General features: G+C 68.7%; 97 protein-coding genes, 1 rRNA gene and 1 pseudogene (1 of these 99 cut by a window edge). 50 read left to right on the forward strand and 49 right to left on the reverse strand.

Annotated features, from left to right (window positions below):
- The first annotated feature begins 103 nt into the window (after window positions 1–103).
- Window positions 104–220, forward strand: a 5S ribosomal RNA gene (gene rrf / locus CHC08_RS14495).
- A 406-nt stretch (window positions 221–626) separates the two neighbouring features.
- Window positions 627–1,787 (forward strand): epoxide hydrolase family protein, encoded by a 1,161-nt coding sequence (locus tag CHC08_RS14500; protein ID WP_089207797.1) that lies wholly within the window; start codon window positions 627–629, stop codon window positions 1,785–1,787.
- Between the two features lie 100 nt (window positions 1,788–1,887).
- On the opposite strand, the gene CHC08_RS14505 is transcribed toward CHC08_RS14500, so the two are convergent.
- Window positions 1,888–3,144: a phosphodiester glycosidase family protein gene (locus tag CHC08_RS14505; RefSeq protein ID WP_245878318.1), complete on the reverse strand. Its 1,257-nt coding sequence runs from the start codon at window positions 3,142–3,144 to the stop codon at window positions 1,888–1,890.
- Here CHC08_RS14505 and CHC08_RS51495 point away from each other — a divergent pair.
- The gene (locus tag CHC08_RS51495) at window positions 3,134–3,502 is read left to right on the forward strand and encodes a hypothetical protein (RefSeq protein WP_245878319.1); all 369 of its coding nucleotides are present in this window, start codon (window positions 3,134–3,136) and stop codon (window positions 3,500–3,502) included. The two genes, CHC08_RS14505 and CHC08_RS51495, sit on opposite strands and share 11 nt — an antisense overlap.
- Before the next feature lie 403 nt (window positions 3,503–3,905).
- On the opposite strand, the gene CHC08_RS14510 is transcribed toward CHC08_RS51495, so the two are convergent.
- From CHC08_RS14510 to CHC08_RS14520, 3 genes are all read right to left on the reverse strand, one after another.
- Entirely contained in the window at window positions 3,906–4,301 is a 396-nt protein-coding gene (locus CHC08_RS14510; RefSeq protein ID WP_089207799.1) for a cupin domain-containing protein, read from the reverse strand.
- A 9-nt stretch (window positions 4,302–4,310) separates the two neighbouring features.
- Window positions 4,311–5,933, reverse strand: a complete 1,623-nt coding sequence (locus CHC08_RS14515; protein WP_089207800.1) for a PucR family transcriptional regulator — start codon at window positions 5,931–5,933, stop codon at window positions 4,311–4,313.
- Between the two features lie 224 nt (window positions 5,934–6,157).
- Window positions 6,158–6,937 carry a TetR/AcrR family transcriptional regulator gene (locus tag CHC08_RS14520; RefSeq protein WP_089207801.1) on the reverse strand — a complete coding sequence of 260 codons (780 nt, stop codon included), beginning with the start codon at window positions 6,935–6,937 and terminating at the stop codon, window positions 6,158–6,160.
- 54 nt (window positions 6,938–6,991) lie between these two features.
- On the opposite strand from CHC08_RS14520, the gene CHC08_RS14525 reads away from it, so the two are divergent.
- The 5 genes from CHC08_RS14525 (at window position 6,992) to CHC08_RS14545 (ending at window position 14,917) form a co-directional block, all read left to right on the forward strand.
- The gene (locus CHC08_RS14525) at window positions 6,992–8,503 is read left to right on the forward strand and encodes an MFS transporter (RefSeq protein WP_089207802.1); all 1,512 of its coding nucleotides are present in this window, start codon (window positions 6,992–6,994) and stop codon (window positions 8,501–8,503) included.
- Window positions 8,504–8,984: 481 nt separating this feature from the next.
- Window positions 8,985–10,286, forward strand: coding sequence for an aspartate aminotransferase family protein (locus CHC08_RS14530; RefSeq protein ID WP_089207803.1), 1,302 nt, complete (start codon window positions 8,985–8,987; stop codon window positions 10,284–10,286).
- Window positions 10,283–11,788, forward strand: coding sequence for a CoA-acylating methylmalonate-semialdehyde dehydrogenase (locus CHC08_RS14535; RefSeq protein WP_089207804.1), 1,506 nt, complete (start codon window positions 10,283–10,285; stop codon window positions 11,786–11,788). Before CHC08_RS14530 ends, CHC08_RS14535 begins: the two co-directional genes overlap by 4 nt.
- 424 nt (window positions 11,789–12,212) lie before the next feature.
- Entirely contained in the window at window positions 12,213–13,445 is a 1,233-nt protein-coding gene (locus CHC08_RS14540) for an extracellular solute-binding protein (protein WP_143653220.1), read from the forward strand.
- A 245-nt stretch (window positions 13,446–13,690) separates the two neighbouring features.
- Window positions 13,691–14,917: a saccharopine dehydrogenase family protein gene (locus CHC08_RS14545; RefSeq protein ID WP_089207806.1), complete on the forward strand. Its 1,227-nt coding sequence runs from the start codon at window positions 13,691–13,693 to the stop codon at window positions 14,915–14,917.
- A 757-nt stretch (window positions 14,918–15,674) separates the two neighbouring features.
- Here CHC08_RS14545 and gabT read toward each other — a convergent pair.
- Complete coding sequence (gene gabT / locus CHC08_RS14555; protein ID WP_089207808.1) at window positions 15,675–17,027, reverse strand: 4-aminobutyrate--2-oxoglutarate transaminase; 1,353 nt, start codon at window positions 17,025–17,027, stop codon at window positions 15,675–15,677.
- A 96-nt stretch (window positions 17,028–17,123) separates the two neighbouring features.
- On the opposite strand from gabT, the gene CHC08_RS14560 reads away from it, so the two are divergent.
- The gene (locus CHC08_RS14560; protein WP_089207955.1) at window positions 17,124–18,584 is read left to right on the forward strand and encodes a PucR family transcriptional regulator; all 1,461 of its coding nucleotides are present in this window, start codon (window positions 17,124–17,126) and stop codon (window positions 18,582–18,584) included.
- 164 nt (window positions 18,585–18,748) lie between these two features.
- On the opposite strand, the gene CHC08_RS14565 is transcribed toward CHC08_RS14560, so the two are convergent.
- Complete coding sequence (locus tag CHC08_RS14565; RefSeq protein ID WP_089207809.1) at window positions 18,749–19,375, reverse strand: TetR/AcrR family transcriptional regulator; 627 nt, start codon at window positions 19,373–19,375, stop codon at window positions 18,749–18,751.
- A 214-nt stretch (window positions 19,376–19,589) separates the two neighbouring features.
- Between CHC08_RS14565 and CHC08_RS14570 the strand changes: the two genes are divergently transcribed.
- Entirely contained in the window at window positions 19,590–21,017 is a 1,428-nt protein-coding gene (locus tag CHC08_RS14570; RefSeq protein ID WP_089207810.1) for an aldehyde dehydrogenase family protein, read from the forward strand.
- 204 nt (window positions 21,018–21,221) lie between these two features.
- On the opposite strand, the gene CHC08_RS14575 is transcribed toward CHC08_RS14570, so the two are convergent.
- From CHC08_RS14575 to CHC08_RS14585, 3 genes are all read right to left on the reverse strand, one after another.
- The gene (locus tag CHC08_RS14575) at window positions 21,222–21,407 is read right to left on the reverse strand and encodes a hypothetical protein (RefSeq protein WP_089207811.1); all 186 of its coding nucleotides are present in this window, start codon (window positions 21,405–21,407) and stop codon (window positions 21,222–21,224) included.
- A gap of 309 nt (window positions 21,408–21,716) precedes the next feature.
- Window positions 21,717–22,934 (reverse strand): trypsin-like serine peptidase, encoded by a 1,218-nt coding sequence (locus tag CHC08_RS14580; protein WP_245878320.1) that lies wholly within the window; start codon window positions 22,932–22,934, stop codon window positions 21,717–21,719.
- A 55-nt stretch (window positions 22,935–22,989) separates the two neighbouring features.
- Window positions 22,990–24,066, reverse strand: coding sequence for a trypsin-like serine peptidase (locus tag CHC08_RS14585; protein WP_089207812.1), 1,077 nt, complete (start codon window positions 24,064–24,066; stop codon window positions 22,990–22,992).
- 183 nt (window positions 24,067–24,249) lie between these two features.
- Between CHC08_RS14585 and dxr the strand changes: the two genes are divergently transcribed.
- The 4 genes from dxr to CHC08_RS14605 all read left to right on the forward strand — a co-directional run bounded on the left by dxr (window position 24,250) and on the right by CHC08_RS14605 (window position 29,512).
- Entirely contained in the window at window positions 24,250–25,434 is a 1,185-nt protein-coding gene (gene dxr, locus CHC08_RS14590; protein WP_089207813.1) for a 1-deoxy-D-xylulose-5-phosphate reductoisomerase, read from the forward strand.
- A gap of 33 nt (window positions 25,435–25,467) precedes the next feature.
- Window positions 25,468–26,637: a flavodoxin-dependent (E)-4-hydroxy-3-methylbut-2-enyl-diphosphate synthase gene (gene ispG, locus CHC08_RS14595; RefSeq protein ID WP_089207814.1), complete on the forward strand. Its 1,170-nt coding sequence runs from the start codon at window positions 25,468–25,470 to the stop codon at window positions 26,635–26,637.
- Window positions 26,638–27,017: 380 nt separating this feature from the next.
- On the forward strand, window positions 27,018–28,583 hold the full coding sequence (locus CHC08_RS14600) for an alpha/beta hydrolase (RefSeq protein ID WP_089207815.1): 1,566 nt from the start codon (window positions 27,018–27,020) through the stop codon (window positions 28,581–28,583).
- A gap of 86 nt (window positions 28,584–28,669) precedes the next feature.
- Window positions 28,670–29,512: a GNAT family N-acetyltransferase gene (locus tag CHC08_RS14605; RefSeq protein WP_089207816.1), complete on the forward strand. Its 843-nt coding sequence runs from the start codon at window positions 28,670–28,672 to the stop codon at window positions 29,510–29,512.
- A 261-nt stretch (window positions 29,513–29,773) separates the two neighbouring features.
- Here the strand turns inward: CHC08_RS14605 and CHC08_RS14610 are convergent, their stop codons facing one another.
- Entirely contained in the window at window positions 29,774–30,364 is a 591-nt protein-coding gene (locus tag CHC08_RS14610; protein WP_179282044.1) for a TetR/AcrR family transcriptional regulator, read from the reverse strand.
- A gap of 76 nt (window positions 30,365–30,440) precedes the next feature.
- Between CHC08_RS14610 and CHC08_RS14615 the strand changes: the two genes are divergently transcribed.
- From CHC08_RS14615 to CHC08_RS14630, 4 genes are all read left to right on the forward strand, one after another.
- Window positions 30,441–30,767: a rhodanese-like domain-containing protein gene (locus CHC08_RS14615; protein ID WP_089207817.1), complete on the forward strand. Its 327-nt coding sequence runs from the start codon at window positions 30,441–30,443 to the stop codon at window positions 30,765–30,767.
- Window positions 30,768–30,991: 224 nt separating this feature from the next.
- The gene (locus tag CHC08_RS14620) at window positions 30,992–31,183 is read left to right on the forward strand and encodes a hypothetical protein (protein ID WP_089207818.1); all 192 of its coding nucleotides are present in this window, start codon (window positions 30,992–30,994) and stop codon (window positions 31,181–31,183) included.
- A 24-nt stretch (window positions 31,184–31,207) separates the two neighbouring features.
- Window positions 31,208–31,774 (forward strand): PadR family transcriptional regulator, encoded by a 567-nt coding sequence (locus tag CHC08_RS14625; protein ID WP_338055677.1) that lies wholly within the window; start codon window positions 31,208–31,210, stop codon window positions 31,772–31,774.
- A 202-nt stretch (window positions 31,775–31,976) separates the two neighbouring features.
- Window positions 31,977–32,714, forward strand: coding sequence for a hypothetical protein (locus tag CHC08_RS14630; RefSeq protein ID WP_089207820.1), 738 nt, complete (start codon window positions 31,977–31,979; stop codon window positions 32,712–32,714).
- Between the two features lie 263 nt (window positions 32,715–32,977).
- On the opposite strand, the gene CHC08_RS14635 is transcribed toward CHC08_RS14630, so the two are convergent.
- The 5 genes from CHC08_RS14635 to CHC08_RS14655 all read right to left on the reverse strand — a co-directional run bounded on the left by CHC08_RS14635 (window position 32,978) and on the right by CHC08_RS14655 (window position 37,343).
- Window positions 32,978–33,355 (reverse strand): DUF3037 domain-containing protein, encoded by a 378-nt coding sequence (locus tag CHC08_RS14635; RefSeq protein WP_179282045.1) that lies wholly within the window; start codon window positions 33,353–33,355, stop codon window positions 32,978–32,980.
- On the reverse strand, window positions 33,352–34,161 hold the full coding sequence (locus tag CHC08_RS14640; protein WP_089207821.1) for a HipA family kinase: 810 nt from the start codon (window positions 34,159–34,161) through the stop codon (window positions 33,352–33,354). Before CHC08_RS14640 ends, CHC08_RS14635 begins: the two co-directional genes overlap by 4 nt.
- A 128-nt stretch (window positions 34,162–34,289) precedes the next feature.
- Window positions 34,290–35,171, reverse strand: a complete 882-nt coding sequence (locus tag CHC08_RS14645) for a TIGR03619 family F420-dependent LLM class oxidoreductase (RefSeq protein ID WP_089207822.1) — start codon at window positions 35,169–35,171, stop codon at window positions 34,290–34,292.
- A 133-nt stretch (window positions 35,172–35,304) separates the two neighbouring features.
- Entirely contained in the window at window positions 35,305–36,555 is a 1,251-nt protein-coding gene (locus CHC08_RS14650) for an LLM class flavin-dependent oxidoreductase (protein WP_089207823.1), read from the reverse strand.
- Complete coding sequence (locus CHC08_RS14655; RefSeq protein ID WP_089207824.1) at window positions 36,552–37,343, reverse strand: alpha/beta fold hydrolase; 792 nt, start codon at window positions 37,341–37,343, stop codon at window positions 36,552–36,554. Before CHC08_RS14655 ends, CHC08_RS14650 begins: the two co-directional genes overlap by 4 nt.
- Before the next feature lie 439 nt (window positions 37,344–37,782).
- Between CHC08_RS14655 and CHC08_RS14660 the strand changes: the two genes are divergently transcribed.
- The 3 genes from CHC08_RS14660 (at window position 37,783) to CHC08_RS14680 (ending at window position 43,982) form a co-directional block, all read left to right on the forward strand.
- Entirely contained in the window at window positions 37,783–39,843 is a 2,061-nt protein-coding gene (locus CHC08_RS14660; protein WP_089207825.1) for a protein kinase domain-containing protein, read from the forward strand.
- A gap of 339 nt (window positions 39,844–40,182) precedes the next feature.
- Window positions 40,183–40,776: an SSI family serine proteinase inhibitor gene (locus CHC08_RS52905; RefSeq protein ID WP_218825315.1), complete on the forward strand. Its 594-nt coding sequence runs from the start codon at window positions 40,183–40,185 to the stop codon at window positions 40,774–40,776.
- A 2,513-nt stretch (window positions 40,777–43,289) separates the two neighbouring features.
- Window positions 43,290–43,982 (forward strand): PaaI family thioesterase, encoded by a 693-nt coding sequence (locus tag CHC08_RS14680; protein ID WP_089207827.1) that lies wholly within the window; start codon window positions 43,290–43,292, stop codon window positions 43,980–43,982.
- Here the strand turns inward: CHC08_RS14680 and CHC08_RS14685 are convergent.
- The 3 genes from CHC08_RS14685 to CHC08_RS14695 form a co-directional block, all read right to left on the reverse strand.
- Window positions 43,976–44,725, reverse strand: coding sequence for a glucose 1-dehydrogenase (locus CHC08_RS14685; RefSeq protein WP_089207828.1), 750 nt, complete (start codon window positions 44,723–44,725; stop codon window positions 43,976–43,978). The genes CHC08_RS14680 and CHC08_RS14685 overlap by 7 nt on opposite strands.
- A 98-nt stretch (window positions 44,726–44,823) precedes the next feature.
- Window positions 44,824–47,211, reverse strand: coding sequence for a serine/threonine-protein kinase (locus CHC08_RS50695; RefSeq protein ID WP_218825316.1), 2,388 nt, complete (start codon window positions 47,209–47,211; stop codon window positions 44,824–44,826).
- 206 nt (window positions 47,212–47,417) lie between these two features.
- Entirely contained in the window at window positions 47,418–48,671 is a 1,254-nt protein-coding gene (locus CHC08_RS14695) for a serine hydrolase domain-containing protein (RefSeq protein ID WP_089207829.1), read from the reverse strand.
- Between the two features lie 97 nt (window positions 48,672–48,768).
- Here CHC08_RS14695 and CHC08_RS14700 point away from each other — a divergent pair, with 97 nt between their 5' ends.
- Window positions 48,769–48,978 carry a carboxylesterase family protein gene (locus CHC08_RS14700; protein ID WP_089207830.1) on the forward strand — a complete coding sequence of 70 codons (210 nt, stop codon included), beginning with the start codon at window positions 48,769–48,771 and terminating at the stop codon, window positions 48,976–48,978.
- Between the two features lie 587 nt (window positions 48,979–49,565).
- Here CHC08_RS14700 and CHC08_RS14705 read toward each other — a convergent pair.
- The 5 genes from CHC08_RS14705 to CHC08_RS14720 all read right to left on the reverse strand — a co-directional run bounded on the left by CHC08_RS14705 (window position 49,566) and on the right by CHC08_RS14720 (window position 53,938).
- Window positions 49,566–49,826 carry a hypothetical protein gene (locus CHC08_RS14705; RefSeq protein ID WP_089207831.1) on the reverse strand — a complete coding sequence of 87 codons (261 nt, stop codon included), beginning with the start codon at window positions 49,824–49,826 and terminating at the stop codon, window positions 49,566–49,568.
- A gap of 561 nt (window positions 49,827–50,387) precedes the next feature.
- Window positions 50,388–52,961, reverse strand: coding sequence for a discoidin domain-containing protein (locus tag CHC08_RS14710; RefSeq protein ID WP_089207832.1), 2,574 nt, complete (start codon window positions 52,959–52,961; stop codon window positions 50,388–50,390).
- Window positions 52,962–53,178: 217 nt separating this feature from the next.
- Window positions 53,179–53,310: a hypothetical protein gene (locus CHC08_RS52390; protein WP_275937171.1), complete on the reverse strand. Its 132-nt coding sequence runs from the start codon at window positions 53,308–53,310 to the stop codon at window positions 53,179–53,181.
- 69 nt (window positions 53,311–53,379) lie between these two features.
- Complete coding sequence (locus CHC08_RS14715) at window positions 53,380–53,709, reverse strand: DUF3140 domain-containing protein (protein ID WP_089207833.1); 330 nt, start codon at window positions 53,707–53,709, stop codon at window positions 53,380–53,382.
- A complete protein-coding gene (locus tag CHC08_RS14720; protein WP_089207834.1) occupies window positions 53,702–53,938 on the reverse strand; it encodes a hypervirulence associated TUDOR domain-containing protein in 237 nt (78 codons plus the stop codon). Before CHC08_RS14720 ends, CHC08_RS14715 begins: the two co-directional genes overlap by 8 nt.
- Before the next feature lie 161 nt (window positions 53,939–54,099).
- Between CHC08_RS14720 and CHC08_RS14725 the strand changes: the two genes are divergently transcribed.
- The 5 genes and pseudogenes from CHC08_RS14725 to CHC08_RS48250 all read left to right on the forward strand — a co-directional run bounded on the left by CHC08_RS14725 (window position 54,100) and on the right by CHC08_RS48250 (window position 58,183).
- Entirely contained in the window at window positions 54,100–54,642 is a 543-nt protein-coding gene (locus CHC08_RS14725; RefSeq protein WP_089207835.1) for a hypothetical protein, read from the forward strand.
- A 170-nt stretch (window positions 54,643–54,812) separates the two neighbouring features.
- Window positions 54,813–55,871 carry an NAD(P)H-dependent flavin oxidoreductase gene (locus tag CHC08_RS14730; RefSeq protein ID WP_089207836.1) on the forward strand — a complete coding sequence of 353 codons (1,059 nt, stop codon included), beginning with the start codon at window positions 54,813–54,815 and terminating at the stop codon, window positions 55,869–55,871.
- A pseudogene (locus CHC08_RS52910) lies at window positions 55,868–56,095 on the forward strand (LLM class flavin-dependent oxidoreductase); the annotation flags it as partial. The gene CHC08_RS14730 and the pseudogene CHC08_RS52910, both read left to right, overlap by 4 nt.
- A 28-nt stretch (window positions 56,096–56,123) precedes the next feature.
- Window positions 56,124–56,291 carry a hypothetical protein gene (locus tag CHC08_RS49565; protein WP_179282046.1) on the forward strand — a complete coding sequence of 56 codons (168 nt, stop codon included), beginning with the start codon at window positions 56,124–56,126 and terminating at the stop codon, window positions 56,289–56,291.
- Window positions 56,292–56,476: 185 nt separating this feature from the next.
- Window positions 56,477–58,183 carry a serine/threonine protein kinase gene (locus CHC08_RS48250; protein ID WP_179282047.1) on the forward strand — a complete coding sequence of 569 codons (1,707 nt, stop codon included), beginning with the start codon at window positions 56,477–56,479 and terminating at the stop codon, window positions 58,181–58,183.
- A 168-nt stretch (window positions 58,184–58,351) separates the two neighbouring features.
- Here the strand turns inward: CHC08_RS48250 and CHC08_RS14740 are convergent, their stop codons facing one another.
- Complete coding sequence (locus CHC08_RS14740; RefSeq protein WP_089207837.1) at window positions 58,352–59,287, reverse strand: hypothetical protein; 936 nt, start codon at window positions 59,285–59,287, stop codon at window positions 58,352–58,354.
- Between the two features lie 84 nt (window positions 59,288–59,371).
- On the opposite strand from CHC08_RS14740, the gene CHC08_RS14745 reads away from it, so the two are divergent.
- Complete coding sequence (locus CHC08_RS14745) at window positions 59,372–60,628, forward strand: alpha/beta fold hydrolase (protein WP_089207838.1); 1,257 nt, start codon at window positions 59,372–59,374, stop codon at window positions 60,626–60,628.
- A gap of 136 nt (window positions 60,629–60,764) precedes the next feature.
- On the opposite strand, the gene CHC08_RS14750 is transcribed toward CHC08_RS14745, so the two are convergent.
- The 7 genes from CHC08_RS14750 to CHC08_RS14780 all read right to left on the reverse strand — a co-directional run bounded on the left by CHC08_RS14750 (window position 60,765) and on the right by CHC08_RS14780 (window position 68,668).
- The gene (locus tag CHC08_RS14750) at window positions 60,765–62,234 is read right to left on the reverse strand and encodes an ATP-binding protein (protein WP_089207839.1); all 1,470 of its coding nucleotides are present in this window, start codon (window positions 62,232–62,234) and stop codon (window positions 60,765–60,767) included.
- Window positions 62,231–63,895, reverse strand: a complete 1,665-nt coding sequence (locus tag CHC08_RS14755) for an NAD(P)/FAD-dependent oxidoreductase (protein WP_089207840.1) — start codon at window positions 63,893–63,895, stop codon at window positions 62,231–62,233. The genes CHC08_RS14750 and CHC08_RS14755 overlap by 4 nt, the downstream gene beginning before the upstream one ends.
- Before the next feature lie 70 nt (window positions 63,896–63,965).
- Window positions 63,966–64,835, reverse strand: a complete 870-nt coding sequence (locus CHC08_RS14760) for a TrmB family transcriptional regulator (protein WP_089207841.1) — start codon at window positions 64,833–64,835, stop codon at window positions 63,966–63,968.
- A gap of 413 nt (window positions 64,836–65,248) precedes the next feature.
- Window positions 65,249–66,262 carry a glutamine synthetase gene (gene glnII / locus CHC08_RS14765; protein WP_089207842.1) on the reverse strand — a complete coding sequence of 338 codons (1,014 nt, stop codon included), beginning with the start codon at window positions 66,260–66,262 and terminating at the stop codon, window positions 65,249–65,251.
- Between the two features lie 251 nt (window positions 66,263–66,513).
- Window positions 66,514–67,158, reverse strand: a complete 645-nt coding sequence (locus CHC08_RS14770; protein ID WP_338055678.1) for a MerR family transcriptional regulator — start codon at window positions 67,156–67,158, stop codon at window positions 66,514–66,516.
- Window positions 67,159–67,181: 23 nt separating this feature from the next.
- A complete protein-coding gene (locus CHC08_RS14775; protein ID WP_089207843.1) occupies window positions 67,182–67,991 on the reverse strand; it encodes an SAM-dependent methyltransferase in 810 nt (269 codons plus the stop codon).
- A 74-nt stretch (window positions 67,992–68,065) separates the two neighbouring features.
- Complete coding sequence (locus CHC08_RS14780; RefSeq protein ID WP_218825317.1) at window positions 68,066–68,668, reverse strand: HAD family hydrolase; 603 nt, start codon at window positions 68,666–68,668, stop codon at window positions 68,066–68,068.
- Between the two features lie 150 nt (window positions 68,669–68,818).
- On the opposite strand from CHC08_RS14780, the gene CHC08_RS14785 reads away from it, so the two are divergent.
- From CHC08_RS14785 to CHC08_RS14810, 6 genes are all read left to right on the forward strand, one after another.
- A complete protein-coding gene (locus CHC08_RS14785) occupies window positions 68,819–69,694 on the forward strand; it encodes a MurR/RpiR family transcriptional regulator (RefSeq protein ID WP_089207844.1) in 876 nt (291 codons plus the stop codon).
- A gap of 2 nt (window positions 69,695–69,696) precedes the next feature.
- The gene (locus CHC08_RS14790; protein WP_089207845.1) at window positions 69,697–70,452 is read left to right on the forward strand and encodes a sugar isomerase domain-containing protein; all 756 of its coding nucleotides are present in this window, start codon (window positions 69,697–69,699) and stop codon (window positions 70,450–70,452) included.
- Window positions 70,453–70,472: 20 nt separating this feature from the next.
- Window positions 70,473–71,879, forward strand: a complete 1,407-nt coding sequence (ngcE, locus tag CHC08_RS14795; RefSeq protein ID WP_089207846.1) for an N-acetylglucosamine/diacetylchitobiose ABC transporter substrate-binding protein — start codon at window positions 70,473–70,475, stop codon at window positions 71,877–71,879.
- 189 nt (window positions 71,880–72,068) lie between these two features.
- Window positions 72,069–72,971, forward strand: a complete 903-nt coding sequence (locus CHC08_RS14800; protein WP_089207847.1) for a carbohydrate ABC transporter permease — start codon at window positions 72,069–72,071, stop codon at window positions 72,969–72,971.
- Entirely contained in the window at window positions 72,971–73,882 is a 912-nt protein-coding gene (locus CHC08_RS14805; RefSeq protein WP_089207848.1) for a carbohydrate ABC transporter permease, read from the forward strand. The genes CHC08_RS14800 and CHC08_RS14805 overlap by 1 nt, the downstream gene beginning before the upstream one ends.
- A 167-nt stretch (window positions 73,883–74,049) precedes the next feature.
- Complete coding sequence (locus tag CHC08_RS14810) at window positions 74,050–74,922, forward strand: chitosanase (protein WP_275937172.1); 873 nt, start codon at window positions 74,050–74,052, stop codon at window positions 74,920–74,922.
- On the opposite strand, the gene CHC08_RS14815 is transcribed toward CHC08_RS14810, so the two are convergent.
- From CHC08_RS14815 to CHC08_RS14825, 3 genes are all read right to left on the reverse strand, one after another.
- The gene (locus CHC08_RS14815) at window positions 74,915–75,607 is read right to left on the reverse strand and encodes a DNA alkylation repair protein (RefSeq protein WP_245878323.1); all 693 of its coding nucleotides are present in this window, start codon (window positions 75,605–75,607) and stop codon (window positions 74,915–74,917) included. The genes CHC08_RS14810 and CHC08_RS14815 overlap by 8 nt on opposite strands.
- A gap of 23 nt (window positions 75,608–75,630) precedes the next feature.
- Entirely contained in the window at window positions 75,631–76,317 is a 687-nt protein-coding gene (locus CHC08_RS14820) for a TetR/AcrR family transcriptional regulator (RefSeq protein ID WP_089207963.1), read from the reverse strand.
- A 129-nt stretch (window positions 76,318–76,446) separates the two neighbouring features.
- On the reverse strand, window positions 76,447–76,962 hold the full coding sequence (locus CHC08_RS14825) for a DUF6328 family protein (RefSeq protein WP_089207850.1): 516 nt from the start codon (window positions 76,960–76,962) through the stop codon (window positions 76,447–76,449).
- 430 nt (window positions 76,963–77,392) lie between these two features.
- Between CHC08_RS14825 and CHC08_RS14830 the strand changes: the two genes are divergently transcribed.
- From CHC08_RS14830 to CHC08_RS14850, 5 genes are all read left to right on the forward strand, one after another.
- Entirely contained in the window at window positions 77,393–78,901 is a 1,509-nt protein-coding gene (locus tag CHC08_RS14830) for a glycoside hydrolase family 3 protein (protein WP_089207851.1), read from the forward strand.
- Window positions 78,902–79,186: 285 nt separating this feature from the next.
- A complete protein-coding gene (locus CHC08_RS14835; RefSeq protein ID WP_089207852.1) occupies window positions 79,187–80,086 on the forward strand; it encodes an SDR family oxidoreductase in 900 nt (299 codons plus the stop codon).
- 242 nt (window positions 80,087–80,328) lie between these two features.
- Window positions 80,329–82,104, forward strand: coding sequence for an asparagine synthase-related protein (locus tag CHC08_RS14840; RefSeq protein WP_089207853.1), 1,776 nt, complete (start codon window positions 80,329–80,331; stop codon window positions 82,102–82,104).
- Between the two features lie 108 nt (window positions 82,105–82,212).
- Window positions 82,213–82,734: an FBP domain-containing protein gene (locus tag CHC08_RS14845; RefSeq protein ID WP_089207854.1), complete on the forward strand. Its 522-nt coding sequence runs from the start codon at window positions 82,213–82,215 to the stop codon at window positions 82,732–82,734.
- A gap of 101 nt (window positions 82,735–82,835) precedes the next feature.
- On the forward strand, window positions 82,836–83,684 hold the full coding sequence (locus CHC08_RS14850; protein ID WP_089207855.1) for an ATP-grasp domain-containing protein: 849 nt from the start codon (window positions 82,836–82,838) through the stop codon (window positions 83,682–83,684).
- Between the two features lie 94 nt (window positions 83,685–83,778).
- On the opposite strand, the gene CHC08_RS14855 is transcribed toward CHC08_RS14850, so the two are convergent.
- Window positions 83,779–84,540 carry an SDR family oxidoreductase gene (locus tag CHC08_RS14855; protein WP_089207856.1) on the reverse strand — a complete coding sequence of 254 codons (762 nt, stop codon included), beginning with the start codon at window positions 84,538–84,540 and terminating at the stop codon, window positions 83,779–83,781.
- Window positions 84,541–84,755: 215 nt separating this feature from the next.
- Here CHC08_RS14855 and CHC08_RS14860 point away from each other — a divergent pair, with 215 nt between their 5' ends.
- The 5 genes from CHC08_RS14860 to CHC08_RS14880 are packed head-to-tail and all read left to right on the forward strand — an operon-like array spanning window position 84,756 to window position 90,714.
- Window positions 84,756–86,720 carry an ABC transporter substrate-binding protein gene (locus tag CHC08_RS14860; protein ID WP_245878324.1) on the forward strand — a complete coding sequence of 655 codons (1,965 nt, stop codon included), beginning with the start codon at window positions 84,756–84,758 and terminating at the stop codon, window positions 86,718–86,720.
- Between the two features lie 7 nt (window positions 86,721–86,727).
- Complete coding sequence (locus CHC08_RS14865; RefSeq protein WP_089207857.1) at window positions 86,728–87,798, forward strand: ABC transporter permease; 1,071 nt, start codon at window positions 86,728–86,730, stop codon at window positions 87,796–87,798.
- Entirely contained in the window at window positions 87,795–88,676 is an 882-nt protein-coding gene (locus CHC08_RS14870; protein WP_089207858.1) for an ABC transporter permease, read from the forward strand. The genes CHC08_RS14865 and CHC08_RS14870 overlap by 4 nt, the downstream gene beginning before the upstream one ends.
- The gene (locus CHC08_RS14875) at window positions 88,673–89,713 is read left to right on the forward strand and encodes an ABC transporter ATP-binding protein (protein ID WP_245878325.1); all 1,041 of its coding nucleotides are present in this window, start codon (window positions 88,673–88,675) and stop codon (window positions 89,711–89,713) included. Before CHC08_RS14870 ends, CHC08_RS14875 begins: the two co-directional genes overlap by 4 nt.
- The gene (locus CHC08_RS14880; protein ID WP_420823566.1) at window positions 89,710–90,714 is read left to right on the forward strand and encodes an ABC transporter ATP-binding protein; all 1,005 of its coding nucleotides are present in this window, start codon (window positions 89,710–89,712) and stop codon (window positions 90,712–90,714) included. Before CHC08_RS14875 ends, CHC08_RS14880 begins: the two co-directional genes overlap by 4 nt.
- Before the next feature lie 57 nt (window positions 90,715–90,771).
- On the opposite strand, the gene CHC08_RS14885 is transcribed toward CHC08_RS14880, so the two are convergent.
- Window positions 90,772–92,073: a DUF2252 domain-containing protein gene (locus tag CHC08_RS14885; protein WP_089207966.1), complete on the reverse strand. Its 1,302-nt coding sequence runs from the start codon at window positions 92,071–92,073 to the stop codon at window positions 90,772–90,774.
- A 286-nt stretch (window positions 92,074–92,359) separates the two neighbouring features.
- Here CHC08_RS14885 and CHC08_RS14890 point away from each other — a divergent pair, with 286 nt between their 5' ends.
- The 5 genes from CHC08_RS14890 (at window position 92,360) to CHC08_RS14910 (ending at window position 98,876) form a co-directional block, all read left to right on the forward strand.
- Window positions 92,360–92,917, forward strand: a complete 558-nt coding sequence (locus CHC08_RS14890; protein WP_089207859.1) for an ArsR/SmtB family transcription factor — start codon at window positions 92,360–92,362, stop codon at window positions 92,915–92,917.
- Window positions 92,914–94,185 carry an MFS transporter gene (locus CHC08_RS14895; RefSeq protein ID WP_089207860.1) on the forward strand — a complete coding sequence of 424 codons (1,272 nt, stop codon included), beginning with the start codon at window positions 92,914–92,916 and terminating at the stop codon, window positions 94,183–94,185. The genes CHC08_RS14890 and CHC08_RS14895 overlap by 4 nt, the downstream gene beginning before the upstream one ends.
- Before the next feature lie 28 nt (window positions 94,186–94,213).
- Window positions 94,214–96,253 (forward strand): family 20 glycosylhydrolase, encoded by a 2,040-nt coding sequence (locus CHC08_RS14900; protein WP_275937173.1) that lies wholly within the window; start codon window positions 94,214–94,216, stop codon window positions 96,251–96,253.
- Between the two features lie 92 nt (window positions 96,254–96,345).
- The gene (gene pip / locus CHC08_RS14905) at window positions 96,346–97,311 is read left to right on the forward strand and encodes a prolyl aminopeptidase (RefSeq protein ID WP_089207861.1); all 966 of its coding nucleotides are present in this window, start codon (window positions 96,346–96,348) and stop codon (window positions 97,309–97,311) included.
- A gap of 515 nt (window positions 97,312–97,826) precedes the next feature.
- The gene (locus CHC08_RS14910; RefSeq protein WP_089207862.1) at window positions 97,827–98,876 is read left to right on the forward strand and encodes a TerC family protein; all 1,050 of its coding nucleotides are present in this window, start codon (window positions 97,827–97,829) and stop codon (window positions 98,874–98,876) included.
- Window positions 98,877–99,033: 157 nt separating this feature from the next.
- Here the strand turns inward: CHC08_RS14910 and CHC08_RS14915 are convergent, their stop codons facing one another.
- The gene (locus CHC08_RS14915) at window positions 99,034–100,302 is read right to left on the reverse strand and encodes an alpha/beta hydrolase domain-containing protein (RefSeq protein WP_218825318.1); all 1,269 of its coding nucleotides are present in this window, start codon (window positions 100,300–100,302) and stop codon (window positions 99,034–99,036) included.
- Window positions 100,303–100,513: 211 nt separating this feature from the next.
- Complete coding sequence (locus CHC08_RS49570) at window positions 100,514–100,690, reverse strand: ligand-gated ion channel (RefSeq protein WP_179282049.1); 177 nt, start codon at window positions 100,688–100,690, stop codon at window positions 100,514–100,516.
- A gap of 239 nt (window positions 100,691–100,929) precedes the next feature.
- Between CHC08_RS49570 and CHC08_RS14925 the strand changes: the two genes are divergently transcribed.
- Window positions 100,930–102,081, forward strand: coding sequence for an acyltransferase family protein (locus CHC08_RS14925; RefSeq protein ID WP_143653223.1), 1,152 nt, complete (start codon window positions 100,930–100,932; stop codon window positions 102,079–102,081).
- Here CHC08_RS14925 and CHC08_RS14930 read toward each other — a convergent pair.
- The 11 genes from CHC08_RS14930 to CHC08_RS48255 form a co-directional block, all read right to left on the reverse strand.
- Window positions 102,078–102,773 (reverse strand): hypothetical protein, encoded by a 696-nt coding sequence (locus tag CHC08_RS14930; protein ID WP_143653224.1) that lies wholly within the window; start codon window positions 102,771–102,773, stop codon window positions 102,078–102,080. The genes CHC08_RS14925 and CHC08_RS14930 overlap by 4 nt on opposite strands.
- A complete protein-coding gene (locus CHC08_RS14935; RefSeq protein WP_245878327.1) occupies window positions 102,760–104,373 on the reverse strand; it encodes a VWA domain-containing protein in 1,614 nt (537 codons plus the stop codon). The genes CHC08_RS14930 and CHC08_RS14935 overlap by 14 nt, the downstream gene beginning before the upstream one ends.
- Window positions 104,370–105,530 carry a toxic anion resistance protein gene (locus CHC08_RS14940; protein ID WP_089207866.1) on the reverse strand — a complete coding sequence of 387 codons (1,161 nt, stop codon included), beginning with the start codon at window positions 105,528–105,530 and terminating at the stop codon, window positions 104,370–104,372. The genes CHC08_RS14935 and CHC08_RS14940 overlap by 4 nt, the downstream gene beginning before the upstream one ends.
- A 2-nt stretch (window positions 105,531–105,532) precedes the next feature.
- On the reverse strand, window positions 105,533–106,642 hold the full coding sequence (locus tag CHC08_RS14945) for a hypothetical protein (protein WP_089207867.1): 1,110 nt from the start codon (window positions 106,640–106,642) through the stop codon (window positions 105,533–105,535).
- Between the two features lie 247 nt (window positions 106,643–106,889).
- On the reverse strand, window positions 106,890–107,765 hold the full coding sequence (locus tag CHC08_RS14950; protein WP_089207868.1) for a permease-like cell division protein FtsX: 876 nt from the start codon (window positions 107,763–107,765) through the stop codon (window positions 106,890–106,892).
- 346 nt (window positions 107,766–108,111) lie between these two features.
- Window positions 108,112–109,980, reverse strand: a complete 1,869-nt coding sequence (atzF, locus tag CHC08_RS14955; protein WP_089207869.1) for an allophanate hydrolase — start codon at window positions 109,978–109,980, stop codon at window positions 108,112–108,114.
- Window positions 109,981–110,190: 210 nt separating this feature from the next.
- Window positions 110,191–111,783 (reverse strand): SulP family inorganic anion transporter, encoded by a 1,593-nt coding sequence (locus tag CHC08_RS14960; RefSeq protein WP_089207870.1) that lies wholly within the window; start codon window positions 111,781–111,783, stop codon window positions 110,191–110,193.
- 3 nt (window positions 111,784–111,786) lie between these two features.
- On the reverse strand, window positions 111,787–112,467 hold the full coding sequence (locus CHC08_RS14965; protein ID WP_089207871.1) for a cysteine hydrolase family protein: 681 nt from the start codon (window positions 112,465–112,467) through the stop codon (window positions 111,787–111,789).
- Window positions 112,468–112,630: 163 nt separating this feature from the next.
- The gene (locus CHC08_RS14970; RefSeq protein WP_089207872.1) at window positions 112,631–113,278 is read right to left on the reverse strand and encodes a GntR family transcriptional regulator; all 648 of its coding nucleotides are present in this window, start codon (window positions 113,276–113,278) and stop codon (window positions 112,631–112,633) included.
- A gap of 177 nt (window positions 113,279–113,455) precedes the next feature.
- A complete protein-coding gene (locus tag CHC08_RS14975) occupies window positions 113,456–114,199 on the reverse strand; it encodes a flavin reductase family protein (RefSeq protein ID WP_245878328.1) in 744 nt (247 codons plus the stop codon).
- A 521-nt stretch (window positions 114,200–114,720) separates the two neighbouring features.
- On the reverse strand, window positions 114,721–115,036 hold the 3' portion of the coding sequence (locus CHC08_RS48255) for a hypothetical protein (protein WP_143653225.1). The gene runs 38 nt beyond the window's last position; the window shows 316 of its 354 coding nt (coding positions 39–354); its start codon lies off the right edge, out of view — the gene reads right to left on this strand; the stop codon is at window positions 114,721–114,723.

Below are 115,036 nucleotides of genomic sequence, written 5' to 3' on the forward strand. Positions count from 1 at the left end.
GTGGCCCGTCAAAGAGATTGTGTTGCCCGCGTCCACTATGTGATTCTGAAACAGCAAACACCGCTGGCGTTCGCGCCGTGTGTGGTTGATTGTTTAATAGGGTTACGGCGGTTATGGCGAAGGGGAAACACCCGGTTACATTCCGAACCCGGAAGTTAAGCTCTTCAGCGCCGATGGTACTGCACCGGGGACGGTGTGGGAGAGTAGGTCACCGCCGGACAATCTTTTCGGAGAAGGCCACCCCGTCAGGGGTGGCCTTTTCTGCGTTCACCCACCCGCATGCACGAAAAGGGGGTTCACACCATGCGGTGCGAACCCCCCTTTTTTTGTGTGTCCGGGGAGGGGCCCGCACCGCGGGGCACGGCCCCCTTTTTCGTTTTGTATTGCGTCGGGGCGTTCCCGATTGGGCTCGTCAGCCTGTCCTTGCTGGTGGTAGTCACACGGGACGTAGGCGGAGCGGGGGTCTGGGTAACTTCGCGCAGTCGGCGTAAACCTGGATGTGTCCCCGAAGAAACGCCCGGGGGCATCTGCCCAGCGCAGCATCGGCCGCGACCCATGGACCGCGCGCACGCCGGCGCGCTGGCATGCCGAACACGAGGCATTTCGGCGTCCAGGGAGAGGATCACATGGCGAAGATACATCCGTTCCGCAGCGAGACCAGTCCCGAACAGCTCACCGACCTACGGGAGCGGCTGGCCAGAACGCGGTTCGCGCCGGCACTGTCAGGACAGGACTGGACGCACGGCACGCCACCCGGCTACCTCGCCGAGCTGCTGGAGTACTGGCGCACCGAGTTCGACTGGGGCGCGGCTGAGGAGCGGCTCAACGCGCTCCCCCAGTTCCTCGCCGAGGTCAACGGCAACACCGTGCACTTCGTGCACGCCAGGGGAGTGGGGCCGAGCCCGTTCCCGCTGCTGTTCTCGCACGGCTGGCCGGGCTCGTTCTGGGAGGTGCAAAAGATCATCGGGCCGTTGACCGACCCGGCAGCGTACGGTGGGGACCCAGCCGATGCGTTCGACCTGGTCGCGCCGAGCCTGCCCGGCTACGGCTTCTCCCCGCATCCCGGCGTGCCCGGGATGACGCCGACGGCCATGGCGACCCTGTTCAACCAGCTCATGACCGAGGTGCTCGGCTATTCGCGCTACGGGGCGCAGGGCGGTGACTGGGGCGCGCAGATCACCAGCCGCCTCGGCCGCGACCACGGCGACACCGTAGCCGGCATCCACCTGAACCTGATCGGGGCAACGCCGGTGCTGGACGAGAACTCGGCCCCGCTCACGCCCGCCGAAGAGGCGTTCGTGGCCAAGGCCGAGCAGTTTTTCTCCGAGGAGGGCGGGTACGCCCAAATCCAGGGCACCCGGCCGTCCACGCTCGCTGCGGGACTGTCCGACTCTCCCGCCGGGCTGGCCGCGTGGATCGTGGAGAAGTTCCGGGCGTGGAGCGACTGCGGCGGCGACGTCGAGTCGGTGTTCAGCAAGGACGAGTTGCTCACCCACATCACCCTCTACTGGCTGACCAACTCCATCGCCACCTCCACCCGCCTGTACTACGAGACCATGCACACCGAGGGCATGCTTGGCAGGTTCGTGCCCGGTTACGTCGATACGCCGACCGGCTTCGCCTCTTTCTCCAAGGACAACTTCACGCCGCCCGAGGAGTGGGTGCGGCGCTGCTACCGCCTGATTCGGTTCACCGAGTTCGACCGGGGCGGCCATTTCGCGGCATTGGAGCGGCCGGAAGAGCTGGTCACCGAGATCCGCGAGTTCTTCCGCCCGCTACGAGCCTGACCAGGCTGAACAGGAACGAGTCCCGGCCCACCCGAGCCAGGACTCGTGGAGTGGAATCGCAGGGGGTCGGCTGAAATTCAGCCGAGGCCGGCGGGAACGGTCAGGGAGTGGTGATGAACAGACCGTCGCCCACGGTCCGCTCGGCGCCGTCGGATGGCCGGTTGACAGCCTTGTTCCCGATGACCATCGCGCTCGAACCGCCGCCGTCGAAGTTGATGGCCTGCTTAGCACCCAGCCAGCGCATCAACTGGGCCGCCTCCACCATTGAGGCGCCCACGGTGACACCCGGGTTGCGGCCGTCGACCGTGGCCAGGATCAACCCACCGGACTTGGTGATGCCCACCATCGTGCGCGGGTGGCGGCGGAGCATCATGTTGAGCGAGGCCTGCCCGTCGGCCAGCGCGGTGATCCGTACCCGGCCGTTCCTGACCAGCCCGACCCCGCCCCCCATCACGTACGTGTCGGGAGCGAGTGGCACGGCCTTCTGCGTCCGCAGGTCGATGACCTTGTTGTCCACCTTCATCGTCCAGGTCTCCAGGGCGTGCTCCTGGAGCCAGAGGGCCATGAGGCCCGTGCCGTGCAGCACGTAGTTGCCGCGTGCGACGACGCCGCCGGCCTGGCGGACGTTGACGACCTTGCCCTGGGCGGCGTTGACCACGACCTCGATACCCCCGTCGGCCAACGTCTTGGCGCCGAACTCCTCGGTGTAGAGGACGAGTTCGTCAGGGCCCGCGGCCCGGTTGATGCCCTGGATCGGGGTTTTCGTCCCGTCGGAGGAGATCGCGGTGACCGCGGTCTTCAGCTCGGTGATCCGGGCCTTGCGTCCCTCGGTGATGACCAGACCGGTACGGCCGGGCACCGCCTCGCTGAGAAGCCTGCCGCCCACCACGGACACGCCCATCGGGTCACCCTGAAGTGCCTTGGCCGTGTGGATGTTGAAGAAACCGCCGTTGACTCCGGCGATGGCGTGGGTGAGCTTGGACATGGAGCTGACGGTTTCGCGTGCCGCCACGCTCTTGCCGACGCTGGTCCTGAAGGATCCCTTGAAGACCTTCGGGTCCACCATGAGGACGCGCATGTCCCAGGGGCCTGTGGTCTCCGTGCCGTCGTCACCGAGGTAGTCGGCCTTGGCCTTGATGCCGTACTCCTTGAGATCCTTCACCATCTTGTCGGCCTTGGCCCGTTGCTTGAGCGTCCACAGTCCGAGCCGGACCATGTACCGCTCCACGGCCGGGGCGTCCGCGGCGGCGGGCTGCACAACCTGCACAATGCCGGGGGCGAATCCCGCGGCTTCCACGGCCGCGGCCTGCGCCTGCGCGGTGGCAAGGCCGCCGGCATCGTGTCCGTTGGGCATCATCACCGACACCGTCCACCCCTGGGTGGATTTGCCGTGTACAACGTTGAAAAGGTCAATTCCCGGAACCACGCTGCGTTGCTTTTTGACAGGAACCATGCCCGTGCCGAGCGGGAACGCCGATGAGGGAAACCGTAAACTCGCCTGGTCGGCTTCGGCTGGAATCGCTGTGGCGGCGAGCGCCATGACTGTAAATCCGATGACGATGCGTCGCGACATGTATATCTCTCCCGTAAGTGACCTGACTTCGGTGCACTATCGTGTCGAGATCTACGTGCCAAGGGGAGCGAAACACGCGAAACGACCCAAGAAAGTGTTGTTCCCCATGCAAGATCATACGAAAAAAGTGGAACCCGCGTGATCCATGACGGACCCAGCCGGGCTATCCGTCCTGGTCAATAGGGGTTAGTCCCCGCCGTTTCGCTGCGAGGGCGAGAGCGCGGCGTTACGGTGCAGTAGGCCGCGTCCCTTCACATCAAGCGGCACATCTTTCCGAGAGGCAGCCGTCATGGGGCTGAGCATTCTCATCGTGATCATCGCAAGCATGGTCCTCGGTTTCATCTTCGGTGTGATCCTGGCGCGTCCGCGCCGCTGGGATCTTCACATCTGTGCAGGTGACACCGTTCACATGGACCCGGCATCCGACAGACACGGTTAGTCAGGCGCGAATGACACGCGCAGGAAATCACCCAGGTAGTCGCAGGTGCGGGCCGTACGGAATCCAGATTCCGTACGGCCCGCACCGCAGTTCCTGCCCAGCCCGTTCAGGCCGTGGAGTGATACACCTTGCGGAGAGTCTCGTGGACGATCCAGATGGTTTTGGCGCCGTCGGCGAGCAGACAGACCGAACCCGGGACGAGCTCGATGGTCGCGCCTCCCTCGACCTCCACGGTGGCACGGCCGGACAGGACCACGAAGATCTCGTCGCGTTCCACATCGGTCACCGTTCCCGGGGTGATCTCCCAGATGCCCCGGCTCTGCGTGCCGTCCGGTGAGGACCACAGTTCGATCGAGGAGACGCGCGGTGAGCCCGCGAGAATCTGGGCGGGGTCCAGCTCGTCGGGTGACAACCGCACGTCGCCGGTCGGGACGGCGAACGCCCCGGCGGCGGTGACCATGCGAGCCAGGTCGGCGGTCTCGGGGACGAGAATCTCGGGCATGAGGGCCTTTCAGCGGGGGTTGTCTCTCCGGAAGGATTCCAGCGCCAGGAGGGCGACGTGGAGGGAGAGGCAGGACTCGACATCGTCCAGGTCGGTGTCGAGGATACGTTCCAGCCTGCGGAGCCGGTCGTAGAAGGCGGGCCGCGACAGGTGGGCTTTCTGGGCGGAGACGGCCTTGTTGCGGCCGGCGTCCAGGTAGATGCGCAGGATCCGGGTGAGATCGCCGCCGCGCTGGGCGTCGTGGGCCAGCAGGGGGCCGAGCTCACGTTCGGCGAAGGTCTGCAGGCGGGCGTCGTCGCGTAACAGATGAAGCAGGCCGCGCAGGCGAAGGTCGGGCAGGCGGTAGAAGGCCCGGCCGTCGGGCTGCCTGACGGCTACGTCGGCGACCTGCTCGGCCTCCAGGAAGCTTCGCCGTACGTCGCGGATCGACTCGACCACCGAACCCGCGGCGAGGACGAAGGGAGCGGTGAAGGTCTTGCGCAGGTGATCGGCGAGCGCGGTCAGGGTGGGCTCGGCGAACGTGCGTGGAGGCAGGGGGAGCAGGACGCCGACGCGGTTCTGGTCCAGAGCGCCGATCAGGGCCGGAAGGCGGGCCTCGCGGCAGGCCGCGGCGGCGGCCTCGGCCAGCTCGCCGAGCTTGGCGAGCTGCTCCTGGCCGTCCAGCAGGCTCTCCGACGCCTCGGCCAGGCGGAGCACCACGCTGATCAATTTGCGGCCGGTGAGTGGCACGCCGACCGCGCGGGCACGGGCCGCGGCCTCTTCCGGGTCGGCGTAGGCGTGCGTCAGGATACCGGTGATGATCGTGCCGTGGGCCTGGCGTTCGAGTGACTCCTGGTGGCGCTCCAACAGGCGGCCCAGGGCAAGGGTGGTCGCCGCGCGTTCGGCGAGCACGATGTCGCGGGGGCCGGGCTCGGCGTCGCAGAGCAGGATCAGCCGGCCCCAGTCCTGTCCTCGTGCGCCGACCATGGTGACCAGCCAGCCGGAGGTCGCGTCGTAGGCGGTGCGCAGGTCGGGTGCCACGGCGCGGGAGCGGGTCTCCCAGCTGGCGAGCAGGTTGCCGGTGTCACGTCCGGCGGTCTCGCAGGCCAGGACCTGGTGGGCGAGGTTCTCCAGCAGGACCGGCCGCCCGGACAGCCGGGCGACCTGACTGAGCACCTCGGCGGGGGACGCGCCCTCGACCGACAGTTCGGTGAAGACCTCGTGGAGGTGCTCGGAGGCGCGCAGCTCCTCCAGCTGGATGTCGATGATCCGGGCGTGCACCGACTCGGTGATCTGCACGAACGGTGTCTCACGGGCCAGCGTGATCAGAGGCAGGCCGTGCTCCTCGGCGGACCTGACCACGGAGTGGGGTAACTCTCCGATGAATTTGCGGCCCATCTCCACGATCAGTCCGGACACGCCCACAGCGGATAACTCGGCGATGTATTCGGCAAGTTTGCCGGGGTCGTCCGGAAGGGCGATGCCCGTGGTGAGCACCAGCTCACCCCCGCGCAGCAGGTGCGCGATGTCGGTCACCTCGCCCACGTGGACCCAGCGCACCGGGGTCCCCAGCCGATCGGCTCCCGCGACGACTCGGGGGTTGCCTCGGCGGACGCTGTCCAGCGCGAGAACATCGGCGATTGTAGGGAGCACACCCCGAGAATATCTGATCAGATTGTAAGTATGAACTGCACTTGATTTACATATTGTTTACATTGGACTGTGTCGCCGCAGGTCGGCGGAGCATCGCATGACGCTGGGCCGCAAGGCGTGACGTCACGACTGGCAGGAAGTTGGTACGAAAGCGAGCCCGTCCGGCAGACCGGGCGGCGCCGGAGAGGTGGTCCGGTCGATCGCGGCAGCCCTCGCAGGAAGAGTCACTCCGCGCTGACGTGCTCGTCGTCACGGGACGCCTCGGGCGATCGCAACGGCGACGCCGCCGCGGGCCGGGCACGGCGGTTCAGGCGCACTTCAAGGCCGTCGAGGATGCAGCTCAGGCCGAATTCGAAGCCGAGGGCTATGGAGGTGTTGATGTCTATCGCGGCATAGCGGGCGCGCAGCTCGGGATAGTCGGCCGCGGCCTTCTCCACCGTCGGCCGCGTGGTCTCGTGCCACTCGGCGATGGTCATGCCCGACCCGGCCAGCGCGTTCAGCAGGGAGATCTCCGGCACGGTGATGCCTGCCACGTAGGACAGCAGCGTCGAGGCGGCGTAGTCGCGCTCGAAGTCCTGGAACCCGGCCCGCGCGAAGGTGCCGCTCAGCCGGCTCATGAGCTGCATCGCGTTGGGGCCGACGGCGGGCATCGTCCCGACGAGGGGCATCGCCCAGGGGTGCCGGAAGAGTGCCTCCCGCATCCCGTATGCGAAGAGGGTCGCGGCGTGCCGCCAGTCGGTCGTCTCCTGGGTCTCCAGAAGCTTGAACTCGCCGTAGAACTCGTCCAGGACCAGTTCGAGCAGCTCGTCCTTGTTGGCCACGTGCCAGTAGATGCTGGTGGCCCCCGAGCCGAGTTTGGCGCCCAGGCGGCGCATGCTCAGCGCGTTCAGCCCTTCGGCGTCGAGCAGTTCCACGGCGGCGCGCACGATCTGTGTCCTGCTGAGCGTCGGACTCTTGCTGGTGCGGGGCTCGCGGGTCCAGACCGAGCTGAAGGGCTGTTTCACGGCTCCAGTATAAATTCACTCGCACGACGTACGAGCTTGTCGTACGCTGTGCGAGTGACATCGAACACTGTGCGAGTAGAACGTGACCCCCGGCGTTGGTGGATCCTCGGAGTGCTCTGTCTGAGCCTGCTGGTCCTCGTGGTGGACAACACCGTTCTGAACCTGGCCATCCCCGCCCTGATGACCGACCTGGGGGCCAGCCCGTCGGACATCCAGTGGATCATTGACGCCTACGTCCTGGTCTTCGCCGGCCTGCTGCTCACCGCCGGCAGCCTCTCCGACCGCTACGGCCGGAAACGTTTCCTGATCATCGGCCTGACACTGTTCGGCGGTGCCTCGCTGATCGCCCTGCTGGTCACCGAGCCCTGGCAGCTGATCGCCGCCCGCGCGCTGATGGGCGTCGGCGGCTCCATCCTCATGCCGAGCACGCTGTCGATCCTGATCACCGTCTTCGACGATGAGGAGCGCCGCAAGGCGATCGCCGCGTGGAGCGCCGTGGCCATGGTCGGCGTGATCGCCGGTCCCACGCTGGGCGGTTTCCTGCTCGATCACTACTGGTGGGGCTCGATCTTCCTGCTCAACGTGCCCATCGCGGTCGTCGCGATCATCGCGGCGGCGTTGCTGATGCCCGAGTCTCGCGGTCCGGCCCGGCGGCTCGACCCGCTCGGCGTGCTGCTGTCCACGGTCGGCATGAGTGCCCTGGTCTTCGTGGTCATCTCCGTGCCGGGCGCGGGCCTGACCGCGTCCGCGACGCTGGTCGCCGCGGCGCTGGCCGTGCTGGCGTTGGGGGGATTTGTGCTCTGGGAGCTGCGGTCGGCCCACCCCATGCTCCCGCTGGAGCTGTTCCGCGACCGCAACTTCAGCGGATCGTCGTTCTCGATCGTGCTGATGTCGTTCGGCACGGGCGCGCTGCTGCTGATGCTCACCCAGTATCTGCAGTTCGTGCTGGGGTACGACCCCATGAAGGCCGGTCTGGCGCTGCTGCCGTACGCCGTGGCCGCCGCGCTGTTCAACGGGGTCGGCGCCGGTCTCGGGCAGAAGATCAGCAACCGCGTGCTGATCGCGATCGGGTTGAGCGTGATGGCGCTCGGCTTCGGCGTGCTCGCCTTCATGACCGGCGAGACCGGGTACGGCATGCTGATCGCCGCTCTCATGCTCATGGGGATCGGCGGCGGTCTGGCCGGCCCCGCAGCCTACGCCACGCTCATGGGAGCGGTGCCGCCCGCGCACGCCGGTGTGGGATCGGCGCTCAACGACACCGTCCAGCAGGTCGGAATGGCGCTGAGCGTCGCGGTGCTCGGCAGCGTGCTGGCCGCGACCTACACCTCGTCGATGCCTCCGGAGGCCCCGGCCGTCGCGCGGGAGTCGATCGCGGGCGCGATTCGGCTCGGGGATCCGGGACTGATCAGGACCGCCCGGGACATGTTTGTCTCGGCCATGTCGTTCGGCTCCTGGGTGGGCGTCGGGTTCACCCTCGCGGCCGCCCTGCTGGCGTTCGTGGTGTTGCGGCCCGCTCCCCGGGTTCGGGCCGGTGCGGACGCGGACCTGGTGGAAGCGGGGCGCTGAGGGCTCCCGAAGTCGTCGATCCTGCGTGTCCGCTCCGTCAACGGCCGACCTGCCGAGCAGGTCGGCCGTTGACGCGGATGACCGTACGGGGCGCCGGGGCCGGGGTGGCTCGTCGAAGCCTCGAATTATTCATGTATTTCAGGTTGTTTTAATAGGAAATATGAGTGACGATGAAGATGGCGAGGTCGGATGACCGCCGATGCTCGGCGAGGAACCTGGGGGGTGCTTCGCTCGAGCTCCTGTACGGCTTGCGCCCTCCGTCGCAGGGCGCAAGCCGTACAGGCCTTGTCCGGCGGGGCTTGCGGGGGCGTTCATCTCGCCGGGACGGGATCGATTCCGGGAGGATGGCCTGGTTGATCCGTCGTCGGGGAATCCCCAGGTGTGACGTGAAAGACAGGATCTGACAGTGTGACGGGTTGGGTGGCAATCTTCCGACAGGATGACGGTAGGAGCAGTAGCCCGAAACCGCGATAATTGATGTATGTCGGATCTCCTTGCGCGCCATCGCGCGGTAATGCCCAACTGGCTCTCCATCTACTACGACGAGCCCATCGAGATCGTCGGAGGCAAGGGCAACCGGGTCGTCGACGCGGCGGGTAAGAGCTACCTCGACTTCTTCGCGGGGATCCTGACCAACATGATCGGGTATGACGTGCCCGAGGTGCGTGAGGCCGTCGAGCGCCAGCTCGCCACCGGCGTCGTGCACACCTCCACGGTCTACCTGCTCCGCGGTCAGATCGAGCTCGCCGAGAAGATCGCCAGGCTGTCCGGCATCGAGGACGCGAAGGTCTTCTTCACCAACTCCGGCACCGAGGCCAACGAGACCGCGCTGCTGCTGGCGACCTACGCGCGCAAGTCCGACCAGGTGCTCGCCATGCGGCAGAGCTACCACGGCCGCTCCTTCGGCGCGATCAGCGTCACGAGCAACCGCAGCTGGAAGAACAACTCGCTGTCGCCGCTGAACGTGCACTTCCTGCACGGCGCCGACCGGCATCTCACCCAGTTCAGGGGGCTCTCGGACGCCGACTACATCAAGGCCTGCGTCGACGACCTGCGTCACGTGCTCGCCACCGCCGTCTCCAATGACGTGGCCGCGCTGATCGCCGAGCCGATCCAGGGCGTGGGCGGGTTCACCATGGCCCCCGACGGACTGCTCGCCGCCTACAAGGAGGTCCTCGACGAAGAGGGCATCCTGTTCATCTCCGACGAGGTCCAGACCGGCTGGGGCCGTACCGGCTCGGCGTTCTTCGGCATCCAGAACCACGGCGTCACGCCGGACATGATGACCTTCGCCAAGGGCCTGGGCAACGGCTTCGCGGTCGGCGGCGTCGTCGCCCGCGGCGACCTGATGGACAGCCTGCCCGCGGTCGGCCTGGCGACCTTCGGCGGCAACCCGATCTCCATGGCCGCCGCCAACGCCACCCTGGACTACGTGCTCGACCACGACCTGCAGGCGAACGCGGCCAGGACCGGTGCCCTGATCATCGACGGCCTTCGCGAGGCCGCGCCGCGCCTGCCGATCGTCGGCGCCATCCGTGGCAAGGGCCTGATGTTCGCCGTCGAGCTGGTCGACCCGGCGACCGGCGAGCCCTCCACCGCGCTCACGGCCCGGTTCATGGAGGAGTCGAAAAAAGCCGGCCTGCTCGCCGGCAAGGGCGGCCTGTATGGCAACGTGCTCCGTATGGCCCCGCCGCTCACCCTGACGGAGGCGGAGGCCGCCGAGGGGCTCGCAATCATCGTCAACGTGCTCGAAGTCATCAACGCTGAGGTCGTTTCGTCGTGAAGAACGTCACCCACTGGATCGCCGGTAACCCTGTCGAGGGTTCCGGCCGTACCTCCGAGATCTTCAACCCCGCGACCGGAGAGGTCAGCGGGCAGGTCCACCTGGCGTCGGTGGCCGAGGTCGACACGGCCGTGGCCGCGGCCGTGGCGGCCTACCCGGCGTGGCGGGACTCCTCGCTGGTCAAGCGGTCGCAGGTGCTGTTCCGCTTCCGCGAGCTGATGTACGCCAACCGCGACGAGCTCGCCAGGCTCATCTCGGAGGAGCACGGCAAGGTCCACTCCGACGCGCTGGGCGAGGTGGCTCGCGGTCTGGAGGTCGTGGAGTTCGCGTGCGGCATCCCGCACCTGCTCAAGGGCGGGTTCTCCGAGGGCGTCTCCACCCGGGTCGACTCCTACTCGATCCGGCAGCCGCTGGGCGTCGTCGCCGGGATCACCCCGTTCAACTTCCCGGCCATGGTGCCGATGTGGATGTACCCGATCGCGATCGCCGCGGGCAACGCCTTCATCCTCAAGCCCTCGGAGAAGGACCCCTCGGCGTCACTGCTGATGGCCTCGCTCTGGAAGCAGGCCGGGCTGCCGGACGGCATCTTCAGCGTCGTCCAGGGTGACAAGGTGGCGGTGGACCGGCTGCTGGAGCACCCGGACGTGCGTGCCGTCTCCTTCGTCGGGTCGACGCCCATCGCCAGATACGTCTACGAGACCGGCACCGCCCACGGCAAGCGGGTTCAGGCCCTCGGCGGCGCCAAGAACCACATGCTCGTCCTCCCCGACGCCGATCTCGACCTCGTCGCCGACGCCGCGGTGTCGGCGGGCTTCGGCTCGGCCGGCGAGCGCTGCATGGCGATCTCCGTCGTGCTGGCCGTTGACCCGGTCGGAGACGAGCTGGTCGACAAGATCGTCTCCCGCGTCTCCGCGCTGACCATCGGCCCCGGCGACGACCCCGCCTCCCAGATGGGCCCGCTCGTCACGCGGGTCCACCGCGACAAGGTCGTCTCCTACCTCGATGTGGGTGTCGCCGAGGGCGCGAAGCTCGTTGTGGACGGCCGCCGGACCCCGGTCCTCGGCGGGACCGCCGCCGAGGACACCCCCGGCTTCTGGCTCGGCCCCACGGTCCTCGACCATGTGCCGGCCGGTTCCCGGGTCCAGCAGGAGGAGATCTTCGGCCCCGTCCTGACGATCGTGCGTGTCTCCTCCTACGAGGAGGGCGTCGAGCTGATCAACGGCGGAGAGTTCGGCAACGGCACGGCCGTCTTCACCAACGACGGTGGCGCCGCCCGGCGCTTCCAGAACGAGGTGGAGGTCGGCATGATCGGCATCAACGTGCCGATCCCGGTGCCGATGGCCTTCTACAGCTTCGGCGGCTGGAAGTCCTCGCTGTTCGGCGACACCCACGTCCACGGGACCGAGGGCGTGCACTTCTACACCCGCGGCAAGGTCGTCACGTCCCGCTGGCTCGACCCGAGCCACGGCGGCGTCAACCTCGGGTTCCCGACCAACAAGTAGCCCCGAGGATCCCGATCGACAGGCGGTTCCCAGGGACCTCCGACCAACACGTGGTCCCCCCGAGGATCCCGGCCGGCAGATGATTTCCAGGGACCTCCGACCGACACGTAGTCCCCCCGAGGATCCCGGCCGGCAGATGATTTCCAGGGACCTCCGACCGACACGTAGTCCCCCCGAGGGGCCCGGCCGGCAGGTGATTTCCAGGGATTCCTGGCCGGCGGGCGGTCCCCGAGGGTCCCCGGCCGGCAGCAGACCACTGGCCCACGGCTGGTTCCCGGCACGGCGGCTCCGGTGCCTCGCGAGAGAGCCCTCTCGTGAGACACCGGCGCGGAAAGCGGCCGGGTCGGATGCGTTCGCGACCCTCCCGAACGGGGGCGGCCGGTAAGCTCCGGTCAGGTTGGCGGCTACGTCGTGAGGGGACTTCGTGGGCAGGGACAGGCTCCGCCGTACACGTCTCGGAGCGCTGCTGGGGGTGGGCGGCCTGGCGCTCGCCGCCTGCGCCTCGGCGGGAGCCGCGAGCGTGGTCCGGCCGCCGGGGAGCCCTTCGGCCACGACCACTGCCACGCCGGGAGCCGGCTCGGCCACACTTGGGGTCACCCCGTCCACTCCGACCCCGACTCCCTCGGCGTCCATCGGCAAGAGCGAGGGCACGCTTCAGGTGCTGACGTTCCAGGGGCATGTCGAGTACGGCGGGACCAGCACGCGGGTCAATTGGGTCACGCCCTTCGAGAAGGAGAGCGGATGCCGGGTCGTGAAGCTCGACCGGGTCCGGACGAGCGAGGAGATGGCCGCCAAGCTCCGCGGCGGCACCTACGACGTCGTCTCGCCCTCTCCCGACCTGGCCGGGCAACTGGTGGCGGAGGGCAAGGTCGCGCCGATCGACACGTCGCTGGTCCAGCCCTACAAACAGATCCCCAAGCGGTTGCGTGAACTGCCCGCCATGCAGCGGGACCACAAGGTCTACGGCATCCCCTATCTCTGGGGAGTCAACCAGATGATCTATGAGGGGGGCGGGCAGAAGGGGCCGGAAGCCCTCTACGGCGCACCCTCCGTGGCGATCAGGGACACCCCGCTGAGCATCGCCGACGCCGCACTCGTGCTCAAAAAAACCCAGCCGGACCTGGAGATCGAGAATCCGTTCCAGCTCACCCCCGTCCAGCTCGACGCCGCCGTGAACCTGCTCACCGAGCATGACGGTCCCGACCGGGTCTACTGGCAGGACTCCCTGGATGTGATCCGGCCCTTCTCGGCGGGGACGATACGGCTCGCCGAGGCGCTGCCGTACCACCTGGATCTCTTCCGGCGCGCGGGCCGTCCGGTGAAGACCCCGGCCAGGGCGCCGATGACCGGATGGGTCGACTCGTGGATGCTCACGGCCAAGCCCACCAGCCCGAACTGCGCCTACGAGTGGCTCAACTGGATGAGCTCGGCGGACGCGCAGCGCGCGGCCGCCGCCTGGACGGGGCTCGCACCGGCCAATCCGGAGGCCTGTACCGGGCGTGCCCAGCGCATGTGCGAGATCTACCACGCCAAGGACGACGACTGGCTCCGGCGCGTCTTTTTTGCCGTCCGCCCGACGAAGGATTGCGGTGGCCAGGGCGGGGAATGCACTGACTACATCGACTGGACCGAACGCTGGAAGAACCTCGTGAAATGAGCGGGTGTCTCCAGACCCACGTTTGACGAGCTGCGGACCCGCCCCCCTCACCGGGTGAGGGTCCGTCAGGGGCGCTCCGGGTGTTCCCCCGACCCCGGAGCGCTTCGTCTTTCCCCGAGGCGGGTCTGCCTTTACGCGAAAACACAACGATTTTCGTAGTGATCGTCTCGTTTGACGATGGATTCCATGGCAAAATCATGCTCCGACTATCGACTGGTCGACCAGTCAGTGGGTAGTCTTCCCTCATGAGAATCCTTCTTGTGGGAGCGGGCGGCGTTGGTTCGGCCGTGGTTCCGATCGCCGCGCGCCGAGATTTCTTCGAACACATCGTGGTGGCGGACTCCAAACAGGGCCGCGCCGCCGACGTGGTGGCCAAGATCGGAGATCCGCGGTTCAGCGCCATCGGGCTGGACGCCTCCGACCGGGTCGCGGTCGAGGCGGCCCTCGCCGAGCACCGCTGCGACGTGCTCTTCAACGCCGTGGACCCCCGTTTCACCATGCCCTTGTTCCAGGCGGCGCTCAACGCCGGGGCGCACTACCTCGACATGGCGATGTCGTTGTCGAGGCCCCACCCCCGCAGGCCGTACGAGCTGACCGGTGTGAAACTGGGCGACGAGCAGTTCGAGCTGACCGAGGCCTGGCGGGGCGGGGGGCAGCTGGCGCTCGTGGGCATGGGGGTGGAGCCGGGCCTGGCCGACGTGTTCGCGCGGTACGCCTCCGAGCACCTCTTCGAGAGCATCGAGGAGATCGGCATCCGCGACGGGTCGAACCTGGTGGTCGAGGGCTACGACTTCGCGCCGACCTTCTCCATCTGGACGACCATCGAGGAGTGCCTCAACCCGCCGGTCATCTGGGAGAACGGTGACTGGCACACCACCGAGCCGTTCAGCGAGCCGGAGATCTTCGACTTTCCCGAGGGCATCGGTCCCGTCGAGTGCGTGAACGTCGAGCACGAGGAGGTGCTGCTCGTTCCGCGTTACATCGACGCCAAGCGGGTGACGTTCAAGTACGGCCTCGGCGAGGAGTTCATCGGCGTCCTGAAGACCCTGCACAAGCTCGGCCTGGACAGCGCGAGCAAGATCCAGGTCGGCGGCGTGGAGGCCTCACCTCGCGACATGGTCGCGGCCAGCCTGCCCGATCCGGCCACGCTGGGCGACCGGATGAGCGGCAAGACCTGCGCCGGCACCTGGGTGAAGGGCATCGGCAAGGACGGGCAGCCGCTCGAGGTCTACCTGTACCACGTGGTCGACAACGAGTGGTCGATGCGGGAGTACGGTTGCCAGGCCGTGGTCTGGCAGACGGCCGTGCACCCGGTGGTCGCACTGGAGCTGCTGGCGAACGGCGACTGGTCGGGCACGGGAGTGCTCGGGCCGGAGGCGTTCGACGCCGTGCCCTTCCTGGAGCTGCTCAACGCCTACGGCTCGCCGTGGGGCATGCGTGACCAGACCCGGGAGGTCCTTCTCTCCGCCTGACCGTGCCTTTCGGAGCGTTCACCGGCTTGGATCGACCACCGGCTTGAAGCCTTCACCGACTTGGATCGCTCGCCGGCGGATCGGCTCGGGGAGTCTGGCCCGATCATCGGCAGACCGGCTCGGGCCGATCGTCTCCGACTCCGAGCGGAGCCGGTCATCCGTGATCCGGACACGCGGATAAGGACCGGACGGCCATCGGTTTCACCGGGTAGCCGCCGGAACGCTCCGTGCCCTTCCCCTCTCCGGCGGGGGAGGGCACATTTGTCTTCTCCTGCTCTTTTTCTTATGTCTTCTACTATTTGTGCGTTCTGCCGTTTCCCTGAAAGGTCGTCTCAGAAGAAGGCCACGCGCCGGGGGAAGGGATGGACGTTCGTCTGTGACTCCGGGAGGAGCGCGTCCGCGCATTCCGGGCAGGCGAACAGAGCTCTGTTGTCGGGTAGACGGCCGATCCTGATCCGCGGACGCGGCCATTTCTTGTGGCAGGCCACGCAGGCGTCACCCTCGCACTGAGTGCGGCTCAGCCCCTCAGGGTCGAACGTCATCATGCCTCGTGCCGTTCTCGTGGGCCCCCAGTTCATCACGCTTCCCGTCCTGATCGCGCACTCTCGTATCGGAACCGTTATAACGCCGATAGGGCGTGTGATCGCTTTGGTGGGTGTCAAGCGGTGGTTAAATTGCTTCCTTTATCGGTGCCGTACAACGGCAAAAAGGGGCACTCGGCACAAGCCGGGTGCCCCTTACGAGGGGGTCTAAACCGTCATACCTCGCTGATCGCCTTCTCCAGAATTGCCAGGCCCTCTTCCAATAGGTGGTCGGGCATGACCAATGGGGGAAGGAATCGCAGGACGTTGCCGTATGTGCCGGCGGTCAGAACCAGCAGTCCCTCGGCATGGCATTTCTTGGCGATCTCTGCCGCCGCGGTGGGGTGCGGATCCTTGGTGCCGGGAACGATCAGCTCAATGGCGATCATGGCGCCGCGGCCGCGCACGTCGCCGATCGCGGGGGTCTTCTCGGCGATGGAGCGCAGCCGGGGGAGCATGATCTCGCCGATGCGACGGGCCTTGCCGGTCAGGTCGTCGGCCTCGATGGTCTCCAGCACGCCCAGAGCAGCCTCGCAGGCAAGCGGGTTGCCGCCGTAGGTGCCGCCCAGCCCGCCCACGTGGACCTTGTCGAGGATCTCGGCGCGGCCGGTGACGGCGGCCAGGGGAAGGCCGCCCGCGATGCCCTTGGCGGTGACGATGATGTCGGGCACGATGCCCTCGTCCTCGCAGGCGAACAGGTCGCCGGTGCGGGAGAAGCCGGTCTGCACCTCGTCGGCGATGAAGACGATGCCGTTCTCCCGGCAGAACTCCGCGATCTTCGGCAGGAAGCCCTTGGCGGGTTCGATGAAACCGCCCTCGCCCGAGATGGGCTCGATCACCACGGCGGCGACGTTCTCCGCGCCGATCTGCTTGGTGATCTGGTCGATCGCCTGGGCCGCGGCCTCCTCGGCGCAGTTCTCCGGGCCCGTGGGCCAGCGGAACGGGTAGGCCAGCGGTACCCGGTAGATCTCGGGGGCGAACGGGCCGAACCTGTGTTTGTACGGCATGTTCTTGGCCGTCAGCGACATCGTCAGCAGGGTCCGGCCGTGGTAGCCGTGGTCGAACACGACGACCGCCTGACGGCCCGTGGCGTGACGGGCGACCTTCACCGCGTTCTCCACGGCCTCGGCGCCGCTGTTGAGCAGGAAGGTGCGCTTCTCGTGGTCGCCGGGGGTGAGCCGGTTGAGCTTCTCGCAGACCTCGACGTAGGACTCGTACGGGGTGACCATGAAACAGGTGTGGGTGAAGTCCGCGACCTGCTTGCGCACCCGCTCGACCACGCGCGGGGCGGAGTTGCCGACGCTGGTCACCGCGATGCCGGAGCCGAAGTCGATCAGCGAATTGCCGTCGGCGTCGACGACGACACCGCCGCCGGCGTGCGTCACGAAGACCGGCAGCGTGGTGCCGATGCCGGGTGGGACGGCGGCCTGCTTACGCGCGAACAGTTCGCGAGACTTCGGGCCGGGGATCTCGGTGACGACGCGGCGCTCCTGAGGAAGCGAGGGGCCGCCCGCGATGACGGTGCTCATGGTGTGACGGTATGTCGCGCGTGTCGGTGTGCCGATGCTGCACTATGGCAAAGTTGTAGGGAACACACTGGCCGTAACGTACAAACGGGGGTGGTCGTGGCACCGACGCTCCGCACCGTTGTACGACGCCTGTCGCTCAAGCTCGGCGTGCTCTCGGGACAGGACGCGCTCGACCGGCCGGTGCGCTGGGTGGCGGTCAGCGAGCTGGAGGATCCGACCCCGTTCCTGGAGGGCGCCGAGCTGGTCCTCACGACGGGCATGCGCCTCGACGCCCGCAACGCCGGATCCTACGTCGACCGGCTGGTCGGCAGGGAGGTCACCGGGCTCGGCTTCGGCATCGGCCTCGGACACGAGAAGATCCCGGCCGCGTTGGTGGACGCCGCGGCGCGGGCCGGGCTGCCGCTGATCGAGGTACCGCGAGACACCCCGTTCGTCGCGATCGGCAAGGTGGTCAGCGAGCTGCTCGCCGCCGAGCAGTACGACGAGATCAGCCGCGCCTTCGCGGCTCAGGGCCGTCTCACCCGCGCCGCCCTCCGCCCCGAGGGTCCGCAGGCGGTGATCGACCGTCTTGCCCGCGAGCTCGGAGGCTGGGCGCTCCTGCTCGACGAGGCGGGAGCCGTACGGCATGCGACAGGCAGGGGCGCGGCCGTCGCCGCCGAGGGCCTCCGTCCCGAGCTGGAGCGTCTGAGGAAGTCCGAGGGCAGGGGTGCGCCCACGAGCCTGGCGCTCTCCACGCCGCTGGAGCACGTCATCGTGCAGCCGCTCGGAGCCCGCCGGATCAGGGGCTTCTTCGCGGTCGGCCTGGAGCGGCCCTTCACGCCGGTCGCGCACACCGTGGTCAACGCCGCGGGGTCCCTGCTGACGCTCGCCATCGAGCACGGCGGGGAACATCTGGCCGCCGAGCGCCGGGTCCGCTCCGCGGTGCTCCGGTTGCTGCTGGCCGGGCAGGTGCAGGCCGGGAGGGAGACGCTGGAGCGGCTGGGCGACGGTTTCCCCTGCGGGCCGCTGGTGGTGATCGCCGCCGGGGGGGATGGGGAGGCGGTTCTGGAGGCCGGGGGCAACGAGTTCGCGGCGGCCGACGAGGGCAGGGTGGTCCTCGTCGTCCCGGCGGGCAGGGCTGACACCGTGGTCTCGGCGCTCCGGGATCACGGCCCGCTCGGGGTCGGCGCCACGGTGAGTCCCGAAGACCTGCGCACCGGACTCGAGCAGGCGGATCGGGCACTCGCCTCGGCCAGACGCGGGGCCGTGCCGGTCATGCGCTTCGCCGACCTCGCGGGACAGAGTCTGATGTCCCTGCTCGACCCCGACGTGACCGCGGCGTTCTCCTCCGCGCTGCTCGCCCCGCTCAGGGAGCACGGCTCCCGCGCGGACCTGCTGGCCTCTCTCCGCGCCTACCTGGAATGCAACGGCCACTGGGACGCGGCGGCCCAACGGCTCGGGGTGCACCGGCACACCCTGCGCTACCGCATGCGCCGCGCCGCCGAACTCCTCGGCCGGGACCTCGACGATCCGGCGGTCCGCGCCGAGCTGTGGGTCGCGCTGGCCGTGGCGGACTGAACGGTCCTCACGCCACGAACCGGGGCAGACCGCGGGGTCTGAGGCGTGATCGGGATGCTCGGGGGCCGGGACGGGGCGAACGGATCACGATGGTGCGGCCCGCGCCGGACGGCAGATCGAGGCGCGCGGGAGGGACAGAGCGTCTCGGCGAGCCCAATGCCGAATCAGGACTTGTCGGCCAGGTAGCGGGAGACGGTGGCGCGGGTGACCGCGTCGTAGGTGCCGCTGTCACGCAGGTGCCCGGCGCGCTCAAGGCTGATCGCGCCCTGGGCTGCGGCCCACAGGGCGTCGGCGATCTTCCTGGGCTGGATCGGGATGATGTATCCCGCCGAGATGCAGTCGGCGATCACCCGGTCGAGGACGTTGAGCGCGGCACGGGCGAGCGTCCTGGCCCGCTCGCTCGGCGCGAAGCCCGGGATCGCCCGCTCGAACATCAGGGCGTAGTAGCCGGGCTCGGCCAGAGCGGCGTCCCGGTAGGCGGGACCGAGCGCGCTGAGGTGCTCAAGGGCGTTCTTACGCGGGGGCACGGCCTCCAGGCGGCGCCGGAACCGTTCGAAGCCCTCCAGGTAGAGCGCCTCGGCGAGCCCTTCCTTGCTGCCGAACATGGTGTAGATGACGGTCGTCGAGCATCCGGCCTCGGTGGCGATGCGGCGCATCGACAGGCTCTCGGGCCCGATGGTGACGAGAAGCTGGCTGGCGACGTCGAGCAGCTTTCCGCGGAGCTCGTCCTGCGAGGCTCGTTCGCCCAGTAGATAGGCACCCTGAAGGCCGCGCGGCGCCGAGGAGGTCATGCGCCCACGCCCTTCCGTCTCAAAGTTCCTTCGATGACTTAGCCACGCTGGAGATGATTCAAACCGGCGCCGTGTAAGGAATATCCCCTAATGCCCATGTTTTTGTTACAGGGCCGGGCGGGAGGCTGTTTTATGCGTAACGGCGCGCCGGTGCAGATCTCTTATGCGAAGTGGAGCAACGCCACGTCCGGGCACGTGGCATACCGTCGGGGCCATGGACGTGCGCCCCTTCTGGCTCGCCGGTCGCCCCACCTCCGGGGACGCCGAGCTGACCGTGACCAACCCGTATGACGGCAGTGTCGTCGCCGTCTGCTCCGTGCCGACCGAGAGTCAGGTCGCCGAGGCCGTCGCCGCCGCCGCGGCCGTGCGGAAGGAGGCCGCCGCGCTCCCGATCCACGTGCGGGCCGAGGCGCTCGCCCACGTCTCGCGCCGTCTGGCCGAGCGCGCCGACGAGATTGCCCACCTGATCACGGCGGAGAACGGTAAACCGATCTTCTGGGCCCGCGGTGAGGTCAACCGCGCGATCTCCACCTTCCGGTTCGCCGCCGAGGAGACCCGCCGCCAGGGTGGCGAGACCATGCGCCTGGACACCGAGGCCGCCGCCACCGGCCGCCTCGCCTACATCTCGCGCGTCCCGCACGGCCCAATCCTGGCGATCGCGCCGTTCAACTTCCCGCTCAACCTGGTGGCCCACAAGGTCGCCCCGGCCATCGCGGTCGGCGCCCCGATCATCATCAAGCCCGCTCCGGCGACGCCGATCTCCTCGCTGGTGCTGGGTGAGATCCTGGCCGAGACCGGACTGCCCGAGGGCATGTTCTCCGTGCTTCCGGTGCCCAACGACCGTGCCGCCGACCTGGTCGACGACCCGCGCCTGCCGGTCGTCTCCTTCACCGGCTCCAGCCCGGTCGGCTACGCGATCATGGATCGCGTCCCGCGCAAGCACGTCACCCTGGAACTCGGCGGCAACGCCGCCGCGGTCGTGCTCGCCGACGCCGATCTCGACTGGGCCGCCTCGCGGGTGGCGCTGTTCTCCAACTACCAGGCCGGACAGAGTTGCATCGCGGTCCAGCGGGTGATCGTCGAGGAGTCCGTGCACGACGACTTCGTGTCCAGACTGGTTCCGGCCGTCGAGGCCCTGGTCACCGGAGATCCCGCCGACGAGAAGACGCAGGTCGGGCCGTTGGTCTCGGTCGCGGCCGCCGAGCGGGTGGAGCAGTGGGTCAACGAGGCCGTCGCCGCCGGCGCCCGCCTCCTGACCGGCGGCACCCGCGACGGCGCCACCGTCGCGCCGACCGTCCTCACCGACGTGCCGCGGGACGCCAAGGTCTCCCGCGAGGAGGTCTTCGGCCCCGTGATGATCATTCAGACCGTGTCCGGGGTGGACGAGGCGTTCGCCGCGGTCAACGACTCCAGGTACGGCCTGCAGGCAGGGGTGTTCACCCGCAGCCTGGACAACGCCTTCCGGGCCAACCGGGAGATCGAGGCCGGTGGTGTGATCATCGGCGACGTCCCGTCCTACCGCGCCGACCAGATGCCCTACGGCGGGGTCAAGGAGTCGGGATCCGGCCGCGAGGGCCTCCGCTCGGCCATGGCCGACTTCACCTACGAGAAGGTCATGGTCCTCACCGGCCTGACCCTCTGAGCTCTCTGAAAAACCGCTGCCGATCACTGAGCGGGGGTGGGTCCTGTCCTGCGTGCCCACCCCGGCCGGTGCCGGGGATCCTCGATGAGCCACCGGACGGTCTGCAGCCCGTCCGGTGCCAGCGGGCTCCACCACCGGACCGGGTTCATCAGGCTCGCCTGTGAACCACCGTGGTCACGGGGTGACTCTGCCCAAGATCCAGGATCAGTGCCCGAGCAGGCCACCGGCGAGCTTGGTGAGGTCCTGAGGGTTCAGGCCAAGCTTGCTCAGCTGCTCCATGTGCTGGTCGGTGTCGATCTGCGGGGGCAGCTGCTTGTCGGCCTGCTGCGCCAGGGCGTTGTCGCCACGGGAGCGGAGCATCTCAACGATCTTGCTCTTCTCAATCTTCATGGTGATGCCTTTCTGAGGATCACGGATGTCCGAAGACCGCTGACGGTGGTCGCTGGGACCGCCTGATGAAAGGTGGTCACCTTGCCAGACGACCTGCATCCGAACGACGGCTGCGGTCAACGATCGGGGCGTTTCTGAGCCGATGGTGCAGATCGTTAATCCTGCAGCCGACATCGTCGACTCCCCCCGTGATGACCTGCCCCGGTTTATGTGGTGCCACTCCGTGAGGCGCCGTCTTGATCCTTGAAAACCTGATCATCCCGCTTTGCGAATCGTTGATCCACGCCCTCTCCTGCCGCCCCCGTGGGGTTACGAGTTCTGGGCGGTGGCGTAGAGCTGCTTGGCCGACTCGCCGAAGTACGGCCCGTACATGGTGCGGCGGTCGTCGCTGTATTTGAAACTGCTCACCGAGGTGAGCGTGCCGCGCCCGGTGGCGGGGTCGAAGCCGCTCAGCCAGGGGCCGCCGCTGGACCCGGCGGTCATGTCGCAGCGCAGGCCCTGGTCGTTGGTCTGGTCGTTGGGGTCGTCGCGGAGCGAACCGGCGCAGTAGACCAGGTGCTCGCCGTTGTAGGGCGAATCGGCGGGAAAGCCGAAGCCGTAGGTCTGGCGTCCCCTGGGCGCGCCGAAGGTGATGTCCTGGCCGCCCACGGCGTCGCCCAGGTGCGTGCCGTTCCTCGGGTTGACCGCCACCATGCCGACGTCGTGGCTGTCGTCCGCGCTGCGCGACCACGAACCCGCGACGAACATGCGGCGCGCGGTGAACTGCCCGTAGGGCTGACGCCCCGCGTCATAGCCGGGGACGAAGATCCAGTTGTCGGCCCACGCACCGGTGCCGTCCTTGACGCAGTGCCCGGCGGTCACCACGAGATCCCGGTTGGCCCCCTTGACCGAACTCGCCGAGCACACGAAGTCCGTTCCGCCGAGGGTGAGGAAGACCCGTCCCGTGGTGCGGGCCACGGAGCCGCCCGCGTTCCAGCGGGCCCCGCTGATGCGGGCCGCGGAACCGCGCAGGTGTCCGCGGGCCTCTCCGGCGGGGGCGACCCGGTGGCCGGCCGGGACGGCGGGCCACTTGGCCATCTCGATCGCCGCTTTGGACAGGCGATTCGGGACGGTGGGCTGTCGGGGAATCCCGGCGGTGAGCCCGAGCGGACCGGCCGGGGCGGTGGGTCTGGTGGGCCGCCCTGACATCCCGGTCGCCGCCCTGGGCGGACCGGCCGGGATGGTGAGTCTCCCCAGCATCCCGGTCACCGTCCCGAGCGGATCGATCGGGACGGCGCCCGCCATCCGGCGAGGGGTCCAGTAGCTGAGCACACGACGCCGGTCCGAGGTGCCGGGGGCGGTCATGTGCTCGACGACGTCTGGTCTGCCGGGGACGGCGACCGAGGCCTTCCCCGCGGGCTGGACGGGCTGGGTGGGAGTGTCTGCGGCCTGCTGCCTGTGCTCCGTGGCCGTGGCGCCGATCATGGGGGCGCACAGCAACCCGGCGACGAGCGAAGCAGTCGCAAGCAGGGGGAGGCTCGGGGTCATGAATCCCGAGTTTGCACTACCGCATGTGTTCTTGCGACTACTTTAGGTAAATCTTCTAGGGAGTGCCGGTGCTCTGCGCGGCCTGGTAGACGGCTCGCGCGTCGGTCCCGAAATAGGGGCCGAACATCCATCCGGTGGCGAAGTTGTACTTGAAGCTGTTCACCGAGTTCAGGGTGCCCAGGCCGGTGCTCTCGTTGAAGTTGAGGAACCAGGGCCCGCCGCTTGATCCGCCGGTCGTGTTGCAGTTCATGCCGATGTCACGGGACATCAGGATGTCGTCGAAGGCCCGCCCGCTGCAGTAGATCAGCTTGGAGCCGTCGTAGGGACTGGCCGACGGGTAGCCGAAGGAGTGCATCTGCTGCCGCCGGGACTGGTTGAAGGAGACGCCCTGGCCGCCGACCACGTCGGTCAGCGACTTGCCGTTCAGCGGCGCCACCACGGCGGCGGCCACGTCGTAGTTGATGTCCTCACTGTTGTTCCACTGCGGGGTGGTGTAGAGGGTGGTCGCCACCCACGTGCCGTACGGACGGTCGCCGTCCTGGTAACCCGGCACGAACACCCAGTTGTCGTGGAAGGCGCCGCCCATCCTCACGCAGTGCCCGGCCGTGATCACGGTGCTCTTGTTCTCGCTGGTCACGGCATTCGCGGAGCAAGAGGCGTTGCGGCCCTGATAGACGAAGAAGACCCGCCCGACGGTTTTCGCGATCGCTCCACCGCGGGTCCACCGCGCTCCGGTGGAGGCGCGTGCGAACGCGGATCCCCGGGCGACCGCGACGGTGTCGCCGTCCGGTGAGGTCGCGGGGACGGAGACGGGGTCGGCCGCGGTCTGAGCCGCGATCGCCGCCGCGGCGAGCCGGATGCCCTCCTTCTTGGGGGCGAGGGTGTCGAGCGGCTGGGCCGCCTCCATCTTCGCCTCGGTCCAGTAGTGCTGGACCGTTTTCTGTTCGGTCTTCGTGTCGGCGGCCTCCTCCTCGACCGGCTTGGGGGCGGCGGGCGCGGCGGCGGCGCCCGTGGTCGTGCCCGCGGCGGTGCCGACGGTGCTCGCGCCGGCGCCGTGCGCGACCGCCGTGGAGAGCAGAGCGCTGCCCGCGACGAGGGTGAGAATGGGGACCAAGTGTGCCGTGCGACGCATTTGTACCTCCCGAGACCTGATGCTGTTTCGGGAAGCTAGTGCGCTACGTATCCGTATTTCTCCGGCTTTACAACTATTGATATAGGTAGATTCGGACTTAAATAGCGCCTTTCATCGCGCGTTCCACGCCTTACAGATTTTGGTCCGATTGGACAGCTGGACGTCAGCCGAGAGAATGGTGCGGTGCAGTCAGACACCGTTCGTTCCGTCGTCCTGCTGGGCTCGACCGGCTCCGTCGGGACCCAGTCCCTTGATGTCATCGCCCGTAACCCCGGCGGTTTCCGGGTGGCGGCGCTCGCCGCGGGAGGTGGCCGGATCGACCTGCTGGCTCGCCAGGCGGCCGAGTTCCGGCCCGACGCGGTCGCCGTCGCCGACGCCGACGCCGTGCCCGCGCTGCGGGCGGCGCTGGCCGCGCACGGCGTGACCGCCAAGGTGCTCGCCGGGCCCGAAGGGGTCGCCGAGGCCGCGGCCTGGCCGTCCGACATCGTGCTCAACGGCATCACCGGCGCGCTGGGGCTGACGTCGACGCTGGCCGCGCTGGAAGCGGGCAGGGTGCTCGCCCTCGCCAACAAGGAGTCCCTGATCATCGGGGGGCCGCTGGTGAAGCGCCTGGCCAAGCCGGGGCAGCTGATCCCGGTCGACTCCGAGCACGCCGCGCTCGCCCAGTGCCTGTGGGCCGCCAGCCCCACCGGTCCCGCCGCGTCGGCCGTGCGCCGCCTGCTCGTCACCGCGAGTGGCGGCCCCTTCCGCGGCAGATCGCGTTCGGAGCTCGGCGACGTGACCCCGGAGCAGGCCCTGGCCCACCCCACCTGGTCGATGGGCCCGGTCATCACGGTGAATTCCGCCACGCTCGTGAACAAGGGCCTGGAGGTCATCGAGGCGCATCTGCTCTTCGACATCGGCTTCGACCGGATCGACGTCGTGGTCCATCCGCAGTCGGTCATTCACTCGATGGTGGAGTTCGTGGACGGCTCGGTCATCGCCCAGGCCAGCCCGCCCGACATGCGGCTGCCCATCGCGCTCGCACTCGGCTGGCCGGAGCGGATCGCCGACGCCGCCCCCTCGGTCGACTGGACCAGGGCCCACACCTGGACCTTCGAACCGCTCGACGACGAGGCCTTCCCCTCCGTCGCGCTGGCCCGCCACGTCGGTTCCGCGGGCGGAACGGCCCCGGCCGTCTACAACGCCGCCAACGAGGTCTGCGTGGAGGCCTTCATGGCCGGTCGGCTGCCGTTCCTCGCGATCGTGGACACCGTGGCCGCGGTGGTCTCCGAACACACCGTCACCGCGGCCGGTTCGGTCGCCGAGGTGCTCGATGCGGACACTTGGGCACGGGTAAGGGCACGGGAGCTCACCATGACTGCCTAGACTGGGAGCGTCTCCGACTCTCAAGGGTTGAAAATGACTTCTGTTGCTCTCGGGATCCCGTCCGTCAGGACCAGGCCGATCGCCGAGCGACGTAAATCTCGTCAGATCATGGTCGGTTCCGTTCCGGTGGGTGGGGACGCGCCGGTCTCCGTGCAGTCGATGACCACCACGGTCACCGCCGATATCAATGCAACGCTCCAACAGATCGCCGAGTTGACCGCGTCGGGCTGTCAGATCGTGCGGGTGGCCGTGCCCACCCAGGACGACGCCGACGCGCTGGCCACCATCGCGCGCAAGTCGCAGATCCCGGTGATCGCCGATATCCACTTCCAGCCCAAGTACGTCTTCGCCGCGATCGCGGCGGGCTGCGCGGCGGTCCGGGTCAATCCGGGCAACATCAAGAAGTTCGACGACAAGGTCGGGGAGATCGCCCGGGCCGCCGCCGACCACGGGGTGCCGATCCGGATCGGCGTCAACGCCGGCTCGCTGGATCCCCGCCTGCTGGCCAAGTACGGCAAGGCCACCCCCGAGGCGCTGGTGGAATCGGCGCTGTGGGAGTGCTCTTTGTTCGAGGAGCACGACTTCCGCGACATCAAGATCTCGGTCAAGCACAACGACCCGGTCGTGATGATCCAGGCCTATCGGCTGCTGGCGGCCCAGTGCGAATACCCGCTCCACCTCGGCGTCACCGAGGCGGGCCCGACCTTCCAGGGCACGATCAAGTCCGCGGTGGCGTTCGGTGCGTTGCTGGCCGAGGGGATCGGCGACACCATCCGGGTGTCGTTGTCGGCGCCGCCGGTGGAGGAGGTCAAGGTCGGCAACCAGATCCTGGAGTCGCTGAACCTGCGTGAGCGTGGTCTGGAGATCGTCTCCTGTCCCTCCTGCGGGCGGGCCCAGGTGGATGTGTACACGCTGGCCGAGCAGGTCCAGGCCGGGCTTGAGGGACTGAAGGTGCCGCTGCGCGTCGCGGTGATGGGCTGCGTCGTCAACGGTCCCGGCGAGGCCCGTGAGGCCGATCTCGGGGTCGCCTCGGGCAACGGCAAGGGCCAGATCTTCGTCAAGGGTGAGGTCATCAAGACCGTTCCCGAGTCCCAGATCGTCGAGACCCTGATCGAGGAGGCCCTGCGCCTGGCCGAAAAGATGGGCGTCGACGTCGACCTGGACGACGACGACGCTCCCGGTCCCCAGGTCATCGTCCGTTAGCGGCTCCGCCCCGAGGCCGACCGGGTTCTCCGCGATCAGGAGCAGCACCTGCCCCTGAGCCGACCCGGTCAAGGCTCGGAGGCCCCGTCGGGGACCGCTGGTCGACGGCGCCTCCGGTGACACTCCGAGGTGAAGCGCTCCCCGCGGGCGAATCCGAAGAATTCCACACAGTGCGGGCCCGCGCCTCTGCGCGGGCCCGCACTGTTGTTACCTGCAGCCGGTAGGTCTTTCGATGAAACCGTTTGCCGTGGCCATCGCCGTATGCTTACACATGGCAATCACTTGACTACACATTGGTAAGCATCTGGTTGTGTCGCGGGTGGGTCGTGCATCGCACGGGAGACCATCGCCTCTGCCGTATAAGTAGGGGGGATTCCACCGTGAAGAGGCTTGTCGGAATTGTCGTCGGCATCGGGATGCTGGCCGTCGCCGGAGTTCCACAGGGAGCCACGGCCCAGGAACGGGCCGCGTTGGTCTGGGGGCCCTGCGAGAAGGAGAGCAAGTCCGCGTCGCCCGGGAATTCGCCCGCCCCCGCCGAGTCGGCGGGCAGCAGGGAGGAGTGCGCCACCCTGAGGGTGCCGCTCGACTACAGCAACCCGGATCAGACCATCGGCATCGCCCTGAATCGGATCAAGGGAAAGACCTCGCGAGACCACCTGGGCGCGCTGCTGGTCAATCCCGGGGGCCCCGGGGCGTCCGGCCGGAGCCTGGCCAAGACGGTGGCCGCGGGCCTTCCCGCCAACCTGGCCGACAGGTTCGATGTGATCGGCTTTGACCCTCGCGGGGTGGGGCACAGCGAGCCCGCGATGAAGTGCATGGACTTCGAGACGTACTACAGGGCGCCCGGTCTCGACCACGTGCCGGCGAACAGGCAGGAGGAGTCCGCCCTGATCGACCGGGCCCGCCAGTACGCCACGGCGTGCGGTGACCGATGGGGCTGGCTGCTGCCCCACATAAGCACCGAGAACTCCGCCAGAGACCTCGACGCGATCAGGGCGGCACTGGGCGAGTCCAAGATCAGCTACCTGGGTTACTCCTACGGCACCTACCTCGGCGCGGTCTACGCCACGCTCTTCCCCGACCGGGTCAAGCGACTCGTCCTGGACAGCGTGGTGGACCCCCGGCAGGTCTGGTACGGCTCCAATCTCATTCAGGACGCCACCTTCGACCGGCGGCACCGAGACTTCCTGAGGTGGACGGCCCGTCACAACCGGGTCTACAGGCTCGGCTCAACGGAGAAGGCGGTCTCCTTCGCCTGGTACGCCATGCGGGAGCGGCTGCGCACCCGCCCGGCCGCGGGGGTGGTGGGCCCGAGCGAGTTGGACGACGTCTACACCGTCGGCGGCTACTCCGACGTCATCTGGCCGCAACTCGCCAAGGCGTTCTCCGCCTACGTGAAGAAGGACGAGACGGCCCTCCTGCTCAGCGCCTACCGCCAGCACGCTCTGAACGACGCCGACGACGAGAACAACTACGCGGTCTATCTCGGAGTGCAGTGTCACGACGCCGTCTGGCCGCGTGACTGGGCCCGGTGGCGGACCGACACGACCAAGCTGCACGCCAAGGCGCCCTTCCTGACCTGGACCAACGCCTGGTACAACGCGCCGTGCGCGTTCTGGCCCGAGAAGTCCGGCACACCGGTGAAGATCCAGGGCAGCAAGAAGTTGCCGCCGATCATGCTTGTCCAGGCCGAGCGTGACGCCGCCACGCCGTACGTCGGGGCCGTGCGGATGCGCAAGCTGTTCGACAGCGCCCGGTTGCTGGTCGTGCCCACCGGTAACCACGGGGTCTCTCTCGCGGGGAACCGCTGCGTGGACCGGCGTCTGGCCGCCTATCTCAAGGACGGCACCCTGCCCGGTGCGGCCGGACACGCGGCCAAAGGCCCGGACGCCCGCTGTGCGGGCACTCCCGCGCCGGTGCCCGTTCCCGCGCTCTCCAAGCCATGACGGCGGGATCCGGGTTTAACGGGTAGATGAGAGGCTCTGTGTTGGTTCCTGCCAAAATCGAGGGGGTCGCGTAGGCTAAACGGGTGATGCTGCGCACAACGGCGTCGCGCGTGCTCGACGACAACGATCGTGACGAGGTTTTGGCGCTTCTCGACGCCGATCCCGTCGGTAACGTCTTCGTCGCTTCCAGGGTCCGTTCCGTCGGGCTCAATCCGGCCAGGCTTGGTGGCCAGATGTGGGGATTCGGGCCGCGCGGTGGCCTGACCTCCCTCTGCTACGCCGGGGCCAACCTGGTCCCGGTGAACGCCGGCCCAGACGCCGTCCATGCCTTCGCCGACCGCGCCCGCAAGCAGGGCCGCCGCTGCTCCTCGATCGTCGGCCCGTCCGACGTGGTGGAGCTGCTCTGGGAGCGGCTCGCACCCTACTGGGGCACCGCCCGTGCGATCCGATGGGCGCAACCGGTGATGGTGGCCACCGGGCCTTCCCCGGTCCCGATCGACCCGTTGGTCCGCAGGGTCCGGCCCGAGGAGTTCGAGACCCTGCTCCCCGCCTGTGTGGCGATGTTCACCGAGGAGGTGGGCGTCTCCCCGGACGCGGGGGACGGCGGCGCCCTCTATCGCTCCCGGGTCGCCGAGCTGATCAGGATCGGCAGATCCTACGCGCGGATCGAGGACGGTCGTGTCGTCTTCAAGGCCGAGATCGGCGCGGTGACCCCGCTCGCCTGCCAGATCCAGGGCGTGTGGGTCCACCCCGACCTGCGGGGCCGTGGACACGCGGTGGCCGGTATGGCCGCGGTGGTCAAGCACGCGCTCGACTGCTTCGCGCCGGTGGTCTCGCTGTACGTCAACGACTACAACCTCCCGGCCAGGGCGGCCTATCGCAAGGCCGGATTCAAAGAGGTCGGTACCTTCATGTCGGTGCTCTTCTGAAGCCCTCGGCGCCGGCCGACCCTGCCCAAGGGCGGACACGGCCCATAAAACCGTCGGCTCAGCCTGCGCGGGTTCAGATCCCGCACCTGACACACCGGTAGAAACGGCTCTCTCACCGGTGGAAACGCGGTGCGAGGGCCGTTCTCGCATGTCCGGCCGTTCATGGTCGTCAACGGCCCGGCAGCCGAACGAGACCTGCCGGCGAACCCGGGCGAGACGCTGAGGATTCGCGCGGGTTCGCGGGGTGGGCTGGGCCTTGGCTCACCGTCCGGGACGTTGCATCGCCGAACGCGCGAGGCGGAGAAGGCCGGCGCGTATCCGCTTTTCACCCAGCTCCGGCAGGAGTGCGGTTATGTGCTCGGCCGACAAGGCGGCCAGCACGGCATGGGCGGCGTGTTCGGGGTCGGGCGTGGCGCTGAGCAGGATCGCCAGGTGGCGGTGCCAGAACCGGTAGGCCCCGATCCGGTATCGGGCCCCGGGGGCCGCGGTCTCCGACATCCGGATCAGATCCAGGTGCTCCAGCAGATAGTCGAAGTAGGCGTCGACGAACGCGGCGAGCCGCTCGTCGGCTGCTGCTCCGAGGCCGAGTGGTGGCGGTCCATGCAGGATCGCCTCCTGCAGCACACGCTCCCGGGCGTCCAGCAGAGCGGCGGCCAATCCGGACTTGTCGCCGAACCGGCGGAACAAGGTGCCCTTGCCGACGCCGGCGGCCGCGGCCACCTGGTCCATGGACACCGCCTCTACGCCCTGTTCGGCGAACAGCCGGGCTGCGGCCTTCAGCACCGCAGCCCGGTTACGTGCCGCGTCCACCCGCTCCTTGGGGGGTGGTGTGCGCAGCAGTTCCAACGGCATTGCAGAATCGGACTGCGGTCCGTTATTGTCATGAGCCACAACCGGACTATAGTCCAATTGTCTTGGAGGCAGTGGCATGACCGCACTCATCACCCGAAACGAGCTGCAGGCAGAGATCGACGCGGGCACCGTGACCGTTGTCGACGCACTCGGCGGCGACTACTACGCACAGCAGCATCTGCCCGGCGCCCTCGCGCTGGTCAGGGACGAGGTCGACAACCTGGCGCCCTCCCTGCTCCCCGACCTCGACGCCGCGATCGTCACCTACTGCTCCAACCCGGCATGCCCCAACAGCGGACAGGTCGCCGACCGGCTCACCGCCCTCGGCTACACCAACGTCCGTAAGTACCGCGAGGGCATAGAGGACTGGGCCGGCGCCGGCCTGCCCATCGAGTCCGCCTGATCCCCACCGGTGGAGGGACAACGCGAGAAGCGGCGTCCCTCCACCGGTGGTCGCACATCTCCGCGTCACGCCCGAGCCGAGGTGACCCGCTCGGTGGTCAAGCCACGGACTCGCCCAGATGACCAGGTGAGGTGTCAGGTGGCTGGGGACGGCTTCCAACCCACCGCGTGATCTCAACTCGGAACAGACCCTAGACGAGAAGTTCCGAAGCATCGGCGCGGCTGATGGCTGGCTGCGCCGGGCTGACCGCTTGCGGCCCGCCCGACCTGGAACAGCATGGCGGGCGGACCTTCGAGGGCGTCGCCGTCCGCGTCGCCCAGCGCATTCTCGCGATGGCCGCGGCGATCTGGCACGACAACAAGACCGGCGCACCGATCACCCGACCACTGATCACTTCGGAACTTCTCGTCCAGTAAAATCTGGTTACCGATCGTTCGGAGGTGGGAGCAGGGGTGTCGGCCATCCGGCTGCTGGTGCTCGGGGCCATCCGCGAACGCGGCCGGGCGCACGGTTACCAGGTGCGCAGCGACCTGGAGAGCTGGGGCGCGCACGAGTGGTCCACGGCCAAGCCCGGCTCGATCTACCACGCGCTCAGGCAGATGGCCAAACAAGGGCTGCTGCGCGCCCACGAGATCGCGCCGAGCGCCGCGGGCGGACCGCCGCGAACGGAGTACGAGCTCACCGATGAAGGTGACGCGGAGTTCCTGAGCCTGCTGCGTACGGCCCTGGCCAGGCACGACCAGAAGATCGACGAGCTGACGGCCGGGGTGGGTTTCCTCACCTGCCTGCCCCGGGAAGAGGTGATCGCGCTGCTCAAGGAACGGGTGGCGGCACTCGACGGCTGGCGGGCGGAGGTCGCTCGCCACTGGACGCCCGACGGCGCCGACTCCCGGGACGGGGAGCCGATCACCGAGATCATGCGGCTCTGGACGCACTTCTCCGGCAGCGGCGCCGAGTGGACCCGCGGCCTGATCGAACGCCTGGAAAGAGGCGCACACACCTCCTAAGGGAGGCCGCGTCGCGCCGTCGGCTCCCACGAGGCCACCGGCCCGCCCCTGGCGCGGGTGGCCGGCGCGGCCGGCCACGGATCCTCGTTCGCCGGGGTTCCCGCGCGGATACACGATAATTCGGAGAGCGCCGCCGTTCATTCGCCGATACACTCGAATCCGGCAATAGTACAATTTGACTAGTGCTCATCCGGAGAGTGACATGGCCAACGAGACGACCGTGCCGGCACTGCCCTGCCGATCGATCGACGAGATCGAGGAGTTCTACACCGCGCTGGGTTTCACCAGGACCTACCACCAGGTTCGCCCGAACCCGTACCTCGCCCTACGGCGGGAGGACATCCATCTGCACTTCTTCACCATGCCGGGCTTCAACCCGGAAGACTCCTACGGCACCTGCATCATCACCGTCCCCGATACCGGAGCTCTCTTCAGCGCCTTCGCCGAGGGCATGCGATCCACGTACGGCAAGCTCCTGATCTCCGGGATCCCCAGGATGACCAGGCCCAGGAAACGGAAGAACTCCGACAACCTCGCCGGGTTCACGATCGTCGATCCGGGAGGGAACTGGATCCGGATCTTCCCCTCGTCCAAGGACGCGATCCAGGAGGAACCCCCGACCGGCAGACTCGCCACGGCACTGCAGAACGCCGTCGTCATGGGCGACTCCCACGGCGATCACCGGCAGGCCGCCAAGATCCTCGACGGCGCGCTGGCACGAGCGCAGGACACGCCGAGCGTGGACCTCATCGAAGCGCTCCTCTACCGCGCGGAAATAGCCTTGGTACTCTCCGACCGCGAGCGGGCGGGCGAGCTGTTGACCCGCGTCCGTGAGATGTCCCCGGACGTCGCAGAAGGGGAACGGCTGACCGAGTCACTGGCCGGCGCGGACGACCTCGAGACGGCCCTGTCGAAGGCGGTGGCCGAGGAGAGCCGGTGAGACAGACGTGTGGCATGTCGCGTTCCTCCGATCTTGTCGTCGATCTTGAGGTGGCGTGCGGTCACGAGGGTGTCCAGGTCGGTCGTCACAAACTGATCTTCGACATCCTCGTCTTGTTCGGTGGCCGGTTTCGCGGTTTTCGGGGACGCGGTCAGGGGTGGGCTTCGGACGCACCAGCGAAGCGTCCGCTTCACGGGCGGGCCGCAAGCGGTCAACCCGGCGCAGCCAGCCATCAGCCGCGCCGATACTTCGGAACTTCTCGTCTAGAGGCTGCGTACCAGCCGGGTGACCAGGTGTTCCAGCTCGGCCTCGGGGTCGGCGGTGAGACCGGCGTGAACCGGGCCGGTCTGCACGATCGTGCTGCGCGGGGCGGTCAGCCAGCGGAACCTGCTGCCCAGCGGCTCCCCGGTCAGCGGTCCCGCGTCATCGGTACAAGAGCGCTGGTAGGCACCGAGCGCGTGCCGTACCCCGTCGACGTCCACCCCGGCGTCAAGCGCGTGGAGCCGTACCTCGTCCAGCTCCACCCGCGCGCACAGGTAACTCCGTGGCTGGCAGTAGAGCAGCACCCCGGCGTTGATCAGCTCGCCCCGCTCCACGCGGGGGATGACCCGGATCACCGCGTACTCGTAGACGTCTCTCACCGGTTGCCCTTCCAGAACGCGCCCACGGAGCCGGTCTTCTTCTCTTGCCTGGGCGTGACCGAGGGCTCGGGCAGCCAGGTGCGCGGCCCCTGCGCGCGGGCGAGCAGGTGCTCGACATACGCCTGCCGTACGGCCTGCGCCCCGTCGAACCCCGGCTCGTCCTCCAGCCACTCGTCGGGGACCTCGTCGACCACCCCGTCCAGAAGATCCCGGGTGATCAACTCACTGAACTCGGCGTCGACCTCCGCCACCCGGGTGGCGAAGGGGGCCAGCACGTGATCGCTCGCATCGTAGCCGCGCAGCGGGTCGGCGGTGGGCCAGTTGTGGTGGAACCAGAGCGCGGCGCCATGGTCGATCAGCCAGACGTCGCCGTGCCAGAGGAGCAGGTTCGGGTTGCGCCAGCTCCGGTCCACGTTGTGGATCAGCGCGTCGAACCAGAGCAGCCGGGAGGCGAAGTCTGGGTCGGGGGGCCAGGTGAGCGGGTCGAAGCCGAGCGCGGCGGGCAGGAAGTCGATCGCCAGGTTATGTCCGGTGCTGGCTTTGAGCAGATCCTGGATCTCCTCGTCGGGCTCCCGGGCGCCGAGCTGCGGATCGACGTCGATCACCTTCAGCTCGGGGGTGCGAAAGCCGAGCCGCCTGGCCAGCTCGGCGCAGACGATCTCGGCGACGAGCACCCGGCGGCCCTGCCCGGCACCCCGGAATTTCACGACGTAGGTGCCGAGGTCATCCGCCTCCATCACCCCGGGAAGCGACCCGCCCTCGCGCAGCGGCGTTACGTAACGGGTGGCCCTGATCTCTTCCAGCACTTCGCCAGGCTACCGCGTCGTTCTGGTGCCGCCTTGGTGTCGGACGGGTGGAGCGCACCGGCTGCCCATCACCCGGGCTCACGGTCACCGCACAGTGAAGATTCATTCGATGAGACGCCGGGTCATCGTCAAATCTTGGCGATGACCTCCTCGGCGAATCGTTCGACGGTGGCGACCTTCAGCTCGATGCCGTCGCCGTGCTCCGCCTTCTCCTGCGGCGTCGCCAGCCACCAGGGCGCGATCAGCGTCCCGGTGACGCCCTTGTCGGCGAAGCGGCGGTAGGTGGCCGCGTCGGGCATGACCGCGAGGGGCGCGATGATGTCCAGATCGTCCTGTGCCCTGCCGTACTCCCTCAGGTAGCGCCGCAGGTCGGCGATGACCGCGTCGAGCCGCTCCTCGGGATAGACGCGGTTGCCCATCCAGCCGTCGCCGATCCGGGCCGCGCGGCGGAGCGCCGCCTCGCTGTCGCCGCCGACGAAAAACGGCACGGGCTCCGCGGGGACGGGCGAGATCGACAGCGGGCCGTACTCGAAGTGGGCGCCGTGGTGTTCGACCGACCCACCCGCCCAGAGCTCGCGCAGGGCCGGGATCATCTCGTCCAGCCTGCGGCCCCGGGTGTGGAAGTCCTGGCCGGTCTGGACGAACTCCTCCTTGCACCAGCCGACCCCGACGCCGAACGTCACCCGGTCCCCGGACAGTACGGCGGCCGTGGAGACCTGCTTGGCGACGCTGAACAGGTCGCGGGCCGGGGCGACGTAGACGTTCGGGGCGAAGCGCAGGGTCGAGGTGACCGCGGACATCGCGCCGATCGTCACCCACACGTCCGGCCAGTGCGTGTCGGCGTTCCAACGGGGCACGCCGGTCTTCGAATAGGGATAGGGGGAGTCGAAGTCGGCGTAGAAGATGTGGTCCGACAACGTGAGCGTGTGGATGCCGCAGCGCTCCGACGCCCTGGCCAGTTCGACGAACTGGCCGGTCTCGACGAACGACGCTCCAAGCCAGAACTGCATGGATCCTCCGCGAGCCTGGAAATGATGAAATTTCGAGAGATGTCACTCGGCGCAGCCGGGGGACATCTCCGGACGCCGGGCCGGTAGATGCCGATCCCGGACGCCTGCGCGGGACGGCCGGCCGGGGTGGGGATCAGCCGGAGAACTCGGGGATGACCTTGGTGGCGAACAGTTCCAGGTTCCGCTTGACGGTGTCGAGCGGCAGGACGCCCTGCTGTCCCTGCATGAACAGGCCGAACCACTCCAGGTCGGGCATCCGGTCGAGCATGCGCTGGATGCCGCGCTTGACGTCGTCGGGACTGCCGAGCAGGGCCATCTCGACCTCGTTCATGCGCTTGTAGTCGCCCTTCTCCGGGCTGATCGGCTTGTGGCTGTCGTCCTCCTCCCTGCGGAGGACCTCCAGGTAGCCGAACGGGCCGAAGAAGGCGGCGAAGTCCTTCTGCATGCCCTTGCCGTAGGTGGCGATGGCCTCCTCGCGGGTGTCGGCCATGCCGATGATCTTGAGGATGCCCGTGTGCTCGCCCAGCTTGTAGTCACGACCGCACTTGGCCGACTCCTCCTGGTAGAGCCTGGCCTTGGCGGCGTGCTCGTCCGGGTTCGGGGTGAACATCCACGGCAGGATGTCCTCCTGCGCCGCCCGGATCACCGAGCGGTCGGAGATGGTGAACGGCTGCCACAGTTCCGGATACGGATTCTGGTACGGCTTGGGCCCGACCGAGACCGCGTGAATCCTGCCCTGGTCGTCTACCTCGCCCGGCGCGCCGAACTTCCGGGTCCACTCCAGCGCCGGCCAGCCCTCGATGCCGTCGAACGGCGCGGGCACCTCGTAGTCGAGCACGTCGGACTTGTAGCGGAGGGTGTCCTGGGTCCACGCCATCTTCATGATCTTCAGGACCTCGCCGAAGACGTCGAAGTTGCGGGTGTCGGTTCGGGAGCCGTCGGAGCGGGCGGCGGTGGCCTGCCAGCGCTGGCCGAGCACGTTCATCCACCGGTTCTGGTAGCCGCGGGCCACGCCCAAGCGGAGCCGTCCCTTGCTGAAGTGGTCGAGCAGCGCCACGTCCTCGGCCGCCCGGATCGGGTCCCAGGCAGGCAGCACGATGCCCAGGGGGGCCAGCAGGATGCGCTCGGTCCTGGCCGCCAGGTCGGTGAGGAACATCAGCGGGTTGACCGAGAACTCGAAGCCCTCGGAGTGGAAGTGGTGCTCGGTCATCATGAGCGCGTCGAAGCCGATCCGGTCGGCGTGGATCGCGATCTCACGGACCTCGTGAAGCAGCGCCTGATAGGACTCGACGTCGCGCCCGATCGGCCGCTTGGCGACCGCGTTCTCCTCGCTGGAGTATCCGGAACCGGGGATCTGCGGGTTCAGGAAGATCGAGAACTTCACGACAGTCTCCTTAGCCAGTTGGTGACGACGGCAAGGAACTCCCCCGGACGTTCCTCGTGCAGTCGGTGGCCGCTGCCCTCCCAGGCCACGGCCTTGGAGTGCGGATCCTTGAACAGGCTCGCCTCCCACGCCGCCTGGACGGGGTCGAACCAGAACGTCAGCACCGGGCAGGTCCGGCGCGACAGGTATTCCTCGGTGTTGGGACGCAGGCCGAGCGCGTCCGGGCCGTCGAACATCGCCTCGAACGCCTGGAGCAGCACGTGCGGGGGCGTGGCGATGATCCGGCGCCGATGCCACTCGCGCAACCACTCCGGGGTCGCCGCGGAGTAGGTCCACTCGTCGTTACGCAGGCAGACCGCCAGGGTGTCCTCGCGCATCCGCTCAATGATCGCGGGGAGGTTGCGGGCCCTCGCGCCCGCGAAGCCGTACCCGGGGTCGACCGTGACCAGCGCCTTGATCAGAGAGGGGTACTCCACGGCCAGATGGGAGACGATCTGGCCGCCCATCGAGTGACCGATCGCGACGCACGACTCCACGCCGAGGGCGGCGCAGAGCAGGGCGAGGTCGTCGGCCATCTGCGTCGGGGTGTTGCCGGACTCCGGCGCGGAGGAGTAACCGTGTCCGCGCACGTCCACCGCGATCACCCGGTACTGCCTGGCGAGAGAGGGGATGTGGTGGACCCACTCGTGGGAATCCGATCCCAGGCCGTGGACGAGCAGCAGCGTCGTGTCTCCTGAACCGTCGTCGGTGTGAAACAGCCGCACGTCGCCCAAGTCCGTGAACGCCATAAGCACCCTTCCGTGAGGATTGCCGTACTGATCGGGGCTCGTCGGGTGGCTCTGCACCCGGTACGCGTCGCGAACGCCCTGTCCTTTGTCATCGGTGACGCGGGCAGACCGCTCCAGGAATGATAACCGAGCAATCGCTTGGTCTAGCAGTGGATTCGCCCGGTGAGAAGAACACCGTCCTCACTGTCGCAGACGGCGACGGCGGGGAGGACGTGATCCGTCACGCTTCAGGAGGGGGATGCGGGGAGGGGCGTGTCGCGGCCGGGCTCCATGATCAGTTTGAAGGAGAAGGAGTTTGCCATTCGGGTGATGTACTGCTCTTTTTCCTGACCTGAGCATCACATCAGTGTCACGGTGAGGGGCACAAGGGCTTCATTGCCGTTGACTGTTGGGGATAGGTCTTCTTGAGTAAGAGGGATGGCGGTGAGGGGAGGCTCGCGTGCCATATGCGCAGCCGCTCAAAACGGGGGATCCCGCAAGACTTGGTGAATACGAGATCGTCGGCCGCTTGGGTGAGGGCGGTCAGGGGGTGGTCTATGTAGGGGTGCGTCCCGAGACGGGTCCGGAGCCGTACGCGGTCAAGCTGCTGCACGGCCCGGTCGGGGACGAACAGGAGGTCTTCCTGCGCGAGGTCGAGCTGGCCAAGCAGGTGGCCCGGTTCTGCACCGCCCAGGTGATCGACGCCGGGCTGGACGGTGATCGGCCCTACATCGTCAGCGAATACGTCGACGGGCCCTCGCTCCACCGCGAGGTGGCGGTCAGCGGGCCCCGCGAGGGAGGCGCGCTGGAGCGCCTGGCCATCGGCACGGCGACCGCCCTGTCGGCCATCCACCGTGCGGGAATCGTGCACCGCGACTTCAAGCCGCAGAACGTGCTGCTCGGCCCGGACGGGCCGAGGGTCATCGACTTCGGGCTGGCCAGGGCACTGGACGCGGCGGCCACACAGAGCGGGCGCGGCGCGGGCACCCCCGCCTACATGGCGCCCGAGCAGGTGAAGGGGGCCGAGATCAACCCGGCGGCCGACGTCTTCTCCTGGGGCGCCACGATGTGCTTCGCCGCCAACGCGCACGCGCCCTTCGGGCAGGATTCGATCGCGGCCGTCCTGCACCGCATCCTCACCGCGTCCCCGGAGCTGGGCCGCCTCGACGGCCTGCTCGGCCTGCTGGTCGCCGACTGCCTGGCCAAGGATCCTCGCAATCGCCCCACCAGCAGGGAACTGCTGCTCGCGCTGCTCGATGACGACGACGGACGGTGGGCGGGGCTCCGGTCCCCGTCGAGCCCCTCGATCGCGGACATGACCGTGCCGCCCGCCCGGAGCACCCCCGCCGCGTCCTCCCAGCCTGTACGGCTCGCAAAGTCGGCCTGGTCTGCCAAATCCGTCCGGTTCGCCGCGCCCGCCGCGTCCGCCACGTCTGCCCGGTCGGCCTGGTCCGTCAGGTCCGCCGAGTTCGCCCGATCCGGCGAGTCGAACGAGCCGCGGACCTATCCGGGGCGGGCGGCCACCAGGGCCTCGGTCGCGGTGTCGGGGGCGCTGCTGGTGAGCGCGGCCGTGCTGGTGGGCGTGCTGGTCCCGGCGCTGAGCGGCGACGGCGGCGTGGTCGGGGACGGACAGACGCTGCCGGTCGTCGAGACCAGCGCCGAGGCCGAGACCACCCCGCCGACGGACAGGGCGACCCGCCCGGCCAGGCCCTCGCAGAGGGCCGAGGGCCCGTCCGCGCTCCTTCCGCCCCGTGTTGTTCCCGCGACCTCGGCACCGGCACCGTCCCCGGGGTCGGTGCCCGTGCCCGTGCTCGTCGGTTTGGATCGTTCTGAAGCGTTGCGTCTGATCAAGCGGGCCGGCCTGGTCGCCGGGACGGCGACGTCGATCGACTCTGACCAGCGGGTCGGGCAGGTGCTCAGCAGCCGGCCGGAGGCGGGAGCCACGGTGAAGCGGGGGACCAGGGTCGATTTTGAGTTCTCAGCGGGGGTGCGGGTGCCCGAGCTGGCCGGTCTCAGGAGGCGGCCCGCCGAAGCGGCGCTGACCGCGGCGGGACTGACCACGGGCGGGGTGACCGTGCGCTGCTCGACCCAGCCGGGCGGGCAGGTGCTCGCCAGTACCCCGGGGGCGGGCAGCCAGGTCTCCTCCGGCAGCGCGGTCGCGCTCGTCGTGTCCAAGCGCGGAGCCGAGGTGCCCTCGGTCATCGGTCAGAGTTCGGCGGCGGCGTCGAGCGCGCTGAGCGGGGCCGGGTTCGCGGTTCGGACGCGACCTCGGCTTGTCGACGACCCGTCGAAGGCCGGCGTGGTGCTGTCGCAGAACGTGGCGCCCGGCACCTGCGCGCAGCCGGGTGCCACGGTCGCCATCGTGGTCGGCGTCGAGGGCCAGAGCGGGCCGGGGCCGGGGCCGGGGCCGGATCCTGGGTCAGGCCCGGGTCAGTCCACCGCGACGCCGGGCTCAGCGGGCCCGCAGAGCCCGACGGGCTCTGCGCCGATGATCCCGGGGCAGAACCCTCCCGGCGATTGACGGTCGGCTCGTTCGAATCGCCGACACGCCACGGGTGCGAATTCGGTGTTTATGAATACCGAGGATGCGGAATCCATGGATCCGGTCGGCGGATTGATTGCATTCCATGGTGAGTCGCTGAGAGACATCTCGTCGTGAGCCTCTATAGTATTTCCACAGTTCAGGACGTAGGCCATCCCCCCGAAAAGGTCGGAAGTCTCTTTTCGGTCATTCGAGCAAAGCGTATTAATTGGGGATTTCATGCGACGTCTCTTATGCCTAACCACCGCCGGGCTTTTCCTCGCCGGCGGTACGGCTGCCGCAGCCACCCAGTCATCGGCTTACGAACCCAATTGGTCGATGGGCACATCGGTTTCACCACAGTCTCCATCCAGCCCGCAGTGGGCTCAGCCCGGCCATCTCGTTCAGCCCCCGCCTCCGCCGCAGCCGGGTCTGCCATGGCGCCCGGACCCACCACGGCCGGGTCCGACCTGGCGTCCGGACCCGCCGCGACCGCCGCACCCGGGTCCGACGTGGCGTCCGGACCCGCCACGACCGCCGTGGCCGGACCCGCCGCGACCGCCGTGGCCGGACCCGCGACCGCCGCGACCGCCGTGGCCGCCGCACCCGGGTCCGACGCAGGGCTGGCCGAAGGAGCTCACGCTGACCGTCGCGAAGACGGCGGTCCCGCCGTTCAGGCCGCGGGTCGTCCGGCTCAGGTGCGACCCGCCGTACGGATCGCACCCTCGTGCGGCCGAGGCGTGCGCCCTGCTGAACAGGGCCCAGGGTGATCCCGACAGGATCAGGGCTCGGCAAGAGTTCTGCCGCAGGGATTACGACCCCGTCAAAGCGACCGCGACCGGCGTCTGGAACAGGCGGCCCATCCGATACGAGCAGACCTTCAGCAACCCGTGCGTGATGCGCAACGCGACCAGTGTGGTCTTTTCCTTCTAGCGCCTTTTTCCGTGAATCGTCGGGCGGTTCACTTCGTTTGATCGCGCATGCTCGACGTCTGGGTCGGCGGGAAGCCGCCGGCCCAGACGAGAGAAGATCAGATGGCCTTGCCGGGCAATGGCGAGCAAGGCGACCAATGATCTGATGCGATGGCATCGCGCGATAGTCCCGGATTGGGGCGTCATGGCTGTGTATGCGGTATGTCTCGCCATGACGCTCCGGTCCGGGTAGGCCGTTGCATGACGTAGAGGTAAGGCCGGGTGCTTTCTGCGCCCGAAGAGCGGTCGGCCCGCGATGAGAGCACAGGTGCGTTCTTGTCCTGTCGATTCCGAATCCTGAAGACGAGTGGCGACTCGACACCAGATCTCCGACGAGTGCCCGGCCGGGGCGTGAAAGCACCGCACCGCCGGTGACGGGGAGAACCCGGGCTCGAAACCGCCTGTGATGGGGAGAACCCGGGCTCGAATCGAACGCCGGTCAGAGCGGATGCCGCCGGCCGTTGGTCCGCCGCAACGCCGCAACGCCGCAACGCCGCAACGCCGCCACGGGCCGGTCGGCCTTTTTCGCCGCCGTTGCCGCGGCTCGGAGCCCGGTCGATGACGGGCAGATCTCCGGCGGTTCTCTGACGGTTCCCGAGAGCCGGTCCCGCTCGCTGTGACCGCCCCCGGGCCGGTCCGGTCGACTACCGGGATCCGGCGCCGGTCGCGGTGATGGCGCCGGCATCAAACCCGTGCCCGGCATGCCCGCTCCCGGCATGGATCTCAACCGCGATCTCAAATGTCGCCGGAGTGCCAACGATCCCCGGTGGGCCGCGGAGCGCTCCGCCTCTGCTGAGGGGCCGCTGAGCCCGCGACCGTTCACGGATTCCGTGATGACATCCGGCGGAGATATTTCATCCAGGTGTGCTTTCTTGCCGAGCCTATATAAAACCTGATTTCACATTGAATCCCGACAAGAGGGGCGAATCATATGAAGAGGTGTGAAGATTTCGTTTTCATGGTATTTATTTGCTTTTTCTCAACTGTGCTAACGGGTGATGTCCCATGTTTTGAGGGTACTTTCTGGCTGATCGCCACTGTAGTGGTGCGACTGATCGGGATTTCCCGTCATTAGGATCATCGGGGGAATTAAGTGCTTTATCGGAGAAGTAGATGGACATCAAGTCCCATCTCCGGAAAATACGTCGAAGCCCTGGCCGTAGCGGCCATGGCCAGCGCCTTCGTAATCTCATCGACCGAGGCTCCGGCAGAGGCTGCCGGGCAGGCGGGAGCGACCACCTCCCGCGTCGGGGCCGGCAGCAGTGGTCAGCTTCCCGCTTCCTTCACGTACCTCCCCGGGGGGAATGCCCTCCGAGCGGGCGGCCACTGCGGCTGCCGGGGAAGGCACTGCAGGTGCTGGAGAAGGCATCACTGCACGTGCTCAAGGGGACACTGCACGTGCAGGAGAAATCACCACACCTTCGATGTCAATCTCAACAACAACGACACAAACGGCAAGAGCCGTCGCCGTCGAGCGGCTCCGATGGCCGCTGTAGATCCTCCGGTCGCTCCTGTCGCCGGTCCTGGCCCTAAGGCCGGCCCTTTCGCCGCTCCTGCGGGTCCTGCCGGTCCTCCTGGTCCTCCCGGCCCCACGGGTCCTGCGGGTCCTGTCGGTCCTGTCGGTCCGAAGGGTCCGGTTGGCCTGGCGGGTCCTGTCGGTCCGAAGGGTCCGGCCGGTGCCGTGGGTCTGGCGGGTCCTGCCGGTCCGATTGGCCTGGCAGGTCCGGTGGGTCCTGCCGGTCCGAAGGGCCCGGCCGGTGTCTTGGGTGCGGCGGGTGCCAAGGGTCCGATCGGTTCCAAGGGTCCGACCGGCGCCGTGGGTCCGACAGGTGCCAAGGGTCCGGCCGGTGCCGTGGGCCTGGCGGGTCCTGCCGGTTCCAAGGGTCCGGTGGGTGCCACCGGTCCCAGAGGTTCGGCGGGCGGCATCGGTGTCAGCGTTTTCGCGGCCCCGCAGCCTCTCTGTGCGATGTCCTTCGCGAGCGCCGCGGTCCCTCTGGTCTCCGCGGTCCCTGTGTTTCCCCTGGGTGCCGGCTGCCTCGAAACCAGCTGCGTGCCCTGCAGATAGGGCCCTTTCGGTCCGAAGAGGCGTCATGCGAATCGATGCGTTTTTCGGCTCGGCGGTAAATCAGCTATATATCGAAATGGGGGCAAAGCTATTCATTCGAGGCTTCCGTGCGCCCCACCTTGAAATCAATATCTCGTAAGATCGCTCGAACGGGCGATCGGAGTCTCCCCTCTCGGAGTCGTATCGCCGAGGTGGGGGATCGCGAAAAGTGGAAAATGTCGCACTTGGTTAGCACTGGGTGCGACATTTGCCATTATGGCCGTAAATCAACATGTGCTCTGACCGCATGCCGGTGCCCGACGGCGGCAGGGTCCGGGCGCGGTTGAGATCCCGCGCGGAGCCGGTCGAGGGCGGTGGGCGCCCCCGGTCGCCCGAACGGGATTCTATAGAACGTGTTCTAAAGTGGGCCCATGACGATCGAACTCGCCTCCGCCGAGAACGCCGAGAATCCCGGGTCCACCGGGTCCGCCGAGGGCACAACGGGCGCGTCGGCCGCCGGGGAGGGGTCCGCCGCGCTGGACCTGCTCGCCCAGCAGGTCCGTGACCTCGTCGACGCCGTCGTGCTGACGGGGGCTCCGCAAGACGAGATCGTCGAGATCACCGCCGAGCTGGCCGTCCTCACCGACCGGCTGCGCGCTCTGCGGCGGACCTCTCGGCACCCCCTCGCGTTCGATCCCGAGGGCGTGCCCCGGCACGCGGGAAACGCGGTCACCGGCTCGGCCAACCCGTACGCCCTCCCGCTGGTCTCCCAGGTCACCCCGGACAGGACGATCCGCGCGGAGCTGAGCTTCCGCCAGGTCCACGAGGGCCCGCCCACCTCGGTCCATGGCGGCGTCAGCGCCATGATCCTCGACCACGTCCTGGGGCAGGCCGTCGCGGTGGCGGGCGGTGCGGGGATGACCGGCACCCTCACCCTGCGCTACGTGCGCAGGGTCCCGTACGGCGAGCCGCTGGTGGCGACCGCCGAGTACGTGCGGTCCGAAGGCCGCAAGTCCTGGGCCGAGGGCCGGATCGCCCTCCCCGACGGTACGCCCCTGGTCGAGGCCACCGGCCTGTTCATCACGCCCCGGGTCTGGAAAGAAGAGATGACCGGAGCTCAGTAACCCGCGCCGGTGAGCATGCCGCCGTCCACCGTGAACTCGCTGCCCGTGCAGTAGCTCGCCCGGTCGGAGGCGAGGAAGACCACCACGTGGGAGACCTCGACCGGCTTGGCGAAGCGTTTGATGACCATGGATTTCATGAACGCCTCGCCGTCCACCTCGGCCATGAGATCCGGATCCAGGGCCATGGAGGTGGCGATGGCACCGGGGTGCACGGAGTTCACCCGGATCTTGAACTGTGCGAGCTCGCGGGCCGCGGCCTTGGTCACGCCGCGCACGCCGAACTTGGAGGCGGAGTAGGCGGACAGGCCCGCCGCGCCGATGAAGCCCTCGATCGAGGAGATGTTGACGATCGAGCCCCGGCCGGCGGCCCTCATGGGCGCGATCACGGACTTGACGCCGAGCCAGGTGCCCTTGAGGTTCACGTTGAGGACGTGGTCGAACTCGTCCGGCGTCATATCGGTGATCCGGCGAAATTTCATGATCCCGGCATTGTTGACCAGGACGTCGAGCTTGCCGTACGTCTCGACGGCGGTGCCGACCGCGCGTTCCCAATCCTCGGCCTTCGTCACGTCCTGATGAACGAACAGCGCCCCGGTGGCCTCCGCCAGGGCCTGGCCCTCCTCGTCGAGCACGTCGCCGAAGACGACCCGGGCCCCCTCCTGGAGCAACAGCCGCACGTGGGATTCGCCCATGCCCCTGGCCCCGCCGGTGATCAGCGCGACTTTTCCGTCCAGAAGGCCCATCTCAAGCTCCTCGGATCACTCGCTGCGACGGCGGGTCTCCCCGTTGGGTGAGCGTGTCACCGGCCACTGATCGTCAAGCTAGCGAACGCTTGGTCGGCTCACAAGATGCCGTCCGGCGCGGGCTCGTCCAGCGCGGGTTCGTCCGGGACCTGCGCCCCGTCGCCGGTCCCCTCCGACGGGGAGACGCTGGGATCCGGCTCGCAGGGAGGCAGGTCGAGCTTCACGTCCCGGGACTGCGTCTCGCCCGCGGGGACGGTGACGATCGTCACCAGCCGCTGTACGGGCTCCCCGCATTCGGGCAGCGCGGCGAACTCCCCGGCGACCCTCCGCGTGTATCCGGTGTCACCGGACAGCCGCAGAACCCGCATGCTGTCGGTCAGCCTGCCGCCGGCATTCTGGGCGAACCCGAGCCGTACGGTCACCGCCGAGGTGTCGGGCGTCCGTACCTGGAAGGAGACCGTGGCGCCGTTGAAAGAGGTGATCGAGACCGTCGGAGGCGCGCACTTCGGTCCCTCCACCGAGACCTCCTTGACCTGCGTGCCGTTGGCCGCCGGCCGGTCGGTGACGACGGTGATCCCGAACAGCGCCCGCTCGCCACAGGCGACCTTGGAGGCCGGGATGGAGAGGTTCACGCTGTAGCCGGTCTTTCCGGACAGCGTTCTGGCCCGGGTGCCCAGGGTCCTGGTAGAGCCCTCGTCGCCCCTGCTCTCCTTGCGGGTGAACGTGGCGGTGAGCCGTACCTCACCCGGGCCGTCCGCACGGACCCGGACGGTCGCCTCGGCACCGTTCCAGGTGGCGATGTCCACGGTTTCGACCGAGGGCGCGGGGCACGGCTCGCCGCTGACCTTCATCGTGCGGCTCCGTACGCCCTCGGCGGCCTGGGGCGAGGTGGAGACCGTGACCCGGCGATAGAGGGTCTGCCCGCAGGCCGGAGCGGTGAAGGTGTGCGGGACGGTATGAGAGTAGGTCTTCAACCCGGCGAGGGTGAAGGTGCGCGGCGGGGTCTCCCTGAGCCGATCGGGGTTCTGCCCCTCGGCGAACCCGACGGTCAGCACGACGCTCGCCGAGGTGGAGGCACGGAGGTCGACCGTGGTCCCGTTCGCGTCGATCCCCATGATCGACAGGCCGTTGACCGTGTGTACGGGCGGCGCTCCCGAGCCGGTCGGAGTCGGGGCCGAGGTCGGGGTCGGTGCGTTCGTGGCGCTCTTCGACGGGACCGGGCTCTGCGTCTGCGCCTGGCTCTTCGACGGAACCGGAATCGGGACCGGGGCCCGTACCTGGCTCTTCGACGGGGCCGGTGCGGGACGGTCGGCATCCGTGGAATCCGCGGGCAGCTGGGCACGGCTGGTGGAGCCGGGCCGGGGGCTGATGATCGGCTCCGGCGGTGACTCCACGTCCTGGCTCTGCCCGGCAGGGGCGTCCCCGGTCACGGAGGGGCTCGACGGGGTGAAGATCGTGTCCGCGGCGAGCCGGTCGGGGGCCTGGTTGGCGGCCACCAGCCCGACCGTCACCGCGACGGTGATCACGCCCGCTCCGGCCAGCATCCGGGGACCCAGCCGGGGGCGGCGCATCCTCCCCACCCGACCGATCACGCTCTGGGCGACCGAGGTGCTCGCCTTCGGCGTGGGCTTGGCCAGGGGGAACGCCAGCGCCAGCAGCGTCGCCAGCTCGGCCAGATGCCGCCGCCCGCGCTGCTCCCACTCCGGCCCGTAGGCGGACAGCGCCGCCAGCTCCAGCTCGGAGAGGAACGCCCGCGCCGTCGACGGCCGGTCCATCGGGGCCTTGGCCATGCCCCACGCGACCAGTCCCCTGACCGAGCTCGGCACGTGCTCCACCGGCACCGGTGTGTTCTGGTGCTGGTACATCAGTGCGGCATGATGGTCGGCCGGGTACGGCCTGCGCCCGGTGAGGCATTCGAAGAACACGCACGTGGCCGCGTAGACATCGGTCGCCGTGCTCGCCGGGGCACCCGTCCACTGCTCGGGAGCCATGTAGGGCGGGGTGCCGGCGGGAGCGTCGGACTCTCCGACGTGGGTGGCGATGCCGAAGTCCGTCAGCTTGCTGGTGCCGTCCGCCTGGATCAGCACGTTCTCCGGTTTGTAGTCGCGGTGCACGACCCCGGCCGAGTGCGCGAAGGCCAGGCCGAGCAGCGAGCCCTTGAGCACCGTCAGCGCCGCCTCGGGGCTCGTGCTGCCGTGTTCGGCCAGGATCTTCCTGAGCGCGACCCCGTCCACGAGTTCCATCACGATCGCGGCTTCGAGCACGTCCTCGTAGTACTCGTAGAACTGGACCACGTTCGGGTCGCGCAGTTCCACCATGACGTGCGCCTCGTCGCGGAAGCGCGCCAGGAAACCGCGGTCGTCCTTCAAGGCCGCGTTCAGATATTTGATGGCCACGTAGGCGCCGGTGGCGGCATACGTGGCCAGAACCACTCGTCCGCCGCCGCCGGCGCCGAGCTCCCGAATCTCGCGATATCCCGGAACCATTCGGTCCCCTTCCGAGTGCCGTCGCCTTGTTTGACGGTCTCACCCATACGCTTGGTTGTCACGATCCGAGAAATTTGGCGGAGAGTGATATGAAAAACATGCCAAGTAGCCGGTCTGGCCACATAGTGAGCTTTGATCGGCGGTCAGGCAAGCGCTGGGATTCAGGAAGGCCGGAGCGGTATCGCGACGTGTCGGAGCCGTTGGACCTACCGAACCTGCAGGGAGCCGTAGACGGCCTCGGCGAGGCGGTAGGCGCGGAGGCTGCCCGAGACCGCGCCCGCCATCTTGTTCATCGCGTAGGCCATGCCCAGGCCGTGTTCGACGTCGCCGAGGCCCAGGGATCCACCCATGCCGGTATGGCCGAAAGCGGACTCCACGCCCCCTGCCGGGGTGAGGAAGGTCAGGGACGGGCGCATGTAGCCGAGGCCGAAGGAACTGTCGATGAACAGCACCCTGTCCGGGCCGTCGACCCTCCTGCGCGTCGCGTCCCTCAGGGTCTCCGCGCGCAGGATCCGCCCGGCCGCCAGGTCGCGATAGAAGCCCGCGAGGCCTCGGGCGGTGGCGACGGCGCCCATCGCCGGCCAGCCCGCACGGAGGACGACCGGGTTGTTGCCGCCTCCCTGAAGCCGGTGGATCGGCGGATTGCCCAGTGCCCGGTTCATCAGGCTGTCCTTGTCCAGGGAGGCCCGGGACATCTCGTAGATCGGGTCTCCGGGGCCCTGCCCCGGTAGCCCGGCCGAGGCTCCGGCGTCGTCCGGATCGGCGTCCGGCCCTCTGCCTGAGCCGTTGCCCGAGCCGCTGTCCGTCGCGGGCTTCCTCCGCTCTCCGGCGGACAGCCGCGCCGCTCGCGCCGCCACGTCGTCCGGTGCGCCGACCCAGAGCTCCAGTCCCAGAGGCCCGGCGATCTCGGTGGCCACGATCTCGCCCACGGTCTTGCCCGACACTCGGCGAATCACCTCGCCGACCAGGAACCCGTACGTCAGCGCATGGTAGCCGTGCGCGGTTCCCGGCTCCCAGATCGGAGCCTGCCCGGCGAGGCGGTCGGCGATGGCGGGCTGGTCCTCGAACTCCTCCAGCGGGACCTGCTCCTCGATCACGGGCAGCCCGGCCTGGTGGGTGAGCAGGTGCTCGACGGTGACGCGCTCCTTGCCGCCCCGCGCGAACTCCGGCCAGACCTCCGCGACCGGAGCGGTGACGTCGAGCAGCCCGCGCTCGGCCAGCAGCAGCGCCGCCGTCGCGGTCACCGCCTTCGTGCACGAGTACGTCAGCACGGGGGTGTCGCTCTCCCAGGTCCGCCCGCTGTGCCGGTCGGCGACCCCACCCCACAGGTCCACGACGGGCTCACCGTCCAGGAAGACGGCGAACGCCGCGCCCAGCTCCTCTCCGTCGGCGAAATGCCGGTCGAACACCTCACGCACCCGGGAGAACCGGGGGTCGCACGTCCCGTGCACCGTCGTCATAACCCATCCTTACGAAAGTGAGCACTTGCTTGGCAGTCGAGCCTAACAACCGAGGTCGTCCCGGCTCCCTTGGAGCGCGGATCAACATCGTCTCCAGGTGGGAGGGTCCCGCCGGTTACGGCGCGAACCTTGCTGGACGAACTTCGCCCGCACCGGCGACCCCAACGGGGAAGGACCGCTCCGCTGGGAGCGCTTCGACCGCGCCGCCTCCGTCCCGCACACCCGGTCCCTGGAGCCGGACGCGGTCAAACCGGTCGACTACGCCGCCGACCACAACCTCGACTTCTGGCCGGCACCGGGCGGCTGACCTGCCGACGCCGGATAGCTGACGTAACTGACGTAGCCGACGTAGCTGACACTGCCATGGTCGAGGCGCTGACCAGGGGAAACCCTCACCGGCGTTTCACCTCGACCCTGGCGGTGCCTTTTTCTCTCCCGTTTTCTTTCGACCCGGAGTCGTCCCGCACCGCGCGCCCGGTTGTCTCCGGCCCCCGATACATCTGCGTCTGCCGAACTTTCAGCGTGATATAAGTGCTAGAAATCATTCGCCGACGGAAATTTTGGTATGCAAACTATTCGTGGTCGTGCAAGGTTTTTCACGGTGGCCATGGCGGCCGCCGTCACCCTGGGTTTTGTCATCGGTGGTCTCAACGCCCTCACTCCCCGAGTCGCTCTCTCCGCTTCCGTGAGTTCCGCCGTGAGCGCCAGCAAGCACGCGGTGACGACTTCCACGACGAAGGTCGGCGGAAAGTCCTACCTCAGGGTGCAGGTGACCAGCAAGTATGGCACCAGCAAGAAATTTACCGTGAAGCAGCGCGTCTGTGTGAAGAGCGCGTGCCGAACGGTCACATCCGCCCTTTCGATAAAGGCCGGCCGGACGGCATGGCAGGGGATTTACCTCGGCACCGGCACATACAAGAAGAGCGGTGTCCCCTCGGTGTCGGTGACGACGCCGAAGCCCGCGCCGTCGGCCTCCGCGCCCCGGCCCACCGCGACGGCCACGATCAGGGTTACGGAGACGGTCACGGTGACCACCGTCGCCACGGTGACCGCCACGCCCACGGTGACCGTCACCGCCACGCCCACCGCCACCCCCACGGTCACCGTGACGGTGACCCAGGCACCGGGGAGCGAGGCCCTGTGCGGGGCGCCCACCAATTCCTACGGATTCACGTTCTGCGGCACGGGGAACGGGGTTCCCGCGCCCGCGCAAAACGCCTGCGATGTATTTAATTGCATCGCAAGCTTTGACGATGGGGAGGGCTACCTGGTCATGTGCAATGACCAGATGGTAAGCCTGTCGGGTGGAATAGAGGGAGCCTGCTCTTCTCACCGCGGAGTGCTTCGGACGATCTATCGAACCGCCGCGTAGACCGTATAGCGGAATGTTCACGAAGGACGGGCAGGGTGTCTCTGCCGACCTCGTTGACCCGACCCGTCATGCGGGATTCGTGAGCAGCTCAACCGAGGCCTGAGAATGCCCGTCCACGCTGTTTCCGGGCTGTGAGGCTCGCCCCGCGTTTCGTTTCCCGGGCGGTCCGGCCGTCGTCCCAGATGAATGGGATTCCACGGGCCGCGGGCGTCCTTTTCCGGTCGGCGAAGTCGGTCGGAAAAGAAGCCGTGGGCCTCCCTGTGTCAGCGGAGGCCCACGGCCTTGGGGTGCACCTGATCGGCGAGAGGATCGGCGCCTACCGCCGATCAGGCGGGCTCAGAACCTCAGGGATAGGAGACGAGCTTGGACGGGATCGTCGCCGTGCCCTGGGCGGGACCGCCGACGCCGTTGATCACATGGTTGATCTTGCCTGCGCCTCCGAGGGACACGGTGAGCAGACTGTGGAACTTGACGCCCGGCTTCACCGGCGCCTCGAACCCGTTCTCCACCTCGATCGTCGGGTCGACGTTGAAGTAGACGTAGCTGCCGAGACCCCAGCCCTCGTGGGTGTTGACGGCGGGGCCGACCTTGTAGGCCGCCCATCCCTTGGTGGTGCCGTTCATGAAGGCCGCCTGGTTCGGCGGGTCGTACGCCTTCTCGTTCTGGAAGAAGATCGTCCGACCGCGCTCGCCGTACCACTCCACGTCGTACTTGCGGAAGTGCTCGACGAACAGGCCCGTGGCCAGTACGTCGTCACCGTTGACGATCAGGCCGGTCTCGGCGGTGTTGACGTTCCAGCCGATGCCCGCGCCGTGGTCGCCGCGCCACAGCCAGGTGTGGTCGATGATCACGTCGTCGCTGTTGACGACCACGCTGGTGGTGGCGTTGCCGGCGAAGGCGCCGCCGATCCGGACGAACACGTCCTGCATCGTGGTCGGGTTGGCGGCGTGGTCGGCGCTCGACCCCTGCGGGCCGATCTCCAGGAGCACGTCGGACTTCTGGGTGCCCGCGTCGATCAGGAAGCCGGCGAGCTTGACGCCGTCCACGTCGGCCACCTTGACCGCGCTGACGCCGCCACCCGGGATCAGCGTGGCCAGGCCGAGGCCCAGGACCACGGTGTTCGCGCGAGTCACGTTGATCGGCTGGCTGAGGTTGTAGATGCCGGGGGTGAGCAGCAGGTTGAGGCCCGAGCCGAGCGCGGCGTTGATGGTCGCGGCCGAGTCGCTCGGCTTGGCGACGAAGAACTGGCTGAGCGGGAGCGAGGTGCCGGGAGTGGAGCCGTTCGCCCAGCTCACGCCCCGCGCGTTGGTCCGCTTGGACGGGACGAACACCCGGTAGCCGCTGGAGTCCGCGTAGAGGTACGGCTTCTCACGGCTGATCGGGGTGTTGTCGAGCGTGGTGTAGGACTGGTCGAGGAAGTTGGTGGCGGGAGCGCCCGTCACTCCGGAGAAGACCATGTTCCACACGCCGTTGACCCAGCCGCCGACGGAGCTGTCACGGGTGTACCACTGCTGCTGTGAGTACGGGCCGACCGCACCGTCGATCTTGCTGTCGGCGATGTAGCCGCCGCTGGCCCAGCCGTAGCCGGTGGGCGCCAGGTTCAGCGCGCCCTTGATGTGCATGCGGCGGAACGGCGCGGCCTGGGAGACCGCCCACTGGTTGGTGCCGCCGGGAGGCTGGACCGACAGGTTCTCCGTCGAGCGCCAGAAGTTCTGGGTCGCGTTGCCGCCGAACCAGCCCGCGTCGACGGTTACACCGCTGAGGGTGACGTCGTCGGGGTTCTGGCCCAGGCCCATGATCGAGGTGTAGAAGCCGACCTTGGCGTTCACGTTATAGGTGCCGGGCTTGAACAGGAAGGCGTGGCGCCCGGTGCCGAACTGGGCCGACTCCTGCTGGGCGAAGACCGTGTCCAACTGGCTCTGGATGCTGGCGGTGGACATGGACGGGTCGAAGACGTGGACGTTCGGGCCCAGGTCCCCTCCGCCGCCGGTCGGCGGCGGATCCGTCGGACCGCCCGTCGTGGTGGTGTACACGGCGAACTCCCACAGCGAGTATCCGTAGGCGGTGCCCCGAGCGGTGCCGTTCATCCGGACGTACCGGCCGGAGCCGCTCACGTCGTAGGACTGGTTGCCGCCGGTGGCGCCGGTGACGGTCTTGAGGTCTGTCCAGGTGGTGCCGTCGGTCGATGCCTGGAGCTTGAAGGCGGTCGCGTACGCGGCCTCCCACCTCAGGTCGATCTTGCAGATGTTCAGTGCCGAGCCGAGGTCCACCTGGACCCACTGCGGGTCACCGGCGGCGCTGGACCAGCGGGTGCCGTTGTTGCCGTCGAAGGCGCCGCTCGCGGGGGTGCCGGCGATCTGGACCGACGATGCGCTGGCGGGCTTGTTCAGCGCGGCGTTGGTGGTCGTACACGAGCCTCCGGTGCCCGGGTCGGTGCCGCCGGGGGTGCCGAGGACCTGGAACTCCCACAGGGAGTATCCGTAGCCGGTGGCCCGCGTGACGCCGAGCATCCGGACGTACCGGCCGCTGCCGGTGACGTCCCAGGTGTCCGCGCCGCCGTCGCCGCCGGTGACGGTCTTGAGGTCGGTCCAGGTGGTTCCGTTCGCGGATGCCTGGATCTTGTATCCGCTGCCGTAGGCCGCCTCCCAGTTCAGGACGACCTGGCTGATGGTGGCCGAGGCCCCCAGGTCCACCTGGAGCCACTGGGAGTCGGTGTTCGCGCTGGACCAGCGGGTGCCGAGGTTGCCGTCGAAGGCGTAGCTCGCCGGGGTGCCGGCGTTCTCGGTCGATGAGGAGGTCGCGGTCTTTCCTTGCGACAGAAGCGTGGCCGCGAAGGCGGGAGTGGACGGTACTGCGATCAGAGCTGCCAGGACCGCTAACGCGGTCCATAAAACGGCAGGACGGAATAGACCTCTCATGCTTGTCTCCACAGAGGATCCGGGGGGTGAAAGGGGTCTAACGGCAGGCAGAAACTCGACTTACGACACGCTGTAATACATACCTTATTTTGCTATTTAATTTAACTCATAGGAAACAAGAGGGTCAATAGGCAGGGAGCCGCGACCGCTCAGATGAAGGATGGGTTCCATGTCGATCTCGGGAACCCCACGTGAGGGATACGCCCTGGGTGCGGGGCTACAGCACCCACCAGCCGGGGAGCGCGACCGCCCGGGCCGTGGAGGCGGGAGCCGGAGTCCCGGTCTCCGGCGCAGCCGTACGAAGACAGCCTCGTGCCCACTCGTCGGCGTCGCGCGCCCCTGGCGTCATGCCTCGCAACCCTCAGGCGGGGCCTGTGCTGAAACGGCCGCCCTTCCGGGGGGATCAGTCGGTAGAGATCTATTTGAGCGGGTCGTGCCCCCAGTTCATCAGGGAGTGACGCCATGGGGTCGCCTGGACGTCGCCGGATGGTCGTTGCGCCAGGTGCCGGCGGATGTAGCCGGTGACCGTCCGCATGTGGGCGTAGTCATCGTCGCTGAGGTCTCTGTTCCCCTTCTTGAGGATCTTGGCGATCCGGCGGCCGGACTCGTGCCCGATCGACTCGCCGCCGCCGGATTTGTCTCCGACGGCCTTTGACTCCCGCGTGCCGAGCCAGCGGTCGAGCTCCGCGGCCGTCATGTTGACCGCCAGGTGGAAATCTTTGGCCGTCTGTTCTCTGTCGTCAGTCATGGCGGTCCTTCTTGCGGAGCGCCGACGGCTTGTGCACGGCGCTTTTGCCGCTCTTGTCGCTGCGGACGCGGTACTGAGGATCCTCGGGCGAGGCGTCCACGGTGCGCTCGGATTCCTCAGTCCTCTCGGTGATCTTCTTTTCCACCTTGCCCGAGACGGAAGAACCGTGGCTTCTCCAGGTGACCTCGTCACCCACGGCTGGTTGGCCCTGCTTTTTCTTATCGTTCATGGAGGGTGAATACCCGCCCCGCGAAAGGGACAAGCGTTTATATATAGCCCATAAATGCCCTATTGGGCGGCCGGTGACGCGCTGAGATCCCCGTCCACCTCGGTCACGTGGCATCGTTCCGGTGTGCTCTGGATCACACCGGGTGCGGCGAACCTTTCCGGATGCGAGTGGATCTCAAGGATGTGAACAACTTCAAGCGTTTCCTGCTCGCCGGTGGCGTGGCCACGACCGTCGTCCTGTCGTCCGGCGTTGCCGCCAACGCCGCGGGCTATCCGAATTACCCGGCCCCGAAGACCTTCGGCACGACCCTGCAGGCCGATCCCGGGCACGACTTCACCAAGCACATCAGCCCCCGCCACAACGGCGTCCTGCGCGGCTGGGTCACCTACGTCAGCGGCACCACGGTCGAGTACGAGCCCATCAAATGGAAGAAGGGCACCCAGACCGAGGGCTGGTTCGTCGGCCCGCCGAAGAACGACGCGATGGCCTACTCGTCGCGCGTCGCCAAGGATGTCGTCTTCCTGTCGGCGTCCGGGTGCAAGGTGTCCGGCGGCGAACCCACACTGGCCCGGAGCACCGGGCTCGGCGCCAAGCGCTGCTCGCGGACCGTCCTGCTCAAGCGGTACGCCCGCAGCGGTCAGCCCTCACTGATCACCGTCTATCGCGGCGAGATCGTCAAGGTTCAGGAGATCTTCACCCCCTGACCGTCGCGGGCATGATCTGATCCGCGTCGTTGAGAGAGCCCGCGCGCCTGGCGGACGCGAGCCGAGGCAGGCCCGCGCGGGTCTCAGGGGGCCGTGTGCGAGGTGATCCGGCCGGGGGCAGAGTTGACCTGTGGCCGCCGCGACCTCGCGGTGGACGAAAGGAGACGACCATGCGCGCACGACGGCTCGAAGAGTTGCTGGGCATCGAGCATCCGATCATCCTGGGCCCCTTCGGCGGGGGACTGTCCACGGTGTCGTTGGTCTCCACGGTGTCCGAGAGCGGCGGGCTGGGCTCGTACGGCGCGAACAATCTCGGACCGGAGCAGATCACCGGGGTGGTCGGAGAGCTGCGAGCCGCCACCGCCCGGCCGTTCGCGGTCAACCTGTGGGTGCCCCAGCCCGGGGAACGGGACCGGCCCGACGACCTGGCCAGGCACGTCGAGCGGCTGCGGCCGTACTACGAGGAGTTGGGCGTGGACCCGCCGGACCTCGACGGGCCTTTCGGCCAGGACTTCGACGCCCAGATCGAGGCGCTGCTGGCGGCGGAGCCCCCGGTGATCAGCTTCATCATGGGAGTGCCGCCGGAGCGGGTGATCGCGGAGGCGCGGAGACGCGGGATCGTGACGATCGGCACGGCCGCGACGGTTGACGAGGCCGTCGCGATCGAGGAGGCGGGGCTGGACGCCGTCATCGCCTCCGGCAACGACGCCGGTGGACATCGGGGTTCGTTCCTGCGCCCGGCGGAGGAGTCGTTCGTCGGTACGTTCTCCCTCGTGCCCCAGGTGGCCGACGCCGTCTCCGTTCCGGTCATCGCGGCGGGAGGGATCGCCGACGGCCGGGGTGTCGCGGCCGCGCTCACCCTCGGCGCGGACGGCGTGCAGATCGGAACAGGCTTCCTGGTGACCGCCGAGTCCAGCGCGAGCCCGGTGCACAGGGCCGTCCTGAACAGTCCCGAGGCGAGGATCACCGTGCTCACCCGGCTGTTCTCCGGGCGTCACCTCCGAGTGATCCCCAACCGGTTCGTCCGGGAGATGGCGGCGTTCGAGGCCGAGGTCCCGCGATATCCCTTCCACAACGCGCTCATGCAGCCCATCCGCCGAGCCGGAACCGCGGACCACTCCAGCCTGCTGGCGGGCCAGGCGGCCGCGCTCGCCCGTCCGCGTCCCGCCAAGGACTACTTCGACGAACTCGTCTCCGACACCGAGCGGATCCTGCGGGATCGCTTCTGACCCACCCGCCGCGGCACACCTACGACCCCCTGGTCTCGTGCACCGCCGCGGGTCTCGCCACGACGCGACTGCGAGTGGGGACCGGCATCTGCCTGGTTTCCCAGCACCATCCGATCAGCCTCGCCAAATCGGTGGCGAGCGTCGACGCTCTCACGGGCGGACGGTTCGAGTTCGGCGTGGGGGCGGGCTGGAACGAACCCGAGATGCGCAACCACGGGGTCGATCCGGCGCGCCGAGGAGGAGGGGAAGCGGGTGCGGGTGGTGATGATGGCCATCCCCTCGGATCCCAAGGTGATCGAGGCGTGCGAGCGGGCGGGGGTCGGCACCGTGCTGTCGACGCTGCCGTCGGCCGGCCTGAGCCGCGTCGAGCTCCAGATGGACGCCTTCGAGGCGGCCCTCGCGGAGATGCTGGGGGAATGATCTCGGGGCTCTCCGGCCGGGACCACCTTGCCAGATGCCGGGGCAGCCGCCTTCTCCGGCCGGGACGACCTCGTCAGGTACCGGGGCAGCGGCCTTCTCCGGGGAGGCATAGCCTGGTTCGCGGCATGGTGAGAGAGGGCGCGATCCCGATACCGTGGGCGATGTCGCGCGATATGGAGGAGCCCATGGCAGGCGGACCCCTGCAGCCCGGAGACCCGCGCACGCTGGGAGACTTCCAGGTTGTCGCACGGCTGGGCGAGGGCGGTCAGGGGATCGTCTACGAGGGCTGGGCGGCCGGTGGTGACCGCGTCGCGATCAAGGTCCTCAAGAACGGCGCCGACCCGCAGACCCACGCGAGGCTGGCCCGCGAGATCGAGTCAGCCCAGCGGGTGGCCCCCTTCTGCACGGCCAAGGTGCTCGCGGCCGACCTCGACCGCCCCGACCCGTTTGTGGTCAGCGAGTTCATCGAGGGCCCGTCTCTCGCCGAACGGGTCCGCGGAAGCGGCCCGCTTCGCGATGGCGACCTGGACCGGCTCGCGATCGGCACCGCCTCCGCCCTGGCCGCCATCCACGGGGCCGGAGTCGTGCATCGTGACTTCAAGCCCGCGAACGTGCTGCTCGGCCCGGACGGGCCGCGCGTGGTCGACTTCGGCATCGCCCGGCCACTGGACGCCGGCACGGCCGCCTCGGTGATGTCCGGTACGCCGCCGTTCATGGCGCCCGAGCAGCTCAACGGCGTCTACGCCTCGACCGCGGCCGACGTGTTCTCCTGGGGCGCGACCATGGTCTATGCCGCGACCGGCCGCGCCCCGTTCGGTCACGAGGTGATCGCCGCCGTCTTCAACCGCATCCTCAACCATGAGCCCGATCTGGCGGGCGTCCCCGCCGGGCTCCTGGAGCCCGTGATCGCGTGTCTGTCCAAGGACCCCGCCGGTCGGCCGTCCGCCCGTGACCTGATGATCCGTCTCGTCGACCCGAGCGTCTCCACGGTCGCGGTGCCCGGCGTCGGCCCGGTGCCTCGCGCCTACGTCCCCACCGACTGGCAGGTCTCCACCGGTTCGCCCCCGCCCCTGGCCTCGACCCTGCCCCTCGCCCCTGCCACGTCCCCGACCTCGATCTTGTCCCCGGACCCGGCCGCGACCGCACTCCTCGGCCCGGGCTCGACCTCCGTTCCGACCTCGCCCTCCGCCCCCGGCTCGACCTCGCTCCTCGACCCGCCCCGCCCGATCCCCGATCATGGCCCTGCCGGCGGGCGCCGCAGGGTGCGGAGCGGCGTGCTGGCCGGGCTGGCCGCCGTGATCGTCGTCCTGGGAGTGGCCGGCGCGCTGCTCGTGAGAGGCGCGCTCGGAGGCAGCGGCGGTGCCGTGAACGGCGACACGATCTCGACGGGATCGCAGAGCCAGGGCGTCTCCGCCGACCCGGGCGGTGTCGCCGGTGCGGAAGGTACGAACACGGACCCCGATTCGAGCACCGGGGGCGCTCCCGGGCCGAGTACGGACCCCGAGCCGAGCACCCGAGGCGTCCCCGGCCCCAGCGCTTCGGGCTCCTCGGGCGGGGAGTCCCGGGCGGGCGGCACGGTACAGGTGCCCGAGGGCTTCGCGGGCACCTGGTCGGGTGACGTGACCGCTCAGGACGGCCGCGCCTATGCCGCCACCGTCGTTCTGACGCCGGGCGAGAGCGAGGCCGTCTGGCAGGGAGCCGACGGCTGCAAGCAGCGGGCCACGCTGACCAAGGTCAGAGACGGGAAAGCGCTCGACCTCACCCTGGAGCAGAAGGACCTGTGCCTGGGCGGCGACATGACCTTGACCCTGACGGATGCGGGCACGCTCGGTTTCATCGGCCAGGACGGCGGCAGCTCCATCGACTACCGCGGGGAACTGCGCCGGTCCTGACCGGACGAGACGCCGCCGGCGGGTCGACGGGCGTCGCGCGGCTGACACCACCGAGGCGCCGTCGGGTGTCGCGCGGCTGACACCGGCCGTGGCGTCGTCAGCGGATGCCGTACGGTCGCGGCTTCTTCGGGCGGCCAGGTACCGCCATGGCCGGTCCGTGACGGTGGATCAGTCGGAGCGGACGAGCTGGAAGGAGTAGGGGCCGGTCTTGGCGGCCGCCGAGCGGATCACGAGCGCGTAGCGGCCGTCGCCGTTGGACAGCGCTATCGGAAGCTCGTACCCGCACAGCGGGATCGGTTGCCGGGCGGTCGCGACGCTCGTCTCCGCCGCGTCGACCAACTCCATTTCGATGGCGAGGCAGGAGCCCGCTCCACCGAGCACCTTGATCGCCGAGGCGCCGTCGGCGTCGAACTCGAACCGGTGGACCTCTCCACCGGCCGCGAGCCTCCCCGCCCCCGCGGGGCTGCCCTCGCCGATCTTCAGGCCGAGCTTCACGGGGAAGGAGCGGACCTTCACGGTCGCGAGACGGAAGGAGTACGGGCCGATCACGTTGGTGTCGCCGGTGATCTCAAGCCGGTGCCCGCCGGCCTTGCTCAGTTTGAAGACCCAGTTGCCGCCGCACAGGGAGAGGTTGTCCAGGCCTTCCGGCTTGCCGTCGATCTCCGCGATGACCTGGACCTTGATGCCGCCGTCGCACCGCATGTCCGCCACGTAGAACTCCCGGGCGCCGCCCAGGTCCAGCGTGAACGTGTCCTTCTGGCCGGCCCGGGTCAGCTCGGCGGAGACCGTGTCGCCGTCGGCGAGGGTGCCGCCGGGGGCGACCGTCCTGGCCTGGCCGGAGCCGCCGGAGCCGCCGGAACCCTGGCCGGAGTCGTCCGGCGCGGCCGAGGGGTCCTGCGTCGGCGGTTCCTGTGACGGCTGGGCGTCCGCGGCGGGCGGGACACTCGCTTCCGAGGTCGCGCGGACGGGGGCGGCGGAGGCGGCGGTCGCGTCACCTCCGCCGCCCAGCGCGCCGCATCCGGCGAGCAGGACGGCGATGAGCGGTACGCCCAGCAGACGGGCGGCGCGGGCGACGGTCACGGAGGCGACCGGGTGGTTCGTCATGTCCACATCGTGCCGAAGCCTGCTTACAAACCGATTGCCGGTCACTTACGGGACGGGTCCGCGAGGTCGGGTAGGTTCTCGTGAGTGATTGTCCTTCTGCCCGGTGTGGCGCTCACCGACCACGTGTTCACCGTCCCTCTTGACCACGCCGATCCGGACGGTGCGACGATCGAGGTCTTCGCCAGGGAGGCGGTGGACCCGGCCAGGCAGGGCGAGGACCTGCCGTGGCTGGTCTTCCTGCAGGGCGGTCCGGGTGGCAAGTCACCGAGGCCGACAGAGGCCGACGGCTGGCTGGGACACGCGCTGAAGACCCACCGGGTGCTCCTGCTCGATCAGCGGGGGACCGGTCGCAGCACCCCCCTCACCGCCAAGACGGTGACCGGCACGGACGCCGAGCGCGCCGCCCACCTCAAGCACTTCCGCGCCGACTCGATCGTGGCCGACGCCGAGCTGATCCGGCGTGAGCTCTGCGGCGACCGCCCGTGGGAGACCCTCGGGCAGAGCTACGGCGGGTTCATCACGCTGACCTACCTCTCCCGGGCTCCCGAGGGCCTCAAGGCCTGCTACGTGACCGGAGGCCTGGCCGGGCTCGAGGCCACCGCCGACGATGTCTACTCCCGCACCTATCCCCGGGTCCGCGCCAAGGTGGACCGCTACTTCGCCCGCCACCCCGCGGACGCGGGACGCCTGAAGGAGATCGCCGACCACCTGCGCCGCGAGAAGGTCCTGCTTCCGGACGGCGACCTGCTGACCGTGCGCCGCCTGCAGAGCATGGGCATGTGCCTGGGGATGAGCGACGGCGCCGGATACCTGCACTGGGTGCTCGACGAGGCGTGGACCGGTGGCAAGCTCTCCGACCTGTTCCTGTACGAGGTCATGATGGCCACCGGCTTCGTCGGCAACCCCCTCTACGCGGTCCTGCACGAGTCGATCTACGCCCAGGGCGCCGCCACCGAGTGGGCCGCGCACCGGTTGCTGCCGGAGGAGTTCCGCGAGGACGTCGAGCCGCTGCTGCCCACCGGCGAGATGATCTACCCCTGGATGTTCGACGAGATCGCGGCCCTGCGCCCCTTCAGGGGTGCCGCCGAGATCATCGCCGCCGACTCCGGCTGGCCCGATCTCTACGATCCGGTACGGCTGGCCGCCAACCGGGTCCCGGTGGCCGCCGCCGTCTACTACGACGACATGTACGTCGACGAGGGCCTGTCCATGGAGACCGCCCGCAGGGTCGGCAACGTGCGCGCCTGGGTGACCAACGAGTGGGAGCACGACGGCGTCCGCGTCTCCGACGGCAAGGTCCTCGCCCGCCTGATGGACATGATCAACGGCGTCCACGGCTGAACGGTCCCTCGTGTCCCTTCAGGGGCCGGGGAAAGCGCGACGCGGAGTGCCTCGCGGGTGGCACGATACGCATGCCGTACCGCGCCACCCGCGGGTTCCGGCGAGGAGAACGGTCAACCGGCCGGCGGGGTCTTGCTCAGGTGGGCGGTGCCTCGATCAGCGGCAGCCGTACCTGGAAGCGGGTGTTCCCCGGTTCGGACTCCACCCGCAGGTCACCGCCGTGACGGCCGGCGATGATGCGGAAGGAGATGTCCAGGCCCAGACCCGTGCCCTCGCCGACCGACTTGGTGGTGAAGAACGGCTCGAAGATCCGCTCGCGCAGGCTCTCGGGCACGCCGGGACCGGTGTCGCCGATCTCGATCAGCGCGACCGTGTCGTGTTCGACGGCCGTGCGCACGGTGAGCCTGCCGGTGCCGGCCATCGCGTCCAGGGCGTTGTGGATCAGGTTCGTCCACACCTGGTTGAGCTCCCCGGCGTAGGCGGGGAGCGGCGGCAGATCGGGGTCGTAGTCCGTGGCCACGCTGATCCCCGGCGGGATCTTGCCCCGGAACATGGTGAGCGTGCTGTCCAGCAGCTCCCGCACGTCCACCGTCTGGTACGGCGTGCGGTCCATCTGGGAGTACTGCTTGGCGGAGGCGATCAGCGAGGAGATCCGCTCGGTCGCGTCGGTCACCTCGTTCAGCATCTGGGAGATCTCGGTGGCCTGGGAGATCCAGTGCACCGCTCCGTCAAGGAACTCATCCCCGACCAGGGCGCGGACCTGCTCCAGGGTGTCGACGCCGAACCTCGCGCTCACCAGCGGCGACGCGATCTCCCAGGCGTTCTCCACCCCGGCCTCCTCCAGCGCGTCGGACAGCTCGTCCTCGGCGTCGGAGATCTCCAGCGGGGACCGGCTGGAGGTGTCGGAGGCGCTCTCCGCGCACTTCTCCTGGATGTCGATCAGCGTGCGCAGCCGTTCGGGGTCGATGCCCGCCCCGATCAGCCCGGCCAGCCGCCTTCGCGACGTCTTCACCTTTTCGCGCAGCTCGCCCACCGCTCGCACGGCCGCCGCCGCCGGGTTGTTGAGCTCGTGGGTGAGCCCGGCGGTGATCGTGCCGAGCGCGGTCAGCCGCTGCCGCCGGTCGACGAGCTCGCGCTGGGCCATCCCGCCGATGCGCGCCCCGTCGAGCAGGTGCACCGCCATCGGGAACCACTCGTTGAGGATCTGGCCGTACCTCTCGGCCGGAAGCACGAAGAACCGGGAGGGCTTGGTCGCGTTCAGCGAGTGAGGGTAGGTCTGCGGTGCGCGGTCGCCCATGTAGGCGGAGATGGCGCCGCCGTAGACCCCGGGCTGGGAGGTAGGGCTCATCGGGACCGGCCCGGCGGGGGTCTCGACGAGTATCATCACCTCGCCCTCGATGAGGACGACGAAGAATTCGGCGGGGTCGCCCTGTTTCACGATCTGCTCGCCCGCGTCGAAGTCCTGCTCGGTGCCGTAGCCGGCGAGCGCCTCCAGCTTCTCGTCCTCGAGCTTCTCGAAGAGGAACAGCCCCCGGAGCAGATCCTTTTCGACCGGGCGGCCTCCCTGGCCGATCCGGCGGCCGGAGACGCCGTCTTGTTCCGTCATGTCTTCTCCAGGTAACGGTGAACGAGTGCCACGGCCATCGCACCCTCGCCGACCGCCGAGGCGACCCGCTTGATCGAATCGGCCCGGACGTCTCCGGCGGCGAACACACCCGGCACGTTGGTCTCCAGATGGTACGGCTCGCGCCGGAGCGGCCAGTTGCGGGGGCGGCTCTCCGTGGCGGTCAGGTCGGGCCCGGTGAGGACAAATCCCCTGGCGTCGCGCTCGACCGTGTCACCGAGCCAGTCGGTGAAGGGCTGGGCGCCGATGAAGACGAACAGCCACTCGGCGTCCGTCGTCCGCTCGCCGTCCGGGCCCTTCAGAGTGATCCGTTGCAGGTGCCCGTCGCCCTCCGCGCCGACCACCTGGGTCTCGGTGTGTATCTCGATGTTCGGGATCTGCGCGATCTGCTCGATCAGGTAGTGCGACATGGTCTTCTCCAGGCCGTCGCTCCTGACGATCAGGTGCACCTTGCTGGCGAACCCCGACAGGTAGACCGCGCCCTGTCCGGCCGAGTTGGCCGCGCCGACGATGTAGACCTCGCGGTCGCGGCATTCGGCCGCCTCGATCATGGCGGCTCCGTAGTAGCAGCCGCTGCCCATGAAGTCGTCGAGGCCCGGGGCGTTCAGCCGCCGGTAGGAGACGCCGGTGGCCAGGATGACGGTGTGCGCGGCGATGCTGCCGCCGTCGGCGAAGCCGACCACCTTCGTCTGACCCTTGACCTCCAGGCTGGTGACCTTGCGGGCGGTGAGCAGCTCCGCGCCGAACTTCAGGGCCTGGCGACGGGCGCGGTCGGCGAGCTGGGAGCCGGAGACGCCGTCGGGGAAGCCCAGGTAGTTCTCGATGCGGGAGCTCTGACCGGCCTGCCCGCCCGAGGCGTGCTGCTCGACCATCACCGTGCTCAGGCCCTCGGAGGCGCCGTAGACCGCCGCGCCCAGTCCGCCGGGGCCGCCGCCGATGACGATCAGGTCGTAGAAGTCGGTGGCGGGAGCGGTGGACAGGCCGACGGCCTCGGCCAGCTCGGAGGTGCTCGGCGCGATGAGCTTCCTGCCCTCCGCGGTGATGACCAGCGGCAGCTTGGCCGGGCTGATGTTGCTCGCCTCACCGGCCGCGGCGAGCAGCTCGCCGCCCTCGGGGGTGTCGGCCAGCAGCCATCGGTAGGGCACCTGGTTACGGGCCAGGAAGTCGCGGACCTTGTAGGACCGCGACGACCAGCGCGCTCCCACCACCCGCAGCTCGTCGGTCTCACGCCGATCCGTGCGCTGCCAGGCGTCGAGCTGGGCGTCCAGCACGGGGTAGAACTTCTCCTCCGGCGGGTCCCACGGCTTCAGCAGGTAGTGGTCGAGGTCCACCACGTTGATCGCCTGGATCGCGGCCTCGGTGTCGGCGTAGGCGGTGAGCAACACGCGACGGGCGTATGGATACAGGTCCATGGCCTGCTCCAGGAACTCCACGCCGTTCATCTGCGGCATGCGGTAGTCGGCGAGGAACGCCGCGACGTCGTCGCCTCGTAGCCGCAGGTCACGGACGCTCTGGATTCCCTCGGCCGCGGTGTCGGCCCGGACGATGCGATAGGACTGGCCGTAGCGGCGCCGTAGGTCACGTGCCACGGAACGCGAGACGCCCGGATCGTCGTCGATCGTCATGATGACCGGCTTATCCATATGCTGTCTCCCCCAAAATGCGACAGTCTCCTTGAAAGAATGTCATATCTATTTTCCAGCAATCCTGCCATCAGTAGGTGAGCGGCTGGTTAAGATCTGGCCCCCCGACGGCGCGGAGCAGGGCGGCCGGGCGGCCGTGGCCGGCGCGCAGACGTTTGAGCTCGGGGTCGCCGGCCCAGATCTCGCGCAAGGAGTCGTGCCCGATCCGGTCGGCGATGATCTCCATGGTGATGTCGTTCCTGATGTATTCCGCCGCCATCAGGACCACGGCCGGGTCCTCGGTGTAGACGCCCCAGGCGGAGTCGTCCACGAATCCGCCGATCAGGGTCTCCCGCCGGTCGCCGACGATGACCAGGAGACGGTAGCCCAGGTGTTCCAGGGCCACGGCCGGGGGAGGGAACCGGTGCTCGTAAAGGTGCCCGACCGGGTCCGGGGCGGGTCCGAAGTGCATCACCGAGGTGTCGACCCCGCGCTCGACCGCCAGTTTGGTCAGGGAGGAGAGCCGCTCCATCTCCTGGGGCCAGATCGACAGGAACAGGTCGGTGTGCGATCCGGCCACCACGTCCTCGGCCCGGGTGAGCAGGGCCCTGGCGTCCTTGAGGTTGTGGGTCAGGTGAGCTTCGGGGGGTGCCATAATCGTCGGCAGCGAGGACTCCAGGGACTCGATCGAGTCGTCGAACTCCCGGCGCAGGCGTTCCAGCAGAGACCGGGGCGGCAGCGGCAGGTAGTCGATGGCGTCGTCGGAACCCCGTAGTTCGTAGGCCGCGCCCTTGGCCACCAGCTTGCCCAGCGTCTCGTAGACCGTGCTGCGTGGCACGCCGGAACGCTTGGCGACCTCGTAGCCGTTGAGTGGCTTTCCGGCGCCGACCAGGGTGACATAGGCCTTGGCCTCGTAACCCGACATGCCCAGGCGCTGCAACTGCTCCACCACGTCCCGCATCGCAGTTATGGTACGGCTCTCGGTGGCTTTTTAGTGCTGTCCTAAAGCACCTGATTTAACTTCATTTGCGCCATCTCACGCCATGGGGCGTGAACATGCCATCGGAGCTGGTGGGGAGCTTCCGGTCGCCCGGTCGGAAATCGTTTCCCGTTATGGACGTTTCCGTCGAACCGGTCGGGCCGACCGTCGCCCACCCCGCCGGAGGGAAACGAGAAACCGCTCTCTTCGGGGACGTGAAGGGTTGTCTCGGCCGGATGAACCGATCGCGGAGAGCGTTTTCCGATTTTTACAGAAACCGAATCGGATTCGCTAATCACGATCTTGGGTGGCGGAGCGCGAAAGGCCGCGAACACCCCCGGCAGGGTGTTCGCGGCCTCGTGCAGAGCCTCGCTGTGGGTCGGCCGTAGGCCGGATCAGACCTGGTCGGCCGCCGCCAGGGCGGTGCAGCAGGTGTCCACGATGAGACGGGTCACCAGGTAGGGGTCCACGTTGGCGTTCGGGCGACGGTCCTCGATGTAGCCCTTCTTCTCGACCTCGACCTGCCACGGGATGCGGACCGAGGCGCCGCGGTCGGAGACGCCGTAGCTGAACTCGCTCCAGGGGGCGGTCTCGTGCTGGCCGGTCAGGCGGTCCTCGATGCCGGCGCCGTAGTACTTGACGTGCTCGGCGGCGTTGGCGGCCAGGGCCTCGCAGGCGGTGATGATCGGGTCGTAGCCCTCGCGCATCGCCTTGGTGGAGAAGTTGGTGTGCGCACCGGCGCCGTTCCAGTCGCCCTTCACCGGCTTGGCGTCAAGCGTGGCGGCGACGTTGTAGTCCTCGGCGGTGCGGTAGAGCAGCCAGCGGGCGACCCACATGTGGTCGGAGACGTCCAGCGGGCTCGCCGGGCCGATCTGGAACTCCCACTGGCCGGGCATGACCTCGGCGTTGATGCCAGAGATCGCCAGGCCGGCCGCCATGCAGTAGTCGAGGTGCTTCTCGACGATCTCGCGGCCGAAGACCTCGTCGGCGCCGACGCCGCAGTAGTAACCACCCTGCGGGGCGGGGAAGCCGCCGAGCGGGAAGCCGAGCGGGCGGCCCTCCTTGAAGAAGGTGTATTCCTGCTCGATGCCGAACCACGACTCCTGGTCGGCGAACTTCTCGGCGACCTCGACGAGGGCGGCGCGGGTGTTGCTGGCGTGCGGCGTCATGTCGATGTCGAGAACCTCGCACAGCACCAGCACGTTGCTGCCGCCGCGGATCGGGTCCGGGCAGGTGAAAACGGGCTTGAGCACGCGGTCTGACGAGGAGCCGTCGGCCTGGTTGGTGCTGGACCCGTCGAAGCCCCAGATCGGGAGCTCGACACCATCGGCCAGAACCCTGGTCTTCGAACGAAGCTTGGCGGTCGGCTTGGTGCCGTCGATCCAGATGTATTCGGCCTTGAAGCTCATCGGCGGATTCCTTGAGATGGAGGGGCTGCTGCCCGTCAAGAATCGCAAGTCGCGATTTCGCGACTGTTGCCCGTATGTGAACAGGATGTTACCCCGGGTCGTTTGGGCAGGCAGGAGCCTTGTGAAAATAATGCACACTGCTGTTTTTGGGCTGTGAGCTGGTCGTTTGCGGAGCAGAAGCAGTGAACCGGCCGTTTGCGGAGCGGAAGAGGACGATCATCCCGGCTGGGACGTCCGTTCCTTCCGCGGCGTCAGTCGTACGAGATGCCGAAGACGCGGGCGGAGGCCGATTCCTGGGCGAGACGGCGCATCACGTCGAGGACCCTGCCGTACACCACGGTGCCGATCACCAGGGCTTCGACCGCCGCCTCGCGCGGGCCGTCGATCGGGATGCTGTTGATCTCATGTTCGGTGACGAGGCCGATGGCAACCTCGGCGTAGGAGCGCAGGACCTCGCCCGTGGCGGGCATGCCGAGCTGGCTGAGAGTGAGGATGGCCTGGGCGAGCTCGTCCCGGGTGGGGGCGTCGGGATCGACCTGCCAGCCGAGATCGCCGATCAGGCCGTCGGCCTCGGCGCGGGCGCGGGTCCATTCCTCGTCGGCCGCGTGGAGTTCGACCACGGGGGCGATGGCGTAGTGGGCGGTGCCGAGCACGTGGTGCATGCTCAGGTTCTCGTCGTCCACGGCGGCGATCACCTTGCGGATGGACGCGATGGGCAGCCGGCCGACCTCCAGCAGGGCGCGGATCAGCCGCAGCCGCCGCACGTGGCGCTCGCCGTACTCCGCCCTGGTGGCCGAGGTCTGCTCCCCGGCGGGGAGCAGACCTTCGCGCAGGTAGTACTTGATCGTGGGGATGGGCACGCGCGATGCGGTGCTGAGCTGGGATATCCGCATCATTGGATAGTACAGCTAGCCAAATGCTAGGGGAGTCGCGCCACGGCTCCGAGGATGCTCGGCTGGGTGAAGTCGATCGGGACGTCCTCGTCGAACTCCGGGCGCCAGGCCTCGACCGGGACGATCCCCGGGGGCAGCACGTCGAGCCCCTCCAGGTAGGCGGCGATCTGGGCGGGACTGCGCGAGGTGATCGATCCGGTGGCGGTGGAGACGTAGACCTCCTGCGCCTTCTCCTGCGTCTCCTGGCCGGAGTAGCCGGCGAAGCCGTGGGACAGGACCAGGTAGCTGCCGGGCGAGAGCGCCTCGCGCACCGAGGTGACGATGGTGTCGGCGATGTCGTCCTGGGGGACGAAGTGCAGCATCGCCAGCAGGATCAGGGCCACGGGCCGGTCGAAGTCGATGGTCGCCCGCACCTCGGGGTGGTCGAGCAGGGCCTTCGGCTCGCGCATGTCCGCCTGGATCACGGTGGTGTAGGGGTTGTCGGCCAGCAGGGCCCGGCCGTGGGCCAGGACTATCGGGTCGTTGTCCACGTAGGTGACCTGGGCGTCGGGAACGATCCGATGCACGACCTGGTGGACGTTCTCCTGGGTGGGCAGGCCCGAGCCGATGTCGAGGAACTGGCGTATCCCCTGGCCGGCGAGCTCGGTCACCGCCCTGCGGAGGAAGGCGCGGTTGGCCTGGGCGATCATCCGCATACTCGGAACGACCTCGATGAACTTCTCGGCCGCCTCGCGGTCGGAGGCGAAGTTGTCCTTGCCTCCGAGGTAGTAGTCGTACATGCGGGCCACGCTCGGCACCGTGGGATCGACTCCCTGGGGCAGCTGCTCCTCGGGCACGGCGCTCTCCTTATGTCTGCTTGATCAGACTTAGTGGAGATGCTAGGGGATCATCGGCCCATGATGATCCCGGCTCAGGTATCACCGAGGAGTGAGGGGCGGACGTCGATGACCGTCATGCCGGCGGCCAGCGCGGAGTTCACTCCTTCGTCGGTGTCCTCGTAGGCGACGCAGGCGTGCGGGTCGACGTCCAGGAGCCGGGCGGCGAGCAGGTAGACGTCCGGGGCGGGCTTGCCGTGCCGCACGTCGTCCCTCGTCACCACGGCGTCGAAGAGCGGGCGAAGGCCGGTGACGCGCAGGGTCTCCTCCACCGCCTGGCGGGCCCCTCCCGAGGCCACCGCCATCGGCACCCGGCCCCGGTGGGCCTCGGCGATCGCGCTGACCTGGCGGTGCGGGGTGACGGTGTGGATCAGCCACTGGTAGGCGTCCAGCGCCGCCGCCCGGACCGCCGGGTAGTCCAGCTCCGCGCCGGTCTCGGTCTCCAGTTCGGCCAGCAGGCGGTCGCCGGACAGGCCGGTGCGGGCGCGGTACCAGGCCGGATCGAGCTCGACCTCCCAGCCGGCCAGCGCCGCCCGCCAGGCGTTCTCGTTGGCGGAGAGGGTGTCGGCGAGGGTGCCGTCACAGTCGAAGACGAGTGCGGCGTACGGCATGACGGGCTGAAGTCGCTGATCGAGCATGGTCGCCTAACGCGTGACGATGGATCCGGCCAACCCTACCGCGCGCCCTATCGGGCAAGCGTTTGACCAAATAAAACGATGATCCCCGGTGCCTTGACGCCGGGCGGAGTTAATAATAATTTTCACCCAATCGCTTAATAGGTGAAAGGAATGCCTGTGGCAGCAGGAGCCCTCGGGCGGATCCAGACCGAGACGCCCTCCCTGCCGGAGGCACTGCGCCGAGTCGGCGAGGCCATCTTGGCCGACCCGGCGGAGGCGGCCCGATCCACGATCATCACGCTCGCCGAGCGGAGCGGCAGCTCGCCCGCCACGGTCACCCGTTTCTGCCGGGTGTTCGGCTTCGCCGGGTACGCCGGGCTGCGGGTCGCGCTGGCGACCGAGAACGGGCGCGCCGCGCAGGCCAACTGGGACGCGGGGGTGGGCCACGAGATCGGCCCGACCGATCCGCTCGACGCGGCGATCGGCGTGATGGCCGCCGCCGACTCCCGGCTCATCCAGGAGACCGCGGCCCAGCTCGACGCGGAAACCGTCGCCAAGGTCGCCGACGCGATGGTCGCGGCGCGGCGGGTCCTGATCTTCGGGGTCTCCACCAGCGGGGCGGTGGCCTCCATGATGGGCGGACGGCTCCGCCGGATCCGGGTTCCCTGCTGGAGCCACGCCGACGCGCACGAGGCGCTCGCCGACGCCGCACTGCTCGCCGAGGGCGACGTCGCGATCGGGATCTCCCACCAGGGGCGCACCCGGGAGGTCCTGGAGTCGCTCGCCGAGGCCGGAGACCGGGGCGCGCTGACCGTCGCGGTGACCTCCTTCGCCCGGTCCTCGCTGGCCGAGCTGGCCGACCTGGTGCTGACCACCGCCAGCCGCGAGACCACCTTCAGACTGGGCGGCCTGGCGGCCGTCCACTCCCAGCTCTTCGTCCTCGACACCGTCTACGTCGCGGTCGCGCAACGCACCTACGAGCAGACCAACGAGGCGTTCGAGTTGACGATCCGGGCACTGGAGAGCCACCGCGTGGAGAGGAGCTGATCATGGACATCGGAGCCGGCGACTACGTTCATGAAGTGAAGGCCCTGATGGACGAGGTCGTCCAGACGCAGGGGACCGCGGTCAAGCAGGCGGCCGCGTTGATGATCGGATCGCTGCGGGACGGCGGGGTGATCCAGGCCTTCGGCTCGGGGCACTCCGAGGCGATCGCGATGGAGATCGCCGGGCGCGCGGGCGGGCTGGTCCCCACCAACCGGCTCGCGCTGCGCGACGTCGTCCTGTACGGCGGGGCGCCGGTGAGCGTCCTCGGAAACGGGGCCGAGCTGGAGCGCGACCCCACGATCGCCCAGAAGATCTACGACCTGGCCCCCGTCCAGCCACGGGACGTGTTCGTGCTGATTTCCAGCTCGGGGGTGAACGGCTCGGTGGTGGAGCTGGCCTCCATCGTCAAGGAGAAGGGGCACGACCTGATCGCCCTGACCTCCGTCCAGCACAGCACCGCGATGACCTCCCGCCACCCCTCGGGCCGCAAGTTGTTCGACCTCGCCGACGTCGTGCTCGACAACGGCGCCCCGTACGGCGACGCGGTCCTCCCGCTCCCGGACGGCGGCGTGTTCGGCGCGGTCTCCACGATCACCTCGGCGCTGCTGGCGCAGATGGTCGTGGCCGAGGTGGTGCGCGGCCTGATCGAGGAGGGCCAGGCACCGCCGATCTACCGGTCCGCCAACGTGATCGGCGGCGACGAGCACAACCGGGCTCTCGAGAGCCGCTATGCCGGAAGGATCCGGCGAGGTGCCTAACCACCCCTCCAGGAGGAAGCATGACCCAGTTATCCAGGCGTGAGCTCCTGCGCAGTGCGGTCCTGGCCGGGGTCGCCCTGCCGGTCCTGTCCGCGTGTGCCAGTCCAGTAAGCAATGGTGGTGCCTCCTCGGCTCCCGCCGCCGGTGCCACCAGCGCGGCCAACCCGCTCGGGTTCGCCGCGGACAAACCCCTGGAGATCTGGGTCTTCGACGGCGGCTTCGGCGACGGTTACGCCAAGGACATCCACGAGCCGCTGATCAAGGCGAAGCACCCCACGCTGGAGATCAAGCACAACGCGACGAAGGAGATCGCCAAGACCCTCCAGCCGCGCTTCGCCGGCGGCAACCCGCCGGAGTTCATCAACAACTCGGGCGCCAACGCGATGGACTTCGGCGCACTGGTCCAGGACGGCCAGCTCGCCGATCTCACGCCCCTGTACGACGCGCCGAGCTGGGACGATCCCGCCGTCAAGGTGCGCGACACGATCGACCCCGCCGCCATCGCGTTCGGCAGTTACGACGGCAAGCCGTACGTCCTCAACTACGCCAACACCGTCTGGGGCATCTGGTACTCGCAGAAGCTCTTCGACGACGAGGGCTGGCAGGTCCCCAAGACCTGGGCCGAGTTCACGGCCCTGTGCGAGACCATTAAGAAGGCGGGCAAGACGGCGCCGTTCACCTACGCGGGCAAGCACCCGTTCTACATCTACGAGGCCATCCTGACGCTCGCCGCGAAGATCGGCGGCAAGGACGTGCTGAAGAACATCGACAACCTGGAAGACGGCGCCTGGAAGGCCGAGCCGGTCAAGCAGGCCGCGACGGCCTTCGCCGAGCTCGGCGCCAAATACCTGCTCCAGGGCACAGCGGGCCTCGACCACATCCAGACGCAGACCGCGCACAACAAGGGGCAGGTCGCCATGCTGCCCTGCGGCTCCTGGCTGGAGAACGAGCAGAAGGACTCCACCCCGGCCGACTTCGGCTACGCGGTGTTCCCTCTGCCGGACTTCGGCCCCTCCGACGCCCTGCCGTACGGCACCATGCACATCCAGCCGGGCGAGGAGTACATCGTGCCGGCCAAGTCGGGCAACCCCCGGGCGGGTCTGGAGTACATGCGGGCGATGCTCTCCAAGGAGGGCGCCGGCAAGTTCATGGAGCTGGTCTCCACGCTCACCGTCGTCAAGGGCGCCGGGGAGGGCCAGACGCTCAAGCCGGGCCTGAAGAGCGCCTCGACCGCCCTGACCGCGGCGGGCGACAACGCCGTCTGGTTCCTGTTCCGCAAGTGGTACGTCGACATGCACGACGAGGTGGCCGCCGCGTCCGGGCAGCTGATGAGCGGCAAGCTGACCGTCGACGAGTGGATGGAGCGCGCGCAGAAGAAGGCTGACTCGATCAAGAGCGACTCCTCGGTGAAGAAGTTCACGAGGTGACGGCGGCGCGCCGTGCGTACGGGAGGTTCACGAGGCGACGACGATGCACCACGCGTGCCGAGGTTCATGTGGTGACGGCGGCGCATGACGCGTACCGGGGAGGTTCATGCGGTGACGGCGAGCGGGAGGTTCACGAGGTGACGGCGACGTGCCGCGCGGGCGGATCGGACGAGGAACGGTAACCCACCGATGAACTACGGCAGGATGCGGTTCGTCACCGGGTTCCTCGCGATCCCGGTGGCGCTCTACGTGATCTACGTGATCGCCCCCTACGCGCAGGCCTTCTACATCGCGTTCACCGACTGGCGCGGGGTGAGCGCCAGCCCGCGGTTCGTGGGAACGGAGAACTTCCGGAGGCTCGCCGGCGACGGGATCTTCTGGGAGGCCGTCGGTCACAACCTGCTCCTGCTGATCCTGATGCCGCTGCTCACCCTCGTGATCGCGCTCTTCTTCGCCTTCCTGCTCAACGCGGGCGGGCGGGGCGGCACCGGGGGCATCTGGGGGTCGAAGTTCTACCGGGTGGTGTTCTTCTTCCCCCAGGTGCTGGCCATCGCGGTGGTCGCCGTCCTGTTCCAGCAGGTGTTCAGGCCCGACAGGAGCGGCATGCTCAACGCGCCGCTGATCGCCCTCGGGCTTGAGCCGGTCGGCTTCCTGTCCGACACCGACATCGCGTTCTGGTCGATTCTCGGCGTGCTGGTCTGGCAGGCGGTCGGGTTCTACGTGGTGCTCTTCTCGGCGGGCATCGCCTCCATCCCGCGTGACATGTTCGAGGCGGCGGCGATCGACGGCGCCGGGGGAGCGCAGCTGTTCTTCCGGATCACGCTGCCCCTGCTCTGGGACACCATCCAGGTCGGCTGGGTCTATCTCGGCATCGCCGCGCTGGATGTCTTCGCCGTCGTGTGGGTGATGACGGCGGAGCAGGGCGGTCCCGACCACTCCACGACGGTGATGGCGGCGGAGATCTACCGCAACGCCTTCCAGTACTTCAAGTTCGGCTACGCCTCCGCGATGGGCGTGGTGCTGTTCTTCTTCACCATCGGGTTCGCGGCGCTGGCCCTGCGCCTGTCGCGGCGTGAACGAATCGAGTTCTAGTGGCAGAGGCGGCGATTTCCCGGAGCCGGGCACATGTCCGAGAGGAGCGCAGGAAGCGGCTGGGACCGCTGTCGATCCTGACCCACCTCGCGCTGCTGATCTGGACGGTCCTGGTGGCGGTGCCGATCGTGTGGACCTTCCTCGCGTCGGTGAAGAGCGAGGACGAGATCTTCGGCAACGCTTGGTCGCTGCCGGCCTCCCTCCGCTTCGACAACTGGGCCCGCGCCTGGGAGCAGGCGCACATCGGCCAGTACATGGTGAACAGCGTCATCGTCGTGGCCTTCAGCACGTTCGGCACGATGTTGTTCGGCTCGATGGCCGCCTACGTGCTGGCCCGCTACAGGTTCCGCGGCAATCGCGCGATCTATCTGCTGTTCGTCTCCGGCCTGGCCTTTCCCGTCTACCTGGCGCTGACCCCGCTGTTCTTCGTCGTGCAGAACATGGGGACGATCCCGCTGATCGGCCAGTTCATCGGCCTGAACACGCGCGGCGGGCTGATCCTGGTCTACATCGCCTACTCGCTGCCCTTCACCGTCTTCTTCCTGGCCGCGTTCTTCCGGACGCTGCCGGGGGCGGTGGCCGAGGCGGCCTTCGTGGACGGGGCCTCGCACGCGCGGGTGTTCTTCCAGATCATGCTGCCGATGGCCAAGCCGGGCATCGTCAGCGTGACTATCTTCAACGTGCTCGGCCAGTGGAACCAGTACCAGCTCCCGCTCGTCCTGCTGACCTCCGACAGGGAGAAATGGGTGCTCACCCAGGGCATCGCCGACATCTCCACCGCCGCGGGCTACGACGCCGACTGGTCGGCCCTGTTCGCCGCGCTCAGCATGGCCATCCTTCCGATGCTGATCGTTTACACGCTCTTCCAGAGTCAGATCCAGAAGGGTCTGACCGCGGGGGCGCTCAAGTGACCCTGATCTCCTTAAGGGTCGTTTAAGGAGATCATCATTGGTGGTTAAGGGGGAATGGGTTGACTGGTGAGGCGTGTTGGCGGTTAGGTTAGTTAGGAAAGCTTCCTAACGAGCGGGCGAGTTCCTCGCCTCCGGTCGTTCCTCCACACCTCTTAATGGAGAGACACGTGCCCATCTCGTCAGATCCCCGCACCAGCCGCCGCGCCCTGCGTCTCCTCGCCTCCGCCGCGGCCGTCGTCCCGGTCCTGGCCTCCTTCGCCGGTGCCGGACACGCGGCCACGCAGCCGTTCTCGCCGGCCGCGAAGGTGTCGTCGGTGTCCGCGGCCGCCGCGGTCGATCTCACCGACCCGCGCAAGAAGGACATCGCGATGCAGCTGGTGTCCAGCGCGGAGAACTCCACCCTCGACTGGAAGGCGCAGTACAAGTACATCGAGGACATCGGCGACGGCCGCGGCTACACCGCCGGGATCATCGGCTTCTGCTCCGGTACGGGCGACATGCTCGACCTCGTCGAGCTCTACGCCGCGCGCAAGCCCGGAAACGTGCTCGCCAAGTATCTGCCCGCCCTGCGCAAGGTCGACGGCACCGACTCGCACACCGGCCTGGGCTCGAACTACACCAAGGACTGGGCCACCGCCGCCAAGGACACGGTCTTCCAGCAGGCACAGAACGACGAGCGCGACCGGGTCTACTTCAACCCGGCGGTCAAGCAGGCCAAGCTGGACGGCCTGCGCGCCCTCGGGCAGTTCGCCTACTACGACGCCATCGTCATGCACGGCGGCGGGAACGACCCGCAGGGCTTCGGCGCGATCCGCAAGAACGCCCTGAAGAAGGCCAAGCCGCCGGCGCAGGGCGGCGACGAGGTGAAGTATCTGAACGCGTTCCTCGACGCGCGCAAGGTCGCCATGAGGGCCGAGGAGGCCCACGAGGACACCAGCCGGGTCGACACCGCACAGCGGGTCTTCCTCAACAACGGCAACCTCGACCTGAACACCCCGCTGTCCTGGAAGGTCTACGGAGACCCCTTCAAGATCAGCTAGTCGAGCTCCCCCGGCGAGTGGGCCGAGACTCGCTCGCCGGGATGTTTCTGAGGGCCTCGCGACGGCTCAGACCGGTGATGCCCATGTGGTCGACGTAGTGGACGACCTCGCCGGGATTCGTCTTGGCGTATTCGCGCAGGGCCCAGCCGATCGCCTTGCGGGCGAAGAAGTTGTTGTCGGACAGGCTCGGCTCGATGCAGGCGTAGAGCAGGCCGGTGTCGGTGGCGGCCTTGAACCTGTTCTGGGACAGGATGGCCGTGCGGCGCTTCCAGAGATCGTCGCCGCGGGCCCAGTCCAGCATGAGCGAGCGCATGGTGTCGGGAAAGGCGGCCAGAAGGCCGCCGACACGGTGAACGGCGAGATCGTCGACGTAATCCCACCAGGCTCCGCTGACGATCATCTCTTCGTACATCGGAAGCGCGTAGAGCGTCTGGAAACCCCGGTACGGCCGGAAGCCGGTCAGCTCGATCGCCGCGTAGCGCTCCTCGCGGTATTCGGCCTCCCGCCACAGGGTCAGGGTCGCCTTGCGCCATTCGGGCGCCGTCTCGATGGGGTGCTCGAGGAAGGCCCTCTTCAGGGCGGCGCGGCGCGGCATGGCCTGTGCCCCGAGGAACGGCATCTCGGACTTCATGTAGGCCTGCATGACCTGTGCCTTGGCGGGATCGGCGGCGTCGGCGAGCGCCATTCGCACAGCCTTCTGGAGAGGCGTCATCCGCGGTGGCTGCTCCGCTCGCCGGTCGCCACGCCGTCGAACAGGACCGTGATGTAGTGCTCGGCGAGGCCGGCGGTGTTGAGGCGGCCACCCGGGCGGAACCAGCGCACCGCCACCCAGATGGTGTCGCGGATCATGCGGTAGGTGAGCTTGGGGTCGACGTCGGCGCGGAGCTGGCCGGCGGCCTGGCCGAGCTTGATCTGCTCGACCCACATGCGCTCGACCTCGTCCTCGGCCCGGACCAGATAGTCGAAGCGGTCGCCGGGCAGGGAGCGCAGGTAACTCCAGTCGTTCTGCATGACCGTGATCGCCGCGCGGTGTGGTTCGAGCGTGCTGAACCCGATGCGCACCATTTCTGAAAGAATCGTGCGGGGGTCGCCGTCCTGCTCCAGGGCGACGCGGTAGCGGCCGACGAGGTCGTCGAGGAAGGTGGTCAGCACCTCGTCGACGATCGTCTCCTTGGAGTCGAAGTGGTGATACAGGCTTCCGGACAGAATGCCCGCCTCCTCCGCGATCTCGCGGACGGTGGTCGCCTGGAAGCCTTTCCGGGCGAAGAGCTCGGCGGCGAGCTTGACGAGGTGGTCGCGGCGCTCGGAGGCCGGGCCGGATGAGGCCGCGCGTTTCGTCGTGCCCTGGCGCTTGACCGGGGTCGCGGTCGCGCCGGAGTTCTTTCGCGTGTTCACGTCCTCCATTATGAGCCCTTGCGCAATCGCTTGTTCACATAAACGCGCCAGCTCATCCCCGCCTTTGCTTGCAACCAAGCGCTTGCTAAGCGTGCCGCGAGGCCGGAGGCGGGGACGGTGCGGAGCTCCTCAGCGGGAGGACCGTCTGCCGCGGGCGGTGCGGAGGCGGTGGAGGTCGAGGATCGGCTGCAGGAGCCAGAGCCAGATGGCGACCAGGGCCACCGCGCCGCTGAAGATCACAGCGGCGAGGTCGTTGATGACGACGTCGACGACCAGCGCGATCGCGCTGGCCATGGACACCATCAGGAAGACCAGGCCGACGATGCCGATCCGGTTGGCCCGGCGGAGCATCATTTCCTTCAGCGAGGTCCGGAACAGCAGGCGGTGCTGGGCCGCGGGGGCGATGAAGCACACCGAGGCCACGGCGCCGCTGAGCAGCGCGACGAAGAACAACCGGTAGCCCAGCGTGCCCACCTCGGAGAATCTCTGCTGGAACGGCAGAATGAGCAGGAAGGCGAACAGCACCTGGATCCCGGTGGTGGAGACGCGTAGTTCCTGCAGGAGCTCGATCAGCTCCCGGTCGACGCGTTCCTTCTCGCTCTCGCCGGGTTCGGATCTCTCGAGTTCAGGGTTGCGACTGTCCAACTGACTCACCTGGGACCCATTTTATAGCTGTATACGGCTATTAACTTCCTGCCGGCTTGAGCTTTACGCGACGATCGCATGACCTGGATGGTCTTGCCTTCGCCGTGGGAAACCGACCGGGGGAGGCCGGGATCCGGGTGGGCCCGGCCCAGGCGCCCCGGTGGACGATCCGGTTCGCGACCACGCCGCGGAAGCAGCTGCGGAGGCATCGGAGGGCGGCGGTCCCGTGTCCCCGCCCCTCCCGAGGGGCACCCGTGATCTGCAGGCGCGTGGTCGAAGGCCCGTGGTCAGCCCACTAGCAATTAGGAAAGTTTCCTATTAGATTTGCGCCCAAGCCTTTGGGAGCGCTTCCTCCGGAGGTGCCGAACAACATGTTGTCCGCGCGTCTTCGGCATGAGATGCCGACCGGCCGTGAGGCGGAGGAGGGTGCATGAAGCGCGGCCAAGAGCTGCTTCGTCTGGCGGAGACGGTTGTTCTCCCGGGGTTCGTGGGAAAGACACCGCCCGACTGGATCCGCCGGCGTCTGGCCGACGGAATGAGCGGTGTGGTGCTCTTCTCCAGGAACATCGCGACCCCTTCCCAGGTCGCCGACCTCACGGCGGCGCTCCGCGCGGAGAACCCGCAGGTCCTCGTCGGCATCGACGAGGAGTCGGGTGAGGTCACGCGGCTGGAGGCCGCCGCGGGAAGCACCCGGCCGGGCAGCTTCGCCCTCGGCGTGGTGGACGACCTCGAACTCACCGAGGAGATCGCCCGGGACCTCGGCCACGACCTCGCGCTGGCGGGGATCAACCTCAACTTCGCACCCTCGGCCGACGTCAACTCCAATCCGGATAACCCGGTCATCGGCCTGCGCGCCTTCGGGGCCGACGCCGACCTGGTCTCCCGGCACACCGCGGCCTGGATCCGGGGCCTGCAGTCCGCCGGCGTCGCCGCCTGCGCCAAGCACTTCCCCGGGCACGGCGACACCTCCGTCGACTCCCACCACGGCGTCCCGCTGGTCGCCGCCACCGTCGAGGAACTCCACGAGGTGGCGCTGCGACCCTTCCGCGCGGCGATCGCCGAGGGCGTGCGCATGGTCATGACCGGACACCTTCTGGTCTCCGCCCTCGACGCCGAGATGCCCGCCACGCTCAGCCGCCGGGTGCTGCACGATCTGCTCAGGGTCGAGCTGGGTTTCGAGGGGGTCATCGTCACCGACGGCATCGAGATGGCGGCCGTCTCCGGCCCCTACGGCATCGGCGGGGCCTCGGCGCGGGCCATCGCGGCGGGCGCCGACGCGATCTGCGTGGGTGGCGAGCACGCCGAGGAGCACACCGCGATCGAGGTCCGCGACGCGCTCGTGGACGCCGTGACCGAGGGATGGCTTCCGGAGGAGCGGCTGGCCGACGCCGCTCAGAGGGTCTGCGAGCTCGCCCTCTGGAGCGCGTCCGCCGCACACCGGCCCCCCGTGCCCGCTCGCCCCGGCGACGTCGCGATCGGTCTGGCCGCGGCCCGCCGCGCACTGCGGATCACCCGCCGCTCGGCGGACGTGGTCCTTCCCCTGCTCGCCCCTCCCCACGTGGTCGAACTGGCCCCCGAGATGAACCTCGCCATCGAGAAAGGCACCCCCTGGGGCGTCGGCGAGCCGCTCGGCAAGCTCCTGCCCGGTACCACGGTGACCCGGCTGGGCGCCTCGGCCGCCACCGGGAGCGCGATCGAGGCGGCGCTCGCGGCCGCGGCCGACCGTCCCCTGGTCATCGTCGTTCGCGACGCCCACCGGCACCCGTGGCAGACGAGCGCGCTGAGCCACCTGCTGGCCGCCCGCCCGGACGCCATCGTGGTCGAGATGGGGCTGCCGGGCCGTTCGGACCTCGGCGCGGTTCACATCGCCACCCACGGGGCCTCCCGCGTCTGCGGTCAGGCCGCCGCCGAGATCCTCGCCGGCGACACCCAGCCCTGACCTCGTCACGGTCCCTGTCCCTGTCTCCGTTCCCGCTCCGTCCCGTCCTCGTCCCGCCCCCATCCCTGTCCGACCTCGACCTCACGCCCTGCCCGCCCTGACCGGACTCTGCCCCCGTCACCGCTTCGCCTCCTCATCGAGAAGGGCGTCGCACATCCGGATCAGCGGCGGGAGCCGTACGTCCGAGTCATCGTGACGAGATTTCGCCCGGCGGCGGATCGCATCTGGACATGACAGGTGAACAGCCGGGAAACTCTGCATGATCACGGCGAAAGGGACCTTGTCATGAGCGGAATCTGCGACGGGCGTGTAGTGATCGTGACCGGGGCCGGGCGGGGCATCGGGCGGGAACACGCGCTGGAGTTCGCCCGGCAGGGGGCGAAGGTCGTGGTCAACGACCTCGGCACCGGGCGGGAGGGCTCCGGGCGGTCCGGCGGCCCCGCGCTGGAGGTGGTCGAGGAGATCCGCGACCTGGGCGGCCAGGCGGTGGCCAACAGCGACGACGCCGCCGACTGGGGTGGTGCGGCGCGACTGGTCAAGATGGCGCTGAGCGCCTACGGGCGGCTCGACGTGCTGGTGAACAACGCCGGATTCGCCCGCGACCGGATGCTGGTCGAGATGACCGAGCAGGAGTGGGACGACGTGATCCGGGTGCACCTCAAGGGACACTTCCTGCCGCTGCGCCACGCCGGGGCGCACTGGCGGGAACGGTCGAGGGCGGGCCAGGCCGTGGACGCGCGAGTGATCAACACCTCCTCCGGGGCCGGACTGTTCGGCGGCGTCGGCCAGGGCAACCACTCCGCGGCCACGGCGGGTATCGCGGCACTCACCCAGGTGGCCGCCGCCGAGCTCGGCCACTACGGCGTCACGGTGAACGCGATCGTCCCGGCCGCGCGCACCCGGATGACCGAGGAGGCCCTCGCCGCCGCGATGCCCGGAAGCGGGTTCGACGCCATGGACCCGGCCAACGTGGCACCGCTGGTCGCCTGGCTGGGTTCGGCCGAGTCCGCCCACGTCACGGGACGGGTGTTCGAGGTCGAGGGCGGGGCCGTCTCCCTCGCGGACGGCTGGCGGCACGGGCCCCGCGTCGACGGTGGAGCCCGCTGGGAGCCGGCCGAGGTCGGCGACGCGGTCGCGAAACTCCTCGTCGACGCCGCCGAGCCGGAGCCCGTCCGAGGGACGTAGCGGCGGATCGGCCCGGGCCGTCGCGAGCGGCGGGCCGGGATCCGGGCGCCGGAGGCGGCAGGCTCGCCGTAACCCGCTCCGGCGGCGCCCCGGGTGCCGGAGGCGACGGGCGGGAGCGGTGGCTCATCGACGTCCTGGAAGACCGTCGGACCGCGATTCCGTGCCTGCCGTGGACGGCAGGGGCGGCGGTGTACGACGCCGGCACGGTGAGCATGCAGAATACTGTGGGACCATTCCATGCCATGCGCGTATACCTGGGATTAATCGCAAAGCGGGCCGGTTCCGGTGTTCCGGAAGCGCTGGTGACAAAGGCCAGGAATTCCATCGGAGAAGTGTTTCCGGTGCCGGCGGATACCGTGACCTCCGCCATCTGGCGAGGGCCGGACGCGGTTCTGCTGGCCTGGTCCAACGAGGGTGACGCGCATCGGAACCCCGGATTGCTCCTTGAGGCGAACGGGCATGCCGTCGGCGTGAACGGCTATCTGGCCGATCCCGCCGACGGGGCGAGACTGCTCGCCGGAGACCACGCGGACACGCTCGGAGGCTGCTTCGCCGCGTTCCGTGCCGGGGCCGGTGAGTTGTCCGCGATGACAACCGTCACCCGGGCCTGTCCCGTCTTCTACGCGGAGAGCGACGAGATCCACGCCGTCGGCAGCCGGGCGCTCCAGGTTCATCTGGTCACGCGTGAGGGCGTCCGATGGAACGCGCTCGGGCTCCAGTCCATGATCCGTCAGGGCTATTTTCTGTCCGACGAGACGCCGTTCGAAGGTGTCTCGGCGCTGCCACCCTCATCTGAGCTGCTGGTACGGAACGGAATCCGGGTCGTCAAGACGGAGGCGCTGCCGCGGGCGGAGGCCGTACCGGGTGACGCTCGCCTGAAGCGCGCCGCGGTCGAGGCGCTCGCGGGCGCGCTGCTCGCAGCCGTCGAACCGGTGCGGAACGCGTCGGAACCGGTCAACCTGGCGCTCACCGGAGGACGGGACAGCAGGTTGATGGCGGCGCTGCTGCACGCCGCGCGGATCCCGTTCAGGGCGACCACCAACGGTCTGGACGATCACCCCGATGTGATCATCGCGCGGCAGATCGCCCGATCCCTGCGGATCGAACATACGGTGATCGCGCCGAAGCAGACCGAGAAGAAAGACGCGATCCTGGTCGACCATCCGCTAATGCGGACCCTGGAGACCTTGCGCACCTGCGAAGGAATGACTTCGGCATACGAGTCGATTGTTGGTTATCTGCCGTACAGCCCGAAGCCGACGATGAATGGGCAGAGCGGGGAGATTCTTAGGGGAGGATTTCTCTACAGTCAGGGAAATCTGGCACCAAAAGCGCTGACCCGGCGAGTGGACGCGTTTTTTCTCAAGGACGACGCGCTGTTCACCGACGAGGCCAACGCGCACGCGCGGGAACTGGCCGCTCCGTGGCAGGCGATGGACCAGTGCGGGGCACTCGACCACCTGTACGTCACGCACCGGGTGGGGCGCTGGCACGCGAGCGCCCGGGCGGGCTCCCTCCGCCGAGGCGATCCCGTGCAGCCGTTCCTCGACAACCGGGTGGTCCGGGTGGCGCTGGGGCTCGATCCGCTGTGGCGGCACTCGGAGGAGGTCGTTCACGACCTCATCGGCACGCTCGCCCCCAAGCTTCGCGGGCTTCCGCTCGAAGGCGGTCCCTGGCGGTTTCGCAAGGATCTCCCGCCCACCTTCGCGCAGCGTCTCCGGTCACGGATCAGGCCGGTTCCCGAGGCCGTCGCGAAGAAGGGCGGAGGCTGGAACTGGCGCACGTCACCGGGGCCGGTGCTGTCCGCCGTACTGAGAGACGGCATCGATCCGGACGTGCTGTCCGCCATCGTGCGCCCCGACGCCGTGAAGACGATGCTGGACGCTCCCGAGCTGAAACAGCCCGCCCTCGCCTGGAACCTGTACACCGTGAGCGCCATGCTCAACGGCCTCAACCTGGACGGCGAGCCGGTGGCACTCGAACCGATCCGCGTGACCGTCCCGAACGGCACGGGGTGATCGGACCTCTCGACTCCGACGGTCATGGGCGCGGCGTTTATTGACTCGACCGTCGCGGGCGCACGCCTCTACCATCGCGAGGGCTTATTTGAGAGGAATCTTCACATCATGAACCTGATCGGCGAGCAAGAGATCCGCGAATCCTTCGTCAACTGTTCCAAGGGCGAGGCTCGCAGGCTCAACCTGCCCAGGGACCTGTCCGAGCTCCACTGGGAGGACCTTGACTTCCTGGGCTGGTGCGACCCGGGCGCACCGGACCGCGGCTACGTGGTCGTCGAGCGGAACGGCGAACTCGTCGGCGTCACGCTGCGTCTCGCGCAGGGGACGCGCAGGGGCTTCACCAAGAGCACCATCTGCTCCGTCTGCGTGACGCCCCACGCCGGAAACGGGGTCACCCTGTTCACCGCGTCCAGAGTCGGCGCGGCGGGTCGCCAGGGCAACACGGTCGGCACCTACATGTGCGCCGACCTAGCCTGCTCGCTCTACGTCCGGGGCAAGAAGCAGACCGGGTACGGCATGCGGTTCGAGGAGACGCTCACGGTGGAGGAGCGGATCGCCCGCGCCACCGTCAACCTGGAGGGCTTCCTGGACAAGGTCCTGGAGGACAACGTCGGTTCCGCGGCGCTCTGAGCCGCGGCGGCGAAGATGTCGCGTGAGGCGCCTCAGGGCGGGAAGCGCGCTGTGGGTAAGGTCGCTGGTGTCTTGTTGGTACTGACATCGGGGGATATCTCGTGGGCATCTCTGCGGCGTATGTGACTTTCGCGGACGAGGAAGGGTTCGACGACGAGAAGGAGATCGTCATCGAGGCCTGGGCCGACACCGGGATCACCGGGCACATCGTGCGCTGGGACGATCCGGAGGTGGACTGGGCCGCGTTCGACGTCGTCGTGGTCCGCACCCCCTGGGACTACGTGCTCCGGCGGGCGGAGTTCGTCTCCTGGGCCCACCGCGTCGAATCCGTCACCCGGCTGCTCAACCCGGCCGCCGTGCTGGAGCGCAACACCGACAAGACCTACCTGCGGGACCTGGAAGCACCGACCATCCCCACCTACTGGGTCGCGCCGGGCGAGGCCGTGGACTTCCCGGTCCTCGACGAGTATGTGGTCAAGCCCGCGATCTCGGCGGGGGCCCGCGGCGCGATCAGGACCGGCGACCGGAAGAAGGCCGAGGCCCACGCGGCCCGGCTGGTCGCCGAAGGCCAGACCGCGATGATCCAGCCCTACCTCGACATGGTCGAGGCCGAGGGGGAGACCTCGCTGCTCTACTTCGGCGGCCGGTTCAGCCATGCCGTACGGCGTGGTCCGATGCTGGCCGCGAACGTCACCGGGCCGGATGGGGAGAACGTCCACGCCGAGCTCCGAACCCCCGACCCCGACCAGCTCGCCCTCGCCGAGCGGGTTCTCGGCGAGTTTCCCGACGTGCTCTACGCCCGCGTGGACCTGGTCCGCCTCGCGGACGGCGCCCCCGTCCTCATCGAGCTGGAGCTCACCGAGCCCTACCTGTTCCTGCGGTACGCGCCCGAGGGGGCGGCCAATCTCGCCCGCGCGCTGGCCGAGGTCGCGGCGGGCGGCCGCATCTGACCGCGTCCGATCGAAAAGTGCTCCTGGGCGGGCGGCTCCGACCTGGACGTGGACCAAAAGGGGCCATCCGGGCCCGTGGGCGGGCGGCACCGGCCTAGCCGTGGGCGGAGATGCCGCCGTCCACCGGGATGATCGCCCCGGTCAGGTAGGCGCCGGCCCGCGAGGCCAGGAAGATCGCGGCGCCGGCCATGTCCTCGGGGCTGCCGATCCGGCCGAGCGGCACGTGCGACTCGATCGCCGAGCGCGTCGCGGGATCGTCGAGCGCGAAGGCCATCATCTTGGACTCGAACGGCCCCGGCGCGATGGCGTTGACCGTGATCGACTCCCTGGCGAGCCGCTGGGACAGGTGCCGGGTGAGCATGTGCACGGCCGCCTTGGCCGCCGAGTAGGCGTAGTTCTCCAGGGAGGGGACCCGGATGCCGTCGATCGACCCAATGTTGATCACCCTGGCCGGGTCGCCGGGGCTCGCCGCGGCGCGAAGCAGCGGCAGGAACCGCTGGGTCAGGTAGAAAACGCCCTTGACGTTGATTCCCCAGAGTTTGTCGAAGGCCTGCTCCGGATACTCCTCCAGCGGCGCGCCCCAGGTCGCCCCGGCATTGTTGACCAGCACGTCCAGCCGGGACTCCCGGGCCGAGACGGCCTCGAAGAGCGTGGAGACGCCATCCTCGGTGGACAGGTCGGCGGGTACGGCGACGCAACCCAGCTCGGCGGCGGTCTTCTCGACCTCGGCCGCCTTCCGCGAGGAGATGTACACCGTGGCCCCCGCGTCGACGAACCCGGCCGCGATCATCCGGCCGATCCCGCGCGAGCCGCCGGTGACGACGACGGTTTTGCCTTCCACCGAAAACAGAGTCATGTTCTGTAGCATGCCGTACCCCGATTGCTCCGTCCATACCAACCGGTTGGTTCCGCGACCTCGGAAGATGAGCATTATTTGTGCCGCGGTGAGTTGAAAAAATATATCGCGAGATGAAACAAGAGTGAAACAATCTTCCATCTGTCGTTGACAGCCGGTTCTCTATGGTGTGCCTTCGTCTACAACGATTCACGGATGCGAAGGTGGGGCGGACGATGACGAGAGTGGGCGCGCGCCTGGCGGCGCTGGGCCTGACGCTGCTGCTGGTGGCGTTGCCCGCCGCTCAGGCGCAGGCCGCACAGCGAGCACGGACCGCGCAGCAGGTGCCGCGGGCCGAGCAGTCGCAGGCCGTACGGCAGGCACAGGCCGGGCAGGCGAAGATCGGGCAGGCACAGACCGGGCAAGCGCAGACCGGGCAGGAGCGAGCCGTGGGGCAGGCGCGGGCCGCGCGGGATCCCCAGGGGGGCAAGAAGATCGTCCGGCTGGGTGTGACGCAGTCCGTGGACTCGATGAACCCGTTCCTGGCCGTCCGCCTGGTCTCCTCCTCGATCCACCGGTGGATGTACGGGTATCTCACGGTCCCCGACTCCAAGACCCTGAAGCCGAGCCCCGACCTGGCCGAGTCGTGGGAGACCTCGGACGACAAGCTGACCTGGACCTTCAAGATCCGTGATGCCAAGTGGTCCGACGGCAAGCCCGTCACCGCCCAGGACGCCGTGTGGACCTTCAACACGATCATGACCGTCGACGCGGCCAAGCAGGCCAACGGCCCGGCGGTGGAGAACTTCGAGAGCGTCACGGCGACCGACGACCGGACCCTGGTCATCAAGACCAAGAAGCCGCAGGCCTCGATGCTGGAGAACCCGATCCCGATCATGCCCAAGCACGTCTGGGAGGGCGTCGGCGACATCGGCGCGTTCGAGAACGACAGGTATCCGGTGGTCGGCAGCGGCCCGTACATCGTGGTCGAACATCGCAAAGACGCCTACGTCAAGCTGAAGGCCAACCCCGGCTACTGGCGCGGCGCCCCCAAGATCGACGAGCTGCACGTCATCTTCTACCAGAACCCCGAGGCCGCCAACGCGGGCCTGAAGAAGGGCGACATCGACCTGATCGGCCGGCTGAACGCCCCGCAGTTCGAGGCGCTGGCGGGCGACCCCAACATCGTGCAGTGGAACACCCCCGGCCGCAGGGCCGCCTACCTACAGCTGAACCACGGCGCGCAGACGATCGACAACAAGCCGGTCGGCGACGGTCACCCCGCCCTGAAGGACCCGAGGGTACGGCAGGCCATCCACTACGCGATCGACAAGCAGGCCCTGGTCGACCAGGTGCAGAACGGTCTCGCCACACCGGCCGACGGCTCCATCGTGCCGCCGATGTATCAGGAGTTCTTCTGGAAGGCCGAGGGCGCCGACCTCGTCACCCACGACGCCGCGAAGGCCAACCAGATTCTCGACGACGCCGGCTACGCGAAGGGCTCCGACGGGATCCGGATGATGCCCGACGGCAAGCGCAAGCTGGAGATGCGCTTCAGCATCCACACGGACACGCCCGTCGAGGACAAGCTCGCGCAGTTCCTGACCGGCTGGTTCAAGGACATCGGCATCGCGCTCTCGACGAAGAAGCTCGACTCCAACAAGTTCACCGAGGAGACCGGGTTCACCGGACTTTTCGACATCGCGATCAGCGGCTGGTCGGTCAACCCCGACCCCGAGGAGGTCCTGGCCACCCACCTGTGCAGCCGCAGGCCCACGGCGAGCGGCGAGGGCGGCGGCACCGAGTCGTTCTACTGCGACCCCGAATACGAGAGGCTCTACCAGCAGCAGCTGAGCGAGCTCGACCGGCCCAAGCGGGTCGAGCTCATCAAGCAGATGCAGAAGCGCCTCTACACCGACGCCCCGGTCATCGCCCTCTACTACCCGAACAACCTCGAGGGCTACCGCAAGGACCGGATCGCCGCCATCACCCCGATCCCCGAGGACAAGGGCATCCTGTACGGCGGAAGCGGCTACTGGCCCGTCTACTCCCTGCAGGCGGCGGCCCTCCCGGCCGGTCCGGCCGACGACGGCTCCAGCACCGGCCTCATCGTGGGCGCCGTCGCGGTCGTCGCGGTCCTGGCCGCGGGAGGCTTCCTCCTCACCAGGCGGCGTCGTTCCGTGGCGGACGAGCGGGAGTGACACCTCGATGACAGCGCCTTCCGAGGTCGATCCCGGTACCCCGTTCGACGTCGAGCCCGCCGGACCGGCGGGTCCCGGCGGGGAGCGGGGCGCCCGCCGGACGGTGCTGCGCTACGCGCTGGCGAAGGCCGGTGGGGCGGTGCTCAGCATCGGGATGGTCATCGTCGCGACGTTCTTCCTGTTCCGGCTCATCCCCGGCGATCCCGCGATCGCCTACACGCGTGACGTGCCGCTCGACCCCGCACAGCTCGACCGGCTGCGCCACCAGATGGGACTCGACAAGCCCCTGATGCAGCAGTTCCTCGACTTCGTGGGACGGACCCTCACGCTGGACCTCGGCACGTCCTACGAGTACAAGCGCCCGGTCGCCGATCTCATCGCGGAGAGGGTGGGCCCCACCCTGGTGCTCGTGGGCACCGGACTGGTCATCGCGGTCAGCCTGGGCCTGTGGCAGGGCACCAGGGCCGCGTGGAAGCACGGCAGCCGGTTCGACCGCTTCTCCACCGGTCTCTCGCTCGTCCTGTGGTCGGTGCCGACGTTCTGGCTGGGGCTGCTGCTCCTCATGGTCTTCGCGGCCGGGGTGGGACCGATACCGGGGATCTTCCCCACCCGGGGCATGGAGGACGTCGACGCGCCCGACGGGCCGCTGTACCTCCTCCACGTCGCACACCATCTGGTGCTGCCGTGTCTCACCCTGGTCGCCGTGGTCTACGCCCAGTACTTGCTCGTCATGCGCTCCTCGCTGCTCGACGAGATCGGCCAGGACTACGTGACCACCGCCAGGGCCAAGGGACTGCGCGACGACCAGGTACGGCGGCGCCATGCCGTGCCGAACGCGCTCCTGCCGACCGTGACGCTGGTGTTCATCCACATCGGGTTCGTGGTCGGAGGAGCGGTGTCGGTGGAGACCGTCTACTCCTGGCCGGGTCTCGGCCTGCTGTTCTACGAGGCGATCCAGGGGCCGGACTTCGCGGTCATGCAGGGGACGTTCATGGTGGTGTGCACCGCGGTGATCGTCATGAACACGTTGGCCGACGTGGCCTACCACGTCCTGGATCCGAGGGTGAGGTCTGCGTGAACATCACCTGGACCCGGCGCAGGACGGCGCTGTCGCGCTTCTGGCGGGACTACCGACGGCAGCGGGCCGGACTGTACGGCGCGGCGATCCTGATCGCCGCCGTGGCACTGGCCCTCCTCACCCCGTTGGTCACCGACCCGGCCGGCATGGACGTCACCAGGGCGACGGGCGCCAAGATGGCCGCCCCAAGCCTGGACTTCCCGCTGGGCACCGACGAGTCGGGCCGGTCCGTCCTGCTGATGACCCTGTGGGGCTCTCGGGTCTCGTTGCTCATCGGTTTCATGTCGGCGCTGCTCAGCATGACCATCGGCACGGTGACGGGCATCGCGGCGGGCCACTTCCGCGGCTGGACGTCGGCCGTGCTGCTGCGGATCACCGACTGGTTCCTGGTCCTGCCGTCGCTCGTGCTGGCCCTGGTGCTCGCGGCCATCCTCGGCGGCGGCACGTCCACGATCATCCTGGCGATCGGCGTGACCTCCTGGGCCTCCACGGCGAGACTGATCAGGGCGCAGACCCTGTCCGTCGAGGCCAGGCCGTACATCGAGCGCTCCAGAGCACTCGGCGCGGGACACTGGCACATCATGACCAGGCACGTGCTCCCGAACGTCGCCCCGCTGGTGCTGGCCAACACGACCCTGCAGGTGGCCAGCGCCATCGTCGCGGAGTCGACCCTGGCCTTCCTCGGCGCAGACTCGGGCAAGGTGTCGTGGGGCGGCATGCTGCGCGGCTCCTACGACTGGGGCGCCGCCACCTCCGGCGCGTGGTGGTACGTTCTCGCGCCCGGTCTCTGCATCGTCGCGGTCGTGATGGCGTTCACGCTGTGCGGCCGGGCGCTGGAGGCCGTACTCAATCCACGCCTGCGGGGGGTCTCCCGATGAGTCTGCTCCGACTGCGCGACGTCGCGGTCACCTACAGGGTGGCCTCGGGCGAGGTGCCCGCCGTGCGCGGGGTGTCGCTGGACCTGGCGGCGGGGCAGGCGCTCGGCGTGGCGGGGGAGTCGGGGTCGGGGAAGTCGACGCTGGCCATGGCCCTGCTGCGGCTGCTTCCCCGGGACGCGCGTGTGACCGGGGAGATCCTCCTGGACGGGGAGGACGTCCTCACGATGAACTGGGGGCGGCTGCGCGCGGTGCGCTGGGCGTCGGCCTCGGTGGTCTTCCAGGGGGCGCAGCACGCCCTGAACCCGGTGCGGCGGATCGAGCAGCAGATCGCCGAGCCGCTGCTGGTCCACGGGATGGCGACCCCGGCCGAGGCGCGGCGGAAGGTGGGAGAGCTGCTGGAGCAGGTCGGCCTGCCCGCCTGGAGGGCCCGCAGCTACCCGCACGAGCTGTCCGGCGGGCAGCGCCAGCGCGTGATGATCGCCATGGCGCTGGCCTGCTCGCCACGCCTGATCATCGCCGACGAGCCGACGACCGCCCTGGACGTGATGATCCAGGCGCAGGTGCTCGCGCTGATCCGCTCGCTCATCGCCGAGCATGACATCAGCCTGATCATGATTTCTCATGACCTTTCGGTCCTGGCCTCCATGTGCGACCGGCTGGCGGTCATGTACGCGGGCCGGGTGGTGGAGTCGGGCCCCTCGGGCGAGGTCTTCCGGGACGCGCGGCATCCCTACAGCCTGGCGCTGTCGGCGGCCTTCCCCACGGTCGGCGACCCCGCCTCCCGGCGGGCGCCCAAAGGACTGGGCGGCGACCCGCCCGACCCCATGCACCTGCCCACCGGGTGCTCCTTCCATCCCCGCTGCCCGGTCGCCCTGCCCGAGTGCGCGTTCCAGGAGGTCGAGCTCTGGGCCGCCGGCGAGAGCCGTACGGCCGCATGCGTGCACGTCCGGCCCGAGTCCGTCCAGCCGGCCGGACCGGGCGAGGGCCTGGAGAAGCAGAGCGTCCCGGTCGCGCGACCGGCGGAGGAGAGCCAGTGACCGAACGCCGTGAGAACGCCGGGGAGCGCGGCTCCCTGCTCGAAGCCCGGGACCTGCACGTGGAGTTCGCCTCGCGCGGGCGGCGCGCCCGCGCGGTGGACGGGGTGAACCTCGCTGTGGGCGAGGGGGAGATCGTGGCGCTGGTCGGCGAGTCCGGCTGCGGCAAGACGACGTTGGCCCGCACCCTGCTCGGTCTGGAGCGCCCCACCTCGGGATCGGTCCTGTACGGCGGAGCGCCCCTGTCCTACTCCTCGCGCGCGCTGAAGGCCTACCGCCGCGAGGTGCAGTTGGTGCTGCAGGACCCGACCGGGTCGCTCAACCCCCGGCACACCGTCTACGAGGCGGTGGCCGAGGGGCCGCGCATCCACGGCATGTCCGACGAGCGGGACCGGGTCGTGTCGGCGCTGGCGCGGACGGGGCTCCGCCCCCCGGAGCGGTTCCTCCACTCCTATCCGCACGAGTTGTCCGGTGGCCAGCGGCAGCGCGTCGTCATCGCGGGAGCCCTCGCGCTGGACCCCCGGGTCCTGGTCGCGGACGAGCCGGTGGCCTCGCTGGACGCCTCGGTCCGCGGCGAGATCCTCGCCCTGCTGCTGAGGCTCCGGGACGAGCTGGGCCTGTCGGCCCTGGTGGTCACCCACGACCTCGGGCTGGCCTGGAACATCGCCGACCGCGTCGCCGTGATGTATCTCGGCAGGATCGTCGAGTCGGGTCCCGTCGAGCAGGTCCTGAGGTCGCCGACCCACCCCTACACGCAGGCGCTGCTGTCGGTGCTGCCCGAGTCGCCGTCGCCCGTGGTGCTGAGCGGCGAGCCGCCGGACCCGACCAGGATCCCCGGCGGCTGCCGTTTCCACCCGCGCTGCCAGGTCCTCGCCGCGGGCGCGGCGGCCAGGGCCGGGGTGGAGGGGCGGTGCAGGTCACAGCCCCTGGCGATCCTTCCCGTCTCGCCGTTCTCGGCGGATTCCCACGCCGCCTGCCACTACGCCGGGGCGCGCCTGGAATAGTCCACGCAAGATCCCGCTCCCGCCCGGTCGCTCGGTGGCCGGGCGGTTCGTCTCCGGTCAGAGGCCGGGAAGGCGGCCGTTGCGGAACAGGTCGACGAAGAGCTGGTGGTCAATCCTGGCCTGCGCGCCGTAGGAGTGGGCGAAGCCGACGAGCATGCCGGTGAAGCCGTCGAGGTCACCGCCGATCACGGCCATGATCGCGTCCTCGGTGGAGAAGTCGACCAGGTCGTGGCTGGACTCGTCGTCGGCCACCGAGTGCATGCGGGCCACGGCCCGGCCGAGGTCGCGGATCACCGAGGCGAGCTCGTCCGGCTCGTTGACGTCGCCCCAGTCGAGGTCGGCGGAGTAGGGGGAGACCTCGGCGACAAGCTGGCCGACGCCGTTCAGCGTGGTGTAGCCGAGCCAGGGGTCGGCGTAGGCCTGCAGGGCCCGCTGCGACTCGGCGGTGCGGTGACCCTGGTGCTTGAAGTAGCCGTGCACCTTCTCGTCGACGATGTGCCTGGCCACGGCCGGGACCTGGGCCTGCTTCATGTAGAGGATGACGTCGTTCTCCAGGGCCTGGGTATGGCCCTCCAGCAGCATGTTGTAGGAGGGCAGTCCGGCCGATCCGATGCCGACGCCCGTGCGGAGCGCGAAGTCCTTGATCGTGTGCTCGACCTTGGAGGCGGAGGGGGGAAGGGTCGTCAGGTAGTCCTGGAACGCCGCCTGCACCAGCTCCCTGGTCTCCTGGTCGACCGGGTAGCGGCCGTCCATGACGGCGAATCTGCGGTCGAAGTTCTCGACCGTGGTCTCCAGGTCCAGCAGCGCCACGCGGGTGTTCAGGCGGGCGAACTGCAGCACCCGGTGGAGGGTGCCGGTGGTGGTCTCCAGGGTCAGCGAGCCGATCGCGTCGTCCCCGCCGTCCGAGATGCCGGTCAGCTCGCCGACGTAGGAGTGGGCGAACTCGGTCACCAGGCCGGTGATCACCTCGTCCGAGAGCGCCTTGGCGTACCCGATGAGCGCGATGCTGGCCACGAACCGCTTGAGGTCCCAGACGTAGGGCCCGACGTAGGCCTCGTCGAAGTCGTTGACGTTGAAGACCAGGACGCCCGAGGCGTTCATGTAGGTGCCGAAGTTCTCGGCGTGCAGATCACCGTGGATCCACACCCGCCGGGTCTGACTGTCCAGGAAGGCGTCGTCGGCGAACGTGCCGGTCATGTCCGCGTAGAACAGGGCGGCGCTGCCACGGTAGAAGGCGAAGGGAGTGGCCGCCATCTTTCTGAACTTGCGCCGGAAGGCGGCGGGGTCACGTTTGATGGAGTCGCCGAACTCGGTGATCAGGACGTCGAGGATGTGCGCCGAGCGCCCACTGGTGGTCATGATGCGCACGTTAGACGCAGAGACCGGAACTCCGCCACATCCGGGGCATCACAAACCTGGAACGCGACAATCGCCGATTCCGCTCCCATCCGCGGCTGATCGCCCCTGCCATCGGGCCTCCTGATCGGCGCCCCCGTGCGGTGGCCGGACGCGCGTGAGACGCATATCACCGCGAGACGGAATCGACTGCCGCCCCGATTCGGGCCCGCCGCCGTCTTGTCAGGATCCGTACGACGTGTAACCTGAAAGAATTCTTTTGAAAGACTTCTTTCAAGTTGGAGCGACAATGAGCCATCCCCAGCCCCGACGTGTCAGTGACGTCGACGCTCTCAAGGCGCTCGCGCATCCACTGCGCGTCTCGCTACTCCATCACCTGCTCGCGGTGGGTCCACGTACGGCCAGCGAGTGCGCCGAGGAGGTCGGGTCGACCGGCTCGAACTGCAGCTGGCACCTGCGTCAGCTCGCGAAGTTCGGGTTCGTCGAACGCGTCGAGACGGCCAACGGCAGGGAGCGCCCGTGGCGATCCACCGAGGTCGGCATCGACATCGGCGCGTTCGACGAGGACCCGGCCGTGCGCACCCAGCAGGACGCGCTGCTCGCTTTGCAGCTCAACGAGGACAACCGGCTCATGCAGCGGTTCCTCGACCGGCAGCACGAGCTCCCGAGGGAGTGGCTGCTCGCCTCGGCGATGCACGGCTACACGCTGAACGTGAGACCGGAGGAGCTGACCGAGTTGCTCGGCACGATCGACGATCTGCTGCGGCCCTATCTTGTCGCGGTGCGTGAGGACGCACCGGAGGGCTCGGCCCCGGCGCACGTCGGCATCCGGGCGTTCCTCCGATGATCGGGCCACTGCGCGAAAGAGCGTTCCTCCGCCTGTGGATCGCGGGATTCATCTCCGAGATCGGCGACTGGATGCTGCTGGTCGCCCTGCCCGTCTTCGTTTACCAGCTCACCGGCTCCGCCGCGGCGACCGCGACCACGTTTGTCGTGGCGCTGCTGCCGAGCCTGCTGCTCTCGCCCGTGGCGGGAGTATTGGCCGACCGGTGGGACCGGCGTCGCCTGATGCTCGGCGTGAGCCTCGTGCAGGCGGCGGCCCTGCTGCCCCTGCTGGCCGTGCACGACGCCGGGGATCTGGTGCTGATCAATGTTGTCATGGTCGCGCACGCCGGCCTGGCCATCCTGTTCGAACCCGCCAAGAACGCCCTGCTGCCCACGCTCGTCAAACCCGACCAGGTGGCCGCGGCGAACGGCCTGATCGGTCTGAACAGCAATCTGGCGCGGCTGATCGGCGCGTCACTCGGCGGGGTCCTGCTCGGCTTCTCCGGGCTGGCCGGTGTGTTGCTGGCGGACGTCGTCTCGTTCCTGCTCGCCGCGTTGCTGCTGCTGCGTCCGTTCCGGGCCGGCACCGTGAAACGCGAGCATCCGCCGGTGTTCCGGGCATGGCTGGAAGGGCTGCGGGAGATCCGGGATCGCGGGCCGCTGCGGGTCATGCTGGGGGTCGTCGGCCTGATGGCGGTGAGCCAGGGCATCTTCGTCGTGTTGTTCGTGGTGTTCGTGACCGATCGGCTCGGCGGCGGAGAGGCGGAGATCGGGGTACTGCGCGGCGTCCAAGCTGTCGGCGGCGTGCTCGGCGGCCTGCTGGTGGGCGTGCTGGCCCGGCGGCTGCGGGCCGGCCGGTTGCTCGGTCTGGCCCTGCTGGTGTTCGGCCTGATCTCCGCGATCGGCTGGAACGGCCCGTACGTGACGATGGCACCGGCCTTCTACCTCGTCCTGTTCGCCGTCATCGGCGCGCCAGGCGTCATCGCGGGTGTCGGAATGATGTCCGTTCTGCAACTGCACACCGCCGACGAGACGCGAGGGCGGGTGCTGGGCAGCTTCTTCAGCCTGAACGACGGCTTCCAGGCGCTCGGCATGATGCTCGCCGGTGTGCTCGTGGTGCCCCTCGGCCTCACCGTGATGCTCAACGTCCAGGCGGGGCTCTACGCGCTCGCCGGACTTGTCGCACTGCGCCGATGGTGGCGGGAGAAGCCCGGGGACGCCGCCCTCCCGCCGGTCCTGACCACCGAGGCGGCTCTTGACGCCGATCAATCTGTAAATAAAGCTTACTAACCGTTGGCCCGAGCCCACGGAGGACGTCATGAGCATGGTCGCCCCGCCCTTCCCGGCTCGTCGACGCCCTTCCCGGCTCGCCTGTCTCGCCGGGGCCGTGCTCCTCGTGGCCGCCGCCGGTCTCGCGGTGATCGTCGTGACGCAGCCGGCCCGTGCCCAGCCGGCCCGCCTCGCGGTCTCGATGAACGAGGTGGTTCCGGTGCCCGTCTCGGTGCAACCGTCCGGCGGCACGCCGTACACGCTCTCGCCGGACGCGGGCATCTTCCCCCAGGCAGGCTCGACTCCGGCCGCCGACGTCGGCGCCTACCTGGCCGGGGTTCTCCGCCGCTCCACCGGATACGCGCTGCCGATCGCTCCGGCCGGATCCGGTGCCCCCGCCAGGGGTGTCTCGCTGCTTCTCGCCGGCGCCGACCCCGGCGTCGGGGCGCAGGGGTACCAGCTCGACGTGACCGCCGACGCGGTGGTGATCCGGGCGCAGACGGCCGACGGGCTCTTCAACGGCGTGCAGACGCTGCGCCAGCTCCTGCCGCCGGAGATCGAGAGCGCCGTCGTCCGCCCCGACCCGTGGGTCGTGCCCGGCGGGAGGATCGTGGACTACCCGCGGTTCGCGTACCGCGGGACGATGCTCGACGTGGCCCGGCACTTCCACCCGGTGGCGACGGTGAAGCAGCACATCGACCGGATCGCCCTGTACAAGATCAATTACTTGCACCTGCACCTCTCCGACGACCAGGGCTGGCGGATCGTCGTCGACAAATGGCCGAGGCTGGCCACCTATGGCGGAAGCACCCAGGTCGGCGGCGGGCCGGGCGGTCACTACACCAAGGCCCAGTTCCAGGAGATCGTCGCCTACGCGGCGCAGCGGCACATCACGATCATCCCGGAGATCGACCTGCCCGGGCACACCAACGCCGCGCTCGCCTCGTACGCCGAGCTGAACTGCAACGGGGTCGCCCCGCAGCTCTACACCGGCACCGCGGTCGGGTTCAGCTCGCTCTGCTCCTCCAAGGAGAACACCTACGCGTTCGTCAACGACGTTCTCACCGAGCTCGCGGCGTTGACCCCCGGCCCCTACCTGCACATCGGCGGGGACGAGGCGGACGCCACCTCTCCCGAGCAGTACGGGACGTTCATGAACCGGATTCAGCCCATGGTGACCGCCAAGGGCAAGTCGGTCATGGGGTGGCACCAGATCGGGGCGTCGGCGGTCCAGCACTCGCCCGGCCGCATCGTGCAGTACTGGGGCCTGAACACCTCCGACGCGCTGGTGAGCGGCGCCGTGTCGAAGGGGGCCAAGGTGGTCATGTCACCGGCGAACAAGGCCTACCTCGACATGAAGTACACCGCGCAGAGCCCGGTCGGCCAGGACTGGGCCGCCCGGATCGAGGTGCGGACGGCGTACGACTGGAATCCGGGCACCTACCTGAGCGGAGTGCCCGCCTCGGCCGTGCTCGGTGTCGAGGCGCCTCTGTGGACGGAGACGATCGTCACCGAGGACCACATCGAGTACATGACGTTCCCCCGGCTGCCGGCCATCGCCGAGCTCGGCTGGTCACCGTGGTCGACGCACGACTGGGACGCGTTCCGGCTCCGCCTGGGCGCCCAGGGCCCGCGCTGGACGATCATGGGAATCGACTTCTACCGCTCTCCGCAGGTGCCGTGGGGCAGCGGCACTCCGACCACCCCGGCCGGTAGGTACGAGGCCGAGAGCGCGACGATCTCCCGTGGCGTGGCGGAGTCCAACCACGCGGGATTCTCCGGCACCGGGTTCGTCAACTACGACAACGCGGCCGGCGCGTACGTCCAGTGGACGGTCAACGCCGCCCAGGCCGGTCCGGTGACCCTGCGGTTGCGATACTCGAACGGCACGGCCGTCAACCGGCCGATGGACATCACGGTCAACGGCACGCCGGCCGCCACCGGGCTCGCCTTCGCCGGTACCGGCGCCTGGGCCACCTGGCAGACCAAGACACTGACCGTCACCCTCAGGGCCGGAGCCAACACCATCCGGGCGACCGCGACGACCGCCAACGGCGGACCCAACGTCGACTACCTCGACGTTCAGTGACGGGCCGAGCCGGGTGTGACGGAGCGGCCGGCGGAGGTCATCAAAACCCCTCTCGGGTGAACGTACGGTTCACGCTGCGAAAATGGGTCGTTATGAAGACGTTCTATCCACCGATCGAGCCGTACGACTCCGGTCTGCTCGACGTCGGCGACGGTAACGAGATCTACTGGGAAGTCTCCGGCAGCCCCGAGGGCAAGCCCGTGGTCATGGTGCACGGGGGGCCCGGGGGCGGCTGCGTCCCCAACCACCGCCGGCAGTTCGACCCGCGGGCGTACCGCATCGTGCTGTTCGACCAGCGCAACTGCGGGCGCAGCCGGCCCCATGCCGGCGACCCGGCCGTGTCGCTGGAGCACAACACGACGTGGCATCTCGTCGCCGACATGGAACGGCTCCGCGAGCACCTGGGCATCGACCGCTGGATGGTGTTCGGCGGGTCGTGGGGGAGCACGCTGTCGCTCGCGTACGCGCAGACCCACCCTGACAGGGTTTCCGAACTCGTGCTGCGCGGCATCTTCATGCTGCGGCCCTTCGAGCTCCAGTGGTTCTACCAGGAAGGGGCGTCGCTGGTCTTCCCCGATATCTGGGAGAGCTACGTCGCACCGATCCCGAAGGAGGAGCGCGAAGATCTGATCGCCGCGTTCCACGCTCGGCTCAACGATCCGGATCCGGAGGTACGGCTGCCCGCGGCACACGCCTGGAGCGTCTGGGAGGGCTCGACCATCACCCTGCGGCCGGCCCCCGAAATCATCGCCGCGCATTCCGGCGATGATTACGCGGTCGCCTTCTCCAGGATTGAAAACCATTATTTCGTCAACGGCGGGTTCTTCGAGGAGGATCAGCTCCTCCGGGATATCGGCAAGATCCGGCACATTCCCTGTGTCATCGTGCAGGGCCGATATGACATGTGCACTCCGGCCAGGACCGCCTGGGATCTTCATCGCGCCTGGCCGGAAGCCGAGTTTCACATCGTCGACGATGCGGGGCACGCCTACTCGGAGCCCGGCATCCTCGATCGGCTCATCGAGACAACCGATCGCTTCGCCCTCCGCCAGGACTGACGCGATCCGTCGGGTGCGGTGACCGCCGTTCCACGGGGTTTTTTCGGGGGTCTGGATCGGCCATTGTCTACGAGCGGTCAACTCCAGTGTCACCGTATTTTTCGAGATGATTTTCACTGCTCTGGAAAAGCCGGTGGATCCATTGTTTGTGAGGTGAATTAATCACGCCCGTCCGCAGGACGACGATTGCTGCGGAACGGGCAAAAAACGTTGCGGCACCCGTGGTGGCTCTTTACGGATAGCCGAATTCGAAGCGATGCGCACGGCCCTTTTCCAGCGCCGCCGGCAACGCGGCGGGGTCCTCATCGGCCGAGGATTTCACCCGCCGTATTGACCTCGGCTTCATGTTGAAGGGAAGATGGCGCCACACAGTGGAGGGGAGTACTCCTTCGCGGCCGCGTCGTCAGCACGGACCATCTGGTCCCGGCGCGGTCGGCTCGCATTAAGGGGCGAGCGGAGAAGACCTCCGACAGACGTACCAACGCCCAGTCGGAGGAACAAGCATGCCACCACCTATGTCCGTGCCCGGTTGGGTCTGGGCTGCGGCCCTCGCGGGGCTGCTCGCGCTCATCCTGCTCGACCTATTTGTGGTCGACCGGAAACCCCACAGGGTCACCGTGAGTGAAGCGGCGAAGTGGGTCACGTTCTACGTCGGTTGCGCCGTGGCCTTCGGGGTCGGCGTCTGGATTTTCGGGGGCAGCGAGCACGCGGCCGCCTTCGCCACCGGATACATCACCGAGTATTCGCTGAGCGTCGACAATCTCTTCATCTTCATGATCATCATGGCGAACTTCGCGGTGCCGGCGATACATCAACACCGGGTTCTGCTCATCGGAATCATGATGGCGCTGGTCATGCGCGGTATCTTCATCGGTCTGGGCGCGCAGGCCGTGCAGCATTTCAGCTGGATCTTCTGGCTGTTCGGCGGAATCCTCATCTACACCGCCTGGAAACTCGCCGTCAGCAAACAGGAGGACGAGGAGTACGACCCCAACGGGGGCCTCGTCCGGCTGGTCAGGAAATTGTTTCCTGTGACGAGCGAATATCACGGGGCGCGGCTGACGATCAAGCGTGACGGACGTCGCTGGGTGACCCCGATGCTGATCGTCATCGTCGCCATCGGCGGGGCGGACCTCGTCTTCGCCGTCGACTCCATCCCGGCCATCTTCGGCATCACCCAGGACGCGTTCCTGGTCTTCGCGGCCAACGCGTTCGCCCTGATGGGGCTCCGGCAGCTCTACTTCCTCCTCGGCGGACTGGTGGAGAAGCTCGTCTACCTCTCCCGCGGGCTGGCGGTGATCCTCGGTTTCATCGGCCTGAAGCTGGTGATGCACGCCCTGCACGAGAACGAGCTGCCGTTCATCAACGGCGGCGAGCATGTCAGCTGGGTGCCGGAAATCAACAACTGGGTCTCGCTCGGCGTCATCGTGTCGGTGCTCGGCATCACGACGCTGGCCAGCATCCTCAAGACCCGGCGAGACGAACGAGCGGGCGGTGGCGACGAGGCCACCGCCGATCAGAGCGAGGCCACCCCTACCGGAGAAGCCGACAAGGCACCGCGCTGACGGGGTCGCATCCTGCCGGGCGAGGTTCGGGAGACAGGTGATCTGTCGCGGGAGTCTCGGAGACGGGGTGCCGTCGATGCGCTGAAAGTCGAGGTGCCGAAAGGAGGGAGCGCGGGCTTCGGCTCGCGCTCCCTCGGATCGGCGAGGTGGTGAGACCTCAGTGGCGGCCGAAGTCGACCCCGGTGGCGTCCTTCAGGTTCTGAGCCGCGTCGAGTGGCAGGAGGTAGCCCTTCCGGAGGTTGTTCGCGTCGGCCCGGACGACGGCGGCGACGTACAGGCCCCGAAGGCGGTAGAGCTGCTTGAGCCTGGCCTGGTCGAAGGGCACGTGCGTGCCGAACAGCCGGCAGAACGACTCTCCCGAGTTGTCTCCGGTGTTGAGGGCGGTGGGCGCCGCGACCTGGGAGAGCCGGATGCCTCCCTGGGCCAGGCCCAGCTCGTCGCGGACCTTCGTGCCGTCGGGATTGAATCGCAGCGGGGGAGCGGCCGGGGGAGCGATCCCGCGCTCGACCCAGCGGGTCAGGTGATCGTAGGCGGCGGCGATCACGTGGTTCAACGGCACGCGGCTGAACGGCGGCTGGTCGCAGCTGTAGGTGGGGGCGCTGCCGAGGTCGCGGGTCAGCAGCGGGCGCCGGTACTCCTGGCCGGTCCAGCCGGAGTGGGCCGCGCCGGCGACCTCCCAGTGGCGGAACCGGTCACCGTCCGCACGATGGACCGGTGATCGCACATCGGTCTCCGACAGCACCTGGAACACCGGTTCGGCGCCGACGCGGGTGGGGGCGCTTCCGACGATGTTGGCGAACCCGTCGAAGACGCTCTCGATCTGGGGTAGCACTGCGTCGTAGTACACGGTCATCCGGCTCGCGGACTGCGAGGCGCCGATGGCCAGCACCGTGTCCACCTTCAACCGGCCCAGGGGAGACGCCCCGCCCCGAGCCCGGATGGCCTTGGCCGCCTGGGAGAAGATGTCGTAGGAGAGCTCGTCGGCGGTGAAACGGCCTCCGCCCGTGACGTCCAGGTCGCCGTAGCGGGCCGGGCTCCATCCGCGGAGCTGGTCGACCCCGACCCGCTGCGCGGAGATGCCGACCCACGCGTACCCGGAACGGGTGATCTGGTCGGGGCTCCACAGCGCGTCGAGATCGTACCCGGCGGTCACGTTCTGCCATTCGGCGAGTACGGTGCCGTTGAAGGTGGCCTGGTGGGCGGGGCGGCGCACGATGATCCGGGTCCGGTAGGGGACGTCCGAGGCGAGCAGTTGCCCGGTCGTGGCATAGGCGTCCGCCGCACCGGAGAGGTAGAACTCCTGCTCCACGTAGCCGCGGGCGGCCAGGTTCACGTTGGTGGACATCCAGGGGTAGGTGTTCTTCACGTCCGGTGAGGACGGGTCACCGGGGACGGAGCCGGGAACGGGCCCGTCGACGATCGGCACCGAGACGGGTGTAGGAGCTGATCGCGGTGTTTGTCGGGCGTGGGCCGGTCCGGTCGCGAACCCGGCGACCACGATGCCTGCCACCATGACTCTGACCATTTTCACCAGCGAGACCATGCTTCACATCTCCTTCCGGCACGGCCGGGCGGGCGGCCGCACCCAGGGATGATCTCCGGCGGCGGATCATTCGGCATCGGTGAAATCACCGGTCTTACCGGTGTGACCGTGCGGGGGCGCGACCTCGCGGCGATGATTCGGCCATCCCGGAAGGCCTCCGCACTCCAGGGGCGAAATCCAGCGTCCAGGTGTCGTTGCCGAGGGTGGCGCGGGCGAACACGTCCCACCGATCGGCTGTCTCCTGGTCGGCCCGGGCGTCGTCGGTCGGCATCCGTACCTCCTCGACCAGACGGCAGGGCACCCGGATCGTCGTAGATCACCGACCGCGAGTACAGCAGGCTATACCCCGTTTGTCTCGCTGGTGGGATCGCTCCCAGCGATGATCGTCCGTAGTTTCGAGACGGCGCCGAGCGGCCATCGATACACGGCCTCGACGGCACAGACTCCTCCACCACGCACAGTGGCCCAGGCGCGCCGTCTCCGTACATCAAACCCCCCGGAGGTATTTCTGTGTTCGCTGTCCGCCCACCCATCGAGCCGGGTCCGAACCCGCGAGGGCCCGCAGACGGCGAAGCCCTGGAGCGGATGACGTGGCCCGACGTCGCCAAGGGCGCGTGCATCCTGCTCGTCGTGCTCTGGCACGTCATCATGAAGCACTACCTGCAGCTCGACTGGCACCTGTCGATCCCGGTCCCCGGCGCCTGGGGCACGGTGACCGAGCAGTTGCTCCCGCTGCGCATGCCGCTCTTCTTCACCATCTCCGGCATGTTCGCCATCGGCGCGGTAAACCGGCCCTGGCGGGTTCTCGGCCGCTCGAAGGTGGCCAGGTTCCTCTATCTCTACGTGCTGTGGCTGTTGATCCACACCGCGCTGCTGACGCTCGTCCCGGACTTCGACACCGCCCGCGCCGACGGCCTCGTCGGCCTGCTGGCCCAGTTGACGATCACCCCGTCCAACCTGTGGTACCTGTATGCGCTCGCCCTGTATTTCGCCATCGCCAAGGTCGTGCGCCGTCTTCCGGCGCCCCTGGTAGTCGGGGCGGCCTTCATCCTGTCGGCGGCGGCCTCAGCAGGGCTGCTGGAAATGCCGGGCGACCGAGGCGGCGTGTACAAGAACCTGGTGTTCTTCCTGGCCGGGATGTACTTCCGGCCGATCGTGGAACGGCTCGCCGCCTCCGCAAACCGGCCACGCCTCGCGGTGCTCGGCGTGTCCTACATCGGGATCCTGGCGGCGATGGCGGTCACCGGCGCAGACACCTGGCCGGGCGTCTGGCCGCTGGCCTGCGTCCTCGCGGCGGTGCTCGGAGTGACGGCTGCGGTTCTGGTCAGCCGTTGGGTCTGGTTGGGGAACTGCCTCGCGGCACTCGGCCGCGGCACTCTTCCCATCTACGTCATGCACATGCCGCTGCTCGCGCTGCTGCACCGGGCCCTGGTCCCGCCGCTCTCCGTCGACATGGACGGCAGGCTACGGCTGGTGCTCGCCGTCGTCGAACCGGTGATCCTGAGTGCGGTCGTGGTGTGGCTGTGTCGTTTGCTGTACCGGGCGCTGGTGAAGATGCGCGCCGGATGGTTGTTCGAACTGCCCTGGGCGCAATCTCACCGCTCACCGGCGTGGCCACGCCCCAGCGGGAGCCAACGAAACAAGATCTTCAGTGGCCTTTAAAGGTCCAGGTCGGAGCGGCCGAAGCGGTCGCGCAGGAAACGGCCCTGGTCGCGCAGGGACTGCTCGTCGCCCCGGTGTACGGCCTGGGCCACCTCGTGCAGCTTGGCGTCCAGCAGGTCGAGCTGGACCAGAAGCTCCTCGTGGGCGCTGTGCTGGCGGTCGGCGCTCCGGGTGAGGGCATAGGTGCGGGGCAGGTTGGCGTAGGCCTCCAGGCTGGCGGGAAGGTAGGCGCGGATCGTCTGCGAGACGATGTGCAGGTGGTCGGGGGAGGTGGTCAGCACCTCGGCCCGGCCCAGCACGCCGCCGAGCACGTCGGCCAGGTCGCGGAGCCTGGCCCGCACGTCCTCGGGGAACCGCTGGGAGCCGTCGACCTTGCGCAGCAGCGCGTCGAGGTCCGCGCGGAGCGCGGTGGTCTCGACCTCGGCGTGGGAGACGGCCAGCCTGATCCTGTCCGGCGGGGCCAGCAGCGCGCCGACGCCGTACAGCCCGGCGACCACCACCGGCCATAACGCGCCGGCCAGGCCGAGGAAGTGCGCGCCGAACCCCACCAGTGCCAGCACGCAGCCGGCGATGTTCTTGGTGGAGCCGAGATATCTCAGCACCCGGTCAGCGATCACGGTGACTCCCGCCGCCTGGGGGAGGCCGGTGACCCGGTCTCTCCGGAGGTTCGTGTGGCGATTACTGGTAACCACGGATCTCCTTGAACGCTGCGGCCAGTGACCCGGTGCGGGCGTCGAAGACGGCGCCGCGGGTCAGCGTGGCGATCTTCTGCATCTCGTCCACGTCGCTCTCGCCGAACAGCACGACAAACGTCCTGACCTTCTGCTGCGCCTCGGGCAACGTCTGACGGAACGCCTCGAAGTCCTCGTAGGAGGAGCCGTCGGTGTTCTCGCCGTCGGTCATCAGCACGACGGAGGTGTAGTGCCCGTCGCCGCCCGTGGCTGCTTCCCGGTAGGCGGCCCGAAGCCCGTCGTAGATCGCGGTCCCGCCGCTCGCCTGGAGCCGCTCGGCGTAGGACTTGATCTGCGCCAGGACCGGTTCCGGGTCCCGTTCGGGAAGCACGAAGGGTTTCGGCTGTCCGGCGGAGTCGTTGAACGGGATCAGCACCACGTTCTCGCGGTTGCGGAAGCGGGAGAAGGTGCCGGATGCCGAGGTGTCGGCGCCGGTGAGCGTGACCAGTGCCCGCCGCAGCGCGTCGATCCGCTCGCCCTGCATCGACCCCGAGGTGTCAAGTACGAACAGCGCCCGGGCCGGGACGCGCACCTCGTCCAGGTAGGCGGTGATCAGCGCGTCGGCGGCGGCCCTGCGGTTGGGGAACGGCAGCTCCAGCAGCGGGGCCGAGCCGAACTCGGGACCCGGACGGACCTCGGGCACGATCGGCCGCCGGTGGGTAGTGGTCATGATCTCCTTCTGCGCGGCGGGCGTGCGCAGCCAGGAGGTCAGCTTGCCGTACAGGTCCTTCTTGTCGGGCTTGGCCGAGGCGAGCAGGGTCAGCGGATAGTCCGCGGTGACCACGCCGTCGCTCGGGTAGATCACCGTCAGGCCCTTCAGCCCGAGCAGCACCGACTCGTAGTTCACGATGCCGTCGACGCCGCCCTCGCGGGTGTAGGCGTCGGCGAGCCAGCCGGACGACCCCGCGGTGAGCCTCTGCGCGGAGAAGAACTCCTTCAGCTTCGGCGTGACCGCGGAGACCTGCTGGGTGCTCAGCGCCTCTCCGGCGTCCGACAGCGCGGCGGCCACGCCGACCAGCGCGGAGAAGCCCGAGTTGGAGGAGGCGGGATTGGTCATGCCGAAGGTGAAACGGCCCTCGCGCGCCGCGGTCGCGATCTGCTCCCAGCTCACGGCTCCGCTCTCCCAGCCGAGCTCCCGGGCCTTGGCGGTCTTCAGGCCGAGCAGCACGGGGGAGGCCATGACCTTGGTCTCGGTGGACAGCCGGGCGGACGCGCCGTCGATCAGCGACAGGTAGCGGTTGGAGGAGAACCAGATCGCGTCGTAGGCGCCGTCCGCGCCGCCGCTCGCCACCTGCTCTGCGCCGTCCAGCGTGCCGGTGTAGGAGATCTTGACCTTCACCCCGGAGCGCTGCAACATCGGTTCCAGGTCCTTGACCTCGCTGCCGGCCAGCACCCGGAGCACGTCGGGGCCGTCCTCCGTGCCCGACGCCTCCGAGGAGCACGCCGCCAGGGTGGCCGCGCTCAGCAGCGTCAGGGCGACCACGGACAGCCGTGCGGCCAGCCGTACGGCCGACCGGATGCCCCGGCCGTGCGCGGTGCCCGCCGGATGGACGGCGCTCACGGCGTGACCTCGCGGTTGGCGCGCTCCAGATAGGTCTTCGCGTTGTCCAGTTCGACGCTCAGGCTGCTCACGGTAACGGCCATGTTCTCCACGGCCTGCGACCGGAACGAGTCGATCATGTCCATGGTGGCGTAGACGTTGTCGAAGGCCTTGCGCAGGGAGTCCATGTCCACGGTGGTCGAGGCCGCCTGCGTCTGGATGGCGCCCGCCTGGGTGCGGAGCATCTCGCTGGTGGCCAGGATCAGGTCGCTGGTCGTGGCGTTCAGCGCGGTGATCTGATCAAGCACCAGTTTCTGGTTGGCCAGGGCCTGGGCCACGGTCACCGCGGTGCGCAGAGCCGAGATTGTCGTGGTGGTGGCCCGGTCCACGCCCTTGCTGAGCTCCAGGTTGTTCTTGCGGACCAGGTCGAGGGCCAGGTAGCCCTGCACGGAGACCGCCAGCTGGGTCAGGATGTCCTGGTGCTTCTGCCGTACGGAGAACAGGGCGTCGGAGCGGAGCGCGGTCGCCTTCTCCGGGTCGGTCGCGTCCAGGACCAGGAGGTGGTCCTCCAGGGCGGCGTCGAGCGCGGCGGCCATCACCGCGTACTCCTGCAGGCGGGTCATCGCCTCCCAGAGGTTCGCCTTCTCGCCCTCGATCGCGGCGTTGTCCTTCAGCAGCTCGTCCTGGCCGGACTTCAGCGCCCGGATGATGTCGTCCAGGTGCTTCTGGGCGGACTGGTACTTCGCGAAGTAGTCGCGCAGCCGATCTCCGAACGGAATCAGCCCGAGCAGCTTGCGCGGGCCGCTCGCCGCCTGCTTCGGATCGAGGTCCACCACGGTACGGCGCAGAGCCACCAGCTGGCCCGCCACCCGGACCTGAGCGTCGGCGCCCTCCCCCTTGGCCGAGGCCAGAGCCGCCACCGGACGCTTCAGCATCCGGTTGGCCACCTGCGAGGCGGAGCGGATCTCGCCGTCGCCCATCGAGGAGATGTCGTGCACCTTGCGGGTGAAGTCCGGAACCCGGGGGTCCATCGTGGCCAGCTCCGCGGCGAACTCCTTGGCCTTGGCGGTGAGCTCGGCCTCGCGGCCGTCGGCCAGGGGGAGCATGGTCGCCGCCTTCGCGGCGGACACGGCGGCGACGGGGGCGGGCGGGGTGAGCGTCAGATCGCTCTCGGCCATTGTCAGGACCCTCCTTCGGTCTGAGGGACGGAGCCGCTCTCGTAGAGGTGCTCGATGTTTGCGATGAGCCCCTCCAGGTTTTCGTAGGTGGGCGGCTCGACGACGTCCACCAGGTCACGGGCCACCGGGGCCCGGTGCTTGGCGACCAGGTCGGCGAAGGCCTTGGGGTCGGCGGTGCGGAAGCCGTGCTGCGCGGCGAGGCTCCGCAACTCGGGATCCTCGGTCAGCAGCCGCCCGACCTCGCTCGCCTGGGGGGTGAAGGGGACCAGCGTGTGCTTGCTCAGCACGGTCGGCGCGGGATAGAGCAGCCGCATATCCGGACGGATCGAGCCGTCGCCCGCGAACACGTGGGAGAGATACTGAGCCTCGTAGATCATGACCATCGGCGTTTTGCCCGACCCCATGACCAGGTAGTCGGTGAAGGGAGCCTCGGACGAGGACTGCGAGTAGCCCTGGTCCAGGAAGATCGGCGCCACCGCCCCGGCCACCTTGGGAATCTGGGCCGTGGTGGTGACCACGTCGTCGCCGTTGGCGACGTAGCCGGCCATCGCCAGGTACATCGCCGCGGAGTTGGAGGTCCTGACGTCGGTGGTGGTCATCAGCACCCGCTTGCGCGCCGGGTAGGTGGTGTTGCCGGGCAACCTGTCCCAGCGGGTGCCCTTGGCCACCATGTCCAGATATTTCTCCATGTCGAACACCTGATAGCCCTGGCCTGAGTCGCGCACCAGCCCGGCTTTAGTCAATATGTCGACAATGGGCTTAAATGTCGCAATCGCCATGGGTGAGTAGAAGGGCGAGAAGGTCTGGGCGACCTTCCGATCCCGCTTGATCTTTTCGGCGGCGGGGAGGCTGGAGGGAAACGCGAACGCGTAGTCGTCGAGCTTGACCTCGGTCGCGATCTGCCGGGATCCGGCGGTGTCCACCTCGACCCGCAGCCCGTGTTTCTCGAACGCCGCGCGCACCCGGGGATCGTCGAAGAACGGCTTCTTCTCCGAACCGATCACGCCTCGCACCGTGGCCGGGCCGTCGTCGCCCCCGTTGCCCAGGACGACCGCCACCACGACCACGGCGCCGAGGAGGAGTGCCAGGACGATACCGATGGACCGTTTCACCGCACCCCACTCCCGTAAAAATCTTTCTGCTTGGAATTATGCGAGGGGAGGAAATGCGGTGCGCACCGAAGACCCGGGTACGCGACAAAGTTAAACGCCTGTTCATTAATTCGTCATTCGAAATGGGGCGGCCCATGCGATTGGGCTCACGGCCGGGCGGGTGGGGATGCCACGAGCCGTCCGGGAGACCTCGGGGTCGCCGCACCGGCCCGCCGGCCCGGCGAACTCCCCGAGGCCCCCGAGCCCGTCATCCCTCCGATGGGACCGGGAACACCGTGAAAACACCGGCCAGCGGTCTCACGGCGGGGACGAGTGCGCGGGCGAGGGCAGGATCGGAGAACTTGACAAAGAAGGAACCCGTGAAGATTCCACCCGACGCGTGCTCCGGGTCGGAGAGCTTCATGAGTTTCAGGGCGTGGCCGGGGTCCTCGAAGTAGATCGTCTCCACTCCGGGCAGGTCCCGCAGCCGGGCGGCGATGGCCGCCTTCTCCTCCTCGGTGGCCGCCCCCGTCACTCCCGCACGCCTGCTCCGCTGGCACTCGGGGGCGTCCGAGAACATGGGCTCTTTCCCGCACAGCGCGATTTCGGCGTCGGCCCTGCCCGCCCAGAAGGTCGTCGGGCCTCGCCACGCACCGGCGACGCCCGGCACCGACTTCATCTTCTCGGCCACGGCGGGGAAGTCCTCGCTGCGGCGGAGCGTGCCCCGCAGGACATCGCCGACGGTGGCCGAAGACTGCACCGAGCGGTCCCCGATTCCTTCGTAGCTTCTGCGCCGCTCGTTGGACATCTCCTCGCCGCTCCGCACCTCGACCGACGTCACCTGGGGCAACGCCCGAAGCGCGGCCTCGGCCCCCTGTCCCTGCTCGACGGTCGCCTTGGCCATGCCGTCGCATCCGCACATGAACACCTCGAACCGGAGCGATGGGGAGAGCGCGACCTCGGGTGGAGGTTGGGGCAGCCAGGAACGCTCATACAGGTACCAGCCCCCGCCCGCGGCGAGGCCGAGCACCACCAGCACCGCGGCACAGGCGGCCAGCAGCCTGGTGTGCGCCGCCATCCAGGGACCGAGCCTCGGCTCGCGATCGGGACCGTCATCCCCGAAGGACAGCTCCTCTTGCTCCATTCGCACACTATGGCGATTTTTTTAAGTTTCGGTCAAGTCGTCGGCCCACTCGTGGTGGCGGGTGCCATTGTCGAATCGTCATTGATTCCTGCGGTATTCGCGGAGGCACTCGACTGCCGACGTCGGTGTCCGGTCATACCCGCATTCGTGAAGCAGTCAATGGTCACCTGCTTCCGCGTGCTACCACGCGCCTTTTCCGCCTGCTATCACAGTTTCGGGTCGCGGCCGGACAAGCGCCTCTTCCTCGTCCCCGCCTCGGGCCAGCCGCACTTTGATGCCCGAGAACCCCGCCGATATCAGGCGCCGGCTTGTTTCTCCTTTCTGAAATTCCTGAAGCGGTGCCGTCTTATATCGGGTCTGGCGCGGAGGCCCGTGAGAGGAGATAGTCCGGCCAGCTGCCGTGCCGGCTGATGTCGGTCGCCTCGTCGGCGGCGTAGGCCTCGCAGAGGAACCCGTGCGCCGTGCGCCCGCCGTCCAGCTGGACCGTGCCGAGGCTGAGAGGTGGGGCGATCCGGGTCAGCAGGGCGCCGAGCGCAGAAGGGCTCAGACCGTACAGCTCGACCTCGACGGGCACCCCGCCGGTGGCGACGCGGACCAGTCCGGGACGGGCCACCTCGCCGCCGTTCAGGGCGTAGAGGCGGTAGAGCGGAGCGGTCAGCGCGGTTCCCAGGCCGGTGGCTCCCAGCGCGGTGAGTTCGCCGTGCAGCGGCTGGCCGGAACGGTGCGCGCCGACCACCGCGAGCACCGGCTGCGTGTCCGGGACATGGCCGGCAGGCGCGGCGGGTCCATCGTTCCGCGCGGACGAGGGGCCGGAACGGGTGGCGGGCTCATCGGTTCGCACGGACGAGCGGCCGGGAGGCGCGACGGGTCCTCCGGTCAGCGCGTGGAAGGCGGCGGCGGGTCCGGCCAGCAGTTCGTCGGAGCCCGCGGGACCCAGCAGGGTGATGCCGTGCGGCCGGCCGGTCGCCGTCCTCCCGGCGGGCACGGAGATCGCGGCGAGGTCGAGCAGGTTGGTGAACGTGGTGTAGTGCCCCAGGACGCCGTTGCGCTCGATCGGGTCATCGAGCATCTCCGCGACGGTGTAGGTCGTGGGCACGGTCGGAACCGCCAGCACGTCCATCGAGGCCCAGGCCTGCCTGGTCCGCGCGCGCAACGCCCGCAGCCGGTACAGCCCCTCGAAGGCGTCCACCGCGCTGAGGTCGCCGCCGTTGCTCAGCACCTTCAGGGTGACCGGATGCACCCGGTCCGGGTTCCGGAAGACGAAGTCGCCGACCGCGGCGATCCTTTCGGCGAGCCACGGCCCGTCGTACAGCAGGCGCCCCACCGCGAGGAACGGATCGAGATCCACCGGGACCAGCCGATGCCCGAGGCCTGCGAGCCGTCGCACCGCCCCCTCGAAGGCCACCGCCGCAGCGGTGTCACCGAAGAACTCCGGGCTGTACGGCACCCCGATCCGCAGGGGCCGCGCCGCGGGCGGCACGGGCGAGGGCAGGGGAAGCACGCGCGACCAGGGGTCCGCGGGCTCCGGCCCGGCGATGACGGACAGTACGGCCAGCCCGTCGGCGACCGACCGGGCGAAGACGCTGGGGCAGTCCAGCGACGCGCAGGCGGGCACCACGCCGAGCGTGCTGACCAGACCCCGGCTCGGCTTGACCCCGACGGTCCCGGTGAGCGCGGCGGGCACCCGGCCGGACCCCGCCGTGTCCGTGCCGATCGCGAACGTGACCAGCCCGGCGCCCACCGCCACCGCCGAACCCGAACTGGACCCGCCCGAGATCAGTCCCGGCACCAGCGGTGACTCGCAGGCGCCGTACGGGCTGCGGGTGCCGGACAGGCCGGTGGCGAACTGGTCCAGATTGGTCTTGCCGACGAGCAGGGCGCCCGCCGCCAGCAGCCGGTCCACCAGCGGCGCGCTCCGGTCCGGGACGTAGGCGTAGTCCGGGCAGGCGGCGGTGGTGGGCAACCCGGCCACGTCCACGTTGTCCTTGACCGCGAAGGGGACGCCGTAGAGCGGTGGGCGGGAGTGCGGGTCCGGCCACCGCAGGGCCAGGGCGGCCGCGTCGCCGAGGAGGTCCGCGGCCGGTCGCAGGGTGATCCATACGTGGTCGTCGCCCCGGGCCGCGATCCGCCCGAGCACCTCCTCGGCGACGTCCGCGGGGCACGCCGACCCGGTGCGGTATCGGTGGGTCAGACCGTCCAGATCAAGTGGGGTCATGTGCCTTTCCTGTGTTCGGCCTGCCCGGCGGTTCCTGCTGCAGCGCGTGGGCCGCAGTCCCACGGACCCGCCGGCCTGCGGCTCGCGCTCACGAGGCCGTGGCTCGTGTTCACGAGTTCGCGGGACGCGTTTCGCGAACCCGTGAGGCTGCGGCCCGCGTTCACGGGGCCGCGGGGTGCGGTTCGGAGTCCATGGGGCTGCGGCCCGCGTTCACGACGCGGCGGGGGCTTCCACCGGGGCGGGTTCCGCGACGGTCTGCTCGTTCTTCACCGGCTCGGCCTTCCTGGGTCCGAGGAAGGCGAAGGCGAGGAGGACCAGCCCGGCGAAGAGATAACCCAGCGAGACCTGGTCGTTGGCGTTCCACTCGACCCTCTCGCCGTGGATCAGGCCGACGAAGGCCAGCGCCGCGCCGGTGAAGGCGTAGCCGGCGGCCCACACGAACGATCGGTCGATGATGAAGGCGGTGATCGAGCCGAGCACCAGCCCGGCCAGTACGGCGCCGCCGCCGAGCAGGGCCGTCCCCTCGTAGACCGTCCCGCTCTGCGCGATGGTGGCGTACCCGACCTCTCTCGCGGTGGTGCCCGCCGCGGCCAGGGCGTTGTCCATGTAGCCCTGCGCCCAGGAGGCGATGTTGGGGATGATGGCCATCACCACGGCCACCGCGTGCGCCTTGGGCACCGACTGGAAGGCCTGGGCGCCGATGAGCAGCCCGATGTAGAGCAGGATCGGCACGATCGCCGGTGCTGGCAGCACCGCGCCGAGCAGTGCGAACATACCGAGGAAGCAGAACAGCGCGATGACGACGCCGCTGGCCATCGAGTAGCTGGTACGGCCGCCCGCCGACTTCCAGCCCGGGTGGCCGATGTAGACGGCGGGCGGGAACGGCGAGCCGAGCATCGAGCCGACCACCGCGCCCGCACCGTCCGCCAGCAGCACCGACCGCAGGTTGAACGAGTCGCCCGCCGCGGCGGCGCTCTCCACGTTGCTCATGCCCTCGGTGAAGTTGTAGATGCCCAGGGGGATCGCGGTGGCCAGTAGCGGCGAGACCTGACTCAGCCCGTCGAGCAGCCGGTCGATGTTCAGCGACGGCAGGCTCACCGCGATGTTCTCGGCGGCGGCACCGACGTCGGCGGGGTTCATGTAGCCGCCCGCCCAGGCGATCGCGGTGCCGACCAGGAGCGCGGCCAGTCCGACCGGGATGTTGCCGGGCAGCTTCAGGTCGGTGAAGAAGCCGACCAGGATGATCATGAGCACCGGCAGTGCGATCCAGGCCGCCTCCCACATCTGGGCCGCGGGCCGCATCGAGATGAAGGCGATCGAGATGCCCGCCAGGGTGCCGAGCATGGCGGCTCGCGGGGTGAAGCGGCGGATGTACGGTCCCACGAAGGCGCCGATCAGCACGATGACGCCGATGATGAAGCTCCAGGCCAGCCCCGCCGCCCAGGCCTGCAGGGGGTTCTTGGTGGCGAGATAGGTGGGCAGCATGATCACGAAGACGACGATGAACATGTGCGGGACGCTGGGGCCGTACGGCATCGCGCACACGTCGTCGCGGCCCTCGCGGCGGGCCAGCCGCCGGGCCAGATAGGTGTAGTACAGGTTGCCGATCAGGAGCTGTATGCCCATGGCCGGGAGGATGACGCCGAAGACGTCCGAGCCGGGCAGGTGCACGACGCCGAGGCAGAGGCCGCTCAGCACCAGCACGTTGACCATCACGTTGAAGGCGAGTCCGAAGAAGGCGTTGGTGTCCCCGCCGACCCACCAGGGCAGTTTGAGTCGGGCGGGGCCGGTTGTCGTGGTCATTGGTCAGCTCCGCGCTTCGAGTGCCTTGAGATAGTTTCCGGAGGGGGCGACCCAGCCGAAGATCCCGCCCTGAGCGGCGATCATTTCGAGCCCGTATCGCTGGAACTCGGCGAAGTACGAGCCCACGCAGTCGGACAGCACCAGGCACTCGTAACCCCGGTCGTTCGCCTCGCGAACGGTGGTGTGCACGCACACCTCGGTCGTGACGCCGGTGACGATCAGGCTGCGGATCCCTCTCGCCCGCAGAACCCGCTCCAGGTCGGTGGCGTAGAAGGCGCCCTTGCCCGGCTTGTCGAGGACGAGTTCGCCGTCGGCGGGGGCCAGTTCGTCGATGATGTCGTGGCCGTACTCACCCCGGATCAGGATCCGTCCCTTGGGACCGGGGTCTCCGATGCGCAGTGACGGCGCACCGCGACCGAGCTTGGCGGGCGGGCAGTCGGACAGGTCGGGCAGATGCCCCTCGCGGGTGTGGATGACGGTCATCCCGGCCTTCCGGGTGGCGGCCAGGACCTCCTGGAGCGGCGGGATCACCCGCCGGAGCATGGCCACGTCGTTGCCCAGGGTCTCCCCGAAACCCCCGGGCTCGACGAAGTCCCGTTGCATGTCGATGAGGAGTAGGGCGGTGTGTTGCGGGTCGAATCCGTAGATGTACGGCTCGGCCTCGACGGCAAGCGGATCGGACACGGGTGACTCCGTTCCTCAGGTCCTCCTTTTGTCGATTGTCGACAGAATTATGTCGATCGCCCTTTCCTCCCGTTACACCTGTGTTAGCTGCCGTCACTCCCCGCTTGGTCGCGGCCCGTCCCGGGCCGGTCGGCGCCGCGGTGGGTCAGCCGACAGCGGTGGATCAACCGATGTAGGTGCGTGCGCCGTGCCGGGAGAGAGCGTCGAGAACGATGGCCGGGTCGCCGGAGGCGATGGCGTCGAAGAGCCGCCGATGCCGCTCCACCCCTTCGGACGGGGCACGCTGCTCGGCCTCCCTGCGCAGGTTCGCGGCCATGTAGAGCTGCAGTTTCAGGATGACCGGTTCGTACGCCATCAGCAGCTGGCGATGACCCGCCAGCGTGACCAGCGCGAGGTGGAAACGCCGGTGCGCCTCATTCTCGCTGAGCGGGTCGTCCGCCCGCACCGCGGACGCCATGCCCTCCAGGGCCTGGGCCAGCCCGGTCAGACTGTGTGCTCCGGGAAGGGGCAGTGCGATCTCGACCGCATAGCGCTCCAGCACGTCGCGCAGCCCGAAAAGCTCGTCCACGTCCTCCCGGGACAGCTCGGTGACCCGAACCCCTCGCCGGGGCAGGTGCTCCACCAGTCCCTGCTGCCCGAGCGAACGCAGTGCCTCGCGCAACGGAGCCCGGCTGATGCCGAACCGCTGGGTGAGCTGTTCCTCGATCAGCCGCTCACCCGGTGCGAGGGCGCCGGAGAGGATCTCGTGACGGAGCCGTCGCACGGAGAGCTCAACGAGGCTGGGGTGTTCCAGCACTTCGTCCGGTTCCACCCGTCCAGCTCCTCTCGCCGTTGGGACAACTCTCTCAGAGATCGCGAGAGTTCCCGCGCCCGGGATGGCGACCCTGTTCCCCGTACGGCGGATGTCACATGCGGGGACAGGCCGGAGGAGCGACGGTGTCCCTCGTGCTGCCGGTTCCGGCGCGCCGTACGGATTACGCGGAGGGGGTCACGTGCGGAACCGGCCGTAGCCGCCCCTGAAGAACACCAGCGGCCCGCCGTCGCCGTGGACGCCGAGGTCGTGAACCCTGGCGACGACGATGACATGGTCACCCGCCGGGTGCTCCGCCTCGATCGAGCAGTCGATCCAGGCCAGGGCATCACTGATCATCGGGTTGCCGCCGGGGGACTTGGTCCACTCCAGGCCGGCGAACTTGTCGCCGCCCTTGCTCGCGAGCGCCGCGCAGACCGACTGCTGGTGCTCGGCGAGCACATTGACCGTCTGGGTCCTGGCGGCACGCAGGCGTGGCCAGCTCGTGCTGGTGTGCGCCACGCAGAAGGCGACCAGCGGCGGGTCCAGCGAGACCGAGGTGAAGGAGTTGGCCGCCAGGCCGCACGGCTCGCCGTTGTCGGGGTCGATGGCGGTGATGGCCACGATGCCGGTGGCGAAGTGGCCGAGCACGGTGCGGAATCGCCGACCGTCCACGGGCGGGGCGGAAGACTCGGCATGGGGGCCGGTGCGGCCACCGTCCACGGGCGGGGCGGAGGAGTCGGCGTGGAGGTCGGTGCGGCCACCGTCCACGGACTGGGCGGAGGAGTCGGCAGGGGGGCCGGTACGGCTTTCGGCTCCGTCGGGCCGGCCTGGGGGAAGGCCGCTGTGCATGGCGACTCCGTTGACGGTGATGCCGTGCCCGTTCGAGGTGACGTGTGGGTGACCACAGATCTCCGGCAACCGGGCCGCGTGGGTGCCCATGATCGCACCTGCCTCCTCGGTCGTCTCCGGTCGGCCCCAGGGAGTTCGGTGGGCGGCGGCCTCCGTCGCCTGGCGCCATGCTACCAAGCGCTTGCTACGAATCCGAGGGCGACGGCAGGCCGGGAGCGCAGGGAAAGGCGTCCAGCGGTCCGCCCGTCAACCGGTGGCCGCCGGCGTGACGCGAACTCGGACGCGAGGTGGTCCGGCCGGGGCGACGCGAGTCCGGAGACGGCGCGGATGGGTTTCGTAAGGAGGCCCGGTCCCACGGCGCGAACGCCGTCTTGTGAGGCGGGTCCCATGGCGCGGGCACGTCTCGTGAGGAGAGACGCAGCGCGGATGTGTCTCGTGAGGAGAGACGGCGCGGACGCGGTTTGTGAGGGGGCCGGTCTCAGGGCGCGACCCACGATGGGGGCGCTCTCATGACGAGAACGCGCCCTGGCGGGCGTGGGGGACCCGCCAGGACGCGTTCCGCCCCGCCGCGGCGGCTCGAGGACCCCGGCGAGGGATGGGGTCCTCGGCCGCTAGTCGCGTGCGGAGTCGGGATGAGGAGAGGCACGGACCTGGGATTCCAGCCCCTCCTCGATGGGGTCGTCGTCGGACGCCGGCCGCCGGTAGAGATCTGAGATGAGATGTGCGGCCCCAACCGGATCATCAGCCGGATGGGAGGCCTCCACGCCGTCCTCATTCCAGATGAAAAGTCCGTCTCTGCACCACACGGTCAGATCGGTCTGCACTGAAAGCACGGACATCCCATTCGCATTGCTCTGGTAGGTGTGAGTGAATCCCTGACGATGCAACGCGTAACGCAGTAAACGCGTTGCCTCGCGGGGGTCGCGC

The organism is Streptosporangium subroseum (genome assembly GCF_900188345.1).
Taxonomy (GTDB): domain Bacteria; phylum Actinomycetota; class Actinomycetes; order Streptosporangiales; family Streptosporangiaceae; genus Streptosporangium; species Streptosporangium subroseum.

Bases quoted from the DNA above. Each gene is read 5' to 3' on its own strand.
- CHC08_RS14500 (WP_089207797.1), top strand. From the start codon at position 627: ATGGCGAAGATACATCCGTTCCGCAGCGAGACCAGTCCCGAACAGCTC.
- CHC08_RS14505 (WP_245878318.1), bottom strand. From the start codon at position 3,144: ATGATGCCCAACGGACACGATGCCGGCGGCCTTGCCACCGCGCAGGCG.
- CHC08_RS14510 (WP_089207799.1), bottom strand. From the start codon at position 4,301: ATGCCCGAGATTCTCGTCCCCGAGACCGCCGACCTGGCTCGCATGGTC.
- CHC08_RS14530 (WP_089207803.1), top strand. From the start codon at position 8,985: ATGTCGGATCTCCTTGCGCGCCATCGCGCGGTAATGCCCAACTGGCTC.
- CHC08_RS14545 (WP_089207806.1), top strand. From the start codon at position 13,691: ATGAGAATCCTTCTTGTGGGAGCGGGCGGCGTTGGTTCGGCCGTGGTT.
- gabT (WP_089207808.1), bottom strand. From the start codon at position 17,027: ATGAGCACCGTCATCGCGGGCGGCCCCTCGCTTCCTCAGGAGCGCCGC.
- CHC08_RS14565 (WP_089207809.1), bottom strand. From the start codon at position 19,375: ATGACCTCCTCGGCGCCGCGCGGCCTTCAGGGTGCCTATCTACTGGGC.
- CHC08_RS14570 (WP_089207810.1), top strand. From the start codon at position 19,590: ATGGACGTGCGCCCCTTCTGGCTCGCCGGTCGCCCCACCTCCGGGGAC.
- CHC08_RS14575 (WP_089207811.1), bottom strand. From the start codon at position 21,407: ATGAAGATTGAGAAGAGCAAGATCGTTGAGATGCTCCGCTCCCGTGGC.
- CHC08_RS14580 (WP_245878320.1), bottom strand. From the start codon at position 22,934: ATGACCCCGAGCCTCCCCCTGCTTGCGACTGCTTCGCTCGTCGCCGGG.
- CHC08_RS14585 (WP_089207812.1), bottom strand. From the start codon at position 24,066: ATGCGTCGCACGGCACACTTGGTCCCCATTCTCACCCTCGTCGCGGGC.
- ispG (WP_089207814.1), top strand. From the start codon at position 25,468: ATGACTTCTGTTGCTCTCGGGATCCCGTCCGTCAGGACCAGGCCGATC.
- CHC08_RS14605 (WP_089207816.1), top strand. From the start codon at position 28,670: ATGCTGCGCACAACGGCGTCGCGCGTGCTCGACGACAACGATCGTGAC.
- CHC08_RS14610 (WP_179282044.1), bottom strand. From the start codon at position 30,364: ATGCCGTTGGAACTGCTGCGCACACCACCCCCCAAGGAGCGGGTGGAC.
- CHC08_RS14615 (WP_089207817.1), top strand. From the start codon at position 30,441: ATGACCGCACTCATCACCCGAAACGAGCTGCAGGCAGAGATCGACGCG.
- CHC08_RS14620 (WP_089207818.1), top strand. From the start codon at position 30,992: ATGGCTGGCTGCGCCGGGCTGACCGCTTGCGGCCCGCCCGACCTGGAA.
- CHC08_RS14630 (WP_089207820.1), top strand. From the start codon at position 31,977: ATGGCCAACGAGACGACCGTGCCGGCACTGCCCTGCCGATCGATCGAC.
- CHC08_RS14645 (WP_089207822.1), bottom strand. From the start codon at position 35,171: ATGCAGTTCTGGCTTGGAGCGTCGTTCGTCGAGACCGGCCAGTTCGTC.
- CHC08_RS14655 (WP_089207824.1), bottom strand. From the start codon at position 37,343: ATGGCGTTCACGGACTTGGGCGACGTGCGGCTGTTTCACACCGACGAC.
- CHC08_RS52905 (WP_218825315.1), top strand. From the start codon at position 40,183: ATGGGCACATCGGTTTCACCACAGTCTCCATCCAGCCCGCAGTGGGCT.
- CHC08_RS14680 (WP_089207827.1), top strand. From the start codon at position 43,290: ATGACGATCGAACTCGCCTCCGCCGAGAACGCCGAGAATCCCGGGTCC.
- CHC08_RS14685 (WP_089207828.1), bottom strand. From the start codon at position 44,725: ATGGGCCTTCTGGACGGAAAAGTCGCGCTGATCACCGGCGGGGCCAGG.
- CHC08_RS50695 (WP_218825316.1), bottom strand. From the start codon at position 47,211: ATGGTTCCGGGATATCGCGAGATTCGGGAGCTCGGCGCCGGCGGCGGC.
- CHC08_RS14695 (WP_089207829.1), bottom strand. From the start codon at position 48,671: ATGACGACGGTGCACGGGACGTGCGACCCCCGGTTCTCCCGGGTGCGT.
- CHC08_RS14710 (WP_089207832.1), bottom strand. From the start codon at position 52,961: ATGAGAGGTCTATTCCGTCCTGCCGTTTTATGGACCGCGTTAGCGGTC.
- CHC08_RS52390 (WP_275937171.1), bottom strand. From the start codon at position 53,310: ATGACGCCAGGGGCGCGCGACGCCGACGAGTGGGCACGAGGCTGTCTT.
- CHC08_RS14715 (WP_089207833.1), bottom strand. From the start codon at position 53,709: ATGACTGACGACAGAGAACAGACGGCCAAAGATTTCCACCTGGCGGTC.
- CHC08_RS14720 (WP_089207834.1), bottom strand. From the start codon at position 53,938: ATGAACGATAAGAAAAAGCAGGGCCAACCAGCCGTGGGTGACGAGGTC.
- CHC08_RS14725 (WP_089207835.1), top strand. From the start codon at position 54,100: ATGCGAGTGGATCTCAAGGATGTGAACAACTTCAAGCGTTTCCTGCTC.
- CHC08_RS14730 (WP_089207836.1), top strand. From the start codon at position 54,813: ATGCGCGCACGACGGCTCGAAGAGTTGCTGGGCATCGAGCATCCGATC.
- CHC08_RS48250 (WP_179282047.1), top strand. From the start codon at position 56,477: ATGGCAGGCGGACCCCTGCAGCCCGGAGACCCGCGCACGCTGGGAGAC.
- CHC08_RS14740 (WP_089207837.1), bottom strand. From the start codon at position 59,287: ATGACGAACCACCCGGTCGCCTCCGTGACCGTCGCCCGCGCCGCCCGT.
- CHC08_RS14750 (WP_089207839.1), bottom strand. From the start codon at position 62,234: ATGACGGAACAAGACGGCGTCTCCGGCCGCCGGATCGGCCAGGGAGGC.
- CHC08_RS14755 (WP_089207840.1), bottom strand. From the start codon at position 63,895: ATGGATAAGCCGGTCATCATGACGATCGACGACGATCCGGGCGTCTCG.
- CHC08_RS14760 (WP_089207841.1), bottom strand. From the start codon at position 64,835: ATGCGGGACGTGGTGGAGCAGTTGCAGCGCCTGGGCATGTCGGGTTAC.
- glnII (WP_089207842.1), bottom strand. From the start codon at position 66,262: ATGAGCTTCAAGGCCGAATACATCTGGATCGACGGCACCAAGCCGACC.
- CHC08_RS14770 (WP_338055678.1), bottom strand. From the start codon at position 67,158: ATGATGCGGATATCCCAGCTCAGCACCGCATCGCGCGTGCCCATCCCC.
- CHC08_RS14780 (WP_218825317.1), bottom strand. From the start codon at position 68,668: ATGCTCGATCAGCGACTTCAGCCCGTCATGCCGTACGCCGCACTCGTC.
- CHC08_RS14785 (WP_089207844.1), top strand. From the start codon at position 68,819: ATGCCTGTGGCAGCAGGAGCCCTCGGGCGGATCCAGACCGAGACGCCC.
- CHC08_RS14790 (WP_089207845.1), top strand. From the start codon at position 69,697: ATGGACATCGGAGCCGGCGACTACGTTCATGAAGTGAAGGCCCTGATG.
- ngcE (WP_089207846.1), top strand. From the start codon at position 70,473: ATGACCCAGTTATCCAGGCGTGAGCTCCTGCGCAGTGCGGTCCTGGCC.
- CHC08_RS14800 (WP_089207847.1), top strand. From the start codon at position 72,069: ATGAACTACGGCAGGATGCGGTTCGTCACCGGGTTCCTCGCGATCCCG.
- CHC08_RS14815 (WP_245878323.1), bottom strand. From the start codon at position 75,607: ATGGCGCTCGCCGACGCCGCCGATCCCGCCAAGGCACAGGTCATGCAG.
- CHC08_RS14830 (WP_089207851.1), top strand. From the start codon at position 77,393: ATGAAGCGCGGCCAAGAGCTGCTTCGTCTGGCGGAGACGGTTGTTCTC.
- CHC08_RS14835 (WP_089207852.1), top strand. From the start codon at position 79,187: ATGAGCGGAATCTGCGACGGGCGTGTAGTGATCGTGACCGGGGCCGGG.
- CHC08_RS14840 (WP_089207853.1), top strand. From the start codon at position 80,329: ATGCGCGTATACCTGGGATTAATCGCAAAGCGGGCCGGTTCCGGTGTT.
- CHC08_RS14845 (WP_089207854.1), top strand. From the start codon at position 82,213: ATGAACCTGATCGGCGAGCAAGAGATCCGCGAATCCTTCGTCAACTGT.
- CHC08_RS14855 (WP_089207856.1), bottom strand. From the start codon at position 84,540: ATGACTCTGTTTTCGGTGGAAGGCAAAACCGTCGTCGTCACCGGCGGC.
- CHC08_RS14860 (WP_245878324.1), top strand. From the start codon at position 84,756: ATGACGAGAGTGGGCGCGCGCCTGGCGGCGCTGGGCCTGACGCTGCTG.
- CHC08_RS14865 (WP_089207857.1), top strand. From the start codon at position 86,728: ATGACAGCGCCTTCCGAGGTCGATCCCGGTACCCCGTTCGACGTCGAG.
- CHC08_RS14875 (WP_245878325.1), top strand. From the start codon at position 88,673: ATGAGTCTGCTCCGACTGCGCGACGTCGCGGTCACCTACAGGGTGGCC.
- CHC08_RS14885 (WP_089207966.1), bottom strand. From the start codon at position 92,073: ATGACCACCAGTGGGCGCTCGGCGCACATCCTCGACGTCCTGATCACC.
- CHC08_RS14890 (WP_089207859.1), top strand. From the start codon at position 92,360: ATGAGCCATCCCCAGCCCCGACGTGTCAGTGACGTCGACGCTCTCAAG.
- CHC08_RS14895 (WP_089207860.1), top strand. From the start codon at position 92,914: ATGATCGGGCCACTGCGCGAAAGAGCGTTCCTCCGCCTGTGGATCGCG.
- CHC08_RS14900 (WP_275937173.1), top strand. From the start codon at position 94,214: ATGAGCATGGTCGCCCCGCCCTTCCCGGCTCGTCGACGCCCTTCCCGG.
- pip (WP_089207861.1), top strand. From the start codon at position 96,346: ATGAAGACGTTCTATCCACCGATCGAGCCGTACGACTCCGGTCTGCTC.
- CHC08_RS14910 (WP_089207862.1), top strand. From the start codon at position 97,827: ATGTCCGTGCCCGGTTGGGTCTGGGCTGCGGCCCTCGCGGGGCTGCTC.
- CHC08_RS49570 (WP_179282049.1), bottom strand. From the start codon at position 100,690: ATGCCGACCGACGACGCCCGGGCCGACCAGGAGACAGCCGATCGGTGG.
- CHC08_RS14940 (WP_089207866.1), bottom strand. From the start codon at position 105,530: ATGGCCGAGAGCGATCTGACGCTCACCCCGCCCGCCCCCGTCGCCGCC.
- CHC08_RS14950 (WP_089207868.1), bottom strand. From the start codon at position 107,765: ATGGAGCAAGAGGAGCTGTCCTTCGGGGATGACGGTCCCGATCGCGAG.
- atzF (WP_089207869.1), bottom strand. From the start codon at position 109,980: ATGACCCCACTTGATCTGGACGGTCTGACCCACCGATACCGCACCGGG.
- CHC08_RS14960 (WP_089207870.1), bottom strand. From the start codon at position 111,783: ATGACCACGACAACCGGCCCCGCCCGACTCAAACTGCCCTGGTGGGTC.
- CHC08_RS14975 (WP_245878328.1), bottom strand. From the start codon at position 114,199: ATGGGCACCCACGCGGCCCGGTTGCCGGAGATCTGTGGTCACCCACAC.